General features: G+C 42.5%; 75 protein-coding genes, 1 tRNA gene and 1 pseudogene. 14 read left to right on the top strand and 63 right to left on the bottom strand.

Annotated elements, in window-relative coordinates; translation table 11 throughout:
• From EJ419_RS00380 to pcp, 4 genes are all read right to left on the bottom strand, one after another.
• Positions 1-854, bottom strand: an 854-nt coding sequence (locus tag EJ419_RS00380; protein WP_165496176.1) for an NAD(P)(+) transhydrogenase (Re/Si-specific) subunit beta, incomplete at its 3' end; no start/stop codon positions are given.
• 2 nt (positions 855-856) lie between these two features.
• Positions 857-1,192: an NAD(P) transhydrogenase subunit alpha part 2 gene (locus EJ419_RS00375; RefSeq protein ID WP_131282942.1), complete on the bottom strand. Its 336-nt coding sequence runs from the start codon at positions 1,190-1,192 to the stop codon at positions 857-859.
• 4 nt (positions 1,193-1,196) lie between these two features.
• Positions 1,197-2,354, bottom strand: coding sequence for an NAD(P) transhydrogenase subunit alpha (locus tag EJ419_RS00370; protein WP_131282941.1), 1,158 nt, complete (start codon positions 2,352-2,354; stop codon positions 1,197-1,199).
• Positions 2,355-2,550: 196 nt separating this feature from the next.
• Complete coding sequence (gene pcp / locus EJ419_RS00365; protein ID WP_131282940.1) at positions 2,551-3,288, bottom strand: pyroglutamyl-peptidase I; 738 nt, start codon at positions 3,286-3,288, stop codon at positions 2,551-2,553.
• A 75-nt stretch (positions 3,289-3,363) separates the two neighbouring features.
• On the opposite strand from pcp, the gene EJ419_RS00360 reads away from it, so the two are divergent.
• Positions 3,364-5,394 carry an AMP-dependent synthetase/ligase gene (locus EJ419_RS00360; RefSeq protein WP_131282939.1) on the top strand — a complete coding sequence of 677 codons (2,031 nt, stop codon included), beginning with the start codon at positions 3,364-3,366 and terminating at the stop codon, positions 5,392-5,394.
• A gap of 79 nt (positions 5,395-5,473) precedes the next feature.
• Here EJ419_RS00360 and EJ419_RS08490 read toward each other — a convergent pair whose 3' ends face one another.
• The 14 genes and pseudogenes from EJ419_RS08490 to EJ419_RS00290 form a co-directional block, all read right to left on the bottom strand.
• Positions 5,474-5,599: a hypothetical protein gene (locus EJ419_RS08490; RefSeq protein WP_276320048.1), complete on the bottom strand. Its 126-nt coding sequence runs from the start codon at positions 5,597-5,599 to the stop codon at positions 5,474-5,476.
• Positions 5,600-5,836: 237 nt separating this feature from the next.
• A complete protein-coding gene (locus EJ419_RS00355; RefSeq protein ID WP_131282938.1) occupies positions 5,837-6,844 on the bottom strand; it encodes a Gfo/Idh/MocA family protein in 1,008 nt (335 codons plus the stop codon).
• Between the two features lie 46 nt (positions 6,845-6,890).
• Positions 6,891-7,856 (bottom strand): GTPase Era, encoded by a 966-nt coding sequence (gene era / locus EJ419_RS00350; RefSeq protein WP_131282937.1) that lies wholly within the window; start codon positions 7,854-7,856, stop codon positions 6,891-6,893.
• Between the two features lie 31 nt (positions 7,857-7,887).
• The gene (locus EJ419_RS00345) at positions 7,888-9,243 is read right to left on the bottom strand and encodes a hemolysin family protein (protein ID WP_131282936.1); all 1,356 of its coding nucleotides are present in this window, start codon (positions 9,241-9,243) and stop codon (positions 7,888-7,890) included.
• A gap of 206 nt (positions 9,244-9,449) precedes the next feature.
• Complete coding sequence (gene ybeY, locus EJ419_RS00340; protein ID WP_131282935.1) at positions 9,450-9,965, bottom strand: rRNA maturation RNase YbeY; 516 nt, start codon at positions 9,963-9,965, stop codon at positions 9,450-9,452.
• 83 nt (positions 9,966-10,048) lie between these two features.
• Entirely contained in the window at positions 10,049-11,278 is a 1,230-nt protein-coding gene (locus tag EJ419_RS00335; protein WP_131282934.1) for a PhoH family protein, read from the bottom strand.
• A gap of 4 nt (positions 11,279-11,282) precedes the next feature.
• Positions 11,283-11,624: a histidine triad nucleotide-binding protein gene (locus tag EJ419_RS00330; RefSeq protein ID WP_131282933.1), complete on the bottom strand. Its 342-nt coding sequence runs from the start codon at positions 11,622-11,624 to the stop codon at positions 11,283-11,285.
• 68 nt (positions 11,625-11,692) lie between these two features.
• Positions 11,693-12,469: a 16S rRNA (uracil(1498)-N(3))-methyltransferase gene (locus tag EJ419_RS00325; RefSeq protein ID WP_131282932.1), complete on the bottom strand. Its 777-nt coding sequence runs from the start codon at positions 12,467-12,469 to the stop codon at positions 11,693-11,695.
• A gap of 7 nt (positions 12,470-12,476) precedes the next feature.
• Positions 12,477-13,391, bottom strand: coding sequence for a DMT family transporter (locus EJ419_RS00320; protein ID WP_131282931.1), 915 nt, complete (start codon positions 13,389-13,391; stop codon positions 12,477-12,479).
• 223 nt (positions 13,392-13,614) lie between these two features.
• Positions 13,615-13,702, bottom strand: a tRNA-Leu gene (locus EJ419_RS00315).
• Between the two features lie 229 nt (positions 13,703-13,931).
• On the bottom strand, positions 13,932-14,423 hold the full coding sequence (locus tag EJ419_RS00310; protein ID WP_131282930.1) for a hypothetical protein: 492 nt from the start codon (positions 14,421-14,423) through the stop codon (positions 13,932-13,934).
• Between the two features lie 17 nt (positions 14,424-14,440).
• On the bottom strand, positions 14,441-16,291 hold the full coding sequence (locus tag EJ419_RS00305) for a hypothetical protein (protein ID WP_131282929.1): 1,851 nt from the start codon (positions 16,289-16,291) through the stop codon (positions 14,441-14,443).
• 24 nt (positions 16,292-16,315) lie between these two features.
• A pseudogene (locus tag EJ419_RS08415) lies at positions 16,316-16,972 on the bottom strand (ATP-binding cassette domain-containing protein).
• 68 nt (positions 16,973-17,040) lie between these two features.
• Positions 17,041-17,319 carry a hypothetical protein gene (locus tag EJ419_RS00290; protein ID WP_131282926.1) on the bottom strand — a complete coding sequence of 93 codons (279 nt, stop codon included), beginning with the start codon at positions 17,317-17,319 and terminating at the stop codon, positions 17,041-17,043.
• A gap of 194 nt (positions 17,320-17,513) precedes the next feature.
• Here EJ419_RS00290 and EJ419_RS00285 point away from each other — a divergent pair, with 194 nt between their 5' ends.
• Positions 17,514-18,380 carry a TrmH family RNA methyltransferase gene (locus EJ419_RS00285; protein ID WP_131282925.1) on the top strand — a complete coding sequence of 289 codons (867 nt, stop codon included), beginning with the start codon at positions 17,514-17,516 and terminating at the stop codon, positions 18,378-18,380.
• 487 nt (positions 18,381-18,867) lie between these two features.
• On the top strand, positions 18,868-19,569 hold the full coding sequence (locus EJ419_RS00280; RefSeq protein WP_131282924.1) for a hypothetical protein: 702 nt from the start codon (positions 18,868-18,870) through the stop codon (positions 19,567-19,569).
• 864 nt (positions 19,570-20,433) lie between these two features.
• Here EJ419_RS00280 and EJ419_RS00275 read toward each other — a convergent pair.
• From EJ419_RS00275 to EJ419_RS00235, 9 genes are all read right to left on the bottom strand, one after another.
• Entirely contained in the window at positions 20,434-21,762 is a 1,329-nt protein-coding gene (locus tag EJ419_RS00275) for a uracil-xanthine permease family protein (protein ID WP_131282923.1), read from the bottom strand.
• A gap of 211 nt (positions 21,763-21,973) precedes the next feature.
• Positions 21,974-22,489, bottom strand: a complete 516-nt coding sequence (locus EJ419_RS00270) for a hypothetical protein (RefSeq protein ID WP_131282922.1) — start codon at positions 22,487-22,489, stop codon at positions 21,974-21,976.
• Positions 22,490-22,524: 35 nt separating this feature from the next.
• Positions 22,525-22,923 (bottom strand): metal-sulfur cluster assembly factor, encoded by a 399-nt coding sequence (locus EJ419_RS00265; protein ID WP_420836901.1) that lies wholly within the window; start codon positions 22,921-22,923, stop codon positions 22,525-22,527.
• Positions 22,924-23,093: 170 nt separating this feature from the next.
• The gene (gene sufU, locus EJ419_RS00260) at positions 23,094-23,669 is read right to left on the bottom strand and encodes a Fe-S cluster assembly sulfur transfer protein SufU (RefSeq protein ID WP_131282921.1); all 576 of its coding nucleotides are present in this window, start codon (positions 23,667-23,669) and stop codon (positions 23,094-23,096) included.
• A gap of 48 nt (positions 23,670-23,717) precedes the next feature.
• Positions 23,718-24,983, bottom strand: coding sequence for a SufS family cysteine desulfurase (locus EJ419_RS00255; RefSeq protein WP_131282946.1), 1,266 nt, complete (start codon positions 24,981-24,983; stop codon positions 23,718-23,720).
• A 174-nt stretch (positions 24,984-25,157) separates the two neighbouring features.
• On the bottom strand, positions 25,158-25,934 hold the full coding sequence (gene sufC, locus EJ419_RS00250) for a Fe-S cluster assembly ATPase SufC (RefSeq protein ID WP_131282920.1): 777 nt from the start codon (positions 25,932-25,934) through the stop codon (positions 25,158-25,160).
• 2 nt (positions 25,935-25,936) lie between these two features.
• Positions 25,937-27,121, bottom strand: coding sequence for a Fe-S cluster assembly protein SufD (gene sufD, locus EJ419_RS00245; protein ID WP_131282919.1), 1,185 nt, complete (start codon positions 27,119-27,121; stop codon positions 25,937-25,939).
• A complete protein-coding gene (gene sufB, locus EJ419_RS00240; RefSeq protein ID WP_131282945.1) occupies positions 27,121-28,575 on the bottom strand; it encodes a Fe-S cluster assembly protein SufB in 1,455 nt (484 codons plus the stop codon). The genes sufD and sufB overlap by 1 nt, the downstream gene beginning before the upstream one ends.
• Positions 28,576-28,822: 247 nt before the next feature.
• Positions 28,823-30,481, bottom strand: coding sequence for a CTP synthase (locus EJ419_RS00235; protein ID WP_131282918.1), 1,659 nt, complete (start codon positions 30,479-30,481; stop codon positions 28,823-28,825).
• A gap of 114 nt (positions 30,482-30,595) precedes the next feature.
• Here EJ419_RS00235 and EJ419_RS00230 point away from each other — a divergent pair, with 114 nt between their 5' ends.
• Positions 30,596-31,723: a low temperature requirement protein A gene (locus tag EJ419_RS00230; RefSeq protein WP_131282917.1), complete on the top strand. Its 1,128-nt coding sequence runs from the start codon at positions 30,596-30,598 to the stop codon at positions 31,721-31,723.
• 60 nt (positions 31,724-31,783) lie between these two features.
• On the opposite strand, the gene EJ419_RS00225 is transcribed toward EJ419_RS00230, so the two are convergent.
• From EJ419_RS00225 to EJ419_RS00175, 11 genes are all read right to left on the bottom strand, one after another.
• Positions 31,784-32,452, bottom strand: a complete 669-nt coding sequence (locus EJ419_RS00225; RefSeq protein WP_131282916.1) for a DUF1275 family protein — start codon at positions 32,450-32,452, stop codon at positions 31,784-31,786.
• Positions 32,453-32,485: 33 nt separating this feature from the next.
• Complete coding sequence (locus EJ419_RS00220; protein WP_131282915.1) at positions 32,486-33,532, bottom strand: threonine aldolase family protein; 1,047 nt, start codon at positions 33,530-33,532, stop codon at positions 32,486-32,488.
• Positions 33,533-33,536: 4 nt separating this feature from the next.
• Complete coding sequence (gene aroQ, locus EJ419_RS00215) at positions 33,537-33,983, bottom strand: type II 3-dehydroquinate dehydratase (RefSeq protein WP_131282944.1); 447 nt, start codon at positions 33,981-33,983, stop codon at positions 33,537-33,539.
• Between the two features lie 34 nt (positions 33,984-34,017).
• The gene (locus EJ419_RS00210; protein ID WP_131282914.1) at positions 34,018-35,700 is read right to left on the bottom strand and encodes a bifunctional shikimate kinase/3-dehydroquinate synthase; all 1,683 of its coding nucleotides are present in this window, start codon (positions 35,698-35,700) and stop codon (positions 34,018-34,020) included.
• A 30-nt stretch (positions 35,701-35,730) separates the two neighbouring features.
• A complete protein-coding gene (gene aroC / locus EJ419_RS00205) occupies positions 35,731-36,921 on the bottom strand; it encodes a chorismate synthase (RefSeq protein WP_131282913.1) in 1,191 nt (396 codons plus the stop codon).
• Between the two features lie 568 nt (positions 36,922-37,489).
• Positions 37,490-38,719 carry an endolytic transglycosylase MltG gene (mltG, locus tag EJ419_RS00200; RefSeq protein WP_131282912.1) on the bottom strand — a complete coding sequence of 410 codons (1,230 nt, stop codon included), beginning with the start codon at positions 38,717-38,719 and terminating at the stop codon, positions 37,490-37,492.
• Positions 38,719-39,180 carry a Holliday junction resolvase RuvX gene (ruvX, locus tag EJ419_RS00195; protein ID WP_131282911.1) on the bottom strand — a complete coding sequence of 154 codons (462 nt, stop codon included), beginning with the start codon at positions 39,178-39,180 and terminating at the stop codon, positions 38,719-38,721. Before ruvX ends, mltG begins: the two co-directional genes overlap by 1 nt.
• Positions 39,181-39,192: 12 nt before the next feature.
• Complete coding sequence (alaS, locus tag EJ419_RS00190) at positions 39,193-41,868, bottom strand: alanine--tRNA ligase (RefSeq protein WP_131282910.1); 2,676 nt, start codon at positions 41,866-41,868, stop codon at positions 39,193-39,195.
• A gap of 107 nt (positions 41,869-41,975) precedes the next feature.
• The gene (locus EJ419_RS00185) at positions 41,976-42,218 is read right to left on the bottom strand and encodes a hypothetical protein (RefSeq protein WP_131282909.1); all 243 of its coding nucleotides are present in this window, start codon (positions 42,216-42,218) and stop codon (positions 41,976-41,978) included.
• Positions 42,219-42,226: 8 nt separating this feature from the next.
• Positions 42,227-42,664: a DUF948 domain-containing protein gene (locus tag EJ419_RS00180; RefSeq protein ID WP_131282908.1), complete on the bottom strand. Its 438-nt coding sequence runs from the start codon at positions 42,662-42,664 to the stop codon at positions 42,227-42,229.
• Between the two features lie 129 nt (positions 42,665-42,793).
• Entirely contained in the window at positions 42,794-43,483 is a 690-nt protein-coding gene (locus tag EJ419_RS00175) for a histidine phosphatase family protein (protein WP_131282907.1), read from the bottom strand.
• Positions 43,484-43,527: 44 nt separating this feature from the next.
• On the opposite strand from EJ419_RS00175, the gene EJ419_RS00170 reads away from it, so the two are divergent.
• On the top strand, positions 43,528-43,878 hold the full coding sequence (locus tag EJ419_RS00170; RefSeq protein WP_240680280.1) for a phage holin family protein: 351 nt from the start codon (positions 43,528-43,530) through the stop codon (positions 43,876-43,878).
• A gap of 167 nt (positions 43,879-44,045) precedes the next feature.
• On the opposite strand, the gene rpsD is transcribed toward EJ419_RS00170, so the two are convergent.
• Together rpsD and EJ419_RS00160 are read right to left on the bottom strand one after the other, a co-directional pair.
• Positions 44,046-44,672, bottom strand: a complete 627-nt coding sequence (gene rpsD / locus EJ419_RS00165; protein WP_131282905.1) for a 30S ribosomal protein S4 — start codon at positions 44,670-44,672, stop codon at positions 44,046-44,048.
• A 259-nt stretch (positions 44,673-44,931) separates the two neighbouring features.
• Positions 44,932-47,895 carry an ATP-dependent helicase gene (locus tag EJ419_RS00160; RefSeq protein WP_131282904.1) on the bottom strand — a complete coding sequence of 988 codons (2,964 nt, stop codon included), beginning with the start codon at positions 47,893-47,895 and terminating at the stop codon, positions 44,932-44,934.
• Positions 47,896-48,102: 207 nt separating this feature from the next.
• Here EJ419_RS00160 and EJ419_RS00155 point away from each other — a divergent pair, with 207 nt between their 5' ends.
• Together EJ419_RS00155 and EJ419_RS00150 are read left to right on the top strand one after the other, a co-directional pair.
• Complete coding sequence (locus EJ419_RS00155; RefSeq protein WP_131282903.1) at positions 48,103-48,681, top strand: xanthine phosphoribosyltransferase; 579 nt, start codon at positions 48,103-48,105, stop codon at positions 48,679-48,681.
• A 133-nt stretch (positions 48,682-48,814) separates the two neighbouring features.
• Positions 48,815-50,233 carry a nucleobase:cation symporter-2 family protein gene (locus EJ419_RS00150; RefSeq protein ID WP_131282902.1) on the top strand — a complete coding sequence of 473 codons (1,419 nt, stop codon included), beginning with the start codon at positions 48,815-48,817 and terminating at the stop codon, positions 50,231-50,233.
• 87 nt (positions 50,234-50,320) lie between these two features.
• On the opposite strand, the gene EJ419_RS00145 is transcribed toward EJ419_RS00150, so the two are convergent.
• Positions 50,321-51,373: a DUF5692 family protein gene (locus tag EJ419_RS00145; protein ID WP_131282901.1), complete on the bottom strand. Its 1,053-nt coding sequence runs from the start codon at positions 51,371-51,373 to the stop codon at positions 50,321-50,323.
• Between the two features lie 292 nt (positions 51,374-51,665).
• Here EJ419_RS00145 and EJ419_RS00140 point away from each other — a divergent pair, with 292 nt between their 5' ends.
• Together EJ419_RS00140 and EJ419_RS00135 are read left to right on the top strand one after the other, a co-directional pair.
• Positions 51,666-52,532: a DUF3737 family protein gene (locus EJ419_RS00140; protein ID WP_131282900.1), complete on the top strand. Its 867-nt coding sequence runs from the start codon at positions 51,666-51,668 to the stop codon at positions 52,530-52,532.
• Positions 52,532-53,731, top strand: coding sequence for a MalY/PatB family protein (locus EJ419_RS00135; protein WP_131282899.1), 1,200 nt, complete (start codon positions 52,532-52,534; stop codon positions 53,729-53,731). The genes EJ419_RS00140 and EJ419_RS00135 overlap by 1 nt, the downstream gene beginning before the upstream one ends.
• A 62-nt stretch (positions 53,732-53,793) precedes the next feature.
• Here the strand turns inward: EJ419_RS00135 and EJ419_RS00130 are convergent, their stop codons facing one another.
• The 9 genes from EJ419_RS00130 to trpB all read right to left on the bottom strand — a co-directional run bounded on the left by EJ419_RS00130 (position 53,794) and on the right by trpB (position 62,546).
• Positions 53,794-54,039 carry a DUF1653 domain-containing protein gene (locus tag EJ419_RS00130; RefSeq protein WP_131282898.1) on the bottom strand — a complete coding sequence of 82 codons (246 nt, stop codon included), beginning with the start codon at positions 54,037-54,039 and terminating at the stop codon, positions 53,794-53,796.
• Complete coding sequence (locus EJ419_RS00125) at positions 54,036-55,289, bottom strand: MFS transporter (RefSeq protein WP_131282897.1); 1,254 nt, start codon at positions 55,287-55,289, stop codon at positions 54,036-54,038. The genes EJ419_RS00130 and EJ419_RS00125 overlap by 4 nt, the downstream gene beginning before the upstream one ends.
• Positions 55,290-55,440: 151 nt before the next feature.
• The gene (locus tag EJ419_RS00120) at positions 55,441-56,574 is read right to left on the bottom strand and encodes a VanZ family protein (protein ID WP_131282896.1); all 1,134 of its coding nucleotides are present in this window, start codon (positions 56,572-56,574) and stop codon (positions 55,441-55,443) included.
• Between the two features lie 148 nt (positions 56,575-56,722).
• Positions 56,723-57,202 carry a 23S rRNA (pseudouridine(1915)-N(3))-methyltransferase RlmH gene (gene rlmH, locus EJ419_RS00115; RefSeq protein WP_131282895.1) on the bottom strand — a complete coding sequence of 160 codons (480 nt, stop codon included), beginning with the start codon at positions 57,200-57,202 and terminating at the stop codon, positions 56,723-56,725.
• A 148-nt stretch (positions 57,203-57,350) separates the two neighbouring features.
• Positions 57,351-57,767: a DUF1294 domain-containing protein gene (locus EJ419_RS00110; protein ID WP_205668784.1), complete on the bottom strand. Its 417-nt coding sequence runs from the start codon at positions 57,765-57,767 to the stop codon at positions 57,351-57,353.
• Between the two features lie 145 nt (positions 57,768-57,912).
• Entirely contained in the window at positions 57,913-59,421 is a 1,509-nt protein-coding gene (locus tag EJ419_RS00105; protein WP_131282894.1) for a Na+/H+ antiporter NhaC family protein, read from the bottom strand.
• Between the two features lie 45 nt (positions 59,422-59,466).
• A complete protein-coding gene (locus tag EJ419_RS00100) occupies positions 59,467-60,609 on the bottom strand; it encodes an aldo/keto reductase (protein ID WP_131282893.1) in 1,143 nt (380 codons plus the stop codon).
• A 236-nt stretch (positions 60,610-60,845) separates the two neighbouring features.
• Positions 60,846-61,193: a TIGR04076 family protein gene (locus EJ419_RS00095; protein ID WP_205668783.1), complete on the bottom strand. Its 348-nt coding sequence runs from the start codon at positions 61,191-61,193 to the stop codon at positions 60,846-60,848.
• 159 nt (positions 61,194-61,352) lie between these two features.
• Positions 61,353-62,546 carry a tryptophan synthase subunit beta gene (gene trpB, locus EJ419_RS00090; RefSeq protein ID WP_131282891.1) on the bottom strand — a complete coding sequence of 398 codons (1,194 nt, stop codon included), beginning with the start codon at positions 62,544-62,546 and terminating at the stop codon, positions 61,353-61,355.
• A gap of 597 nt (positions 62,547-63,143) precedes the next feature.
• On the opposite strand from trpB, the gene EJ419_RS00085 reads away from it, so the two are divergent.
• The 3 genes from EJ419_RS00085 to EJ419_RS00075 all read left to right on the top strand — a co-directional run bounded on the left by EJ419_RS00085 (position 63,144) and on the right by EJ419_RS00075 (position 68,548).
• Positions 63,144-64,637, top strand: coding sequence for a glycoside hydrolase family 30 protein (locus EJ419_RS00085; protein WP_131282890.1), 1,494 nt, complete (start codon positions 63,144-63,146; stop codon positions 64,635-64,637).
• 145 nt (positions 64,638-64,782) lie between these two features.
• Positions 64,783-67,152 carry a glycoside hydrolase family 3 N-terminal domain-containing protein gene (locus EJ419_RS00080; RefSeq protein WP_131282889.1) on the top strand — a complete coding sequence of 790 codons (2,370 nt, stop codon included), beginning with the start codon at positions 64,783-64,785 and terminating at the stop codon, positions 67,150-67,152.
• A gap of 133 nt (positions 67,153-67,285) precedes the next feature.
• Positions 67,286-68,548: a hypothetical protein gene (locus EJ419_RS00075; protein WP_131282888.1), complete on the top strand. Its 1,263-nt coding sequence runs from the start codon at positions 67,286-67,288 to the stop codon at positions 68,546-68,548.
• A 26-nt stretch (positions 68,549-68,574) separates the two neighbouring features.
• Here the strand turns inward: EJ419_RS00075 and EJ419_RS00070 are convergent, their stop codons facing one another.
• Both EJ419_RS00070 and recQ read right to left on the bottom strand, forming a co-directional pair.
• Entirely contained in the window at positions 68,575-69,963 is a 1,389-nt protein-coding gene (locus EJ419_RS00070) for an Nramp family divalent metal transporter (RefSeq protein WP_131282887.1), read from the bottom strand.
• A gap of 7 nt (positions 69,964-69,970) precedes the next feature.
• Positions 69,971-71,779, bottom strand: coding sequence for a DNA helicase RecQ (gene recQ, locus EJ419_RS00065; RefSeq protein ID WP_131282886.1), 1,809 nt, complete (start codon positions 71,777-71,779; stop codon positions 69,971-69,973).
• Positions 71,780-71,871: 92 nt separating this feature from the next.
• Between recQ and EJ419_RS00060 the strand changes: the two genes are divergently transcribed.
• The gene (locus EJ419_RS00060) at positions 71,872-72,471 is read left to right on the top strand and encodes a 5-formyltetrahydrofolate cyclo-ligase (RefSeq protein ID WP_131282885.1); all 600 of its coding nucleotides are present in this window, start codon (positions 71,872-71,874) and stop codon (positions 72,469-72,471) included.
• On the opposite strand, the gene EJ419_RS00055 is transcribed toward EJ419_RS00060, so the two are convergent.
• Positions 72,419-73,450, bottom strand: coding sequence for a YdcF family protein (locus tag EJ419_RS00055; RefSeq protein ID WP_131282884.1), 1,032 nt, complete (start codon positions 73,448-73,450; stop codon positions 72,419-72,421). The two genes, EJ419_RS00060 and EJ419_RS00055, sit on opposite strands and share 53 nt — an antisense overlap.
• A gap of 168 nt (positions 73,451-73,618) precedes the next feature.
• Positions 73,619-74,479, bottom strand: coding sequence for a hypothetical protein (locus EJ419_RS00050; RefSeq protein WP_131282883.1), 861 nt, complete (start codon positions 74,477-74,479; stop codon positions 73,619-73,621).
• Between the two features lie 193 nt (positions 74,480-74,672).
• Here EJ419_RS00050 and EJ419_RS00045 point away from each other — a divergent pair, with 193 nt between their 5' ends.
• Positions 74,673-75,590, top strand: a complete 918-nt coding sequence (locus EJ419_RS00045; RefSeq protein WP_131282882.1) for an amidohydrolase family protein — start codon at positions 74,673-74,675, stop codon at positions 75,588-75,590.
• A 127-nt stretch (positions 75,591-75,717) separates the two neighbouring features.
• Here EJ419_RS00045 and EJ419_RS00040 read toward each other — a convergent pair whose 3' ends face one another.
• The 9 genes from EJ419_RS00040 to EJ419_RS08280 form a co-directional block, all read right to left on the bottom strand.
• Positions 75,718-76,401 carry a DUF421 domain-containing protein gene (locus EJ419_RS00040; RefSeq protein WP_131282881.1) on the bottom strand — a complete coding sequence of 228 codons (684 nt, stop codon included), beginning with the start codon at positions 76,399-76,401 and terminating at the stop codon, positions 75,718-75,720.
• A 95-nt stretch (positions 76,402-76,496) separates the two neighbouring features.
• A complete protein-coding gene (locus EJ419_RS00035) occupies positions 76,497-76,823 on the bottom strand; it encodes a putative quinol monooxygenase (RefSeq protein ID WP_131282880.1) in 327 nt (108 codons plus the stop codon).
• A gap of 58 nt (positions 76,824-76,881) precedes the next feature.
• Positions 76,882-77,880: a YdcF family protein gene (locus EJ419_RS00030; RefSeq protein WP_205668781.1), complete on the bottom strand. Its 999-nt coding sequence runs from the start codon at positions 77,878-77,880 to the stop codon at positions 76,882-76,884.
• Positions 77,881-77,945: 65 nt separating this feature from the next.
• Positions 77,946-78,548, bottom strand: a complete 603-nt coding sequence (locus EJ419_RS00025) for a DUF1349 domain-containing protein (protein WP_131282878.1) — start codon at positions 78,546-78,548, stop codon at positions 77,946-77,948.
• A 77-nt stretch (positions 78,549-78,625) separates the two neighbouring features.
• A complete protein-coding gene (locus EJ419_RS00020; RefSeq protein WP_131282877.1) occupies positions 78,626-79,462 on the bottom strand; it encodes a hypothetical protein in 837 nt (278 codons plus the stop codon).
• 118 nt (positions 79,463-79,580) lie between these two features.
• Positions 79,581-79,886 carry a nucleotide pyrophosphohydrolase gene (locus tag EJ419_RS00015; protein ID WP_131282876.1) on the bottom strand — a complete coding sequence of 102 codons (306 nt, stop codon included), beginning with the start codon at positions 79,884-79,886 and terminating at the stop codon, positions 79,581-79,583.
• Positions 79,873-81,639, bottom strand: coding sequence for a DUF2075 domain-containing protein (locus tag EJ419_RS00010; RefSeq protein WP_131282875.1), 1,767 nt, complete (start codon positions 81,637-81,639; stop codon positions 79,873-79,875). Before EJ419_RS00010 ends, EJ419_RS00015 begins: the two co-directional genes overlap by 14 nt.
• A gap of 276 nt (positions 81,640-81,915) precedes the next feature.
• Positions 81,916-82,230 (bottom strand): hypothetical protein, encoded by a 315-nt coding sequence (locus tag EJ419_RS00005; protein ID WP_165496173.1) that lies wholly within the window; start codon positions 82,228-82,230, stop codon positions 81,916-81,918.
• Between the two features lie 401 nt (positions 82,231-82,631).
• The coding region (locus tag EJ419_RS08280) for a hypothetical protein (RefSeq protein WP_205668780.1) at positions 82,632-83,223 on the bottom strand (592 nt) is incomplete at its 5' end.

Genomic DNA, 83,223 nt, shown 5'->3' with positions numbered 1-83,223 from the left:
TCGGTTCCTGTGTCACCAAAGCCACCGAGAAGCACAGACGATAATGGTCTATTCATGGCTTTAGCCATCAATACTGACAAGGTAACGCCAGCAGATCCTACTAGCGCACCAGCGACGATAAGAGCTACATTGTCAATTGCCAAACCACTCATGGCCACAGCTGTACCAGTGCATGCATTGAGCACGGAAATAACCACTGGCATATCTGCTCCACCAATTGGAAGAACGAAGAACACACCATATGCACATGCTAAAACGATTGTAACGATGCTCCACAGTACGCGTTGCTCGGGCTGTATGCATAGCATGATGAATGCTGCAAAAGTCGCAATCAAGAGTACAGTATTGAGCGCATTCTGTCCCTTGATAGCAATTGGACGGCCTGGAACAATACCTTGAAGTTTTCCAGCGGCGATAAGCGAACCAGTAAAAGTGACAGCACCAATAATAATGCCTAATCCAGCTGTGATAAGCAGCACAAGTGTTAATGCACTTACTTGAACGGTCAATATATCATTCAACGCAACCAAGGCGGCTGCTCCACCGCCTACTGTGTTAAAAACTGACACAAGCTGAGGCATGTCAGTCATGTGAACTTTGAGAGCAGACCACACGCCTACGAGCGCTCCAATTGCGATACCAACTACAAGTACGATAACAGCGATAGGACTTTCAACCCCCGTCATCGCCATATGGATGAATGCCATAACTATAGCAACGACCATGCCTACAGCGGAAACAGTGTTACCTTTGCGTGCGGTTTTCGGCGAATTCATATAGTGCAAACCCATAACGAATAAGACCGCAGAAAGTACATAAACAAACCACGTTACGATATCAAGCGTTGAAGCCATGTTTACTTAACCTCCTGAGTATTATGAGAATCGTCTTGAGAGTCGCTCTTTTTGTCAGACTTTGACGATTTAAACATTTCGAGCATGCGATCGGTGACGACATAACCACCCACTACATTCATAGTTCCTAAAACTGCTGCTAAGAAGATAAAGATATATGCCAATGGAGAGTGAGCATGGGCTGCAACAATAACCACACCAACAATAATGATTCCATGAATTGAGTTTGCTCCCGACATGAGAGGCGTGTGTAAAGTCGCTGGAACTTTACCTATGACTTCAACGCCAATGAGAAGCGCCAAAATGAACAACGTAATTGCAATGACTAAACTTGGCATAAAATTACTCCTTATTCTCGTTCACGTTTTCTTGCGAATAAGCTACGATCATCGCCTTATCGATTTCGTCATCAAAATCAACCGTGAGCTTTATCTGTCCATCTTTCTCGCGCATGAAATGAAGAACAGTATCCGCTAAATTACGGGAAATTTGCTGGGATGCAGTTGTAGAAACATCACTCGCTAGATCTGGCAAGCCTAGAATGGTAACGCCATTGTCTGTACGTATTACTTCTCGTGGCTTTGACCCTTCAACGTTGCCACCAAATTCACTTGCAGCGCAATCGACAACCACTGCCCCTCGTTTAAGACATGCTATACCCTTTGCGGTCAAGAGCACCGGTGGTTTACGCCCTGGAACCTGTGCAGTGGTGATAATAATATCGAATTCCGATGCTTTCTGATCAACGGCAGCTTGCTGGAGTACTTTCTCCTCGTCAGATAATTCACGCGCATATCCGCCATCGCCCTGATCTTTTCCTAAGTCGATATTCAAGTCAAGGAATTTTGCGCCTAAAGATTCAACTTCGCTCTGAGCTGCCGGACGTACATCATATCCTGTAACGACTGCGCCAAAACGCTTTGCTGTACCAATTGCTTGAAGTCCTGCGATTCCTGCTCCCAGTACTAAAACTTTAGCTGGACGAATTGTGCCAGCAGCCGTTGTCATCATTGGTAAAATTGATGTATACGCATCTGCAGCTTTAAGAACAGCTTTGTATCCCGTAATCGAATTTTGGGACGTCATTTCATCCATGGATTGAGCGGAAGATAACTGACGTGGAAGTCTCTCCATTGCTACTGCAGTAACACCGGAAGTCTTAAGTATGTTGATGTACCCTTCATCTGTAAAAGAATTCATCGCGCCTACTATCCATGTACCAGCTCTCAGCGATGACACGACTTCGGATGTTGGACGACTTATAAACGCAAGGACGTCAGCTATTGTGATTATCTCATCACGACTAGCTATACGTGCTCCTGCTTTTTCATAATCGCTATCCAAAAAATGCGCATCTAACCCGGCACCTGATTCCATAAGGCATTGAATGCCGCTTTTTGTAAGACGCGAAACGATATCAGGCGTTAGCGCAGCTCTTTTTTCATGTTCGGTACGCTCATTGAGCACACCATATATAACCGTCACATCTTTGTCAGACACGAGTCCTCCTTAACTCTACTATCGCTGCTTCATCACTGACATACACAGCTATACAGCAGCCACTCCACAATTGAGCCATTTGGTCATACCAACCAAGTGTAACCTGAAATGAAAGACGACAAAAGATTTTTATTAAAATATGAGAAAAGTGTCGGTTTTGCGTTTCGCTTTCTCATCAAATTTTGTATGCATGCTGCTAGAATTCTGTACCGCCTACGATATGACGATCTTCTTTCCCATATAAATCGATAATTGTGCTTATACAAATACACAGGCCACGCACTATTTCATCAACACTCATAGATGGTAACTGCGAAGTATTCTCTTTATCACTAACCTGTTCATGAATATATGGTACATGCACGAAACCAGCTTGGAAAGAATAGGTCTCGATATTTTCGTCCAGGCTCCGCAGAACGCTCTTATCAGCATAATATAAGGCTTGATACATAATGTGATTGCACACAAAAGTACCAGCAGTATTGGAAAGATAACTGTGTATTCCAGCCTTCTTAAGTTCATCCACCATTGCTTTAACCGGTAATGTTGAAAAGTAAGCTGGCTGACCATCAGACTGTATACGCCTGTCTATAGGTTGATTGCCACGATTATCAGGAATTCGGGCATCATCAATATTTATCGCAATGCGTTCGGGCGTTATACCAGCTCTTCCTCCGGCTTGTCCGACACACAGCACAATCTGCGGCTTAACTTCTTGTATCTTTTCCCATAAAAGTTTAGCAGAAGTATCAAATTCAGTAGGAATTTGATATGCAATAATCTGACACTCCTCTGTTCCTTCTTTGTGCCTGCTACCCACGTTACCTTGCATAGCGAAAGATTTCATTGCCGCAGGAACACGGCGTACTGCCTCCCACGATGGGTTGATATCTTCTCCATCGAAAGGATCAAAACCAGTTATCAGTATTTTCATCACATCCATACTAACGCGCGTATCCAACGTTACACGTAAACTAAAGAATACTTAAGACTATTAGAGAGGAAGCTCATGAGCATTCTTGACTCAGTATCTTCAGCTTTTAACCGTACGGTAGAATCTGTAAAAAATTCCATAAACTCCGTAACAACCAGCAACGAGACAGAACAACACGTTGCATTTGGTTCACCTACTGCGTTTGATAAGTCAGCTTTTAATAATCCACATATAATGAACTGGTCTTCGCCAGAATTCCCAACAACCACCTTTATCGATCCTGAATCCGGTCTTTTAACGACTACAACCGAAGGTGTCCGCAATATTCCAGACAATATGTCTGTCTATAACTTGTACGAAAAGCGTGCTCAAGATATGGGCGAAGACATCCTTTATACATTTAAGCGCCACGGTGAGTGGGAAAATCGAACTGCGAATCAGGTGCTCTCTGATATTCGTCGCACCGCAAAAGGCTTAATTAAGCGTGGCGTGAAGAAAGGCGATTGCATCGCATTCATGTGCCAGACCAGCTATGAATGGGACATTTTTGATGCTGCGGTACTCGCTGTCGGCGGTATTCTTGCAACGATTTACGACACTGATTCATCGGAACAGATACGAATGATTGTCAATAATTCTGATGCTTCTGTACTTGTCGTTCAGACTCGAGACATGTATGAAGAAGCTGAAGGAGCAATTGATGCTTGCCCAAGCCTAAAGTTTGTTAGCTGCTTGGAAAATGGCGCTCTTGAAGAGCTCCAAGCTTATGGTCATTCCATTTCTGATGAGGAACTTGACGCGCGTATTGCAAGCTTGAGAAAGAGCGACCTGTGCTCTATCGTGTATACTTCTGGTTCAACTTCTGCGCCTAAGGGTGTAGAAATGACCCACGAAAATTATCTCGCTTTTGCAATGAATCTTAGCGCGTTCCTGCCAGATTTGCTCGAAGATGAGAAGAACACTATTCTTATGTTCCTCCCACAGGCCCATGTCTTCGCCCGCGCAATTAATTACGGTGTAGTTAATAGTCGTATCCATATCTATATCGCTACAGGTATTAGCACTCTCCTATCTGATCTCGCAGTAGCTCGCCCATCTATTATGATTGGTGTTCCTCGTGTATTCGAGAAGGTATATAACGCTGCATCTCAGAAAGCTGGTCGCGGTGTTAAGGGGCATGTATTCAATGCTGCTGCTAATGCTGCACGCGATTATATGAACCAAATTTCTGAAAATGGTCATGCTAGCGCAGTAGCAACGGCTCGTCGAGCAAGCTTCGACCCTATTGTGTACTCTTCACTTCGTCAGGCTCTTGGTGGACGTGCTAAGTGGCTTGTATGCGGTGGCGCTCCACTTGATCCACAGCTTTTGGCATTCTTCCGCGGAGCAGGTTTACCTGTATATGAAGGTTATGGAATGACTGAAACAACAGCTCCATGTGCGTTCACACCATTGTCTGTGCCATTCCATGCCGGCTCAGTCGGTATCGCTTTCCCAGGATTCTCTCTTCGCTTAGCTGAAGACGGAGAAATTCAGATCAAGGGTGCTGGCGCTTTTAAGGCGTATCATAAGAATCCTGAAGCAACTGCTTCTACCTTTACCGAGGACGGTTGGATTGCTTCCGGCGATTTGGGAGCTTTGACTCCTGAAGGTTTGCTCTATATTACCGGTCGTAAGAAGGATTTGATTATTACTGCTGGTGGTAAGAATGTGTCACCTTCCCCTATTGAAGAAGCGATTAAGCGTTGTCCTCTTGTTTCTCAAGCTCTCGTACTTGGCGATAAGCGTCCATTCATCTCAGCTCTCATTACTCTAGATGAACCAGCTACCCGTGCATGGATTGAATCCGAAGGTTTGAATACGGATATGACTATGTCGGAAATTGCTAATAATGCTGCTGTACGTGCCGAAGTTCAAAAATTCGTTGATAAGGCAAATGACGGAGTTTCTCGTGCTGAATCTGTACGTAAGTTCATCATCCTTCCTGAAGAATTCTCTCAAGACAATGGTTTGCTTACGGCGTCTATGAAGGTCATCCGACCAAAAGTTTTGGCTCGTTACCAAAAGCTGCTTGATACTCAAATGTATAAGCCACGCAAGAAGTAGCTATCTTTCCTCAATAAAGTAACGGGTTGATTTCTGAATTACTCAGGAATCAACCCGTTACTATTGTGCGATAAATAATTTACCCAATTCGTTTTCTATCATATCGATACAATACTTCAGCAGTTACAGCGAAGAGAATTGCTGGAATCCACTGTCGATAATTAAGCCATGCAGATAGCATCGAAATGTTTCCCGCTAACATCATTTCGATTACCCTAAAACCAATGCTAAAAAAAGAGCATACGCAGAATACTCAGAAAAACTGCTTTAATATCCATACCATAGCTTCCTTTCTTCGGCCCATCCTCATAGACAAAGCCTGCTATCGACCGCATTGGCAATATATGCCGATTAATACCACATACAAAGTATAAGATACAAGGTTCACAAAAAGAATTTGAGAATTATACAGAGGCCATATCGCGACTAAAGTGGTTTCGCATTACATTTCGTCAGGATACTTCAGCCCCCATTGCTCACGAATCTTATCCATAAGACTCATCATTCGCATAGTTTCATCATGAGGCATTGAAACTGGTTCTACGTTGCCCTGAGAAATCGCTGTAAGCATCTCATCTACTTCGTATTCGAATCCAGTAAGCTGATGCGGAATTTCCGGGTTAGAAATGGTTTCATATGAACGATTTAATACTCGAATTTCTTCAGGATTATTAGCATTTTCTACGCGGATAATACCTTCGGTACCGCGAATCATACCGCAGCGATCTCCTACTTCCCAATATGATGTAGTAATATCAGCCATCTTCCCATCGTCATACCACAATGTAGTTTGTGACAGTTCATCAGTTCCCTGCTCAGATAACCGGGCCGAAGAAACAATACGCGAGACGCCTCCTGGCATAAACATGGACACAAAATTAAGCGGATAAATACCCACATCCAAGAGAGCCCCGCCAGCAAGTTCTGGCTTAATTATACGTTCCTTTGCCATCATAGGATATGACAAATTAGCACTCATCGAAGTAATCTCACCAATGATTCCAGAGTCAATGATGTCTTGAATAATTCGACGTGACGGCTCATATCGTGTCCATATCGCCTCGCCACAGGTCAAGCCGGTTTCGCGTGACTTTTCAAATACCGCCTGTGCTTGTGTAGCATTAATTGCTAATGGTTTTTCCACGAGGACATGTTTGCCTGCTTCCATGCACATAATTGCTTGAGACGCGTGCAATGTATGAGGAGTTGCGATATAAACCATATCGACATCAGGATCGTCGAGCATTTCTTGATACGATCCGTAAGCAACATCAATCTCAAATTCTCGAGCGAATTGTTCAGCACGCTCGATTGAATCTCGAGTAGCGACCGCGTAGAGGTTGACTTGCCCCTCCCACCTAGAATCCTTACTCATAAGATTGATAGTTTCCGCCATCTTACGAGCAATTTTTCCAGCCCCAAGTATTGCTACATTAGTCATGAACGCCATTGTTCTCCCCTTTCGACGTACAACAAAATACGATATAACTGTAACTTTAGTTAAATCCTAGTCTTTCGAGCTTCTTTGGATCCGACTGCCAATCTTTTGCAATTTTGACATGCAAAATCAACGTAGACTTCATCCCCACAATTCGGTTAATCGGAGTACGTAATTTTTTCTTAACTCGAACGAGATTTTCCGCGCCCCTTCCAAGAATGATTGGCTTCTGGCTTGATCGTTCGATATAAATTGATGCATACACGTGTGCACGCCCTTCTCCTTCGGATTCATCTTCTTCCGGATATTCAATTGCATCAATCGTAACTGCCAATGAGTGAGGAAGTTCATCAGATAATTGTTCAAGGAAGGCACCACGTATAAGCTCAGCGATAGTGTCTTCAGCACTCTCTTCGCTAATCTGGTTCGTTGGATACATTTGCGGTCCTACCGGCATCTGCTGAGCAAATACCGAGCGAACCTCATCAACGTTATCGTATTCCTTCGCAGATACTGGAACGATTTCTGAGAAATTGCCAAATTGGTCAAGCTCTATAAGTTTTTCTACTAATTGAGAACGATTAAGTCCGTCAATTTTTGTTAAGACACCGATAATAGGTTTATCCCACTGCCAATGCCCATTCTCATCCTTGTGTGAGAAATTAGAGCGTAAACGGCTAAGAATACGCTTATCACCTGGGCCGATTTCCTGATCAGCAGGTAGTAAGAAAGCGATAGCATCCGCATCAGAAAGGGATTCATCAACCATATCGTTCAAGCGCTGACCAAGTAATGTACGAGGACGGTGAATACCTGGCGTATCTACGAGGACAATCTGATACTCGTCTGTAGTCAAAATAGCGCGAATTACCTTACGAGTGGTCTCAGGACGTGATGATGTAATAGCGATTTGTGTACCCATCATAGAGTTAATCAGTGTCGATTTTCCGACATTTGGTCGTCCAACTACTGCTACGAAACCTGAACGGTATTCTTTGCCTTCTAACTGCTCTACTTCATTCATGTTTAATGTCCTCTGCGTTTACGTGTAGTCTCTATGATTCTTGCGATGATGAGTCATACGATTCTTTATTCTCTGATTTGATTGTATCAGCGCTACGACGAATTTCGATAGTTGAAACTTTCTTTCGTCGTCCAGCGGAGTCAACTGCTATCAAATCAAGACCGCGGGTCTGAGCATGCGATCCAACGATTGGTACACGGCCAAGTGCTTTAGTAAGTAAGCCATAAGCAGTATCGACATCGTCTTCATCTAAATCAATTTCAAATAATTCTTCAATATCAGTAATAGATGTACGTGCAGGGACTTTCCAACCACCATCTTCCATGCGTTCTGGTTCGTGACGTTGTACACGATCATGCTCATCCTCCATCTCGCCCACGATTTGCTCCAAAGCATCCTCAATCGTCACCAGTCCCGCGATCCCACCGTATTCATCAACGACGATGGCCACATGCTGCCTCTTGGTTTGCATATCGTGAAAGAGATCGTCGACAGGCTTGGACTCAGGCACAAGCATTGGCTCGCGCATTATTGTTTCTATCGCACGCTCCCCTGCAGCCGGGTTAAAAGCTGTCGCGCGTACAACGTCTTTCAAATATGCGATTCCTACAAGATCATCCACAGATTCTCCGGTGACCGGCACGCGTGAGAATCCTGAGCGTGAGCAGTCCTTAAGCATATCGTTGAGTGTTGTCGTCCGTTCAAGAGAGAACATATCTGTTCGGGGAACCATGATTTCACGTGTTAACGTATCCGTCAGGATGAGAACATTTCGAAGCATTTCAGAAATTTCAGGATCAAAAAGATGCGCTTCGATAAGGCGATCAATTGTTGCACGCGCCTGGTCGTGATGAATTTTTTCTAACTCTTCATCATCGGAAAGCGTGACTTGTTGTGTGCGCTCGATATCGACGCGCGGCATGATATGCATTGCGCGGTCAATAAACGGCGCGTACTGTAATAAGACATTCACGGAACGCTGATTCGAGGAACGTGGAGATATGAGGACAGCAATTGTTGCACTAATCACTGCTACAACGATGCCGATGAGGACTTCTGCCCATATCGCTACTCCAAAAACACCCGTCGCTATTGCAACCAAAGCACCGATGAGGATATTGGACATGACACGGCTAAATGTACATGTCATTACAGCTCGTTGGCGCTGTAATATGACATTTTGTGCGTGCCGTATGCGAGCAATAGTTTTACGACGCAAGAATTCAGAATCTTCATTCGTTCTCACATCAAGCATAAGATTATTCAGATTCGAACGCGTCACACGTGCGATAGCAGACTCATTTGCTGCCATAATGAGCGAAAACCACAAGAGTCCTGCTGATACGACATAGAGACATATCGCCACTATGAGCGAAGCTGTATTCATATTTATTCACTATCCTTTTCACACGTATGAATTTATTTACTAGTAGTCCAGTAATAATTTCGTATTCTTAGCCCAGCAATGCAATTCACTAAAACTCGCGATAGCGATGATATGGTCGATACTTTTAAACTAACCGGCTCTACATCGCTATACGCGATCACTATACGCAAGCGTTATTCGCAGTCATCATTCCCGCATATCGTTACTTAATTGTGCTCGGTCTTACCCACTCGCTGCACTAGCTCAAGAGGAATTACTTCATCAAGTTCACCAGGTTGAGCCGCAAGGAATGTCAGGAGTAATTGTCGTTGCAGAGCAAACATTTCACGTTCCTGATCTTTTTCCCCGTGGTCAAAACCTAGAAGATGCAAACATCCATGAATAGTAAGTAATAACAATTCCTCAATGGTCGAATGTCCTGCACTTTGCGCCTGAGTGGCTGCAACTGCTGGACAAAGTACGATATCTCCTAGCATTCCTTCAACGGGTTCACGACCATCACTTGGTCGAAGCTCATCCATAGGAAAACTCATGACATCGGTAGGGCCTTCGAGATTCATCCAGCGCAGATGTAGCTCTTCCATTGCATCCGGTTCATTGAAGATAATTGTCAGATCACTGTGCGTACTTATCCCCATCTGATCCATAACCCATAGTCCCAAATGAGAAAATAGTTCAGGATCGACGTGCCAATCACTTTCGTTAAGAACGTCAACGCTCATGTGCTCTCGATTCTATTGTTGATATTCCATCTTGATAGTGTTTCTTCATCTTAAATCGTATGCCAACCGGATATATCGGTGTTCTATATATGGCGTTCATCGACCTTCTCGTCCACTTTAACATCCACCTGCTCTTTAACTTCTTGAGCGGAAACATCTTGAGCGGGAACCACGAGATGATCATGCGCATGTGTTGACAAGTCCTCAGAAGCCTTCGAATGCTTTTCTTGATACTTATCGTATGCACTAACAATAGTCCCAACTAAGTTATGTCGAACGACATCGTCAGAGCCAAGATGAACAAAAGCAATATCATCGATATGTCCAAGTACATCTTCAATAACACGTAAGCCTGAACGTTTCACTGCAAAATCAACCTGAGTAACATCTCCAGTGATGACCATCTTCGTATTAAATCCAAGACGAGTAAGGAACATCTTCATTTGCTGAGGTGTCGTATTTTGTGCTTCATCAAGAATGACATACGCATCATTGAGTGTACGACCTCGCATATAAGCCAGAGGAGCCACTTCGATGGTGTTATCTGCAATATAGCGCTGCATACGCTCGTTTCCAAGCATATCCGATAACGCATCATACAAAGGTCGAAGATACGGGTCGACTTTCTCAGTCAGAGTTCCAGGAAGGAAGCCAAGATTCTCTCCGGCTTCTACAGCTGGTCTAGTAAGAATGATTCGGCGCACGGCCCCATCTTCAAAAGCACGAACTGCTTTTGCCACTGCAAGATATGTTTTACCTGTGCCAGCAGGCCCTATGCCAAATGTAATCGTATGTGATTCAATAGCGTTAATGTAGTCTACCTGACCAGCAGTCTTAGCACGAACGGGAATTCCATGAGCCATAGTAATAACACGAGGTACGCGATTACCGCCCAGTGTCGACGCCATACCGCTAACTGATGTACCCATATCAGACTCAGTGTGTGTACGCCCTATAAAATGTGGACGCTCGTCTGGGAAACGTGGTGCCGCTGGCTTAATCTTGCGCTCTTTTCGATCTGCTTTTTGACTGAGACGATTAGCAAGCAACCGTTCAACGTCATCAACTGCAAGAGGACTTGTATATGCCGTATCAATGACATCATGTAAGAAATCATACGCTGCAAGCGCATCTGCTTCCGTTTTAGCAGATTTGGATACAATCGCTACAGTATTTCCTCGAATTACGAAAGTAAGCTCAGAGTATGCTTTCTCAATTAAGCGAATAATCTGATCTTCAGGACCGAAAACTGCAACAGGACTAAGCTCCTGTGGAATAGTAATGGTACGAGTTGTGGTACTCGATTGTGGCAAAAGTTTATTCTCCTTCTAACTTCTCACCGGTTAATACATGCGCATGGCAATGGAAAACTGTTTGTCCTGCATCTTCACCCGTATTAAAAACAAGTCTGAATTGACCGTTGTATTTTTCAGTTGCGATGGTTTTAGCGACTTCTACAATCTGAGCAAGTAATTCAGGACGTTCATGGGCTACTTGAGAGACGTCATCGAAATGATCTTTTGGTACTACAAGAGCATGTACTTTCGCCTGAGGATTGAGATCAGCAAAAGCATAGATATCATCATTTTCAAAAATCTTAGTACTTGGAATTTCACCGGCAATAATTTTGCAAAATATGCAATTGTCATGTCGTGCCATTGTCCATCCCCTTTTAAGCTCATAAGTAGCGCGTATTATTGACTATTCTATACGCATTCATAAACAGTTTATACGTAGCGTCCTGTCACGCGACTGAGCAAAGTTAATGCCACACTTCCTGCACTTGAAGCTCGTAAAATATTATGACCGATGACGCACACGTGAGCACCCACATTTTTCAGTGCATCGACTTCTTCATCACTAATTCCACCCTCAGGCCCAACCACTACCCAGATTGTTGAGTTCTCAGATGCCTGTGAAGCCACGGCCTCAAACTCGCCCCATGTATCTGTGGCATCTTGATGAAGAACGAGAACAATATCCCTCTCTTTAATACGTTCATCTGCCCACGAAACTAATTGCTTCGAAGTTTTCATTGCTATAACTTCAGGCATAAAACTTCGTCGAGATTGCTCAGTCGCTGCGAGAACGATATCACGCCATTTGCCTAAAGCCTTTTCAGCTTTATTACCTTTCCACTGAACTATCGATCGATGTGATTGCCAAGGAATGACAGTATCGACACCAATTTCTGTGGCCATTTCGATTGCCTGTTCGTCACGACCTGACTTTGCTAGTGCTTGTACGAGCCCAAGCTTTACACGTGGCGATTCATCATGACTAACTGATTCTACGCGCACTAACGCGCTTGTAGTATCTGCGATACTAGCAAGCACACGTGTACCATTGCCATCGCACAGCTGAAGCTGGTCACCTTCACTCAATCGCATAGATTTGATAGCATGCTGAGCCACTGGCTGAGGAAGCGTCCATAGTGTTTGCGGTTTAGCATCTGCGAACTTTAAATCATGCGTTTCACGAACAACGAACATTGGTAAAGTCATAATAGTCCTACTTTATCCGGTGGATGATAATTTTATTAATAACATCTTTGAGCGAAATAACTGTAGCAGCCATGAGAATGATTATCATACCAATGATGTCTGCTAGATAAAATTGTGTATGAAAGATCAGAACGGTGAAAATTACTGATGCTACTGGTTCAATGGAAGCGAGAAGACTTCCCTGGACGGCTCCAATCATGGCTGTACCCATGATAAACAGTGTGTAAGCAATAATTGTTCCAATTCCAATGATTCCAATAAAAGCGATAATCATTGGTATATCAATGTCATAATGCTGAGTCCATATGCCGGAAAACATTGAGAAAATTATGCCACCAATAAGCATGGAAACGCCCACAGACATGACACTTCCCCATTCTTTTACCAAAGAAACAGGTATCAAAATATAAGCCGCATATGTAAATGCCGAAATAATACCCCATGCAAGACCTGTGGGATTTAACGCTATATTATGAATGTCGCCATGAGAAGCAAGCAAATATGTACCGATGATTGCAGCAATTATCGCGCAAATCTCTAATAGTGCAGGCGGGATTCGATCTTTAAGACACGTATAAATAACAACGATAACGGGAGTCAAATACTGAAGGACTGTTGCGGTTCCAGCATTTGTATGACCAATGGCTTGTAAATAAGCGAATTGATTTGCTACAAGGCCAAAAATACTAAAAAGAAGTACACGCCTGATAAATGATGGAGTCTTTAGCGCTTGCTTGAGGCGATGTGGATAACGAATAAGGCACCAAGCGACTAGCACTCCACCCGCTATGAGTAAACGTAATGAAGTTAGTGCTCCCACACTTATCCCACGCTGAATCAAGTACTGTCCACTCACACCTGAAATGCCCCATGCAATTCCAGCGATAAGGACCATAATGCTGCCTATTAATGTTTTAGACATCGAGGTATATGCTCCTATCCTGCTTCTGGCTGTAAAATTAGATTCAATAGTTTAGGTAAATAAATGCCGCGTAAATCGTTGTATTAAGTATAAATGAATACTAACAACAACCTGCTCCAACTATGTATTTGCTATGTAGTTGTGCATTGTATACCATAATCGACTGCCACATTACAATCTACCTCATATGAAAAAATCCCTTTCAATGAAGGGATTTTGTTAGTGTCCGGAGCGGGACTTGAACCCGCACGCCCGTATAAAATGGGCACTAGCACCTCAAGCTAGCGCGTCTACCATTCCGCCACCCGGACATCACTCATTGCTGAGCAACATTTAAGAAGAATAGTACAGAAGTTTTATTCACGCAATTTCGGAGTGTCGCATTACTAAATCCATACTGCTTTCAAAAAGAGAGCACATTAGAGCTCAACCGCGACAATAATACCCCTCTATCGTCAGAGTAAACGTCGATCGATAAATTTCAAATCATAAGACAGTCAGTCCCAACCCCTCCACTATATTTCACAGATGAGAATTTTATTACTTGTTCCCATCCTTTTTCCTTTCCAAAACCCATAGAACAATCGGCACACATAACAGAGCGGTTAATGGCCACAACCATTGTATACCATAATCATGCTGGATCGGGTTATTCAGCATCGTAAACGGTATATGATCAAGGCCACATAAGAAACCTGAAATTACTCCAAAGATTAAGCTACTCATATATGGAACAATTGTAGAGATACTCAACTTAATATAGAACCATCGTGAAGCCTCAGATGCAATAGCTATTTCCCGAATTGATCTTTGATCTTCGAGAGAAATTGCCGTCAGGAATAGAATCACCATAAGCGAGACAAAAATACTGACAAATGACCAATTCTTTCCTGTATTAACCATCTCTCGAAATTCGGCATAATCCGATTCATGCAGAAGCTCCAATGGAGATGCAGACAGTAGAGCCATACGAAATTCCTGCCGCTCCTGCTCACTATACCTATCAAAGTTAAGTACTATAAGCTGTCGCATAGTAGTTGCCTCAAGTCCTAAACCTTGCGCCTCAAGTGACCCATTTTCAAGAGTGGACCTGGGAGTATATCCATATCAATGGTCTCATCATTGTTCGTTCCGGTAATTTTCTCAATATGCGCCTCTTTTGTATCGTCCGTAAAAGAGCGCGATACAAATATAAAGCTCTCATGATTTTTATCGCTTGCAGTATCGATTGTCTTATTAATATATCTACCTGCTGGTGTTCCTTTATCAGCAAGAATGACATTGCTAAAAATAACTGAGTTACACGTAGAATCATACTGTTTAAAAGATTTAAGTGGACAGTTAACTGCTTCAGGAGAAATTATGTTATACGACCATCCCGATTGATCTGGCATTATGAAGACATATGCCGTCTCCATAATATTTGGGAATTTATTCTCGAAATCCAGTACCTTATTCTCAGAAATCGAAGCCATCTCAATCCAAGAACGAGATGAGTTGATATGGGAACTGAACCAGTTATATTGACTTGCAGAACCAGACGTATACAAGGCTGCATAAAAACTCAAAGCGAATACCAGACCATTACATATAATTTTAATCCAAGCTAAACGCCCGTTCACAATTTTGAATACCCCTCGTTGAGCAGACACACACACCGCTACGCTCAGTGTAGGGATACTCCACGCACCTATAAACATAGCTACATAGAAGCCATATGGAAAAAGATAGATCTGGCGCAACACGATACAGATAACAGTAACAATTACACCTAAAACTGACCATAAAATCCACCTTATGTTATTACTCATATGATGAAGACTCTCGGTATGCATATGTGTTCGAGATAAACCCAAAATAGAGATTATTATGGAACTGAGCAAGATACCGGCAGCAAGTAATGCCGATTTCCAAGCTTCTTGAAGCGGAAAAATTATCCATGCTTGATTAAAATAATATCCTATTCTTTCATGATTGATTTCAAAGAATACAAATACTATGCCTATTGCACTTATAAAAGCAAGCACAAGAGCGAGCACATCTGCGAAAATTATCGAACACGTCGCAAAGAAAGGCTTATCACCTAAAAGTTCAAGATATTGTTTATTGATAAATATTCGACTTTTAGAGTAAACAAAATAACCACAAATTAATCCAAAAAGCGTGACTAACAGCACAACTTTTACATAAGGAACGAATTGTAATGTACGATTTGCTAAATGATATTCGATTCGATGTATAAGATGATTCCTCTGTACACTATAGAGCCGTTCTCTATCTAAATCATCTTTGTTTCCATTGACTGGAGAATTAGACAACCATGAACTACGTTCCCGATAGAACTCGGCATTATTAAGAAGAACTATAGCGTTGATTTCATGAACTTGGATCGGATTAACAATTATTCCCACAACTTTGAGTGAAGTATGAACTTGCGCAGCATAATCCGATATCTCAATTTGATCTCCAAGATGGATTCCCATATTGTGGCTTAGTTCTCGTGAAATTACAACTTCTTTATGCTTTTGAGCGTATCTTCCTTCAACAAGGTTCCAAAATTCAGTTTTACCCGATGTATAAGTGATTGGAGTCTTTTTATTTTCCTTACGATATTTAGTTGTTTTTAACAACGCTGAAGAATATCTATATGCAACTACTTCATTATTTCGCACCTTTTCGTTGAGAGTCTCTTGAACACTCTGACCATATCCTTCGGTCTGATAGACGAATCCACCTAAACTCGATACTGCATATGATTCATATGCATCTGAATACGATTTAATGCATATATTAAAACTAATAAAAGATGCAACTATAACCATCGTGATTATAAAAATAAAGAATAAACTTTTTGCACGATTCTGCGCATCTTTTACCACAAAAATAAAACGCTGTCGCATTATTCCATCTCTCCGAGCTAAAAACTAAAGATTGTAATCTTGTATCGCAAAAGTAGCATCCGCACATTGAGCGCATCTATCATCGTGAGTACACGCTATAACCAACACATCTTTTGAATAAGCAATTTTGTGTAAGAGTTCAGCAATTTTAATAGTATTGCTCTCATCTAACGCACCCGTAGGCTCATCTGCCAACAGAACCGTAGTTTCACGCGCAATTGCTCTCGCAATTGCAACACGTTGTTGCTCTCCCCCAGATAATTGTGATACTGGCATATTCACTACATGAGAAAGTTCTACAAGTTCGAGAAGTTCAAAAGCATTGTTACGCTCTGTTTGTGTTATTCGATAACCGAGAATTTCCCGTGCTAAAAGCACATTATCTACGGGACTTAATTACGGAACAAGCATATAATCTTGATAAATACGCGAGATGAATTGTCTTAATAATTTATCCCGTCGTAAGTCATTTATCGAAGTATCGTTGAAAAATATATTTCCCGATTGCATCTCTAGTTCACGCGATAATAACTTTAGTAAAGTCGTTTTTCCGGAACCACTTGGCCCCATTATGGCATACATATTTCCAGAATCGAATTGTTTATTAAGCCGTGAAAAAATTCTCCGTTCCTCTTTATGAGTTTGATAACTAAAATCTAGATTTTCTATCGTTATACGCATGTGCTCCACCTCTTGACAGTCCGTTGTGTGAGAATCGTATATTCGTAGATTCCCACACAACGTTTTATTTATTTCCAGACGCCAAAATCTACTCGAGCAGAACGTGGATATCCAGGTTGTACATTTGCTATCCATCTATCTGTTTGATGTCTTTTATTGTCTCGGAACCATCCACTATGACGATCAGGAGCACCTGCAATGTCAAGAGTAACCTGACCACCACTACCTTTATCGAATCGTTGACACTCACCTACACCAATGGTGCTACCTATATCATGACTCATCCATGCTGAGCATGACCCGCCCAAGGCTTGAGCAGATAGTGGTTGTAATAGGACAAAGAGCATGATGGTACAAACTATTGATATTAATGCTCCATATATTGCGTTACGCCTAATGCGTTGTTTTTTTCATCCATTTCTACTCCTTCATAGAAACTCTTGTACCGATGCCATTATCAGTACGGTACAATTTTATCTCTGTACTTCGTGAAAGATACTCGGCGTTTCTTCATTCGCCTGCAACTACTATCCTAGACACTATGCATATTGTACGAGTAGACTCCCTAGACGATTCACGTCTGAATGCTTATATAAATTTGACAGAGATTCAGCTGCGTAATCGTTTAGAGCCAGATGAAGGTATTTTCATTGCAGAAAGCCCGAAGGTGATTGACCGTGCGTTAGCCGCTCATCGAGAACCACTCTCCTTTCTTGTCGAGGAGCAATGGCTTGAAGGCATGTCTCAGACTTTCGAATACGTGGATAATCATTGGGGATCTGACATTCCGGTCTTCGTCGCATCCGAAGAATTACTCAAGAAGCTGACTGGCTATCGTCTTCATCGTGGTGCTATGTGTGCTATGAAACGTTGGGAACTACCAAGCGTGCAAGAACTATGTGGTGGACCTGATGTTAAGCGTGTAGCCGTTATGGAAAATATTGTAGATTTCACTAATGTAGGTGCTCTCATGCGTTCTGCTGCAGCACTTGGTATAGATGCTGTCCTTGCTACCCCATCGTGTTTAGACCCGTTGTATCGACGAGCGGTGCGCGTATCTATGGGAACCGTTTTCCAAGTACCATGGACACGTATTGGCGGAGATAATCGTAAAAATTGGCCAAATCCATCAATCAACGAACTTAAGGAACTAGGGTTTACTACAGTTGCGATGGCGCTTACTGATGATTCCATTTCTATGCAAGAACTCAGTGCGCGAATTCATAGTGATATTAACGACCCATCTCATATCGAAAAGGTAGCTCTCATTTTTGGCACTGAAGGCGATGGTCTAAGTCATCATACTCTTGCTGCTACTGATCTCACAGTAAAGATTCCTATGAGCCACGGCGTTGATAGCTTGAATGTGGCAGCATCAAGTGCTGTTGCGTTTTATGCCACGATGTAAGTTTCTTGTTCAAGAGATATAGAGGCTTTAAGAAGTTTACAGTTATACTTGTCTTGCTCAAACCACTACTATACGGACTGCTACCTATCAATCATTTTCGCCTTCCTAACGACAAAATATGAAGCATTAAATAATGCCTATCTCTCGCTAAGATCTCCAGCGTTAGTTGCGTAAAGCACCATGTTTAAGTAAAATTAGATTATTCGCCTATCAATGAACGATAGCCGAATACTAAGGCAACGTAGTCTTAGCACCCGTATAATTAGAGAGAATATGAGAGAAAATGAAACGTCAAAAATATATGTATCTAACGGCACTTATAATAGTGCTTCTCTCCACAGCACTTATATATGATCCCCTCGCATTTGCATCACAATCTGCACCTTCAGAAAGTAAACAACCTTGTCTCATAGAGAAAATATCAAAGAATAAAAAGCTTATCGCTACAACCGCTAATGTTTCTTTTAAGATAAAAACGATAGACGGTGTGGTTCAGCGTGCAGCGCTGCCCCTAACGCCATCCTTTCCAGAGACTATAAATATCCATCATTCCTCAGAAATTTTCCTTGATCTTTTACCGTGGAACGACTTTAATTTTACTGGTAATTTCAATGATTCCTCGGTGATTATTACCGATAAAGAAGACAAGCTTGTAGGCGTGATTGATTACGTATACGCGCAAAATTATGACGGTGAGCGTATTCGTGCAAACATAAAAGTTATCGATAATACTCTAGCAATTAAGTTCAATAAAGATATCTCAGGAGAAGTTCATCTCGAATATCTCAACGCAACAGGGAATGATAATTTATGGTTGCCCTCATACGACAGAGAGTCTTTCATTGACATTCCAAAGGACTATATTTATAACCCTCGAATATACGGAGGACTTCATGACTACTGCACGTGGTCACCTGATGAATTCAATGTACTGGGACAACGAGTAGACTTCCGAGGTCCATGTGCACGACATGATATGTGTTATGAGAAGAGCCACTGCCGATCAAGACGTTGTGATTCTATATTGCATGAGCATCTTAAGACGAATTGTAGGGTCCAACTAAACCCTCTAAATCCTTTGCGGGCAACTTGCCTTGCGACAGCTGAGGTTTACTTTACTGCAGTAGTGAGTTATCAAGAAGCAGATACAAAAACCCTATTCCGCGTTGTTACTAAGGATCCACAATGAAACTTATAATTTCTCATAAAATCCTGCAATTCATATCAAGTTTTGCAACTATATCTGTACTTATAACATGGAGCGAATGGATAGGACTTTGTATCATCATCAGGTATGCAAATCTTAATAGTACCCCAGAAAGCTATACTGTTGGCACTTATATGTGGGTTCTGTCAACACTCATCTTTTATTTTCTGTGCACCCTACTGTCAACTATATTCATGCTCAATGCTCAGTCTGTCAGTAGAACCATACGTATAGTTTATATAGTTCTCCTGTCCATACATTTCTGCGCTTTCTTAGGTTTTGTTGCCATTCATGATGTAGTAACAGCAATTCCGGTGGTTCAAGTAGGCGTATTCGTTATCAGCGCAGGCGCATTGCTCGTGCGAGGTATAGTCATACTCATTAAAGAAATACAACGGATAGTTCATAAAGATTAGAACATATCGCTATCCAATAATTGAAGACAATCTCATGAACAAAAAACTAACAGATATACTGTACCCAGCTGGAGCATTGCTATGTATGGTGGCATGTTGGGGTGGCTGCTTCATCATCACATCAATAGCATCTTCTACTCGTATAGTGTCAAGCGATAAAATGAATAGATACTTGGGGAAACTCATTATTCTTTCATACTGCTTTATTCTCGTATTTTTATCAGGAATACTGAAAAGTATTTCAAGAAAAGTGAACATCCTCAGGAAGATAGTATTTATACTGATGCTCGCTATCCAATACTGCGCTTATATGAGTATTATTGAGTATTATATTGATTCATTTTCCACTGATAAATAATGGGAGCTTGTGGAACCAATCTTACGTCCCACAAGCTCCCCAATGTATGCGAACTACATTGATAAAATCAGACTACTTCTCATGAATTGAGTAAGGTGTCTCATCCTTACCCTCTTCGATATAATCATCTTCTTCAACTACAGCACCAGTCAGTTTGCCGATTCCCTTTAATCCATGGAATACGATAAGGGCTGCGAAAGAGCCAATCGCGATACCGTTGAAGCTGACACCTTGGATAGCGAAGGTAAAGTTTGCGATACCGACAATCATCACGACTGCTGCTACCATCATGTTGACATTCTTGCCGAAGTCTACCTTGTTTTCGACCCAGATACGCACACCAAGCATGCCAATCATACCGTAGAGCAAAGTGGTTACGCCACCGAGTACACCAGCTGGAATGGTATTGATAATTGCACCAAACTTAGGGCAAAGGCTCAAGATTAATGCAAATCCTGCAGCGAACCAATAAGCCAATGTCGAGTACACCTTAGTTGCTGCCATCACACCAATATTTTCTGCATATGTCGTAGTACCAGACCCTCCACCGAGACCAGCAAAGATAGTGCCCAAACCATCAGCAAAGAGTGAGCGACCAATCTTATCGTCGTAATCACGACCGGTCATCAAAGAAACGGACTTTACGTGACCGATATTCTCTGCGATAAGTACGAGCACTACTGGCAAGAACATGAGCAGAATCGAGAAATCAGCTTGTGGAGCGTGGAACTTTGGAAGACCTACCCATGCTGCCTGCTCAACTGGCTTAAAATCAACTTGTCCACGAGCAATTGCATACACGTAACCGATAAGCACACCGATAAGAATATTCAAACGGCCAAGCATACCCTTGAACAAAACCGCTACAAGCATTACAGCAAGCAAAGTAACCAACGCAGTATCTGGAGCTACCTTGAAGTTGTTCCAAGCAGATGGAGCCAAATTAAAACCAATAATCGCGACAATTGCACCGTTGACCACTGGTGGCATAACTTTATCAATCCACTGTGCACCAGCAAAATGAACGATAACACCTACAAGCGCCAATGCGATACCCGTGCATAAAATACCGAAGCTCGCTACACCGAGACCCTTATGTGCAGTCGTTACAGCTGCAATTGGGGCTATAAAACCAAAAGAGCTACCCAGATAACTAGGTAGCGTATTGTTATTAATAAGAAGGAATAGAGCTGTGGAAAGCGCCGTGAAGAACAATGTGGTAGAAGGATCAAACCCTGTCAAAATTGGAACAAGGAATGTAGCTCCAAACATTGCAATAACATGCTGTGCACCAACACTAGCAGTACGTGCAATAGTAAGACGTTCTTCTGGCTCGATTACTTCTCCAGGTGCAATATTTTTACCGTCACCATGAAGTGTCCATGTGAAATTCAACGACATATTTTCTCTTTCTCTCGTGAAAAAACGTCCGTGGTAGGCTTAAACTTTTCAAGCTCCTCAGGACGTTTTAACTATATCGTTGAAACTTCATCATAATACATGCCATAGAATATTCATACATCATAATGTCACGCATCGTATCGCATCGCCACGTAGTTCATGGTTACATGCAGATATCTTCTCGCTGATATAGATCAACGATCTTTATCCACTATATTGATTGGCGATATTGATCGACGATACGTTTTGCGTTCACCAATGTCAGCCCTGCCCTTTCATGAACAAGCTTAATTGCTTGAACAGTTTCCCCACTACGAATTAAACGTATTTCCTCGCTCGTTAGTTCAACTTCGTCTGCCCTCTTCGGTGTGGGCTCACGATTTATATCTGTTTCCCCGTCCTTGTAGGCGTCAACAGCAAATTTAGCGGTCGCTAAATCAGTATCCAACCGTTCACGTACAAGCTTAATCGCCTGGAGAATTTGCCCTTGCTCTAGTAATTGAGCCTCTTCCTGAGTAAGTTCAACAGGATAATCATCCATATTGAGGTGAACAGTATGAGGATTTGGATTTTCGTTGTTGGAAACTACATATGTCCGGGAATAACTTTTATCGCTCGATTGTGCATTATGAGAAATACTCGTATCAGTGTTACGTTGATATTCCTTTTGTTCAAGAGAAGCATCATCAGAATTACGACGCCCGAAAATCCAATCGAGAAATCCCATTTATACTCCTTATTTGTGCACTCAAAACGAAATGTTTATGCGTATGCACGAGGCAAATTATTGAGATTAAACCCAAGAGCTGCAAGCTGTGCAGCACCATCTTCCGTAATCATATCAACATTCCATGCAGGTGTCCATGTCCAGTCCACTCGGAATTCCTCTACAAGTCCCGCGAGAACAGTTGCACACTCATCCTCAATCAAATCAGTGAGAGGGCATGCTGGAGTAGTTAATGTCATGGTCAAAATTGCTCGACCTAGATGGTCAATTTCAATTCCATAAACCAAACCTAGATCTACCACATCTACCCCGAGTTCAGGGTCCATCACTTGATGAAGAGCTTCTTTTACGTCTTGAGCCGTGACACGACCAATTTCATCTACGAAAGTCAATGTAATACCTTCAAATTCCTGTGTATTCGCATTATCTGCCATAGCTGAATTCTCCTTGGCTTGTGCCTTTTTATACGATTCTTCTAGCATACTCGCAGAAGTTGGATTTTGTGCAATTTGATGAGCTAATTGAGGATCATCTATAGCACGAGAAACTGCGTCAAGGATGCTACCAGATGGCTGTGGTACGAGATTATCTTGTGCCATGTTTTTTACTTTCCTACCTGAGTGAGTGCTAAAGCAGCTGAATCCTTGAGACCTTCCCATCCCAAAAGTGCGCATTTAATTCGCATTGGGTACTTCGATACACCCTGGAATACTATGGCATCATCTAGCAACTCTTCTGCTTGTTCATCGTCGAGACCATGTCCACGAGATTCCATAAGCTGCTTAAATGTGCGGGAAAGTTCCATTGCTTCTTCAAGCGTTTTTCCGTGCACTAAATCGTACATAATGGACAAACTTGCCTGTGAAATAGAGCATCCCTGACCATCCCATATGAGTTTTTCGATGCGTACCGGTTCACCGTTGCTACCATCAGAAAGTTCCACTCGCACTGTTACTTCGTCACCACATGTAGGGTTGAATTGATGAGACTGCGCGCTAACACAATATTCATGGTTTGCACTAAGCGTCGTCGTAGCACCAGCGGATGATTCATCAGATTCAGCAGCAGCTGTTGTAATATCCGCAGAGAATTTCTCTTTGCCATGAGGAGATTTAGATGCTTCTAAGATAACTTCTTGATACATCTGTTCCAATTCAGCATCGCTCATACCATCAAACATTCATAGCTCCTACTTATCGCTCTCAATCTAATGTTTAGATTGTACCCATTAACGATGAAAGAATCCATATACGTCCGCTACTGCCGAACACAAGCGTTGAATTTCTTCGCTCGTATTATAAATCCCTAGTGAAACACGATTTGATGCATAGTAACCAAAGTGTCGATGAACAGGTTGTGCACAATGATGCCCCACACGGATAGCAATTCCTCGAGAATCAATAAATTGCCCTACATCATGCGGATGCACATCATCGATTTCAAAGGCCACTGTGCCAATACGATCCTGTGATGATAATGGTCCAAGAATTTTTACATGTTCGATATCAGCTAGCTTAAGAAGCTCCGGAACAAGAATCTGCTCATGTGCTTCAATATTGTCAAGACCTATATTCATCATCCACTGAGCAGCTACTCCTGCAGCCACTACCTGAGCCACAGGCTGTGTACCGGCTTCAAATTTCGCTGGAGGAGCCATGTATTGAGCTGGCTTATCCATCCATGCAAGCTCAACCATAGATCCGCCAAAATTCATCGGCGGCAGTTTCTCAAGCATGTCGCGTTTACCATACATAAAACCCACGCCTGTAGGTCCGTACATTTTGTGAGCGCTAAATACTGCAAAGTCCACATCTAAATCGTGGAAATTAACAGCTAGATGAGGAACGCTCTGGCAAGCATCAAGAACAACTACTGCCCCTACCTCTCGAGCTCTTGTCACGATTGCAGGAACATTCGTAATTGCGCCCGTAACATTGGACACATGCGTAAAAGCAACAATCTTTGTGCGATGTGTAATAACAGACTCAAGATAAGCTTTATCCGAAATAATACGACCTTGATCATCTAAATCGAGTGCCTTAAGCACAGCGCCCGTGCGTCGGCATAATTCCTGAAAAGACAGTAAGACAGAATGATGTTCAGCACGAGAGACGACTACTTCGTCTCCCCTGTGTAACGCAAACGGCTCAATCCCGTCGAAAGATGCATGGTCGAACGCATTAGCAAGCATATTAAGCCCAGCAGTTGCCCCACCAGTAACAACGATTTCATCATCTCCATCGCCATAGTGCGCACCTACAAGTTGAGCAACAGAATATCTGCCCTGCTCGTAAGCTTCAGTGCTCAATGCAGCAAGCTCATGAGCACCACGATGAACACCAGCATTGATAGTCGAGTAAAATTGAGATTCGGCATCGATTACAGTTTGTGGCTTCTGTGCTGTTGCTCCTGAATCAAGATAGGCCAATGGATATCCATGAATTTCCTGATCAAGAATAGGAAACTCAGCACGTATCTTTTCAATATCAACCATGCCTGTCATGTACGAAACCTCTCGATGTTTATCTTATAATTCTTCTACAGATACATATACACAATTACTATAAACACAATCGGCGATACAACCCGTCAGAGTAAAATATTCTCTCAAAGCGCATCGCCGATTAAATAAGCTTAGAAATTATCTTAACTACATTCTTAAGATAGATTAAGCTTGTGCTGACTCAGTAGCTCCTTCTGGAAGATACTTATCGTAACCATTTTCTTCCAAATAATCTGCCAACTCTGGTCCAGCAGTCTCAACAATATGTCCATCGGCAAAGACATGAACAATATCTGGCTTGATGTACTTAAGGATACGCGTGTAATGGGTAACCATCATAATTCCAAGACCCGTATTGGCTTTCGCACGATTAACACCTTCAGAAACGATGCGCAATGCATCCACATCCAACCCAGAATCAGTTTCGTCAAGAATAGCAAACTTTGGCTTAAGCAGTTCGAGCTGCAATACCTCCGCACGCTTCTTCTCACCACCAGAAAAACCCTCATTGACTGAACGGGTAGCGAATTTCGGATCCATTCGCAAATTCTTCATCGCAGCAGTAAGATCTTTCGTCCATTGACGAATAGCAGGAGCCTCCCCATCCACAGCGGTCTTCGCAGTGCGCAGGAAGTTAGTCATAGGGACACCTGGCACTTCAACCGGATACTGCATTGCGAGGAATAATCCTGCCTGTGCACGCTCATCAGGAGTCATCGTCAAGATATCAACTCCGTCGAGCAATACTTCACCCGAGTCAACTTCGTACTTTGGATGACCAGCTAAGGTATATGCGAGTGTTGATTTTCCAGAACCATTAGGTCCCATAATTGCATGAGTTTCATTGGAGTTAATAGTTAGGTTAACTCCCTTAAGGATCTGCTTGCGTCCTTCATTTGTTTCCACTGATGCGTGGAGATCTTTGATTTCGATAACGGACATGATTACCTTTCAAGACGTGCGTTGACTGTGTTCATCAAGTGCTCTGAAATTGCAGGAATATCAATCTGCTCGATTAATTCGTTAAAGAATCCGGCAACGACAAGCTTTTGCGCTTCCTTCTCAGGAATTCCTCGACTCATCAAATAGAAGAGTTCTTCGTCATCAAAACGACCGACAGAGCTTGCGTGACCAGCGCCGACGATATTACCATTTTCAATTTCAAGATTTGGCTCAGAATCAGCGATGGCTCCTGGAACCAAAATGAGATTACGATTAAGCTCATAGGAGTCAGTTCCTGGTGCAGTTGGCTCGATAAGCGCATTACCAACCCATGTAGAATGTGCTCCTTGACCTGACAACGCGCCTTTATAAATTACGCGAGATTTGCACTCTGGATGGTTATGAACAACCATCGTACGATGCTCAATGTGTTCACCTGGCTCAGCAAAATAGATACCAAGCATATTGACTTCACCTTGCTCACCACCAAAGTCTTGATCCATACGAATGCGAACGACTTGACCGCCAAGTGTAACTACGTTATGTCGAAGAGATGCCCCTTTACCCACGTGGATGCGGTGATTTCCGACATGCTTTGATGTATCAGACCATTCATGGATGAAAGTAGTTGATACTTGTGAGAAGTCACCCGTAGAAATTTCAACACCCTCAGCCAATCGAGCATCACCTTCATGCTCAACAACTACATGCGCATGTACTAAAGCGTCAGTAGTGATTACTAGATGAAGAGCATCCAAATCAAAGCTTGAACTTGAAACCTTAATGAGTATAGGTGTCTTGCAATCTTGAGCAATATGCACATGCATAGCTGTCTTAAAACTTTGCCATTCAACCGCTGACACACGATCATTTGGTAGAGAGACAGTACCAACGGGCGCTTGACCCTTATCAACTGCTCGCAATGTCACGCTCTCAGGTACATCGCTTCCATCAATCATAGAAAGCTCTACACGAATCTGTTGAGCTGGATTGAAGATCTCAGTAAATTCAGTGATTCGGTCGATAGGCGTAAAGCGCCAATCTTCCTGATTCTTAGCAGGGATAGCAAAATCGTTGACGTCGAAAGATCGTGGATTACGGTCAGCGCTCGAAGGCATTGCTGCCGGAATCGCATACGGATTATTCGGATCTGCTACAGGAATACTAATTTCTTTACGAGCTACCATTAGCCTACCGATCCTTCCATCTGCAGTTCAACGAGTCGGTTCAATTCCAGTGCGTATTCCATAGGAAGCTCACGTGAAATCGGCTCGACAAAACCGCGAACAATCATGCCCATTGCTTCCTTTTCTTCGATACCGCGGCTCATCAGGTAGAAAAGCTGATCTTCGGAAACCTTCGACACTGTCGCCTCATGAGCCATTGAGACATCATCTTCACGCACATCAACATGAGGATACGTGTCAGATCTCGAAAAATCGTCAACCAATAATGCATCACAAACGACGTTCGAGCTTGACCCCTCTGCTCCATCAATAATCTTGACTAGACCACGATAAGCAGAACGTCCTCCCCCACGAGATATAGACTTCGCCACGATAGTTGAGCTTGTGTGTGGAGCAAGATGAATCATCTTAGCACCGGTATCTTGGTACTGGCCTTTACCAGCAAATCCTAGCGACATAGTTTCAGCTTTTGCATATGGCTCAGCTAAAATGCACGCAGGATACTTCATAGTAGCCTTTGAGCCGATGTTTCCATCAACCCATTCCATGGTTCCACCTTCACGCACGTAAGCACGTTGGGTAACCAAATTGTATACGTTATTCGACCAATTCTGAACAGTTGTATAACGTACCCGTGCATGCTTTTCAACGATAATTTCAACAATTGCTGCATGTAATGAGTCTTCAGAATAAATCGGAGCTGTGCATCCTTCTACATAATGAACGTATGAACCTTCATCAGCAATAATCAAAGTGCGTTCAAACTGGCCCATCGCTGGCGTATTAATACGGAAATATGCTTGCAACGGAATATCTACGTGCACACCCTTTGGAACGTATACAAAAGAACCACCAGACCATGCGGCTGTATTTAATGCACCAAATTTATTATCTTCAGGTGAGACAACAGTGCCAAAGTACTTCTTAACGAGCTCAGGATAATCACGCACTGCTGTATCAGTATCGACGAAGATAACGCCTTGCTCTTTAAGATCATCACGAATCGAGTTATAAATAACCTCTGACTCATACTGAGCAGCGACACCTGAGACGAGACGATTCTTTTCAGCTTCAGGAATGCCTAAACGATCATAGGTATTACGTATGTCGTCAGGAAGTTCTTCCCATGTCTTAGCTTGCTTATCAATTGGCTTGACATAGTATTTAAAATCATCAGCGTCAAAACCTGATAAATCCACGCCCCACTGAGGCATTGGCTTCTCAACAAAAGCTTTATATCCCCGCAAACGCATATCAAGCATCCATTGCGGTTCGCCTTTATCTGCAGAAATCTCACGAACTACGTTTTCATCGATTCCTTTTTTAGCGGCCTTTCCCGCTTCATCGGAATCATGCCAACCATAGTTGTACTCGCCAAATTGCGAAATTAATTCATCATCTTGATGTAATTTTTCTTCATTAACACCACCTCGGGCATCAATGTATTTATTCATTTCAACATCTTCGTTTGGCACGGCTCACCTCCCGAAATTCTTTCTCATTTCGTTTAACGTTTTCTTTACAGTTCCATTGTAGAAAGCTATGTGATAACTCTCTATCAGCAAAGTTAAAAAGCGTTGGAGATGTGAGTATATTCACACCTCCAACGCTTTAATACACATCTAGTTTTTCTTCTGTAGGCAGTAGCTTGTCATATAAGTAGATTTACTCATGTCAAGCATAAATGCGCATACTCTACAGCTATGCAGCATGCTTACGATCTACTGCTGCCTTAACCAAGCCTTCAAACAATGGATGTGGCTTCGTTGGGCGGCTCTTAAACTCTGGATGTGCCTGCGTACCGATGTAGAACGGATGAACTTCACGTGGAAGCTCAACAAATTCAGCAAGTTGTCCATCTGGACTTGATCCGCAGATAGATAATCCAGCAGCTTCAAGTTCCGGCTTTACAGCAACAGCTACTTCATAACGATGACGGTGGCGTTCTGTTACCTTTGTCGTGCCATAAAGATCTGCTGCTAATGACTTCTCTTTGAGTATCGCTGGATACGAGCCCAAACGCATGGTATGTCCCATATCACCGTTACCAGAAACGATATCCTTCTGCTCCTCCATCGTCGCAATAACTGGATGAGTAGTCTCTTCGCCAAATTCAGAAGAGTTTGCATCTTCATAGCCCAAGACGTTACGAGCGTATTCGATAACCATAGATTGCATACCAAGGCAGATACCCAACGCAGGAAGCTTATGCTCACGTGCATATCGCAAAGCATTAATCTTGCCCTCGATACCGCGAATGCCGAATCCTCCAGGAATGACAATTCCATCAAGGTGACCGAGATAACGCTGTGCACCTTCATCAGTTTCACAATTATCCGCTGATATCCACTCAATCTTTGCGCGAACGTGATTACCGAATCCTCCTGCTTTAATTGCTTCAGTCACAGACAAATAAGCATCCGGCAAATCGATATACTTTCCAACGATACCGATAGTTACTTCATCCTTTGGATGATGGACACGATCAAGCAAATCTTCCCATTCAGCCCAATCGACATCACCGCATGAAAGCTCAAGATGCTGGACAACGTAAGTATCTAAGCCCTCAGAGTGAAGCATAGTTGGAATTTCGTAAATGCTTGGTACATCAACACAGTTAACTACTGCATTTTCTGATACGTCGCACATCAGGGAAATCTTATCCTTAATTCCTTGGTTGAGCGGACGATCAGAACGCAAAACTAGCGCATCTGGACGAATACCGAGCTGGCGCAGCATCATCACAGAATGCTGAGTTGGCTTAGTCTTCAATTCATGTGCAGAAGCAATCCAAGGGACAAGTGATACATGAACGAACATGCAGTTTGTAGCACCGAGCTCGTAACGAACCTCACGAGCAGCTTCCAAGAATGGTTGGGACTCGATATCGCCGACAGTACCACCAATTTCAGTAATAATGACATCAACATCATCACTTGCTTGTGAACGCATGCGTTCTTTAATCTCATTTGTGATATGAGGAATGACCTGAACGCACTGTCCGAGGTACTCACCTGCACGCTCTTTGCGAAGAACATTTGCATAAATCTGTCCAGTGGTCACATTTGCACTTTGGCTCAGTGGAACGTCCAAGAAGCGCTCATAGTGTCCGATGTCCAAATCGGTTTCAGCACCGTCTTCAGTAACATATACTTCACCGTGCTGGAATGGATTCATCGTGCCAGGATCGACGTTGATATATGGATCAAGTTTCTGCTGAAGAACTCGCAATCCACGGCTTCGAAGAAGTCGTCCAAGAGAAGAAGCGGTAAGACCTTTACCAAGAGAAGAAACAACTCCACCAGTGACAAAAATGTGCTTGGTGATATGTTCAGAATTATTGCCATGTTCATTAACCATGGAATTTAAGTGTATCAGTTTCGCATGACGAATTACGCTGAATTAACACACACTAGTGTACAGTCCACAAACTGATATACGCGTGATATACGCTGCCTTTTATAATATCAACTTATGCCACAAGTATTAAAGAAACCTGTTAGCCTTACTGAGCTCTTCTATGACTTAGTTTTTGTATATGCTGTCTCTCAAATTACCGAGGTCTTTGAACCTCTACGCGAAAATGAAGTTACGGGGACAACATTACTTCTATATATTGCCGTATTTATCGGTTTTATTAGCTCGTGGAATATTCAAACAGTATATTTTAACCGTTTCGGTGAGCATAATTTTAAAGATATTATTTCTATGACTGTGCTGCAAATGCCAATTTTGCTTTTTATGGCTCAGCATGCGCATGCTCAATCATACGAAGATTTCCAACTCTTTGGATACGGTCTTTTCGCTTTATCTCTCGTTGATGTAGCCCAATATGTATGGATTGCTATAGAACGGAGAGGCACTGATGATGCTCGTGAGAGTATGGTTTTCATTCTTATGCTCTCCGGACGCAGCATTAGCATTCTTGTGGGAGCTATCGTTGGTGGATTTAATGGACTTGCAATAGTTGCCGCCGCATGTGTTTTGTATCTTTTGGCTCCGATACTTTCTCGCCATGCGATGTCTGTTCCTTTGAACGGCCCTCATCTTATAGAACGTTTGCAATTGCTGACGATTATTACTTTGGGCGAACTTATTGTGGGACAAGCGCAATATTTCAGTTCTCCAAATATTTTTTCTTTAATAAGTTTCATCGTTATAGTGAATCTTTTTATGTTCTATATCGTTGAATTTGACCACATGATTGATGAAAACCGCGCGGACCGCCAGATTACATGGATGATTTACTATCATTATCTCATTTGGTTTGGCATTAATCTTGTTACCGTTGCGTATGATTTTATCGACTTGGAACATTCTATAATGATGAACGCAATATTTACCTTAGGCCTTGCTTTATTTTATCTCGGGGTTCTCGTTCATACGCGTTTTAATAAAGACTCTCATCGACCTTCGATCAAAGAATTCTTGCCTCTTGCCATTATTCTTATTGTAGGACTTTCAGTATCATGTTTATTCCTCGATAATTACTTTATTCACATCTCTATTGTTTTGGCTGTTACTTTCCTTGCACAGTTATTATTTATCCGTTTCAATCTTTCGCGACGTCAAAGTCAACCAAGCAAAATTGAAGAAGAATAATTAATTGTGTGGCGCTGAATTTCGAATCATTCAGCGCCACACTTCAATTTAAGATAATATTTACACATTCGTTTTCTCTAAATGATCTCTATGAACAATATACGTGTAATAGATCACCACGAGTAGTAGTGAAACGGATATAACACTCATCGTAAAATCGCCGATATAACGCTCACATAAAGATGCACTAAGAGCTCCTATAACGAAACTGACAACAACGATGGTGTAGTTAATCGCTTGACGCTTAGTATCACCATCCTTTTTCCCCTCAAGAGAGTAGTGATACCACGCTCCTAGCATTTTTCTATAATTTCCAGAAGTCATCATGTATGTAACAGCATGGTTTTCGATATGAACGCCTGTAAATGTGAGCATAAGTAGCCCTGTACCCCAGCCTAAAATAGGCACCCATATAAATGCATTATGCGATACTAAAGGAAGAATAGCACCGGATATAACTGTAGGTAAGATCAAATAAGTTCGCCAGTATGCGGTACGCGCATGAGCTTTGAAATAAATACCACTTACAAATCCCACTGAGAAAAATACTATCGAAAGCAACTTTATAACAGTATCATACAGGTTATCTGGCTTAAGATCGGCGATGAGAAGGACGATATTACCCGTTTGAGTCGCAAGCAAAGCGTGGAAGCGAATGTGACAAAAGACATCTAATGCACCACCAAAAAATCCCATGCAAATTGCGGCAAAACGGGTATCTTGAGGCATTATCTGTTTGTCCCCCACAAGTATCGTTCCTCTCTAATTATTCAATTGAGCATCTAATGTATCAACCATCTCATCCGTAGTATCCCAACTGGTTACCATGCGAACAATGTATTTTCCATTACGTGGTGGTTCCCATAACGATACAGTTGCTACAGTGGTAAGTAGCTCGTACTGAGATTTATCCATGACAAAAAATTGTTGATTCGTAGGACTGACTATATACGACTCAAAACCATGCTTATTCATGACATTGACCACCCGTTGAGCCATCATATTAGCGCGTGTACCAATCTTTGTATAGAGATTATCAGTGAAAAGAGCATTGAATTGTACTCCAACTACTCTCCCCTGAGCAAGAAGCGCACCATGCTGCTTAATCTGCGTGATGAAATGTTTAGGTTCTAATGTCTTACCATCTAATCTTTGGGTAAAAACTATCGCTTCGCCTAAAAGTGCGCCTAATTTAGTGCCGCCGGTATAGAAAACATCAGCGATTTGTGCAAGTTCTGGAAGTGAAATATGCTCGGTCTGAGCACCCAGCGCGTATCCTAAGCGAGCTCCGTCTATGAATAAGGTCATGGAAAATTCCTCGCAAATACGACGGATTTCTATTAGTTCTTCTCTACTATAAAGCGTTCCAAATTCAGAAGGATAGCTCAAATACACCATTCCTGGGAAGACCATATGGTCATGATTAGGGTCATCATAAAACATACTCACGTAGTTGCGAATATCGTCAGCTCGTGCCAGCCCATCATAACTTGGTACAGTAAGCACCTTGTGTCCGCTAAATTCAATCGCCCCTGCTTCATGAACACTGACATGACCAGTTTGTGCTGCAATCACACCTTGCCACGCTTCAAGCATTGTATCGATGACAATTTGATTCGTCTGGGTTCCACCAGATACGAGATACACACCAGCATTCGGCTGTTCTATAGCTTCTCTAATTTTCTCTCGAGCTAATACAGTGTATTCATCATCGCCATAACCATTGAGAGCGGCCCCATTTGTTTCCACGAGTGCCTGTAATACGTCAGGATGAGCTCCAGCATGGTAGTCATTATGAAATGCGAGCATGGAATTAGTCCTCCACTATATGGTTAATAGCGTCAATGGCAAGCTTGTATCCCCAAAATCCCATTCCGGTAATGGTGCCTGTCGCGATAGGAGAAATTACGGAATATTTTCGGAAAGATTCTCGTGAGGCAGGATTTGAGATATGAACTTCAATTAATGGGATACCTTCATCCGTTACCTGGGCAGCAGCATCTGCTAAACCGTAAGAATAGTGTGTGAAAGCAGCCGGGTTAAGCACGATAGGGGTTTTCTCGTCAACTGCTTGATGCATCCAACGGATAACTTCTGCTTCATCATCGCTTTGGCGAACTTCGACATCCATGCCAAGCTCAGATCCCCATTGAGAGCATGCAATCCGCAAGTCTTCTAAAGTTTCAGAACCATAAATTTCCGGTTCGCGTACTCCTAATCTACCTAAATTTGGACCATTAACTACAACAATTTTAGTAATTTCACTACGTTTCATTTTTCCCAATTCCTTAATACTATCGCCCAATACGATGAAGCGCCTCCAGCACGCTGTCTTCACTAGGATCTTCAAGACGTCGCGCGTGACCTATCTCATCTACCACAACGAACCTGAGCATATTACCTCGTGCCTTCTTATCACGATGCATGATATGCAAAACTTCTTGCTCATCGTATGCAGACCATGAAATTGGCAATCCAACGGATGAAATAATATCTCGCGTATATTCTACAAATTTATCATCAACAATATTATGAATATTCGCTAGCTCAGCTGCAAACACCATCCCTACAGCAACTGCCTCACCATGTCGCCAACTAAAATGTTCCATTTTCTCTATTGCATGACCAAGTGTATGACCATAGTTAAGAAACTCTCGAAGTCCTTTTTCTCTCAAATCTTCGCTTACATGACGTTCTTTAACCCGCACACTTCTACTAATAAGCTCCGTGATTACCGTCATCTCTTCATCAGAAATCTGGCTTGGGTCGATATTTCTCAACATGTCAGCATTATCTTCAATAATACGTAGAATCTGTGGATCTGAAATAAAGCCTGCTTTAATGACTTCTCCCAGTCCCTCTATAAAAATTCGTTGATCAAGGGTACGCAATGTATCGATATCTGCTAGGACAGCTAATGGAGTATAGAAACTTCCCACAAGATTCTTCCCGGCATCTGTGTTAATACCTGTTTTGCCACCTGTGGATGCATCTACCATGGCGAGTAGCGATGTAGGACAGTTAATATAAGGAATTCCACGTAACCATGTCGCGGCTATAAAACCAGCAAGATCTGTGGCCGCTCCTCCTCCTAATCCGACGATCGCATCAGAACGAGTAAAACCAATTTCTCCCAGTTGATTCCACACGCGTGCAGCGACTGACATCGTTTTGCCTTGCTCCGCATCTGGGATAACTATCTCGGTGACGTCATATCCAGCACGTCTTAAAATTGCACGCGCCTTATCGCTATGTCTTTGGACACGAGTGGAATGAATTAATGCTACCCGAACTGTATCCTCTCCCAGTATTTCTGGAAGGTGTTTCATAGTCGATGTACCAATGCGAACATCGTATTCAGGTGTTGCTCCGCTAACATGAATAACATGCTCATTTAATAAATCAATCACTGTATTCGCTGCCTGTCGAGGGGTTTTACCATGAGTTGGCATAATGTACGTAGCCAAATCCATGTACGTCGCATGCCTTTTATCGTATAAATCCATCCACACTTTTTCAGGATTATGTGCAAGAAGCGGACGACTTCCCGAGCGAGTAGCATGCTCAATTGCCTCGTCGGCATTCGCATTGAGATAAACTACATGACCGCCATACCTAGCATACTTACGTAAGTTTTCTTGAGTCTGTGGGTCCATTGGCGCACCACCGCCTAATGATAGGACTCCATCAAAAGTGATTTTCTCGCTGCTCATCGAACTTACAGAATTATGTGTATGGTCCTCAAAGTTAGTATCGGTAGGCACAATCAATTCTGCTATAGTTTCTCGCTCTATGCGACGAAAGGTACTTTCACCGCGTTGAGAAAAAATTTCGGATACCGACATATTTTCATGCTGCTCAATGATTTCGTCAGAATCATAGAACTTAGCACGCATCAAAGTTGCTATTTCTTTTCCGATGCGCGTTTTACCCGAGCCCGGCATTCCGATAAATACGACTTGTGGGATACGTGCCATAAAATATCTCAATCCTTTCAAAGAATACGTTTATTTGAGGTATTCCGGCCAGCTTGCCACATACGACTCAATATTTCTGCGGGTTTCTTCTACGCTATCCCCGCCGAATTTCTCGAGAACATATTGAGCTAATGTCAGACGTACCATAGCTTCCGCTACAACAGCAGCAGCTGGGACAGCGGTCGCATCAGAGCGCTGATGAATAGCAGTCGCTTCTTCACCTGTGAGAACATTCACTGTGCGAAGCGCACGAGGAAGTGAAGATATCGGCTTCATCGCAGCTCGAACGCGAATTGGCTCACCATTTGACATTGAACCTTCAATTCCGCCAGCTCTATTTGTAGCGCGATGAATGCGTCCATTTTCTCGTACAATTTCATCATGTGCTTCAGACCCCAAACGATCCGCTTCTTTGAAACCGTCACCGATTTCAACTCCCTTAATAGCCTGAATCCCCATGAGTGCTGAAGCAAGAGCTGCATCGAGTCGACGATCTGACTCTACATATGTGCCTACGCCTGCTGGAACATTATATGCAATGACTTCTATAACACCACCTAAAGTATTACCAGATTTCTTAGCTTCATCTATACGGGTTTTCATACGTTCTTCAGCTTCTACATCCAAAGTTCGTGTAGCTGAAGAATCAAGCGCTTCAACATCGAGAGGTGTAGGAAGAGCGTAATCGTCATGAACATATTCTCCACCTATCGATATGACATGAGACACTGTTTCTATTCCTGCTACCTGTTGCAAGAAATTCGCAGCTACCTGTCCGAGCGCAACTCGTGATGCTGTTTCTCGTGCAGAAGAGCGTTCTAGGACTGGACGCGCATCATTAAAACCATATTTACGCATACCTGTAAGGTCTGCATGTCCTGGACGAGGATTGCTCAATGGCGCATTACGACCAGTCTGAGATAATTCAACATCCTCAGCTAAAGGATCTGAGCTCATAACTTCTGTCCACTTTGGCCACTCAGTATTGCCAATTTCAATGGCAATTGGCGACCCCAGTGTGCGTCCGTGACGAACTCCTGTCAGCACTCGTACGACATCTTGTTCGAATTTCATACGTGCACCTCGACCATATCCAAGTCGTCTGCGTGCAAGAGCGTTCTTGATTTCGTCGCTTGTAATTGATACTCCGCTTGGTAATCCTTCAATCATCGCCACGAGCGCTTCACCGTGTGATTCACCTGCTGTTTGCCAACGTAACATTTTCTGAGCTCCCCATGCGCATTTTCACATCGAAATGTTAATTTCGTGAGAGTTTTGCTTGTAATTGATTTCTATGCTATATCTTACGAAATGGGCTACCTTTTATATGCCATTTATGTGCTTCCCTGTCTGATTGGTGGACTACTCGTCACAATTACAGACATAAAATCTCGCGTCGTTCCGCGGATTATCCTCATATACAGTGGTATTGCACAAATTCTGGAATTTAGTGTATTAATACTGATCAGGACTTTTGATATCCGCCTTCTCGGATTCGCGTTCGTGCTCTTTATAATTTCAGGATGCGTTCAATTCGCATTTTATCATTTATCACATCATGCGTTAGCCTTTGGGGACGTAACTGCAACTGCCTTACTATCCTTATGTCTTGCTCCGTTAGCTATAACACATAATCTTTTTGAGTTGATAACGCTGTGGTGGTTACTTATGGGTATTGTCGGTTTATGTGAACTTTCGTATACGCGATTAATAAAACGGGAACGAAGTATTGCCTTCGTTCCCGCCATATATATTTCTTTAATTCTAACTGTTCTGATTGTATATCAGCTTAGTTAGCAGCCTCCCATTGCTGGTACTCTTGTGCATATTGTTGGAATTCATCTTCGTTATCGGTGAATTTAGTTTCTCCAGTATCCAAATTCACTGTAACGAAGTACAGCCAATTTCCTTCCTCCGGCGACAAAACTGCCTGAATAGCATTATCACCTGGGTTATTAATTGGTGTAGGTGGCAATCCTGCATGAATTCGGTCATTGTATGCATTTGAAGAATCTTGCAATTGGCTTACAGTAAGTTCACGCGCATTTATACCAAGACCATACGCGATAACACTATCCATACCCAATGGCATATTTATCGCTAAGCGATTTTCAATTACGCGCGCAACTTTACCGTAGTATTCGGCTTTATTAACTTCACCTTCAACTATCGAAGCCTTATTGAGTACAGTCTCATATAGATCATCACTTACGCCAAGATCCTTAAGCTTAGCAATGCGTTTTTCAACCATCGCGCTAATAATCTCGCTAGCAGATTTAGCGCTTTTAACATTGTAAGTTCCTGGCTCAAACCATCCTTCAAAATTGCCTTGCGCTGCTGACGGCAAAATTCCATCGCCACCATTTGAAACTATTGCATCAAATTCAGATGAGCTAATTCCCGACAGCTCGGCAGCTTGAGCAAGAACCGCTGACACTCTTTCTCCAGGTTTAACGACTAATGAACCGGTAATTTTAGAAGGATCAGTAATAATAGCAACAACGTCTGCAGCTGCCATCTTCTTCTTTAATTCGAATGATCCGGCTTGTAGCTTATTTGCTGCTTGAGCGGTTTCAACAGCTTGTGTAAATGCACCTGTACTTCGCACAATATCTTCTTTTACTAGATTTTGTGCTATCGCATCAGTTCCTTGCCCCTGTTCCACAGTAAATATAACGCTTCCCTCACCCGGACCTGGATAATCTAGTGAAGTACTTGACTTAGAGGAGTTCGCAATATTTGCATTCCTTAACCCGCGCATTACAGCATATCCACCAAAACCGATTCCGATAATGAGGACGCACACTAGGATGCTTATGATTATGCGACGTCTTTTTTGTTGCTTTAGTTTTTTCTTACGCTCACGCACTTCACGCCGTCTTACTGGCGGCAATGGCGGCGCAGTCTCGTCATCATGCACTTTAATATCCGCATCAACTTGGCTCAGTGACACGTGTTCATCGTGATTATGTTCAGCTTCTTTGTCGAACATATCAAATAAGTCATTATTCTCAGTCATTATTCTTCTTGGCCGATCTTTTTATGGTCATCTAATGCAGATTGTAGCAAAATTACAGCAGCTTGACTATCAATTACAGAACGATGCTGCTTCATCGACAATCCAGCATCAAGTAATTGGTTATGGGCTGCAACTGAGCTCAGTCTTTCATCCTGAAGCTTCACGGTTACATTATCCATAGCATATTGTTGAAGCTTTTTCTCCAATGCCCCAGCCCATCGCCTTGCCTTTTTTGCGCTCTTTCCCTCACTTCCATCAAGCTGAAGTGGGTATCCGACAATGACATGCGAAATATTTTTGTCTTCAATAATGGCGATGACATCCTCAAGAGCATAAAAGTAATCACCGCTGACAGAAATATACTCTTGCGGATATGCCAAGAGCAAATCTGGGTCACTCAAAGCTATTCCAACTCGAGCGTTTCCCAGATCTACTCCTAACCATATCTGACTCTGTGTCAAGCTAAAGCTCCACTACCTTGAAAGAACAGAATCACGAAGATTGAGCAATGCTGCATCAATCTTGCTTGCATCTTGTCCGCCACCTTGAGCAAAGTCTGGCTTGCCACCGCCGCCACCGCCAAGCATCTTCGATGCTTCGCGAACGAGGTCACCTGCTTTAAGTCCCTTCTCGCGGGCAGCATCATTAAGAGCAACAATGATTACTGGTGTGCCAGAATCTCCAATTCCAGAAAGCGCGACTACAGCCGGTTTATCCTGGGAAAGCTGACCGCGTATATCCATTACAGCAGTACGCAATGCGTCAGCAGTGCCAAACTGCCCTACGTTCGCTGTAACCACTGCAATGTCGTCATTTGTCTGTCGAGCTTGTTCCACAAGCTGTGGAATTTGCGACTTAAGCTGTGACTCATACAGTGAAGCAAGTTTACGATCAGATTCCTTCAACTTCTCCATCAATCCAGCAATACGATCAGCTAGTTCATCAGGACGAGCATGCATAACATCAGAGAGTTGAGAGACTAAAGCGTGCTCGCGTGCGTGGAATTCGTACGCCTTCTCGCCTACGACTGCATCGACACGGCGTACACCAGTTCCGACAGATGCTTCACTCATGACTGTAATTGCACCGATTTTACCCACATGGTCGATATGAGTTCCACCACACAATTCACGGCTCCACCCGTCTTCACCAATTGTAACTACACGTACGATATCACCGTACTTTTCACCGAAGAGATGCATTGCACCTAATGCAATTGCATCGTCAAACTTCATCTCTTGAGTAGTAACAGCCAAATTATCGCGAAGCTTTTCATTGACTCGAGCTTCAACTGCGTTCATCGCTTGCTCAGAAGGAGCAGAAGCCCACTGGAAATCGAAGCGTAAGCGGTTTGGAGCATCCTCAGAACCACGCTGGGTAGCTTGCGGTCCGAGTTCCTCGCGCAATGCCTTGTGAACCATGTGAGTTGCTGTGTGCGAACGCGCAATTGCACCACGACGTTCCACATCAATCGATGCAGTTACTGCACTATCAACAGTTAAAGTACCTTCTACGAGTCGGCACTGATGCACAATAAGATCCTTAATAGGTTTTTGTACATCATCCACTTCGAGTACAGCACCATCATCGGAAAGGATTTCTCCCTGATCAGCCAACTGTCCGCCGGCTTGAGCATAGAATGGGGTACGGTCGAGGATAACTTCTACCGTTGCTGGAGCAGTTACTGCTGGAACAGAACCCTTCCCCTCCTGTACGATGCCCAATACTCGAGCTCTTGCTGACATGTCAGTGTAGCCAAGGAAGTCAATCGGTGCTTCCAAAGATTTCTTGACATCGTCATAAACGCTCAAATCAACGTTTCCACGTTTCTTCAATGCATCAGCACGTGCGCGTGCTTTCTGTTCAGCCATCAATGAGCGGAAAGCATCTTCATCTACTTGAACGCCCTGCTCAGACGCCATTTCAAGAGTAAGCTCAATTGGGAATCCATATGTATCATGAAGAGCAAAAGCGTCTTCACCAGAAACAGCAGTTCCCTGTTCCTTTGCTTTGTTTACTGCAACGTCCAAGATGCTAGTGCCGTTATCGAGAGTGCGACGGAATGCATCTTCCTCTCCGTATGCTGCTGTTTCAATATCGCCAAATGTGGTATCAAGCTCTGGATAGCTTGCACGCATCACTGACTTAGATACCGGCATCAGATGTGGAAGAACCTCTTCCTGCACGCCAAGCATCTTCATCGAGCGCATCGTACGACGCAGCAAACGACGTAACACGTAACCGCGTCCTTCGTTAGATGGACGTACACCATCACTCATAATCATCAAAGCAGAACGCACATGGTCAGCAACTACTCGGAAGCGAACATCATCATCTTCCTTCTCACCATATTTCAAGCCAGAAAGTTTCTCAGCTGCCTCAATAACAGGATACATTTCATCTGTTTCGTAGATGTTTTCCTTGCCCTGAAGCAAATACGCTACACGCTCTAGTCCCATACCTGTATCGATATTCTTGTTAGCTAGCTCGCCAACAATATGCAGGTCTGTCTTCGATTTAACGTTATCAACTTCATAATTTTCGAAAACCAAATCCCAAATTTCGGTATATCGATTTTCGTCTGCGATAGGTCCGCCCTCTTTACCATACTGCGGACCACGATCTACATAGATTTCAGAGCAAGGACCGCCAGGACCAGGACCACCCATAGTCCAGAAGTTGTCTTCCATCCCCATGATTTGCATGTGCTCTGGATCCATACCTTCATTGCGCCAGATAGCACGTGCTTCATCATCATCCGTAAAAGTGGTAACCCACAGCTTTTCCTTGTCAAAGCCGTAACCACCTTGGTCTTGAGGGGTTGTGAGTAATTCCCATGCATAATGGATTGCTTCTTCCTTAAAGTAATCTCCAAAGGAGAAATTACCCAGCATCTGGAAGAAAGTACCATGACGAGTAGTTTTTCCTACTTCATCAATGTCTAAAGTACGAACGCACTTTTGATTACTCGTAATACGTGAACGAGGAGGAGTTTGTTCGCCAAGCAAATATGGCACGAATGGAACCATACCTGCGATAGTAAAAAGAGTTGTGGGGTTTGGAGAAATCAATGAAGCAGAAGGTACTACAAGATGTCCATGTTTCTCAAAATAACCAGTATAACGTTGTGCAATTTCTGATGTACGCATAAAAGCGTGAACTCCTTGAATGTGTTGTCTAAGTACTAAGTCTAAGTACTAAGTCTATGTACTGAGTCAATGGTGGATATAGCTTAACAATCCTGTGACGTTAACTTCTAACGCTTTCCATATTTCTCGGCATATGTTGTATTCATTTCAGTTTCTTTTTCTGCGCGGTATTTATTGAAGTCTTCAAGCAAAGACCCCAAAGTACGCAGTGTCACATTATCTTGATCCGGCCCCAGCACGAACTCTCGAGCCATTCTAGGCGTATGCGCACGCACATACGCTTGTGCTTTACTCGCGATAACCAGTCCCGTGGCCAGCCCTACAAGGAACCAGAAGATTCTCTTAAACATCTATTCCCCTATTCCTTAGAAGAGCTCGCGGAAGACGTATGTACATTCTCAGAAGACTCGGAATGTGCCTCAGACTCGGCTGACTTTCCATCGCTCTTGCCCACAAAATCTTTTACGGTTTTCTGAGCCGCATAGACAGCAGAAGCAATCTTAATAACTGGCTTGCCTAGCACAGCACCATATAAATCTGTGAGCGCCCCAATATTATTCGCCGTTGTAGAGGCAGCTGAAGAAATATCGTTAACATCTTCCAATGACTGATTAACTTTCTTCACAGTCGTTACACTCTCATCAAGTGCTGGAATCGCATGGTCACCAGTATCCTTAACTGTTTGAGCAATCTGATCAAACAGTTTACCTAAACGAATAAGTGGATAAATGAGGAAGCCTGCAAGAATAGCAAATACAATTGCCGCAATAAAGCTTGCTACCTGTCCAAGATCCATCGCGCGTCTCCTTGGTCATAGTGATTCGATTACCGTCATCAAATCATAGTGATCGCCATAATGACATTCTTTGAACTAGGCTACCACTAGGCGTAGGCGGCACGTGACACTTTATGCGTATGTCTTATATCATTCGTTACAAGCAATTAAGGTCATCGCCATATCAAAGTCTTCTTGGGAAGGATCAAAATCAAAACGAGTAATACTACCATTTGCCGGACGCACGGTAAGATCAACATCTGCAGATGCAGTCTTACTAAAACGTTGAAGCAAGCTCAGTAATGTGTTTCCATGTGCGATAACTAGAACATTACTATCGTCGTGAACGTTACGTGACTTCCCGATAATCCTATACCCACGTTCTACACGCTTCCAATATTCTTCATTATTTTCCGCATGATGGAATGGGTCAGCTTCTTTCAAGAAATCACGAGTAGCAGCCGGACCGTACTTCTCGATAATCTGTGCATATGTAGGAGCATCATGAGGAGCTCCTGCTGCCCACCACGCTTCATTCATATCACGCCCTTCAAAGTATCCATAAAATTGTTCACGAAGTTCCATGTGCGTTTCAGCTTCTTGAAGTTTGCTAAAACGGGCGCTCGCATTCTTTTGCAAAATTATCTGGGCAGTCTGCTGAGCTCTTGTCGTGTCCGAGCAGAACGCCGCATCAAACTTTACGCTAGCTAACTTTTCCCCGGCTTTAGCAGCATCATTCTTCCCATCAAGTGTCAGAGGTGAATTCGACCAGCCTTGTAACCGGTTATATAGATTGAAGTATGTTCGTCCATGACGTACAAGATATAAATGAATTGCCATGTATCTACTCTATCGCTTAAGATTACCCCATGAAACATTTTCTTATGAATTGGCTAATTTTAACCATTGCCACGGGTATTACGGCGTGGCTAATTCCTGGAATTTCCACCATTGGAGATCACGCATGGGTTGCATACGGTAGTTTTGCACTCTTTATGGCACTTATTAACGCATCGATTAAACCAATTTTGCACATTCTTGCTATACCATTTACGATTTTTACTTTCGGTATTGGTGCGCTCATTATCAATGCTTTGTGCTTTGAACTTGCTTCAAATATAGCGACTAATGTTTTTGGTGTTGGAATTATCGCTCACGGTTTGGGATGGTCTATTCTAGGTGCCATCGTCATTTCTATCGCTTCTTCACTTCTTAGTGGTATTGCTGCAGACTAATTTCTCTCATAATTCAAATTAACTACATATCTGCATATAACTCTATACATAACATGAGCCACCGCCTCATACGAGAACGGTGGCTCATGTTGTATGTAAGTATGCCGTAATAGTTGTTTCGTTTCTGCTGCGGATTTGCCGTGTAAACAGCAGAAACACAGTTCTTTTTAGCGAGAGTAGTGTTCGACTACGTACTGAATGTTAACAGTTACTGGGATCTCTTCTACCTCAGGCTTACGAGTCAATGTAGCCTTGAGAGCTGCCAAATTGACATCGAGGTAACCTGGAACTGCTGGGAGAACGTCGCGGTGTACACCTTCAGCTGCTGCCTGGAATGGCTCCATGGTCTGGCTCTTTGGCTTAACCTGAATGGTCTGACCTGGCTTTACATGGTAGCTTGGGCGATCCACAATGTTTCCATCAACGAGGATGTGGCGGTGAACAACGAACTGACGTGCCTGTGCGGTTGTACGTGCGAAACCTGCACGAAGTACAAGAGCATCGAGACGTGATTCGAGGTTTACCAACATTGCGTTACCGGTCTGGCCAGCTTCGCGACGGGACTTTTCATAAATCGCACGCATCTGCTTTTCTGAGATGCCGTATTGTGCGCGAAGACGCTGCTTCTCGCGCAAACGTACTGCGTAATCGGACTCTGCACGACGACGATCGCGACCATGCTCACCAGGACCATATGGACGCTTTTCGAAGATTCGCTGAGCCTTAGGAGTCAAAGCGATGCCGAGGGCGCGAGAAAGACGCACCTGACGGCGTGCACGCTGAATCTTAGTCATTTGTATTTCCTTCTGTTGTAGTTATGCAAGATGAACTCATAAGAGTTCACCGAGTCAGCCACTCCTGCGCTTAGCGTTGTACATTTTCCGTTCAACGTTTAATGAAAGTCCAAGAACCGCAAATTTCCAGTACTTCCACCGACCCGCAGATGGGCCAAGACTCCAGAGTTATATATCAAGAAGATCCTTGACACATAACAAACAGAAGTCTACTATGCATTACCTACAAGTAAGAGCATCACCGATATTTAGAAAGTCGCTAAAGTTTCTCAACTGGTGCAAGACGAATCATCAGACGCTTCGTACCGCCTGAGCCGAAGTCAACAACCATAACCGAGTTACGGCCTTTATCCTCAAGACTCACGATGGTTCCTAGACCATATTCGTCATGAGTAATTTTATCTCCCACATTAAAATCACTGAGAGTATATCGCGGCGTATTTGTTTGCTGCGACTTCGGACTTTGCCCAGAAACTGTCTGAGTATCGCCAGCAATTCGTTTTGTGGAAACCTTGCCGTTACGCGAGCTGGTCTTCCCAAACGAATTCGACGATGATTGACCTTGACTACTACTGCCCCGAAAATACCGCGATGTACGCGAGCTACTTACACTACTAGTACCATAATGCATATGCGAGGATTGACCGTCAGATGAACGCGCGCCAAAGGAACTTCTTGACCTGTTACGTGTAGCATTCACTGAGCTGGAAGACGTACCATTACTTCCATAAGAAGAGCCGTAAGACGTTCCATACGAAGATGAGCCATACGTCGATCTAGAACTTGTATATGACTTGCCATAGGAATTTCCATACGTGGAACCACTGTACCCTGACCAATTACTGTCGTCATAGCCGTCTGAAAAATCATCGTAATCGTCGAAAGTATCAAATTCATCGTCTGATTTTTCCCAGTTATTGCGCATGCGTTCCATCGTTGATTCTTTACGCTCCCAATGGATTAATTGCGCTGGAATTTCGTCGAGGAATTGACTTGGTAACATATCCGAGGCTTGTCCCCATTGCGAACGAACCGCAGCACGAGTTACATAAAGCTTACGCTGCGCGCGAGTAATTCCTACATATGCTAGACGACGTTCCTCTGAAAGTTCCTTCTCATCTTCAATACTGCGAGAATGAGGGAAAGTTCCCTGCTCCATTCCAGGAAGAAAGACGACGGGATATTCGAGTCCCTTCGCAGTGTGTAAAGTCATGAGTGTAACGGTTCCCCGATCCTCACCATCACTTGGCAGCTGGTCAGAATCCGCTACAAGTGCAGTCGTCTCAAGGAAACCAGCTAATGTAGCATCAGCAGTATTTTGCTCATACTCTGCAGCTACTGATTGTAGCTGACTCAAATTATCCACACGTGTGGCATCTTGAGGGTCTTGTGATTGGCGCAATTCCTCAATGAGACCGCTCTTTTCGAGTACTTCAGCGATTATTTCACTGGGATGAGAGTCATGTTCTTGTGCGAAAGCTCGCAATGATCGCATTAATTCACGGAAAGCAATAACACTATTTTTACTGCGAGAAGATAGTTGAGGATTATTGTCAACAAATTCTATAGCACTCCAGAAAGTATCACCGCGATTTGCAGCATCCTCATTCAGCTGAGCTTCTGCTCTTGCGCCAAGACCACGTTTCGGCACATTGAGAATACGCCTAGTATTTACGTCATCCGCAGGATTTGCAATTGCTTGGACATATGCCATCGCATCTTTAACTTCACGACGTTCATAGAATCGAGTGCCGCCGACTAGTTGATACGGAATTCCTGCGTTTATAAGAGCTTCTTCAATGGACCGAGACTGTGCGTTCGCGCGATACATTACCGCAATTTGTGAGTAAGGATATTCTCCCTCACCCTCTAATCGCGCTATTTCAGTCGCAATCCATTGAGCTTCTTGCTGAGCATTATCCGCAGCATAGCCGATAATCTTCGAGCCTTCTCCTAAATCTGTCCATAGCTTCTTAGGAGTACGATTTGAATTTTGGGAAATAACCGCATTCGCCGCATCCAAAATGTTCTGCGTCGAACGATAATTTTGCTCAAGCATAATAGTTCGAGCATTATCGAAATCCTTTTCGAAGTCTAAGATATTTGAAATATCCGCGCCTCGGAACGCATAAATAGACTGATCTGAATCGCCTACAACAGTAACCCATGCTGGATGAATTTGCGGTGTAACCTCAGGTAGTTCCTTACTTGCAAGCAGACGAATCAAAATATATTGAGCGTGGTTAGTATCCTGATACTCGTCTACGAAAATGTGGCTAAAACGTCGACGATAGAATTCGAGAGCTTCACTACTTGTACGCAGTAATTCGACCGTGCGAGTGAGTAAATCGTCAAAATCTACTGAATTTGCAGCTTTCAGGCGATGTTGATATTCGGCATAGCAAACCGCAAACACTTCTTCGTTATTGCCCAGATTAGCTATGTGCTGTCCTTGTCGTCCAGGTACATAGTCGGAAGCAGCATGTTGCAATGCTTCCTTCCAGCCAATTAATTGATTCTTATAGTCCGAAATCGCACCGAGCATGCTTCGCGGAGTGAAACGTTTTGGATCAATATTAAGTTCAGACTCAATAAGCTTTATAAGTCTCTCACAATCAGCCGTGTCATATATAGAAAAACCAGATTTCAGGCCAATTGTTTCGCCATGTCGACGAAGAATGCGCACGCAAGCAGAGTGGAAAGTAGATACCCACATTTTCTGTGCAGCAGAACCAATAAGCGCTGATAAACGCTCTTTCATTTCTGCAGCAGCTTTATTAGTAAAGGTAATGGCTAATATTTGACTTGGGTATACATGCCAACTCGCTAATGCCCATGCAATGCGCCTTGTAAGTACACGTGTCTTACCCGACCCTGCACCTGCGCCTATAAGCAACGCCGGCCCTTCGTATCGAACCGCTTCATCCTGCTGCTTGTTAAGTCCTTCTACAAGCTTTTCAGGATTGGTATAAAAATTATTCTGCGTTGGGTTTACTGCTCCAGTCTTATCATGATTTTGAAATGTATTCGTAGCGAGAGCACGCTCATTACGAGATTGCTTTTGAGTATCTTCCCCACTTTGAGGTAAAGAAATAGTCGATGCTTGAGACGCATGTAAAGTATCATCATTACCATACGATGACGTGTATGAAGATGCGTATGACGATGCTAAATCATCATCAGAATAATTGCTGAAATCAAATCCGGATTGCGAGAAGCTCATTGCTCTTTTTTAGCACATAAGCCTTACAGAAATTCTCGAGAATCTCATGAAAATCTATGTGATTACTCAGCAACATTCCACGTCACCTCTAAGCGTTAAGCTATACACATATTCCGTACACCAGTGTCAGTTCTGCTCACGACGTATATCATTGAGATAACTAACGCTCAACGAGCAGACGACAGATAAAACAAGAATTGAGTTTCTATGAAGCTTCTTGAAGATCGTATTCGCGAAGAAGGTACTGTCAAACCTGGAGATGTTCTGAAGGTTGATGCTTTTCTCAATCATCAATGCGATGTTGCTCTCTTCGATAAAATGGGGGAAGAATGGGCACGACTGTTTAAAGGTGTTCGCATTGATAAAATTTTAACTATCGAAGCTTCTGGTATCGGTATTGCATGCATCGCAGCACGTCATTTTAATAATGCACCTGTGGTATTTGCCAAGAAAGCACAGTCCATCAACCTTGACGGTGAGCAATACTCCACTACTATTTATTCCTTTACCAAGCAAAAAGAATTCCCTGTAATCGTCGGAAAGCGATTCTTGAACGAAGGCGAGCATGTCCTTATCATTGACGATTTCCTTGCGAACGGTAACGCGCTTAATGGCCTCCTTGAGATTTGCGAAAGTGCTGGTGTCATTGTCGAAGGATTTGCAATTGCTGTCGAAAAAGGATTCCAAGGTGGCGGAGATGCATTGCGCCAGCGCGGTTATCGCGTAGAATCATTAGCAAATGTTCGCACAATGGATGCGACCACAGGAACTATTGAATTCAACTAATCTTAGGCTGTATGTTTCCAACCATACAGCCTTTTATTTTCTTCGCTCATCTCATTACGTCTCATTACGGTTTTCACACCGTATGAAGAGCAAGATTCTATTTACCATTTATTGGAGAGAAAGAGAAATATAAATGAGTAATCAAGCGACCGCATCCGCGCATGATACACATGCCACGAGTGCAGCACTTCGTCAACTCGATGGAAAAATTCCTTTTTGGAAAGGTATTCCATTTGGAATCCAACACGTTCTTGCCATGTTTGTGGCAAACCTCACCCCTATCGCAATCGTAGCTGGCGCTGCGAAACTTCCTGCTGACCAGAGCGCATGGATTATCAGCTCTGCATTACTCGTTGCAGGTTTGGGTACATGTCTGCAGTTGTACCCATTATGGCGCATCGGTGGACGCTTACCAATTGTCACGGGTATCTCTTTTACATATGTAGCCGCTGCAACGATTATCGCTGGCGACCCTAATCTCGGTTACGGTGCAGTTGTAGGCGCTGTCATCGTTGGTGGTCTTATCGAGCTTATCCTCGGTTTAACGGCTCAATATTGGAAGCGTTTCGTCAGCACTATCGTTTCTGCAGTAGTTGTCACTACTATCGGTTTCTCACTCTTATCCACAGGCGCTACCTCATTTGGGGGTGGTTCTGGTTCTAAAGATTTCGGTTCGTGGCAGAATCTAACAGTTGCAACTATTACCCTCGTGGCATGCTTAGCATTCCAGCTTCTGGCCAAGGGTGTAGCAAAGCAATTATCCGTTCTCTTCGGACTAATTGTCGGCTATATTATTGCTCTTATTTTTACTTTCACTGGCATTGCTCCGGGAATGGTTGATTTCAGTAAATTCTCTGGTCTTGACATCGTATCTTTACCTCACATTGCTCCGCTCATGCCTTTTGGTATTAAGTTTGATATCAATGCGATAGTTACTTTTGCTTTGCTGTATGTCGTCTCTTCCGTCGAAGTATTAGGAAATACTTCTTCGTTGACGCAGGTTGGTTTTAACCGTGAACCAACGGAGCGTGAAACAGCAGGCGCAATTGCTGGTGATGGTTTAATTTCTACTATTTCTGGTTTCTTTGGAGCTCTCCCGTTGACATCATTTGCACAAAATGTAGGTCTAGTCGCGATGACCAAAGTCGTTAACCGCAAAGTTATACTTTCAGGCGGAGTTATCCTTATCTTGGCAAGCTTCTTCCCTGGTTTTGCTGCTGTCTTTAATTCCCTACCTCAAGCTGTTTTAGGCGGATGCACCATAATGATGTTTGGTTCTATCGTTCTTGCTGGTATCCAGATGATTGCTAAAGCAGGCTTTACTAATCGCAACATTACAATTGTGACCTTAGCTTTAACCATCGGAATTGGCTTTACCCAAGCAACGGGTATCTTCCAGCACTTCCCACAGCTTTTCCAGTCGGTATTCTCAAATGCTATTGCAATCGCTTTCGTTGTAGCATTGCTCCTTAGCTGGATTCTCCCAGACGAAAAGCACTTCCTCGCAGATGCTGCTGACACGGAAAATGATGAGTCTTCAGATAACGAATAGTACTCATTCCCTTTCTTACTAAAACGTGGGCCCGATAGCAAACTATCGAGGCCCACGTCATATTATAGGGTTCGTTCCGCGACCAACTTATACCGCAAGAACAGCTTCTTTATCAAACTCATCAATACGAGTCTTTGCCTGCTCATAGTCACGAGTTCCAGCAAATACTTCATGCGTAAATGGATTGACATGTTGCTTCTTAGCGCGGTAGATAATGTATGCAATGGCGGCAATATTGGCTACGAGCGAGATAACCGATACTGTCAAGTTCGCATTTGCATTCATCGTTGATTGAACCGCGAATGGGCTATCCACTCCAAGTTCTGGCATAGACGTTTGGAATTGTGGTAGTACTTGTGCGAACATGCACCAAATTGCTAAGGTATTTGCTCGATTTTGGATCCATCCACCCTTATTCCAGAGAGCATTAGCAACTGTTGGAGCCAAAAGCAAAGCAAAACCACAATACCATGCATGGTTTGGCAAATTATTGTAGGTATAGCAGAAGTTCCATACATCATATGAGAGGATAAAGACCCATGTCATATCCGCCCAGATCATGTCGTCCTTCTTCTTAGAAGAGTAAACTGCCCACCATCCGGTCATGCAGAAGATATTGATCAAGCCAGCGATACCGTTGAATACGTTGTGCCATCCGGTAACCACTGTAATATGCTCGGATGTAGTCCATACAGGAGAACCGTTGAGCATTGTGTAATTTCCAGTAAAGAAGTGCACTGCAGATTCAAAGTCAGATACCACAGCAATCAAAATATTAATCGCGACGATTACAAATGGGAATGCGCGGAACCATCGTGCTTTGCCAATCTTTCCCCAACGATACTTGATTGCCATAAAGCCGATACATCCTGCAAGAGCAGCATAAACCTTAGCGTAATGGAACCAGCCATTGGCAAATACCACCGTCGGATTATTAACTCCCCAACTCGCTCCCATTGCTGCAGCAGTAACTACTGTAATGCAGTAAACCGTCATAACAGCCGGCAGAGCAGCGAACATAATTAGTCCGCCCGCCTTGGAACGTCGTGCAAACTCATTTAATGCAATTAAAGCCACAAAAACCATGACCCATCCGAGCCATTGAGTAGCAGCATTAGCACCATAGACCTGAAACAGCATTCTGTTCTCCTCGTCTTTCACTTCATTGTGATGCTGATGTTGTGCATCATCACTGTTTTATAACGTTATAAACGTCTCTATTGATATTATTTCACAAGTTTTCTAAAAAAAATCAAAGGTTGACATATCACAAAAAATGTCAATTATAACCATACATATCCACATCTCATAAAGTGATGTCCTCAGCGGTTATGCTAAATGCAAAAACGCCTAGCATTCATCAATTTAGCTATGAATCAAGTGGTACATTGTAAACAAGTTGAGAAAATTAGCGTACTTTTCCAAGGACATTATGACTTCACACTATATTTTTAAACATTTTACAGGCGAGCGAGCACTCTTTAAGACTCATGATGCTCATATAGAGCATTCCACTTTCGATGACGGTGAGTCCCCTCTTAAGGAATCCGACGAATTGACCATTAGTGACACAACATTTGGTTGGAAGTATCCGTTATGGTATTGTCGCAACGTTTCCTTGTCTCATTCAACGTTACTTGAGACGGCACGTTCAGGAATTTGGTATACGCACAATATTTCTATCGATAACAGCGCTATTAATGCACCAAAAACTTTCCGTAAGTCATCGCACATTACTATCGCCAATTCTTCTATCCCGTATGCAGACGAAACATTATGGAACTGCAGTGACATCACCATGACGAATGTCAATGTTCGTGGAGACTACTTTGGTATGAACAGTAGCAATATCAATCTTGATAATGTCAAGATTGATGGAAATTACGCATTTGATGGCGGAAAGAATATCGTCATCCGCAATTCTCATCTCGCTACAAAAGATGCTTTATGGAATACCGAAAATGTAACTGTATATGACTCCGTTATTACCGGCGAATATATCGGTTGGAATTCTAAGAATTTGACGTTTATTAATTGTGTTATCGAGAGCAATCAGGGATTATGCTACATTGATGGACTTACGCTCAAGAATTGCATTGTGCGAAACACAGATTTAGCATTTGAATATTGTAGCGATATTGATGCGCAGATTACTTCACCCGTTCTGAGTATCAAAAATCCTATAAATGGTTTAATTGCCGCACCCCATATCGATAATATTATCTTCGACGATCCCGATATCGACCCTAGCGCGACTAAGATTAAAACTAATAATTCTTTGAGTTTGAAGGACAACTGATGTTTAATTTTGACGAGCCTACGCTACGCACCAATATTGATTCAGTCAAATGGTCAAGCCCACAGGAACAGTTACAGGAATCTAACACTCCTGACAGAGACTATCTTCCCATGTGGATTGCCGATATGGATTTTGAAACTGCCCCAGCGGTTAAGCAAGCAATACTTGACCGAGCTGCTAATGGCACTTTCGGCTACAGTGATATTCCTGATGAATTTGGTCAAACTATCAGTTCTTGGTGGAAGAATCGTCATCATTTTTTAATTGACCCAAGTAACATTATTTTCGTTTCTGGCGTGGTGCCAGCTATCTCATCGGCCGTTCGTTCTCTTACGAATGTTGCCGAAAAAATAGTAGTACAACCTCCTGTATATAACATATTCTATAACTCTATTGTCAACAACGGTCGCAGAGTATATGAAGTGCCTTTAACTCATGATGCTGAAGAAAACGTATACTCCATGGATTTTGACGCATTAGAAAATGCATTCAGCGATCCTCTTACTACTATGATGATTTTGTGCAATCCCCATAATCCTACGGGAAATATATGGTCGAAAGAAGATTTATCCCGTTTAGGCGATTTAGCTGATAAGTACGGGGTAATTATTTTATCCGATGAAATTCATTGCGAAGTGGTACGCCCAGGCTTAGCGCATATTCCATTTGCTAGCGCAAGCGATGTATGCCGTGACGTAGCAATTACATGCGCATCTCCTTCAAAAGCATTTAATACAGCTGGAATCCATGCTGCGTATGCCATGATTGATAATCCTCGTATTCGAGCACGTTTCGAAAGAGGAATTAATAATGATGAGGTGGCCGAGCCTAATTCATTTGCATGCAGAGCTGTTATAGCAGCATATACGCGCTGCGAACAATGGCTTAATGAATTAAATTCATATATTCAGGCAAATAAAGATTACGCGACTGAAAAAATTACCAATGCCAACATCCGTACTCGAATAACAGAAAGCAACGCAACTTACCTTCTATGGCTCGATTGTTCCGCCATAACAGATAATGCGCAAGATCTCGTGGATTATATTTATACAACTACCGGATTAAAACTTGCTTCTGGAGAAATTTATGGGGCAAACGGTAAATCGTTCATTCGCATGAATGTGGCTACTCAGCGTTATCGTGTTGAAGATGGCGTAAATCGCTTCATTTCAGCTGTACATAATTATCTGTCATAGATAGCCGAGTGCTTAGCTCAGGGTGACCATCATCATTATGCGAAATCCAGCATTATGTGAAATCAATGGTCACCCAACTGAATTTCTTCAAACCTAAATTTCTGTGTGACATCAGGATATTTATCATGATCGACCTCAGATAAAAACATATCCGCAGGTCGCACCCATAGTGATCTATCATCATATAATTTGCGGTACACTACCATCTCTTGCATCGTTTCACTATCTTGAGCAAGATCTTCTACAATATAGAAGTTTCCCTTAAAATGACGATAAATTCCATGTATACGTATAGTTCGCGATGTCATGAGTTGTGCTTCTTTCGTCCCAACATTTGTAGACCAAATTTATTGATTCTAATTACTTGCCAAGTGCACCATGCAGTGACAAGAACCGCAATAGCCATGGACCACGCAAAAGAAATCGTCGGCATGTCAGTTCCGTACATTGCACCATACATGACCGGGCCAGTTGATGCGATGAGATAACCCAATGATTGAGAAATACCGGAAATATCAGCGGTGTCGGCGGAGGTTGCTGATTTTATCGGGTAGAAAGTCAACGCCATCACGAATATTGTAGTAAAGAATAAGCACGCAATCGTTCCGAAGAGGTACCAGTATACTTCACCCATTTCAGTATGCCATCTATACAGCGCCACGATAGCAATCTGAACTGCTGTCAAAGTGCCCAATAGATAGATATGATAGCGTCTTCTCGTTCGCGCGATAAAAAGAGGAATAATAAGAGAAACCGGCATACCTGCTAAATTAAAGAGTACATTGACAATTGTATAACTTGTTTCACTTACATGGTCGGCGTTCATCATGCTAGGCAGCCAGGCGCTGAGTGTATAGCTCAAGAATGATTGCCCAGCAAACATTCCTATAAAAAGCCATGTCCTCGGATCCTTGAGAAACTTTAGTTTCGCTCCACTCCGCTTCTCTACTGTGGTAGAGACTGTAACTGCGGGTAGAAAGAATGAGAGGAACATTGGTATAAAAGCCATTACTACCATAAGCCACATCATCGCTTTCCATCCGAAAAGATCTGTCACAAAAGGATCAATCATAACAAGAATTACTGATCCAGCGACCATTCCGGCACTATATGCTGTGGTGTACAGTCCTGGCTTGTGACTAAAGCGCTCAGATACCATCGTAGGCATAGAGATATTAAGTATCGCTATACCAGCACCTACAAGTGCTGTAGCTACTAGCATGGTCGGCCACGTCATCAGCATGCGCATTAAGCAACCGATGAAAATAACTGCGCTACCCAACTGCATCGTACGAGTAAGGTTAATGCGAGACACAAGCCATGGTACACACATAGACACGAGGACGAACATTAACAATGGCAAGCTCGTTAAGATTCCGAAACTTTGCGGATCATGGTTCATCTCACGCGCCATTTGCACAATATACAAAGGTAACACCACAATAGGTGCACGCATTATAAGGCCTGCAAGAATGAGGAAAGATGCTTCAAGACCATGAGATTCATGCGAATGCCCATGACCGCGGTGTTCATGATGTACTCTCAGTAGATGTACCATGTGTGACTCAAACCTCGCATCGTTGCATGTATGTATCTACATACATAAATTTTAGTGTGCCCACACGTCAATGCGCATGAACACACTAAGAGTACCAATCATACAAAAGGACACACGGGTAGCCACAGCTTTGCGATAAAAAGGTTATAAATTATTCTTTTGTCGCGTTATACGAACTGCGATGAGGCGCTACCGCTATATCTGTTACGCCAGAAAGTCGGTCGTGGAAGAATTCTCGACTTCGGATATTCCATAAGAAATTAATCACAAGTATCACATTGTACAAAGCCGCTATAAGGAATAACCCAAGCATGATAATTGGGTGATTTTGTACAGAATTAAGTAAGAAGGTAAATAATCTATTCATACCCCATACAGCGCCAAAGAATGTCGTTTCTCGAACAATCAATGGCCATAAGTATAGCCGTCCATCATCATTAGCTAAACGCAACCTTAGGAGCCATTTGCCAATAGTAAAGCCCTGCGTAATATACGCGAAAGTAATAAAGTAAAGAATTAATATCGCGATGAAGAAAACCCATTGAAGAGACTGCATCATCGTCACGCTCGAAAGAATTCCTGTAATAAAATCTACGACAAATAAATCTATTGCCATCGCTACAAGCCTGCGTATGGTGCCTACGCTGTTTATTTTTCGTTCCTTCTTTCGATCGACATCTTCAAGTGAAGGTATAAACCACGTAATAATCGGAGTCACTATGTATCCGAGAATCCCTCCACAGGTATTTTGGATAAGATCATCTACAGAGAAGAGACGATACGGTGCATTATAAATCCAGAATAATCCTGTCAACTGGCTTATTTCGAAGAAAAGCGTCAGACAAAAAGTGAATAAAATTGTCTGCCCCAATTTTCGATTAAATAGATACCGCATAAATACACCAAATGGCACTGTTAGCAAGAAATTAAAAGCAACTTGTAGGAATGCGCGTTCTTTCAGCAGATGAATATATGTATGCGGATTCGACCACATTACCTGTGTTTCATTAATGATGTCATGGATAGATGAAAACGGTACCAAATCATACGTTTGGCGATTCGTGCCCAGGAGCGAAATAATATCTCGCGTTGAAGGCAAAGGCAAAATTACCAAGAAATATGCGCATATCATGTACAGGACAAAAGCATAAATCGTAGCAAGCCTTAATTTATTAACGAAACCGAATTTACGATATTGGTAAATATATACTGGCAGCACGATTAGTGCAGCTATGAAAGGAAATGCTATAACCGCCGTACGCAATGGTCCTAAATATGCACTCATCCTATCCTCCTCATATAGTTGCTCGCACTGTACACGTTATTGAGTGTCTCAAATATCGTGTAGGTGCCACATGTCACGCGCATAATTTGGACTCCAAGGCTAGCATGCGCTACGAAGAAGATTGTGTCTCCTACTCGTCATCATTTAATTATTTATGGTATGCCTGGTGATTAATTATGCGATAGGAACGATAAATTTGTTCGCTCAAGACCACGCGCGCTAATTGATGAGGCATGGTGATTCGACCAAATGATACTAATTCGTTCGCTCTCTTCTTTACCTGTGACGATAAGCCTAATGATCCTCCAATGATAAAAGTGATTTTACTTTTACCCTGAAGTGCACATGCTTCGATACGCGACGCTAAATCTTCGCTTGTTACAAGCTTGCCCTCAATAGCGAGCGCGACCACATAATCATCAACTCCAATTTTTTGTAGAATGCGCTGTCCTTCTTTATCGAGAATTATTTCATCTTCTTTTTCGCTCGCATTATTTGGAGTTTTTTCATCAGGTAATTCTATGATGCTGAATTTACAGTATGCGTTTAAACGTTTAGCGTATTCATCAATTGCTTGTTTCCAGAATTTTTCTTTCAACTTCCCCACGGCTATAACTGTAATATTCATATGCTGCTCTCATGTACGCTTCTATTCTTTACCTATGTGTATCTGTTAGTCTACTATGTAAGCTTTATATAAGTGTCTCGGAACGTATCTATCTGCAATCACAGCTAGTTTATGCAGATGTTATTCGTACGCATGGCAAGAATTTTACTTAGAAAATTCCAACAGCATGAATGTAGAAGAATAAACAAGCGTGCAGGCACAGAAATATCGGTACTTCCCACACAAAATACCAGTCATTTATCTTATGTCGAAAAATTGCCATTGCGATAATTGATCCTATAGTTCCGCCAAGGAAAGCGCTTCCTAGTAGCCAGAACTCGGGAATTCTTGTGTGTGCGCGTGTAGATTTTTTATTTTTCCCGTTTCGTTTAGCTATCCATTTGTCGATACCGAAAAGGATAAAAGAGAGCGTATTAATGATTACGCAATACCACCCTATATTTATTAATCTATCTTTTCGATATAACGCAATATCAAAAAGATCATCACCTGTATAGGCAAAATGAATCCACTCCAGTTTCCATGCAAGAACCATCATGCTTACACTGAGAAAAATTGCTAGCATGTACCACCATGCAACTGTGTGTTTGTTCACGCGCATACAAAAGACCGATCCAAGTTCTTATCATTCTTAGCTATAGTAAATAGTACTGATGATATAACCTAGTCGGCCTTTTATGCGTATGTGAGTGTGAGATAGAAGCATTTTTTTACGATTGTGCTACCACTTTAATAGGTTCACCGTTAGCTCCTTCAAATCTTCTTCCCCAACCTGTGACAACAGATACAAGAAGGACAATGAAAAGCAAGAATGGGTAGATCATATGCATTCCAAGATTTGTTACTGACACTGAAGCGATATTGTCATATCCTGAAGTCAATTGTGAACCGATAAATACGAATACGCTTAAAAATGGTATGCATAGCGCTATAGAGTTGGCGAAGCCATCAAGTAAGTTTGCTCGCCGATACGGATGTAGATTCATGCGCATTCCCAATTCATTGTGGATTTTACCGAAAGTTGCCATGGCTGCTGAGGTTACTCCGCCAAAGATAAGAGTGGTAAAAGTAATACCGAGCATCATAATTATTTCGGTTCCGATGACGCTCTTCCCAAGACGCGACCTACTGAGAAAGTCAACCAGTGTACTGAGTATTCCAGCGGCATTAAGCACACCCATAATTCCATAGACACAAAGAACAAGTATTACTGTGCTTGTCATAGAATTAACACCCTCGATAAGGAATCCTCCTGGTGTACCATCTTTGACATTGAGAATATCGGTTGTATGAAGGATTCCTGTTGATAGTCCGAGAACACTTCCACAAAGTACGCCCAGCACAATCGCCATATACATATCTTTTGTAAGTACAGCAACGATGAGCATAATGGCAACTGGGATCAACATAAATAATGATTGAGGATTAGCAGAGGTTTTACTTAGTATATTTGTTTGTACTGTCTGCGAATTTCCTGCGAAGAATGCAAAGATAAGGAAAGTTGCAATCCCTGCAATTGCCGAATATTTGAAGCGCGAACGCACGGCTCCACCCACATCGGCTGTAGTTTGACGATCTCGATAATACTGTGTGGATGTCGAGATAATTGTCGTATCAGATATCGGAGCTAAATTATCTCCGAAAATTCCACCACCAACAATCGCCGCAGCCAAAAAAGCCGGGTCTGCACCTAACAATACTCCAGCTGGATAAAAGATTGGAAATGCTGTAAACATAGTTCCTAGGGACGAGCCCGTGGCGGTTGCAATGATACACACAAACCCAAATGTTAAAGCTGTGAAGAGTCCAGGCCCGACATGCACAAGATCTGCGAGCCACACAAATCCACCTGATAAATTCGATAGCTTAATTAATTGCGAGAAAATCCCGATAGCTAGAAGAAGGACAAGAATAGGAATAGATTCTTTTACGCCATTATATACAGCATTCCAGTATGTCTGAGTCCTATTTTTACCCTTCGCGAGCAACGCCGTAAGCATCAAGGATATAAGAGCTGCCATGGATAAAGCACTCATATCGAAAGCTTTGAGTACCACGAAGAAGGTAATACAAAATCCAAGAAAGATAATTATAGGTAGTAATGCGCTGAGTTTTCCTCCATAAAATTCTAGAGTAGGAGATGCAAAATCTTTCTCGTTAAACTCCTCGTGATGAGATGCATTACTAGGAAATTCTTCTTTTGTAGAGTGGCTGTACATAAATATTTCTCTCTTTTCTGGCAGTACACGTTTATACTCGGCACATCATTGTGATGCGTGTGATGACCCTTCTGCTTCATTCATACGAATTATGGAGCGGAAAATAGAATGAGGATCGCGTTCTAGCTCATATGGTTCACCAGGAACCGTCGGATATTGGTGTAAGAAATTATCAATTCGTTCTCGATCGTAATCGCTGAGATCAAAACTGAAAATTTTCGCATTATCATGAACATGCTTTGAATTTCTGATCCCAATAATTGTTGCAGCTACGCCTTCTTTGTCGAGGATATAACGCGTTGCGATTTGAGCGATGTGAACATCATGCGATTTAGCTATATCGTTAAGAAGCACGAGAAGTTCTTGATATCCATCTTGCCCTACGCTTGCTTCAATAATTTGTTGATACTTAACCTGAGACCGGGTTTCAGGCTGCGCTAACGAAGCCGACATCTGCTCATTGTTATTAGCGTTTTTGCGATCAGAACCCATATACCTTTCACTAAGCAAACCTCCTGCTAATGTTCCATAGCAAATTTGCTGAATACCAGCAGCCTTTCCATACTCAATCATTGTCTTTTCGACACGATGATCAAAAACCGAATACTGACTTTGACATGAAATAACAGGTATACCGCCATCCACTAATGCCTTCATATGTTCAGTATCAAAGTTGGTTACACCTATATACCGTATCTTTCCTTGCTCTTGTAATTTAACAAGATTTTGAGCTACATCAACGTAACGATCAATGTTGTAATCCCACCAATGATACTGAATCACATCAATATAATCTCGACCTAATTTTTTCAGACTTCGGTCGATGATACGTTGTGTATCTTCAAACTTAACAGTGCTGAGAATATCGTAGTCCGGAACATATTTTTCATGAATCTGAATATCTTGAGGCGTTAAAGAGCTATGACTGCGAAGTGAACGTAAAAATGTGCCCAACGCATCTTCAGCACCGATATAAATATCAGCTAAATCAAATGTCGTGAATCCATAGTCAACGAGCTTATTGAAGGCATATTGAATATCCTCCATATCCAATGCTCCAGTAAGACTGTGACCTGGAGACAACTGCCATAATCCATTGAGCACTCGGGCGATAGAATAGCCGGGCGCCAATTGTGCACGAGGAATCGCCTCTGAAATATCATTAAGAGAGGTTTCGTTATACTTCATCTTTATTCTTCTCTTCTTGTAGTTAGTTTATTGTAGTTAGTTTATGAAGCCATAACTTTCTTCAAACAGACTATGGCCTTTCTTTGCATAGATTGCTTAATTCGCTGTAAAACACAATACATTGCTATGCAACTAGTAAACAGAACCCGGTAAATGGCAACTCGGTAAATGACTAGTTGCGCTTTACCCATTACCCGTTACCCGTGTATGAAACTGGAATGACTCTGCAATAAGAATTACTCTGGCATGGGAACTATAGTCGCATCTTCATGATTAAAGTTGCGTTTATTCATGCGGGTAATTTTGAAAGCAGCTCCACAATGAGGATCAGGGCATGCAATGAGCGCATCACTGAGCATCCAGTCAGCATCTTGTAGCGGACGTTGTTTTGCAGGCAGTAATGGGAGTAATGCTGCGAGCGCATACATGGAAAATGATGTAGTGTGCTCAAATATAAGATTTTCCCCCTCAACCAGAAAATAATCGCCTACATGATGACTGCATACAAAGGCACGACCAGTCTCCACTACCTCAACTTTCAGCGTGTAGAGTTCAAACTGATGAGATGCTTTATTATTCGTCATGTTAAGTTCTTTCATTTCGTGGATATGCCACAATCAAACAATTAATTAATTACGCAGTATTGACACGGTTTAAAGTTGACGAGACACAATAATTAGAGGGGCATATCATGCCTCGCCAAGTATCAATTCAGTTTGTGCGAACTATGGCACAGCGGATATTCATTCGTTTCTATCTGTATTCTTTTCGAGATAGTCCATAACCGATTGCACATCTTTATCTCCACGACCAGAAACATTCACGATAATTATCTGATCTGGATTCATAGTTGGAGCTAAACGAATAGCTTCTGCTAAAGCATGGGAACTTTCTATCGCCGGCAAAATTCCTTCAGTTTTAGACAAGGTAATAAGCGCATTAATTGCGTCCTCGTCAGTGGCTCCTGTATATTGAGCACGACCACTGTCCTTAAAGAATGCATGCTCAGGACCAACTCCTGGGTAATCAAGCCCTGCAGAGATGGAATACACATCAGCAACTTCACCATTATCCTTAAACAAGGAATATGTTTTCATACCATCAATGATTCCAACAGTGCCCTTTTCCATCGTTGCTGCATGCATGTGAGTATCAAGTCCCTTACCGGTAGCTTCTACGCCGATAAGCTTTACCTCATGATCGTTGATATATTCTGAGAACGCACCAATAGCATTAGAGCCACCACCAACGCATGCAATAACAGCATCTGGAAGTCGCCCTTCTTTTTCAAGAATCTGTCGTCTGGACTCTTCAGAAATAACTTTTTGGAATTCGTGCACTATTGTCGGATATGGATGTGGACCTACCGCTGACCCGAGCACGTAGAAAGCATTGAGATCTTCCATCCAAGCAGCAAAAGCAGCATCTACTGCGTTCTTTAATGTACCAGTTCCTGCATCAACTGGATGAACTGTCGCTCCCATGAGTTCCATACGAAATACATTGAGTTTTTGGCGCTCAACATCGACCGCCCCCATGTACACGTCACATTCCATTCCAAATCGAGCTGCTGCAGCAGCAGTTGCAACACCATGCTGACCTGCACCAGTTTCAGCGATTACTCGAGTTTTGCCCATGCGCTTAGCAAGGAGAATTTGCCCTAAAACGTTATTAAGCTTATGAGAACCAAGATGATTGAGATCTTCACGCTTCAGATAAATTTTTGCCCCACCAAGATAATTCGTTAACGACTGCGCAAAGTACAGAGGCGTTTCACGTCCTGCATAATCCTTGAGATAACCGTGGTATTCTTCTAGGAATTGCGGATCGTCTTTGTATGTATTGAAAGTTGTTTCAAGTTCATCGAGAAGCTTTTGAATTGGTTCTGGTACGAAGCTTCCGCCAAATTGTCCGAAGTAACCGTTGTTGTTTGTCATTTTGTCATCCTTTTAGTTTGTTGTTTACGTTTGTCACATTTCTTGGGCTGACAAGATACGCCATCGCTTCATGCTCGATTTCCTTTCATATGAGTATTTATGATTTTATGTTTGCTTGGAATGTAATAAACAAAACCCATCTAGCTTCGTATCTAGATGGGTGAACTATCGAATTATGCGTTACAGCTTAATATAAGAATCCCACATAGATACATGTGCTTTTGCATCAGTTGCATCTATGTGAAGAGAACATACATGCAATCTATCCTTGCCAGGTGCGCCAAGCACGCCAGCTACGCCATGCATCGAAATCACATGTATTGAGTTCAACTGCGTAGGACAGATACTGCATGTTATGCTCCTTTCATAAAACGATTCAAAAGTGTTGTTAGCTAAGTTACCATGTCCATCTAGATAAACACGCCGACAAGTATCACATTGTGAAATGGGTGCCAGATTCGATGAATTATCGACACGCCGTATATATTCCCGACACGCCTTTAGTTAGTTAATTGAATAAACTAACCCTTCGAAAAACCGTGATTTTTCAGGCAATTCCTGATAGTATAAATGTGACTAACACACAAAGGAGTATTTATGGTCGCTCGATACGCAGCATCAATGAAGACAACATCATTCGATACAAAAACAGGACAAACCACGTTTAGCGAAAGCACACCAACCGTATTAGACGAAAGTACTTTACTCAAGAACGTAGAATCGAACGTTGTAGGGATTTATCCTCGGTATGCATTCCAAACTATTGAAGGCTTCGGCTGTGCAATGACTGAAAGTGCGTGCTATCTTCTGTCGCGCATGAGTAAGGAAACACGCACCGAAGCTCTTAAAGCATGGTTTGGAAATTCTGCTATCGACGCTCGCTTTATCCGCATCCCTCTCGATTCATGCGATTATTCGCTTGATGAATATCAAGCAGTTGAAGATCCAATTTCCGATCCTTCACTCGCTACTTTCTCGATGGAAAGAAACAACAAATATATTATCCCAGTAGTTAAAGAGGCTCTAGAGATTGCAGATGGGAAAATTAGCGCTCTTCTGTCTCCTTGGTCTCCTCCTGTGCAATGGAAAACTGCTCCAGAAATTTCAGAAAATGACGCTAAGGTTTACGGAGATTTTGGTTTTGAAGTTCCAACTGAGCCCAGCCGCAATTTTGGCGGTCGCCTCAAGCGCGAGTATTACAAACCATGGGCACAGTATTTAGTCACATATGTACAGGCATATCTTGATGCAGGTATACCAGTTACTATGCTTTCTATCCAAAATGAAGCCAGCGCAGCCACAATGTGGGATAGCTGCCTATGGTCTGGCGAGGAAGAAAGTACTTTCTTGCATGATTACCTCTACCCTGCTATGAAAGAGGCAGGGCTTCTTGAGAAAGTTGGCATTTTTATCTGGGATCACAATAAAGAGCGTATGCTTGAACACGTCGATGAAATGTTCGAAACCGACATCGCTGATATGATTTCAGGAATTGCTTACCACTGGTACTCTGGAGACCATTTTGAAGCACTCGATCTCATTCACAATGCATACCCAGATAAAATTTTGATGCATTCAGAAAGCTGCGGACTCCATATTCCAGGTAAGACTTATGCATTTAAGCCAGTAGATGGCCCAGAGCCTGAATCAACAGTTACACCAATCGAGATGGACTTTGCTGATGCTGTCATGTATGCACATGACATGATTGGCGATATCAACCATGGTATGCAACGTTGGATTGATTGGAATCTGTGCGTTGACCGTACGGGCGGACCTCGACACGTATTGGGTGGTTTTGCAGCGCCAATCGTCGCTGAAGACAACGGAACATTTGAAAAAACAATTTCATATCATTACATCGCGCAGATAGCTCATGTCGTACAACCAGGTAGCATCCGAATTGGTAGTTCTACATGGTCTGACACTGTAGAAGTAGCAGCTGTAAAACGTCCGGATGACTCTATCGGAATTATCTTGCTCAACAAACACGATAATGATCAAGAAGTCAACATCCGAGTAAGTGGGCAACTATCCACCGTTAATCTTCCTGCTCATACTCTCAGTTCGGTCATTTTGAACGAACAATAATCTCACGACGGGGACATGGCATTACGTATTTTTTACAATGCCGTGTCCCATAGTTTTATGCTACTTTATACTAAATAGAGGGAAGAAATTTTCTCACTTTCGTATTCATGGGAAGAATATGAAATATAGTACCGGGAGGAATTCAATGGCCGAATCCACAACTGTTTATGAAAAGAACGAACCTTATTGGAACGAGAATCTACCTATTTCAGAGCGCGTTAACGATTTGTTATCTCGTATGACCTTACGCGAAAAAATTGGCCAGATGATGCAACTAGATGCACGTCAAAACCTCGACGATATCATTCTTGACAAGCACGCAGGATCCATTTTGCATACTTCTCCTGATTACCTTCCTCGTGCAAATGATTTAGTTCAGCAAACTCGTTTACGTATCCCTATGCTTGTCGGAGATGATCTCATCCACGGTTATTCGTTCTACCCTGGAGCAACTATTTTCCCAGAGCAGTTAGGCATGGCTGCTAGTTGGGATACTGCAAAAATTGAACGCGCGGCACAAATCACTGCCCGAGAAGCGGTAACTACTGGCGTGCAGTGGACTTTCTCGCCTGTCCTGTGCATTGCACGCGATACTCGATGGGGTCGCGTCGGCGAGACCTTTGGAGAGGATCCGTATCTCATTGGCGAACTTGCTAGTGCTATGGTACGCGGGTATCAAGGCGGAAATGCTACAACTAGCGATACCCCACTTGGAAAGAAATCCATCCTGGCTACAGCTAAGCATTTTGCTGGTTATTCTGAAACTCAAGGCGGGCGCGATGCATCAGAAGCTGATTTGTCGCATCGCAAACTTGCTTCATGGTTCTTACCTCCGTTTAAGCGCGTTGCCGACGAGGGAATTGGGACTTTTATGCTTGGATACGAGTCCATTGAAGGTGTGCCAATTACCGTAAATAAATGGCTTCTTAACGACGTATTACGCGATCAGTGGGGCTATAAGGGCACTCTTATCACTGATTGGGCGAATGTCAGCCGCTTGGTATGGGAGCAACGCGTCATGAAGGATCCTGTACAAGCTGCAATCGCAGCTGTACGTGCTGGAAATGATTTAATTATGACTTCGCCAGAATTCTACGATGCAACTTACGAAGCTGTTACTAGTGGACTATTGGACGAGAGCGAGCTTGATGGGCCTGTCGGAAGAATTTTGGCATTAAAGATGCGACTAGGTCTTTTTGAAGATCCTCGTTTACCAGATGCTGCACAAGCTAAGAAGGTTATAGGGAATGCTGCTCATAGCGCGGCAAATCTTGAGCTTACTCGTGAATCCATCGTTTTGCTGAGAAACGATGGGACTTTACCGCTTAAGCATAAAGCTCATAAGGTTGCTCTGATTGGCCCTCTTATTGATGACGCACAAACACAATTGGGTGATTGGGCAGGCAATTCTGGTCAGGTTTCGTGGATGCCTGATGGACATCCACGAAAGACAATTACAACGGTTCAAGATGGCTTTGAAAAACTGATGCCAAGTGATTGGTCATTAACCACTGCTCAAGGTGCTCATATAGTTGATTTGGTACCAGATCCAGCTGGTGAGTTCTACCCTGACGGACAGCCACGACCATATGTAGGTCGTAGCTCTGCGGTTGACCAGAATCTTATTGACGAAGCTGTTCGCAATGCCAAGAACGCTGATGTAGCTGTTGTAGTCGTTGGCGATGTTCTTCAACTCATAGGAGAAGGCTGCTCCACTGCTACCCTCGAACTTCTCGGCGGCCAAAACACACTTATTGATGCCATTACAGCAACAGGAACTCCAACTGTGGTCGTTCTTATGTCTAGCAAACCTCAAGTACTTCCAAAGAGCGCACTTGAGAAAGCAAATGCTTTGCTGTGGGCTCCAAGCCCAGGCATGAAGGGCGGTCAGGCGATCGCTGAAATTATCATGGGTATGGTCAATCCTTCGGGCCGATTGCCGATTACTTTCCCTCGTCACGCGGGTCAGCTCCCGGTCTACTACAATCAGATTCGTGGACAGCATGGCGATCGTTATGCCGATCTAACACAAGATCCTGCCTTCGCTTTTGGAGAGGGACTTTCTTACACCACCTTCGCATATAGTGATATTTCGCTCAGTAATGAATACGGAACAACTATAAGTACGGAAGATAATGATGGTTCTGTATGGACCATGTCTCAAAAGCAACACGAAGATGTTACTATCCCGGTATTTAAGAAGGACGGTATTATTCACGCAAATATTGATGTAACGAATACTGGTGATACTAAAGGCGTTGAAGTCGTCCAGCTCTATATTGGTGATATCGTCACATCAGTAAGTTGGACCGATAGAGAGTTGAAAGCCTTTAAGCGTATCGAACTTGCCCCGGGTGAGACTAAGACAGTTGAATTCGAGATTCCTGCATCAGATTGCTCAATTGTCGACGCTCAGGCTCATCGCATTGTCGAAAATGGCGAGTTCGAAATCCTCATCGGACATTCATCTCGTCGAAGCGATCTTAAGCGTGCACTCTTTGCTTTAGAGGATTAAGTTCAGACTAAGAATAACAATGAGGGTGGCGGGTATTTTTTGAATAGAGTACTCGCCACCTTCATGTTTTCACAGTCGTTCACATTATTGTCTTAGTTTGCTCCACTGTAGCAGTTATATTCATGATTGATACATGACTACAACTCCTAGACTTCTTAATCCGCAGATTATGCACATAGATTCTGCAAACACAAACTTATTAAGGTACGCGGAAAATAATACCGACATTGGAGAACTAACTTATAGCAAACGTCTCAATGAGAGACTTCATGATGTTCGTCGTAAAAGCGCAGTTCGCAAACGTTACGCTCGCCATCATCGTCATCATAGAAGCGAACTACGTAATATCATTACCCCTGTAATTATTCGTAAGAGCATTCTTGCTCACATGGCTCAATTAATACCAGAACACAAGCTCATGCCTCTATCATGTGTGAGTGCCGCAGCAATTCTCGGTGCCCCAATACCTGAGAAAGATGTATATTGCTCGTTGTATATGGCTACGAATATCAAAAAGAATTCACAGCACGCAGCGTCATGTATAGTGCACAATTCGTTACCTATCCGTCAGCTCTACATTAATTACAGCATGCCAAAGGATATCCGAAAGAACTTGCTTTCTACCCACCACGAGGACTTCGAATACTCTTTGCACAGTTCAAGAGGGCTAGAAGAGTCGTGTATTCCTCGATATGAAGCCATCAATGATGAAGTTGGAGTGTGCTCGGGCATTCTAGTAACTTCTCCATTACAAACGATGTTTGATTGCATGCGGGTGCTACCTTTTTGCTATGGTTTAGCTATCTGCGATCACCTTTCAGCATTATATGATATTTCTTCAGAGGATATGACTGAATTTTTGCATGCCCATAAATCGTGTAAGAGTGCACAAATAGCAGCATACCGTCTCGAATTTGTTGATAAAAATTCGACGAGTTATTACGAGTCCTTATGCCGAGCACTGATGATAAAAGCAGGCGTAAGTATTCCCCTACTTCATTCGCAACTACCACAGGCACTGAGCACGAACTTTCCATTGCCATGCCCAGCTTCTCCGGATTTTATATGGGAACTTCCAAGTTTTACTACTCGCACGGTTAATACGCCAGCACGATACATCATCGCACATATTGATGGGTTTAAATACTTCCATTCTCTCTCGACTGGCAACGAAACAAGCTCATCTCATATTCTTCCTACCAGCTATCGCCAATTAGAAGAGCTCCTAGCTGTAAGCAATTGCACTATTGTCAGACTTTCAACACGAGAAATCTCAGTAGAAAAACCTCAAAGACTTATTGAAAAGCTTAGAAAAGCATACGTTCCCTTTGTTAGCGAGGAGGAGATAGAGACAAGGGTAAAATATCTTTCAGATCGCAGGCTCCTACGCTTCTAGAGAGCTTGTAAGCGTAACAACAATCACTAAAATACCGACATAATCAACTGGATATTAAGTACAGTCAAAATAATTGCTACAAGATACCCTATGATAGTATTCCACTTTGCATTTGCATACTTTCCCATAATCGATTTTTTCGATGTGAAATAAATAAGCGGGAAGATTGAGAATGGTAAAGCAAGGGACAAAAAGACTTGCGAATATACAATCATGTTATCCAGTGTCTGCTCATGTCCGTGACTAAGAGCCGCAATAATAATCACCGGCACAAGAGTTATCACACGCGTACCTAAACGAATAGCCCATTGCGGCACTCGCACATGAACGAATCCTTCTAACACTATTTGCCCAGTTAAAGTTCCAGTTATTGTTGAATTTTGACCACTGGCAAGCAGTGCAATAGCAAATAAAGTTGCAAGTAACTTACTGGCAATAACTCCCGCAATTGCTGGATTAGCGAGCGCGTTATACATCTCCTTGAATGCGGTAACTTCGTGAGCATGCCCGTAAAATATTGATGCCCCTACGATAAGCAACAATGAATTAACAACAAACGCTACAGTCAACTGTACATTAGAATCCCACGTCATGAATCTGACCGCTTTATCTAATTCCTGCGGTGATGCCGTATTGACTTTGCGTGTTTGAACGATAGACGAGTGAAGGTATAGGTTATGCGGCATAACGGTTGCGCCAATTATTCCCAAAGCAAGTGCAAGCATAGTTGCTTGATTGCGTTTGTCTAAACCTGCAACTTTATCAGCGCTTGGCACAAATCCCCACAGCATATCTGGAATATGAGGTCGCGCGAGAATAACAAGATACCCGAAAATAATAACAATCGTCAGAATAAGCGCAGCAACAATTGCCTCAATTTTTCTAAAACCAAGTCGCATTAATGATAGTAAGACAACCACGTCAAGAACTGTTATCACTATAGCAACCATAAGAGGTATACCAAATAGTAAATGTAAAGCTATGGCCGACCCTAAGACTTCAGCGAAGTCGGTGGCAATCAGCGCAAGCTCGATAATAACGAAGAGTATCCAACGAGCCCATTGAGGTGAGCGTTGTGCGATATGCTGAGCAAGGTCTTGCCTCGTTACCATCCCAAGTTTTCCGGACATATGCTGAAGTTGCATCGCAACAACAGATGAGATAAGAATGACGCTCAGTAACGCATACTTATAAGTCGCACCTCCTACAACACTGGTAATCCAATTTCCCGGATCCATGTAACCGACTGCAACAAGAGCACCAGGTCCTAAAAATGCAAAAAAATTCTTCCAGAAAGAGTCACTTTCAGGAACGTCGATGCTTTGGTTGACTTCTGAAAGCGACACTTTATCGTGAGTATGTTCAATAAAATGACCATGCTTGTTGTGAGTATCTTGTGCTGCGTCTTCGCTCATATCACTTTCACGCTTTCCACTGAATTATGACTCGTGTAAATTCATCGGCATATTGCTGTGCTTTTTGTTTACCTACACCATACACGTTTAAGAATTCATCTCTATTACGTGGCTGTTTAACTGCCATATCACGCAAGGTTTTATCAGAAAAAATCATGAATGCTTGCCGATGATTCTTCCGCGCGATATCCATTCGTTTTTCTTTGAGCAGTTCATAAAGATCTGTTGGATAATGCTGAATTTCGATATCTGAACTAAGAGAGCGTGCAGAAGAAGAATTTCGTACGATTCGCGTGCGCGTACGTATAGGAGAACGCAATTTAAATTGCTCTCGCCCCTGATATGTTAATTGTACGACTGAATACTGCCCTGCCACAGCTAGATACCCATCTGCGATAAGTACTTGTATATACGTTTTGATTAGTTTCTCATCAAGATTTTTAAGTAACCCGTATGTGGAAATCTCAGTTAATCCGCGTTCCCGTAAATCCGCAGTATCTCGCCCTTTAAGAATAGCGGCAATCTTATTGATTCCCACGTCATAATGCACACGCTCTCGAATGCGGTAGACACACGAGAGAATTTTCAAACTTTCTTCAGTTATGTCAACGGTTTCGCCAGCATCTAGACAATTGGAACAGTCCTGACAGTCAGCAAAAGTTTCCTCGCCGAAATATTCCATAATGAATCTACGAAGACATCCTGAGGTTTGACCATAACGAATCATCGCGTCTAACTTCTGGGAAGCGAAAGGATTATTTTCCATGTCAATCATTCGCTTCGCTTCAATTACATCAGCACCGCTATAGAATAACGTGCACCGGCTTTTGTCACCATCTCGTCCAGCACGACCAGCCTCTTGATAATACGCTTCTAAACTATTGGATATGCCATAATGAATGACTTGGCGCACGTCTGCCTTATCAATTCCCATACCAAAAGCATTGGTCGCCACCATAATCGAGACATCACCATAAAGAAAATCCTCTTGGGCTTTACTGCGTTCGCTCGTTGATAATCCAGCATGATAATATCCTGCAGAAAAACCAGCTTTTCTCAGTTTCGTTGCAACTTTCTCCACTACTGCTCGCGTACGGCAATAGATAATTGTCGAATCGTTCTTATCGCCTGCATTAAGAAGTTCTACCAGACGACGGAATTTATCTCGCGGCTCTTCAACAGCAAAATATAAATTAGGGCGATCAAAACTGAGAATTACTTCATGATAATGTGCATTCATTCCCAGCTGCGTTGCGATATCCTTTTGCACATCCTTTGTCGCTGTTCCCGTAAAAGCTGCAATACGCGGTCTTACAGAAAATTCTTCGATAAAAGAGCGAATATTTCGATATGCCGGCCTAAAATCATGCCCCCAACTAGAAATACAATGTGCTTCATCAACTGCTATGAAGCTTATCTCAAAATTGCTAATAAATTCGCGAAAACCTTGAGCCATGAGACGCTCTGGGGCAATATAGAGAATTTTCGTTTCACCAGACTTTAGTTCGGAATATATCTGAGAAAATTCTTCACCATCTAAACTACTATTGAGCTGGCGAGCGCGCACTCCATTTTCACGAAGCGCATCTACTTGATCTTTCATAAGCGAAATGAGAGGCGAAATTACAAGTGTAATCCCGGGAAGCATGAGCGCTGGAATTTGATAGCACAAAGACTTGCCTGCAGATGTAGGCATTACAGCGAGTACATCTGTCCCACCCATAATCATGTCTATAATCTGCGCCTGACCTTCGCGAAAAGTACTATACCCATAAGTTTGCTGAAGAATATCTTCCTTCGTTACAACACTGCTCATGTACTTTTCTCCAGTCTGAGGAATGCATCATCGCTTAATCTAGTATTTAATCGTATCCATAGTAAACCATCTCATGAGGATATAATAGCCGTATGTGTGCTAAATCTCTTCTTCGACGCCAAACCCTTGCCAAGATGAAGGAGCAAGCCACGCAACGCAAAGAATTGGCTGATGAGGACTTACTTGAGCAGCTGTGTCAAAGCCCGTCATATGAGTCAGCTCATACAATTGCCACGTATATGTCACTACCCCATGAAGTCAATACTCGGCCAATCATTCAACGCATGATGCGCGATGGCAAGCGAGTACTTATCCCCCGCACTTTACCCGGGTATCAACTAGAGTTTGTCGAATATGATCCGCGTAACCTGGTAAGAAGCGCATTTGGTATTATGGAGCCCTCAAACAACTGCATCGTAGCGCCTGACAATATTGATCTTATCCATGTGCCTGCTCTCGTTATGAATAATGCGCATTATCGTATCGGTTATGGCGCAGGTTATTACGATCGCTATTTAGAGAATTTCTCGAACCACACCGTCAGCACGATTTATAGTTTTCAACTACACGATTTTGCAGAAGATACTTACGATATTTCTATAGATACAATGCTTGTTTCGCCCTACGAATATATGCTGTCTAAAGATACGAAGCTGCAAGCATCGCAAAGAAAATTGCATATGCAGCGATGAACAGCCACTTATATCGCACGCAAATTGCTACAAATTCTCGTACGAAAGCAGACGGGATATAGTATCGAGCCGTTGAGCACCCCAGACCGTCACCTTTCATTCCAAGGCGTTTGGCAAAAGTACTCGTTCTAAAAACGTGATAATTATTCGTCACGAAAAGGAAATGCGGATTTTTTACCAGCCTCTCTCCTATTTCTTTCGAATACAATAAATTTTCATACGTTGTCGTCGATTTTTCCTCGAGGATAACTTGTTTAAGATCAATGCGTTTTTCCTCACGTATATAGTTCCATATAGCTTGGGCTTCAGAAATCTTCTCATCGCTGCCTTTGCCGCCACTAGCGATAATTTTTATTTCTTTATCCGACGATGCGAGAAAAGCTTCAATAGCCTTGTCAATTCGTTTCTTAAGTAATGGAGTCACGCGCTCGCCATCCAATAAACCCGCGCCATGAATGATGATGAAATCATACTTTTTGTTCTTGGGAATAAAACTATACACAATGGAATACAGTAAAAACCCGATGAATGCAATCGTGAAGAGTACAAACGAGTACGCGATAAAGAGGTAACTTCCATACATAAAACGGTTATGCGATAAGAAGCGTACGCCACCGCTGAGTACGAAACCAAGGAATATGATAATTCCAAGATTAAAAAGTCCAAGAATTAAGAATAGGATATTAACTTTCGATATTCCTTCTCGTCGCAACAAAACTACTCCGTTATACAGTAAGAAAACTGAGCTCAGGAAAACAATCAACGGTACCGCAAAGAAACCTAAACCAAATAGCGCATAATATGCAATTTCTATTCCTGAAGCATACATAAGATTTGCTAGCGAGAAATAGCCAAAGATGATGCTAAGGATGAGCAGTGGCGGATTCCATAGGCTGCGATTGTCTCGCCATAGCGAATACACAAATGCGATAACTAATATCACAGTAATTACGTAGAGTACCGCAGTTCCTTGAATCATGGATTTAGTATAGCAAATCTAAGAAAACAAGCTAAGTTATAACTCGTGGGTGGACCAAAGTATGAGCAATATTAACGTATACAAGAATGCGCCTTCTATCGAGTAGAACTGAAGAAGGCGCATATCTATGAGAAGAAGAAATCGAAAGAAAAAAATACCTGTATTGTCTTATCTTGTTTCCCCACCTCCTTGTGCTACATCATTTTGGACTCGACGTCGTACAAAAATACCTAGTGCAACGCCGATTACCGTCATTACAGCGACAGTTACCAGGAAAGCCAAAAGTGGCAGAATAAAAATATCACTAAAATAATGCCAGTCGCGACTGCCAAAAAATGCTAAGCGTATACAATCAGTTACAAGGAATGCGATTGAAAATAGCGCCATCATTTTTGGTACGATAAGCCATCTCTTCTTATCATTATCACTGTCGTATTCATCTCGACCTGCAAAGAATCCCATTGCGAAACTAAGAGCCGGAAGAGTTGTTTGGAAAAAGAGAAAATCGACGATAAAGGAATCGACGTGCGGAGACCAGTAAGCAACTATCCCCAATACCCACATAAGCATGTATGGAATCCATCGAGCAAATGGGCTGCCCGCCTTCTGAATATAGTACGTACCAATCCCCATTGCTAGACCTACGCTTCCTGCGACGATAGCGAACCAAAAGAGGAAAAAGTCCGGCTCATCCCATCCGCCATAGACGCGGCACTTAAAAAGCCACTCAAGAAGAACCATATATGTACCCATGAGAATTGGGGCTAATACAGCCCACCACCCCCATAGTCTCTCATAGCCAATAATCGCTGATTCTATAAGGACTGTGACTGGGTACAGCATATACAAAATCATTAATACTGAGCCCATGCCATCGCGCATCCATCCTGAAAACATCAGCGCAACCCCGCCCGTAATGACGGCAATGTACCACAAAACTATCAACCATTTGTGCAGCAGAACAGTATTTTTACGAACGTGTCGACGGCGAGGCGCTCTCCCTAATCCCCCAATCATATCGGTACGCATTATCTCTCCTTTCTCCTACGAAAGAAATTCATATGATCGCCTTATACACCATTGCATTCGTACAAATTCACATGAATAATGTTAGTTTTATTATAAGGCAGAATGCTCGTAGAGTCTATTCCCCTAGCATAAGTGAGAAAATGTAGGGTGTGAATAACTACAATAGTGCTTGTTCTCCTAAGGAAAGGCTCATATGACTATGAAAATTGATGCTTTCGCTCATCTTCTTCTTCCACGTTTTTATGAGAAGATGCTAGCGATAAAGCCCGAATTACCACAGATGTTCCCTTTTATTAATCACCCACATCTTCTCGATTTTGATAAGCGTCGCGCAGCCATACCGAAGGACGTTAAACAAATTGTTTCATACGTCAATATCAACCCTGAAGATTACACAGATCCGGAAACTGCAGCAAATCTATGCGTTGAAGCAAATAATGAGCTAATACAAGCAGTTGAATCAAATTCTGATATTTTTGCCGCTGGTATTGCTATGATTCCTATGAATAATATTCCTGCGGCTCAATCAATTATTGAAACTGTTTCTAAGTCGCACACACTTGTAGGCATCCAAATTTTTACTCGCGCATTAGGAAAATCTATCGCAGATCCTCAATTTCGTGACATATTCGAAGCATGTGCGCGGCTAAACGTCCCGCTGTGGATGCATCCAATTTTTGATGAGCGAAAGCCTGATAACAATATAGTTTTCTCATGGGAATACGAGTTAACTCAGGCTATGCTTCAACTTGTGCAGGTAGGTATTTACAAAGACTTCCCGGATCTTAAAATTATCGTCCATCATGCAGGTGCTATGGTTCCGTTCTTCCGTGAGCGAATGCGATATACCATGCCTGCTGACCAATTTGATGATTTCCATAAATTCTATGTAGATACTGCTTTACTTGGTAATGCTAAGGCCTTGGAATTAGCAGAAGAATTCTATGGCATGGATCACATCGTGTTTGGCACTGATGCGCCACTAGGCATTCCACCAGCGGGATCGACACATGCAATCATTAAAGCGATAGAAGAGCTTCCATTTGTTGACACAGATAAGCAGAAGATTTTTAGTACGAACATAGAAAGTATATGCCATCGTACATTCTAAATTTTGACTGTATTATTCAATCCTCCTATCGAACGAAGTAAGCGTGCTCACATCACTGTATGATTGTGATAGAGCACGCTTATTTCGTTGAAGTAATTTCTTACCTCTCGTGACTTCTTACTGCTTCTCACTGCTTAGAGCGTTTGCGAATAAGTCGTTGTCTAAAACTATCTTTCTTCTCTTTGTACCCCACAAATACCATATTCCCCGAATCGTATTCACACAAGAATACTTCTTTAAAGTAGCGGTAACCATTGTCTTGCATGATTCCTTTGAGCCACACTCGATCGTGTCCGATAAGGTCAAGAATGTCATCGTGCACTTGTCCATCAGTGATAAGTGGGTAGCGTGGTTTTTCTTCGCCCTCTTTAACGATAATGAATTCGCCATTTTGCTCAAGGATGACACGCTTTACATCAAGAACAGAGTAGATCTTTTCTGAGCGAAGTTTAAAGGACAATTCGCTCGCTGAAAGTTTCGCACGTTTACAATTTTTGATATTAATATGTCCATCTCGGACAATTGTCAGAGCTTTACCATCGATAATTTCCTTGAATGGTATGGAATGCTTCTTGAGTTCACGGAAAGCCACGACAAGACCAAGCCAGATAATGAGAATGAGTACCAGCTGAGTGACACCAATATCGTCGTTGTAGATTACACCGCCGATAATTCCACCGAGTACATAATTTTGTACTGCATCCGTGGCTGATCTTGGAGCTAAATTTCCTTTACCGCTAATATTGATAACGGCTACGAGGCCGATAAATCCTACAAGGAGTTTAACTGCTACAAGTGTGAGACCTGTCATTTTCCTTATGCGTTTCTATTTAGATGTTTATACATTTATTGGGCAGACGTTATAAACGCTATAGCGCAGAGGGATTTCATAAATTCTACTGATAATTACTGACGGATAAAAGTATTATCATGATCATTCGTATCAGTTGGCACAAAACGTTCTACACGCATATGAAGATCATATTTCTCACGAAGCTCAGCTAGCTCATTCATCATTGGCGATGCATGATGAGCATCAATCGCTTCCTGATCTCGCCACTGGTCGATGAGAAGAACTGTTTCTGGATCATTGTGCGCGATAAAATAATCGTAGCGTTCATTGCCATCTTCAGCGCGAATTGCATCAGCAATTCCACGAGATTCCATCTCCTCGACAAACTTACGCGCATTACCGTTGGTACCAGTGTAATAGAGATTTACCGTAAGACTCATTGTTACCTCACATTCTTAATGACACTCTTAAGCAACTATATCTTATACGCCACTATCTCTATGAAAATAGCCCAGCATAGAGTGTAATGATGAGCAATGTGAGCAGCCCATATGCCACAATGAAAAACCATTTATACCGCACACATATCGCAAAAAATTCCCTGATGAAAGCAGACGGGATATAGTATCTGGCGGTAGAGCACCCCAAGCCGTCTCCACACATACCAAGACGCCTCGCATATGTACTTGTACGAAAAACGTGATAATTATTTGTCACGAACAGGAATCGAGGATTATCTATGAGCTCCTCGCCAATCTTTTTCGAATACAGAAGATTCTCGTAAGTTGTCGTCGACTTATCTTCTAGAATGATTCGATCCCAAGGAATATCCGTTTCCTCTATGACATAATTAACTATGGCTTGAGCTTCAGAAATCTTTTCATCCGAGCCTCTCCCACCACTGGCAATAAGCATAACTTCCGGGTTTTTTGATTTATGAAAAGCTTCTACAGCCTTATCAATACGCTTTTTAAGCAATGGCGTCACGCGTTCACCGTCAATTAAACCCGCTCCATGAATAATAATGAAATCATACTTCTTTCTCTTTGGTATGAATGCATAAAGCATCGAGTACAGAAGAAAAGCTACAAAAACCGTACCAAAGATAAAGAAGGTAGAAAAAATATAGAGAAATGCGATATTGATTACTGGATAGTCAAAGAACAAATTCGACTGAACAGAAATCCGAATATAGGTAAATGAGAAGAAAATGAATAAGAAAATACCTACGCATAATGATAAGAGATTCGTTAGAGAGAATCCTTCACGGCGAAGCAAAATAATCCCATTGTAGACAAGGAAAAATGATCCGAAAAATGATGCAAGTGGAAACGCGAAAAGCCCAATAGCTAGAAGAACTCCAGATGCAAGGCCATAGCCAGCAGAATAAATAAGATACGTGCTAGTCCAGTACACGAAGAATACAGCAATAATAAGAAGCGGTGGATTCCACAAGCTGCGATTGTCTCTCCACATGGAGTATACGAGTGAAGCCACGCTTATTATTGTGATGATGTATAAAACGATATCGCCTGAAATCATAGGGTAAGTATATCAGCTTACTACTCTTCATCATCAGGCTGCTGTCCATCATGAGCAAGCCACGCACACTCTGTAAGTTCCATATGAGTAAAGGTTGCTGTAAAGCTAGAGTCTTCAGGACTACATGCGTAAACGCCGAAACGTATAGGACCAGCTCCTTCCCACATGTGACAAATGCGCATTTGCGAGAAATTCTTTCCATCATAGGAGCATTCAATACGGTAATCATCCTCGCGTCTGCTTAAGCGATACCACATAGTCTTTATGTCCGCGGGGATTTCTGTCGTAGACCAGTCCGAGTATCCGTGGTTTGTTACAACGGAGCCTAAATGCTGGAATTGCTCATTTTCATATTCGACAGATGCTTTAAGCCAATTCTTCGAATCCAAGTACATCACAATTCCGCACTGGTCAAAGCGATGATGACTCTGCGAAAAATCAGTCTTTACGACAAAGGAGAAATACTTTTCATCCGTATCCATCTGAAGCACAGGTGCGTTATCATTTTGAAAATGATAATATGTGTTTTGCCATAAATCGGTACGTGGTTCGGTAGTAATTTCGATATGGTCTTCGTCAATGACGTAGTCTTTCGGTTCTCGTATCCATGTGAGTTCGTTCATTGCAAGATCCTCATCTCACTAATTTTCTAATTACTAACGGTATATATAATACTTCATTTTAGGTATTCGCTTATTCCTTACTTTTTACGAATACGTGTAAAAAGTTTTGAGATAAACCCTTGCTTCTTGCCCGTATCGGTTCCATCTGCATCCGCCATACTCGATTTAGTCGTACTCGATTCCGTAGAATTATCTGCTTGACCATCCTGTGACTGCAACCCTTTTATGTGGGAAATCTGTTCCATTGCCACATTTTGATAAATAATTGCTCCCTGAGGATCACAGAAACGGATATCGCTATAGCACACCGAACTATTTAAATCGAATGGATTTGGCTCGATGACCTCAGCAGCTTCTATCAGGCCACTCTCACGCTCCGCCGCTTCTTGAAGCGCAGTAAGGAAAATATTAAAATTATCATTTCCAAAATCATCGTGGATGATAGAACGAATCGAAGTATCTGATTGACAGTCCTGAAGCAACTGCTTGACCTGACTTGGACCTATATAAACTCCTGTAGCGTAATTTCCGTCTAATAAATCTGTTTCAGGCGCTGGAAGCCACGTAGGAATTATCTCGCTCCACAGTGTAATGTAGCGCTTCATATCAGGATGTTGGATAACTAGATCTGAGAATATCCCACCGCGGATATAGTGGTATCTCGAAAAGAATCCAGTTGTGACAGCTAGACCATACAGTACGTCTTCAGTATTAACTTTATTAATTGGAGTATTCTGTTGAGCTATTTCACGCATGACATCTTCGTATTTCTCTGAGAAGAAATCATCTCCTTGCGATGCACTCACAGATTTCATCAGAGAATCATCACCATTAATAAGCGCATACATCGGTAAGAAGAACCATTTATCCATCTGGTCAACGCCAACGATATGGTAACTCATGTCGAAACCCATTATTCACTCCTCACTGAGAAATTTGAGACTATACGTGGTATAAATTAATCATACTATAGATGTCTACTTACTTGTGTATTTAGACGTATCCGCGCATATTCCTGCACAACGATCCACGTCACGCGACAGGATATTTCACCAAATTCTTCTTCAGTTTCTTTTCTATAATGTCGTCGATATCCATATTAAGTTTGTCAGCCAGCGTATAGGCATAAATGAGTACGTCAGCAAGCTCCTCCTCGAGACGTTCACGGTCACGTTCTTCAACGTCATGCGAATCTTTCCATTGGAAGAGCTCTAGCAATTCAGCAGATTCAATCGAAATCGACAAAGCTAAATCTTTTGCATTATGGTACTGTCTCCAATGATGAGCATCGTGGAAGTCATTGATACGCTGCATGCTTGGGTTATTATCGTTTGTCATTCATTTTCTCCTTATAAAGTCTTAATAGTTCTTGCTGTAATTGCTCATCAACTGCATAAAGGTACAGACCTTTTACTCCACGTGTAAGCAAAACATTGAGCTCGTTCTTCAGTAATTCTTCGCCAAATTTCTTCTTCGAACCATCGCTGAGCGTGCGATTTCGAGTCGCCTTATCATTTTTACTATACTCTGGACGGAACTGGATTCTCCCATTTCGGTAGACGACAGAAGGACCGATGATAACTCCCACATAATTGAGGTCAAAGCCTTGAATAGTAAAGGTAGATCCAACTTCATCAATTGTCTGCGGCTGCTCAGCCCACGATAATGCATGATAATCCATGCTTCTATCATTGACTTTCGGCAGTTGCAAATTCCACGGCATTGTCCAATCACCAATTGTTACATAACTATAGACGCCATCTTTGCGTTTGGCCTTATATTCCCAGTCGAATGTAGCAACCATACGCGAAAGTCCTTGGTCGATCGAATCATTCTTGTTTTTAATTGCATCGTACATGGCAGCAGGCGTATCAAAAACTTTAATTTCGTAATCGTGCGAATCATTGGGAATCTTATCGAGCCTTTGATTATCAATCACATTTCGAATCCAGGCAATTGTTTCGCGATCAGAGTTAATGCGCATTTGCTGTGAGAGCGTTATGTAATTGTGATGGGATTTAGCCAAATCAATATACCGGTCTAGTGCATCTTTTTCCCAGTATTCCTCTGTCGTGAGAATCTGTTTCTCGTCAAAAACTGCTACAACAATTTTCGCTCGTTTAAGTAAATCTTCAAGCTGATTCTTCCCCCGATACGATTGCCTTCCCTGAGTAAGAAGTAAGTGCGCTTCATCAACTATTACAACGTCAGCAATTTCTTCTGGAATATCCGGATCGTGGCTGTTGATGAAACTTGTCGGCTTTGACACAAGCTCAATCTTGTTTCCCTCTTTATTCTTACCATATATACCAAGTTTTCTGGCAATCTCCTCATATACAGTTATTTGCTCCTTATGATTAACAAGCAAATGAACTTTTACACCGCTTAAATTCGAATCTTCTTCCTTACTTTCTTCAAATAGTTCATAAAAGAGTGTACTCATAAGCACAGTTTTCCCAGATCCCGCTTCCCCATTAACCAAAATAAGTTGCCCTGTTCTTTCTTTAGTCAATGAATCGGCCACACGGTCAAGGATGAGGTTCTTCGCGCGAACTTGTTCTTCAGTCAATTTATGAAATGGGGATGCTTTAAATATTGCGGAATCTTCAACCCTAGTCTTGGCAGGAAAAATATTTTTATTCAGAGTATGAAGCTTGTTCCAAGTCTTAGAAAAAATCGGTTCTAGTAAATCTGAAGTATAATATTCATTCTGATCATTAAACCGACGATTATTGACAGAAACATTTTCTACACTCGATAGATAATGTATAAATTTATTTTCGATATCAAGGGTCAGGGATTTATTAAAATGGTCATGCCCAATCACATACATCTCAGCATCATCAGCCTGAGCTAGTTCGTCCCAATCGTCTCGATACCTCGGGTCAGAGTTTAAATGCTCTTCTGTTCTTCGGCGAATATCGCTTGTCTCGCCCACATAAACTACATAATTCTTTCCATCAGTATGATGAATTATATAAACAGTCGGATAGTTGAGGATAAATGGTTTCTTCTCTTGCGGTATAACTACTAAATGACCATCATCAATAGAATCATATGGGCCAGAGTAAATAATTGGACTTGAAACCATTGTAATCTTTCAACTCCTTCATATCGTTATCTTTTATATAATTATGAACTCATTACGCAGTTCTTCTTATATGTATACAAGAGTACACCTAATATTTGCATTATTGTCCTTTGAAGTTCAGTTCTACCGTGATTCAACGAATGCCGATATATTCCCCTATTGTGTATAGACGTGGAATTTTCGTAGGAAGCAGAACATCCGAATAAAACAGAGAAATTCCTATAGCGAAGTAATCAATTAGCTTACAACACCAATATTTTTGTTTGAATTCGCTCATCAGTCATCATCAAACTTATACGGATGTTTTCTCACCCAGATGGCACCGTAAATTGCGTCCACAATCATGGCGGGGAGGATACCGATAATAACAACTGTGAGCATAACAGCAAAAACATGTTGGATACCTGCACTCATCAACGATATAACTATTGGGCTAACAGCAACAACAAAAAACACCAAACCAAAGTTCAGTAGCGCCGAAGTATCATACTCTTGCAACTTCTCAAGCCACTTTATATGCTTATCACGGTAAATATAAAAATACGTGTACACACACCCCATCGCTATTGCAAAAACATTCCATACAACCATAAACAACGTATCCTGGTAGGGGTCAAGTATAGCGTGATTGCCTTCGCTAAAAGTAATCAAACAACAAATTACCATTAAAGCCTCAATAATTAATACCCATATGGTACCCGTAAGAATCAGACATAAAGATTGAAACTTTTCCACAAAAGAACGAATATGCGAGAGTAGCCAGCACACACATGAATACACAACACAGCCAATACATATTTGCGAATAAACTGGCACCCAGTTCAATAATGCTATACATATTAGTGAGAGAAGTCCCCATAGGAAAACACAAGCCCAAGAAATTCTCAGCATGCTAGGATCTTGTGCATACTCAGGAATAGGAAAATGGAATCTCTCCACAAACTCATCATCACTCTCGTGTGATATGTTCTTGTTCTTCTTTTTTTTATCCATTAGAAGTGAAACACTCCCTTCAAACCAGACTTCATCCAACCGGTGGAAGATTTACCACCGATATCCAAATTCATCGCCCAACTAATTCCTATTCCGACTCCGTATCCGATTAAGGTACCGGCTGGTCCTCCTACCGCGGTTCCTATCGCTGCTCCTATTGCTCCTGCGGCAGCGCCCGATCCAACATCAACAGCAGTGTCTACGACGAAGTTTTTGGTTTTTTCAGCTGTGCTTGACTTAGTATCATCTATAAAATCAGACTTAATATTACTAACCGCACTCAAAACAGTACCCGCAGCACCCAGGGCTTTACCACTCTTAGTTAACCAACTCGCATTCTTATACCCCTTAAAATCACTAGCAATATTAAGACCATCCTTAAACCCACGTTTCGCCGCCTTGCCTACTTCCGACCAGTCCATCTTTCCAGCAGCAGTACGTGCGTAACGAATAGTAGTAAAATCTACATCCGTCCGCTTCTTAAACTCCTCAGCATACTTACGACCAATCTTCGAATACCTACTCCTATTCTTCTCATACATCTTATGGTTACCCATCATCACATCATGATCCAAACGACCCTTCTTACCC

The sequence above is a fragment of the Alloscardovia theropitheci genome (genome assembly GCF_004332295.1).
In the GTDB taxonomy this organism is placed as follows: domain Bacteria; phylum Actinomycetota; class Actinomycetes; order Actinomycetales; family Bifidobacteriaceae; genus Alloscardovia; species Alloscardovia theropitheci.
The sequence above is the reverse complement of the archived record's forward strand: the minus strand, read 5'-3'. Positions and strand labels throughout refer to the sequence as shown.

Excerpts from the sequence above, each read along its gene's own strand:
- EJ419_RS00225 (WP_131282916.1), bottom strand. The coding sequence starts at position 32,452 with ATGCCTCAAGATACCCGTTTTGCCGCAATTTGCATGGGATTTTTTGGT.
- EJ419_RS00140 (WP_131282900.1), top strand. The coding sequence starts at position 51,666 with ATGACTTCACACTATATTTTTAAACATTTTACAGGCGAGCGAGCACTC.
- EJ419_RS00270 (WP_131282922.1), bottom strand. The coding sequence starts at position 22,489 with ATGGGATTTCTCGATTGGATTTTCGGGCGTCGTAATTCTGATGATGCT.
- EJ419_RS00265 (WP_420836901.1), bottom strand. The coding sequence starts at position 22,923 with ATGGCAGATAATGCGAATACACAGGAATTTGAAGGTATTACATTGACT.
- EJ419_RS00310 (WP_131282930.1), bottom strand. The coding sequence starts at position 14,423 with ATGCGACAGCTTATAGTACTTAACTTTGATAGGTATAGTGAGCAGGAG.
- EJ419_RS00290 (WP_131282926.1), bottom strand. The coding sequence starts at position 17,319 with ATGCTCTTTGTCCTATTACAACCACTATCTGCTCAAGCCTTGGGCGGG.
- EJ419_RS00220 (WP_131282915.1), bottom strand. The coding sequence starts at position 33,532 with ATGCTCGCATTTCATAATGACTACCATGCTGGAGCTCATCCTGACGTA.
- EJ419_RS00175 (WP_131282907.1), bottom strand. The coding sequence starts at position 43,483 with ATGGCAATTCATTTATATCTTGTACGTCATGGACGAACATACTTCAAT.
- EJ419_RS00180 (WP_131282908.1), bottom strand. The coding sequence starts at position 42,664 with ATGGATCTTGGACAGGTAGCAAGCTTTATTGCGGCAATTGTATTTGCT.
- EJ419_RS00230 (WP_131282917.1), top strand. The coding sequence starts at position 30,596 with ATGCCACAAGTATTAAAGAAACCTGTTAGCCTTACTGAGCTCTTCTAT.
- EJ419_RS00130 (WP_131282898.1), bottom strand. The coding sequence starts at position 54,039 with ATGACATCGCGAACTATACGTATACATGGAATTTATCGTCATTTTAAG.
- EJ419_RS00085 (WP_131282890.1), top strand. The coding sequence starts at position 63,144 with ATGGTCGCTCGATACGCAGCATCAATGAAGACAACATCATTCGATACA.
- sufC (WP_131282920.1), bottom strand. The coding sequence starts at position 25,934 with ATGTCCGTTATCGAAATCAAAGATCTCCACGCATCAGTGGAAACAAAT.
- EJ419_RS00045 (WP_131282882.1), top strand. The coding sequence starts at position 74,673 with ATGACTATGAAAATTGATGCTTTCGCTCATCTTCTTCTTCCACGTTTT.
- EJ419_RS00375 (WP_131282942.1), bottom strand. The coding sequence starts at position 1,192 with ATGCCAAGTTTAGTCATTGCAATTACGTTGTTCATTTTGGCGCTTCTC.
- sufU (WP_131282921.1), bottom strand. The coding sequence starts at position 23,669 with ATGTTTGATGGTATGAGCGATGCTGAATTGGAACAGATGTATCAAGAA.
- recQ (WP_131282886.1), bottom strand. The coding sequence starts at position 71,779 with ATGAGCAGTGTTGTAACGAAGGAAGATATTCTTCAGCAAACTTATGGG.
- EJ419_RS00075 (WP_131282888.1), top strand. The coding sequence starts at position 67,286 with ATGACTACAACTCCTAGACTTCTTAATCCGCAGATTATGCACATAGAT.
- EJ419_RS00105 (WP_131282894.1), bottom strand. The coding sequence starts at position 59,421 with ATGTACAGCCACTCTACAAAAGAAGAATTTCCTAGTAATGCATCTCAT.
- EJ419_RS00015 (WP_131282876.1), bottom strand. The coding sequence starts at position 79,886 with ATGACAAACGATAATAACCCAAGCATGCAGCGTATCAATGACTTCCAC.
- EJ419_RS00100 (WP_131282893.1), bottom strand. The coding sequence starts at position 60,609 with ATGAAGTATAACGAAACCTCTCTTAATGATATTTCAGAGGCGATTCCT.
- mltG (WP_131282912.1), bottom strand. The coding sequence starts at position 38,719 with ATGACTGAGAATAATGACTTATTTGATATGTTCGACAAAGAAGCTGAA.
- EJ419_RS00025 (WP_131282878.1), bottom strand. The coding sequence starts at position 78,548 with ATGAACGAACTCACATGGATACGAGAACCGAAAGACTACGTCATTGAC.
- pcp (WP_131282940.1), bottom strand. The coding sequence starts at position 3,288 with ATGAAAATACTGATAACTGGTTTTGATCCTTTCGATGGAGAAGATATC.
- EJ419_RS00055 (WP_131282884.1), bottom strand. The coding sequence starts at position 73,450 with ATGATTCAAGGAACTGCGGTACTCTACGTAATTACTGTGATATTAGTT.
- EJ419_RS00145 (WP_131282901.1), bottom strand. The coding sequence starts at position 51,373 with ATGCTGTTTCAGGTCTATGGTGCTAATGCTGCTACTCAATGGCTCGGA.
- EJ419_RS00005 (WP_165496173.1), bottom strand. The coding sequence starts at position 82,230 with ATGGTTGTATGGAATGTTTTTGCAATAGCGATGGGGTGTGTGTACACG.
- trpB (WP_131282891.1), bottom strand. The coding sequence starts at position 62,546 with ATGACAAACAACAACGGTTACTTCGGACAATTTGGCGGAAGCTTCGTA.
- EJ419_RS00070 (WP_131282887.1), bottom strand. The coding sequence starts at position 69,963 with ATGAGCGAAGACGCAGCACAAGATACTCACAACAAGCATGGTCATTTT.
- EJ419_RS00325 (WP_131282932.1), bottom strand. The coding sequence starts at position 12,469 with ATGACTTTACCAATGTTCGTTGTTCGTGAAACGCATGATTTAAAGTTC.
- EJ419_RS00170 (WP_240680280.1), top strand. The coding sequence starts at position 43,528 with ATGAATTGGCTAATTTTAACCATTGCCACGGGTATTACGGCGTGGCTA.
- EJ419_RS00035 (WP_131282880.1), bottom strand. The coding sequence starts at position 76,823 with ATGAGTCTTACGGTAAATCTCTATTACACTGGTACCAACGGTAATGCG.
- aroC (WP_131282913.1), bottom strand. The coding sequence starts at position 36,921 with ATGTTACGTTGGCAAACAGCAGGTGAATCACACGGTGAAGCGCTCGTG.
- EJ419_RS00020 (WP_131282877.1), bottom strand. The coding sequence starts at position 79,462 with ATGGGTTTCGACATGAGTTACCATATCGTTGGCGTTGACCAGATGGAT.
- EJ419_RS00185 (WP_131282909.1), bottom strand. The coding sequence starts at position 42,218 with ATGTTTAAGAGAATCTTCTGGTTCCTTGTAGGGCTGGCCACGGGACTG.
- EJ419_RS00330 (WP_131282933.1), bottom strand. The coding sequence starts at position 11,624 with ATGGCACGACATGACAATTGCATATTTTGCAAAATTATTGCCGGTGAA.
- EJ419_RS00160 (WP_131282904.1), bottom strand. The coding sequence starts at position 47,895 with ATGAGCTTCTCGCAATCCGGATTTGATTTCAGCAATTATTCTGATGAT.
- sufD (WP_131282919.1), bottom strand. The coding sequence starts at position 27,121 with ATGGTAGCTCGTAAAGAAATTAGTATTCCTGTAGCAGATCCGAATAAT.
- EJ419_RS00210 (WP_131282914.1), bottom strand. The coding sequence starts at position 35,700 with ATGGCACGTATCCCACAAGTCGTATTTATCGGAATGCCGGGCTCGGGT.
- EJ419_RS00285 (WP_131282925.1), top strand. The coding sequence starts at position 17,514 with ATGCATATTGTACGAGTAGACTCCCTAGACGATTCACGTCTGAATGCT.
- EJ419_RS00305 (WP_131282929.1), bottom strand. The coding sequence starts at position 16,291 with ATGCGACAGCGTTTTATTTTTGTGGTAAAAGATGCGCAGAATCGTGCA.
- EJ419_RS00060 (WP_131282885.1), top strand. The coding sequence starts at position 71,872 with ATGTGTGCTAAATCTCTTCTTCGACGCCAAACCCTTGCCAAGATGAAG.
- EJ419_RS00150 (WP_131282902.1), top strand. The coding sequence starts at position 48,815 with ATGAGTAATCAAGCGACCGCATCCGCGCATGATACACATGCCACGAGT.
- EJ419_RS00255 (WP_131282946.1), bottom strand. The coding sequence starts at position 24,983 with ATGGTTGATATTGAAAAGATACGTGCTGAGTTTCCTATTCTTGATCAG.
- EJ419_RS00095 (WP_205668783.1), bottom strand. The coding sequence starts at position 61,193 with ATGACGAATAATAAAGCATCTCATCAGTTTGAACTCTACACGCTGAAA.
- EJ419_RS00120 (WP_131282896.1), bottom strand. The coding sequence starts at position 56,574 with ATGAGTGCATATTTAGGACCATTGCGTACGGCGGTTATAGCATTTCCT.
- EJ419_RS00155 (WP_131282903.1), top strand. The coding sequence starts at position 48,103 with ATGAAGCTTCTTGAAGATCGTATTCGCGAAGAAGGTACTGTCAAACCT.
- EJ419_RS08490 (WP_276320048.1), bottom strand. The coding sequence starts at position 5,599 with ATGATGTTAGCGGGAAACATTTCGATGCTATCTGCATGGCTTAATTAT.
- rlmH (WP_131282895.1), bottom strand. The coding sequence starts at position 57,202 with ATGAATATTACAGTTATAGCCGTGGGGAAGTTGAAAGAAAAATTCTGG.
- EJ419_RS00040 (WP_131282881.1), bottom strand. The coding sequence starts at position 76,401 with ATGACAGGTCTCACACTTGTAGCAGTTAAACTCCTTGTAGGATTTATC.
- EJ419_RS00010 (WP_131282875.1), bottom strand. The coding sequence starts at position 81,639 with ATGGTTTCAAGTCCAATTATTTACTCTGGCCCATATGATTCTATTGAT.
- EJ419_RS00235 (WP_131282918.1), bottom strand. The coding sequence starts at position 30,481 with ATGGTTAATGAACATGGCAATAATTCTGAACATATCACCAAGCACATT.
- rpsD (WP_131282905.1), bottom strand. The coding sequence starts at position 44,672 with ATGACTAAGATTCAGCGTGCACGCCGTCAGGTGCGTCTTTCTCGCGCC.
- EJ419_RS00110 (WP_205668784.1), bottom strand. The coding sequence starts at position 57,767 with ATGCTAGCAATTTTTCTCAGTGTAAGCATGATGGTTCTTGCATGGAAA.
- EJ419_RS00125 (WP_131282897.1), bottom strand. The coding sequence starts at position 55,289 with ATGGTACATCTACTGAGAGTACATCATGAACACCGCGGTCATGGGCAT.
- sufB (WP_131282945.1), bottom strand. The coding sequence starts at position 28,575 with ATGAATAAATACATTGATGCCCGAGGTGGTGTTAATGAAGAAAAATTA.
- EJ419_RS00360 (WP_131282939.1), top strand. The coding sequence starts at position 3,364 with ATGAGCATTCTTGACTCAGTATCTTCAGCTTTTAACCGTACGGTAGAA.
- EJ419_RS00135 (WP_131282899.1), top strand. The coding sequence starts at position 52,532 with ATGTTTAATTTTGACGAGCCTACGCTACGCACCAATATTGATTCAGTC.
- era (WP_131282937.1), bottom strand. The coding sequence starts at position 7,856 with ATGAATGAAGTAGAGCAGTTAGAAGGCAAAGAATACCGTTCAGGTTTC.
- alaS (WP_131282910.1), bottom strand. The coding sequence starts at position 41,868 with ATGCGTACATCAGAAATTGCACAACGTTATACTGGTTATTTTGAGAAA.
- EJ419_RS00080 (WP_131282889.1), top strand. The coding sequence starts at position 64,783 with ATGGCCGAATCCACAACTGTTTATGAAAAGAACGAACCTTATTGGAAC.
- EJ419_RS00355 (WP_131282938.1), bottom strand. The coding sequence starts at position 6,844 with ATGGCGTTCATGACTAATGTAGCAATACTTGGGGCTGGAAAAATTGCT.
- EJ419_RS00275 (WP_131282923.1), bottom strand. The coding sequence starts at position 21,762 with ATGTCGTTGAATTTCACATGGACACTTCATGGTGACGGTAAAAATATT.
- EJ419_RS00320 (WP_131282931.1), bottom strand. The coding sequence starts at position 13,391 with ATGTCTAAAACATTAATAGGCAGCATTATGGTCCTTATCGCTGGAATT.
- EJ419_RS00345 (WP_131282936.1), bottom strand. The coding sequence starts at position 9,243 with ATGAATACAGCTTCGCTCATAGTGGCGATATGTCTCTATGTCGTATCA.
- EJ419_RS00050 (WP_131282883.1), bottom strand. The coding sequence starts at position 74,479 with ATGCGTACCGATATGATTGGGGGATTAGGGAGAGCGCCTCGCCGTCGA.
- ybeY (WP_131282935.1), bottom strand. The coding sequence starts at position 9,965 with ATGAGCGTTGACGTTCTTAACGAAAGTGATTGGCACGTCGATCCTGAA.